Raw genomic sequence first — 113,429 nt, forward strand, 5'->3', positions numbered from 1 at the left:
CTGGGCCCGTGCGCGGAGCGCACCATAAAACACAGCCAGGCCCCGGGCTTCTATCGCTTGCAGGGGTACGAGGTCGTGTCCGTGATCCCCGACTACCCGCCCGGAATCAAGGAGTTCACGCTGACGAAGCGGTTGGGGTGAGCCTCAGGGGTCTCAGGCCTGGCGGCGCGCCCCCGCCGAAGGGACCGCCGGGAACACCCGTGGTGCCGTGAAGCCGGCCTCGGCGAAGGCGGTGGTGATCGCCTTCGTGACGGTGTCGCCGCCGTCCGACTCGACCAGGACGACCGCCGAGCCGCCGAAGCCGCCGCCCGTCATCCGCGCCCCGAGCGCTCCGGAGGTCATCGCCGTACCGACGACCAGGTCGAGTTCCGGGCAGGAGATGCGCAGGTCGTCGCGGAGCGAGACGTGGCCCTGGACGAGGACCGGGCCGATGGCGCGTACGTCGCCGGAGTCGAGCAGCTCGATGACGCGCTCGACACGGTGGTCGTCGGTGACGATGTGGCGGACGTAGCGGACGACCTTCTCGTCGACCCCGGCCAGCTCCAACTCCGCGATGGAGCTGCCCAGTTCGGCGTAGGAGACATCGCGCAGGTGCGTCACTCCGAGGACGCGCGCGCCCTCCTCGCAGCCCGCGCGCCGCTCCGCGTACGCGCCGTCGCCCAGTTCGTGCTTGACGCGGGTGTCGACGACGAGGAGTTCGAGGCCGTGGGCTGCCAGGTCGAAGGGGATCTGGCGGATCGACAGGTCGCGGCAGTCGAGGTGCAGGGCGTGCCCCTCGGTGGCGCAGGACGAGGCCATCTGGTCCATGACGCCGCACGGCACGCCGACGAAGGCGTTCTCGGCGCGCTGCGCGAGCACCGCCAACTCCGCGCCGGTGAGCCCGAGTTCGTACAGGTCGTTCATCGCGTACGCCGTGACGACCTCAAGGGCGGCCGACGACGAGAGGCCCGCGCCGGTCGGGACCGTGGAGGCGAGGTGGATGTCCGCGCCGGCGACCGCGTGGCCCGCGTCGCGCAGCGCCCAGACGACGCCCGCCGGGTACGCGGCCCAGCCGCCCTGGCCGTACTTGCTGAGCGGGGCAAGGTCGTCGACGCGCAGCTCCACGACCGGGGCGTCGATGTCGGCGGAGTGCAGGCGCAGCACGCCGTCCTCGCGCCGGGCCACCGCGGCGACCGCGGTGTGCGGCAGCGCGAGCGGCATGACGAAGCCCTCGTTGAAGTCGGTGTACTCACCGATGAGGTTGACGCGGCCGGGGGCCGCCCACACTCCGGCGGGCTCGTACCCGTACAGGTCCTTGAACTGCGCGGCGACGGACATCAGTTACTACCTACCCCTGCTGCTGGTTACTGCTGGCGTGCCTGGGCGAACTCCCAGGCGTCGGCGACGATGCCCGCGAGGTCCGCGCGGGACGGGTTCCAGCCGAGGCGCTCGCGCGCGGTGTCGGCGGAGGCGACGAGGACGGCCGGGTCGCCGCCGCGGCGCGGGGCGACGACCTCGGGGATCGGGTGCCCGGTGACCCGGCGGACGGTCTCGATGACCTCGCGGACGGAGAAGCCGTTGCCGTTGCCGAGGTTGCAGATGAGGTGCTCGGCGGGCTGTGCGGCGTCGACGGCGAGGAGGTGCGCCTCGGCGAGGTCCGCGACGTGGATGTAGTCGCGGACGCAGGTGCCGTCGGGCGTCGGGTAGTCGTCGCCGAAGACGTTGATCGCCTCGCGTCCGCCCTGGGCGACCTGGAGGACGAGCGGGATGAGGTGCGACTCGGGGTCGTGCCGCTCACCGCAACTGCCGTACGCGCCCGCGACGTTGAAGTACCGAAGGGATACTGCAGCCAGTCCGTGTGCGGCCGCCTCCCCCGTGATCATGTGGTCGACCGCGAGCTTCGAGGCGCCGTACGGGGAGGTGGGGGCGGTCGGGTCCGACTCGGTGATCGGGGTATTGACCGGCTCGCCGTACGTGGCCGCGGTCGAGGAGAAGACCAGCTTGCGGACGTCCGCGGCGCGCATCGCGGCGAGCAGCGCCATCGTCCCGCCGACGTTGTTGTCCCAGTACTTCTCGGGCTTCACGACGGACTCGCCGACCTGCGAGAACGCGGCGAAGTGCAGCACGGCGTCGTAGGAGGAGTCGAGCCACTTGCCGGCGTCGCGGATGTCGCCCTCGACGAAGGCGGCGCCCGAGGGCACGCCCTCACGGAAGCCGGTGGAGAGGTTGTCGAGGACGGTGACCTCGTGGCCCGCCTCGATCAGGTGCTGCGCGACGACGCTGCCGACGTAGCCCGCACCACCAGTGACCAGGTACTTCTTGGAATCGGCCTTACCCATTACTTGCTCGCTACCTCTCGCAGTCGCTCGGCCGCGGTCTCCGGCGGCACGTCGTTGATGAACACGCTCATGCCGGACTCGGAACCCGCGAGAAACTTCAGCTTGCCGGAAGTGCGTCGGACGGTGAAAAGCTCGAGGTGCAGCGCGAAATCATCGCGGTTGACGCCCTCGAACTCGTCCAGCGAGCCGAACGGGGCCTGGTGCCAGGCCGCGATGTACGGCGTCACCGGCTGGTCCGCGCCGAAGATCCGGTCGAAGCGCCTCAAGAGTTCCAGATAAATCTTGGGGAACTCTGTGCGTGCGTCGTCGTCGAGCGCGAGCAGGTCCGGGACCTGACGCTTGGGATAGAGGTGCACCTCGTACGGCCAGTGGGCGGCGTAGGGCACGAAGGCCACCCAGTGCTCGCCGTCGAGGACGACCCGCGAACCGTCCTCGATCTCCTTCTCCACCACGTCGGCGAAGAGGTTGCGGCCGCCCGTCTGCTCCTTGTGCTCGGCGGCGGAGCGCAGCATGAGGGCGGTGCGCGGGGTGGTGAAGGGGTAGCCGTAGATCTGGCCGTGCGGGTGGCCGAGGGTGACGCCGATCTCGGCGCCGCGGTTCTCGAAGCAGAAGACCTGCTCGACGGAGTCGAGGTGGGAGAGCTCGGCGGTGCGGTCCGTCCACGCGTCGAGGACGAGCCCCGCCTGCTCCTCGGTCAGATCGGCGAAGGACTTGTCGTGATCGGACGTGAAGCACACCACTTCACACCGGCCCGCGTCCCCCGCGAGCGAGGGGAAGCGGTTCTCGAAGACCACCACGTCGTACGAGGAGTCGGGGATCTCGCTCAGCCGCTCGCCCTCGGAGGGGCACAGCGGGCACTCGTCGGCCGGCGGGTGGTACGTGCGGCCCTGGCGGTGCGAGGCGATCGCCACCGAGTCGCCGAGCAGGGGGTCGCGGCGGACCTCCGACGTCGTGACGGTGGGGTCGAGGGGGCGGCGGTCGGCCGCGTCCCGGACGACGTCGTCGCGCGAGTCGTAATAGATGAGCTCACGACCGTCGGCGAGCCGGGTCGACGTCTTCTTCACGTCCGGTGCTCCTCACCACACAAAACAAACAGAACCAAACACAACAAAGCATAAGCCAACAGCAAGGTCAAGGGAAAGAGCCGGGAGCCGCGACCCCGATCACAATCCAACAAAGAACGTCATGCGAACTGTTCACTTATTGAAGCCGGAGGCGTAGGTTCCGGACTGTTTCAGTTCGCGCAACGAAGCGAGATACCTCCATGCTGTCCCCCACAACTACCCTGGCCGAGGGGCTCCGGCTGCCCACCAACGGCCTCGACTACACGATCATGGCGATCTACTTCGTCGTGGTGCTGGGCATCGGCTTCGCCGCCCGCCGCTCCGTGAAGACCAGCCTGGACTTCTTCCTGTCCGGGCGCTCCCTGCCCGCCTGGGTCACCGGTCTCGCGTTCGTCGCCGCGAACCTGGGCGCCACCGAGCTCCTCGGCATGGCGGCGAACGGGGCGCAGTACGGCCTCTACACCGTGCACTGGTACTGGATCGGCGCCATCCCCGCCATGGTCTTCCTCGGCCTGGTGATGATGCCCTTCTACTACTCGTCGAAGGTGCGCTCGGTCCCCGAGTTCCTCCTCCACCGCTTCGGCCCGTCCTCCCACCTGCTCTCCTCGATCATCTTCGCCGTCTCGTCGGTGCTGATCGCGGGCGTCAACCTGTACGCGATGGCCCTGGTCCTGAAGGCGCTGCTCGGCTGGCCGCAGTGGGTGGCGATCGTCATCGCGGGCCTCTTCGTCCTCGCGTACATCACGATCGGCGGGCTCTCCTCGGCGATCTACAACGAGGTCCTGCAGTTCTTCGTCATCCTCGCCGCGCTCATCCCGCTGACCATCGTCGGCCTCAAGCGTGTAGGCGGCTGGGACGGCATATCGGACTCCCTGTCCAACTCGCACGGTGATTCGTTCATGACGGCCTGGCAGGGCACGGGTATCGGCGACGCCAACCCGCTCGGCGCCAACTGGCTGACCATCGTGCTCGGCCTCGGCTTCGTGATGAGCTTCGGCTACTGGACGACGAACTTCGCCGAGGTGCAGCGCGCGCTGTCCGCGAAGAACCTCTCCGCCGCCAAGCGCACCCCGCTGATCGCCGCGTTCCCGAAGATCCTCATCCCGATGGTCGTCGTGATCCCCGGCCTGATCGCCCTGGTCATGGAGCCGTCCATCGGCAAGGTCGGCAAGGACGGCTCCGGCCTGCAGTACAACGACGCCATCCCGGTCCTCATGCGCGACCTGCTGCCCAACGGTGTCCTCGGCATCGCGGTGACGGGCCTGCTCGCCGCCTTCATGGCGGGCATGGCGGCCAACGTCTCGTCCTTCAACACGGTGTTCACCAACGACATCTGGGGCGCGTACATCAAGAAGGGCCGGAGCGACCGGCACTACCTGCAGACCGGCCGCGTCGTCACCGCCGTCGGCGTGGTGATCGGCATGGGCACCGCGTTCATCGCGGGCAGCTTCAGCAACATCATGAACTACCTGCAGACGCTGTTCTCGTTCTTCAACGTCCCGCTGTTCGTGGTCTTCATCATCGGCATGTTCTGGAAGCGGACGACGCCCGCGGCCGGCTTCTGGGGTCTGCTGTCCGGCACCGTCGCGGCGATGGTGAACTACTTCTGGTTCTACAAGCAGGGCGTCATCGAGATCCCCTCGGACCAGGGCGCCAACTTCGTCTCCTCGATCGTCGCGTTCGTGGTCGGCGCGGTGGTGATGTTCGTGGTCACGCTCTGCACCAAGTCCAAGTCCGCCGAGGAACTGGCCGGTCTCGTGTACGGCACGAAGTCGCCGGGCATGGAGGAGCCGCCGGCCGAGGGTGACGACGCCTGGTACCGCAAGCCGGCCCTGCTGGGCTGGGGAGCGATCGTCCTCGCCGTCATCTGCTACATCCCGTTCTCCTTCTGAGGTCCGAGGTAACACGACATGAGCGACGAAATGAACCAGCACGTCGAGGAAGTGAAGGAACTGGAGGCCAAGTCGGCGACGGCGGCCCGCCTCTTCGACGTGCGACGCATCATCGGCGGCCTCTTCGTGGTGTACGGCGTGATCGTCACGATCGCCGGCCTCACGGCGTCCGACGCCGACCTCAAGAAGGCCCAGGACATCAACATCAACCTGTGGACCGGCATCGGGATGCTGCTCCTCGGCCTGTTCTTCCTGATCTGGATGAAGCTCCGCCCCACGCAGCCGCCCACGGCTGAGGAGTTGGCACCCCCGTCCAAGTAACACCTGACGGGACTGTGACGTCGGACTACGAGATTTCCGTAGTCCGACGTCACAGTCCTCTCGCTCCCGCAACGCAAAGGGCCCATTCCGCCTGAGCGGAATGGGCCCTGCTGGAGCGCTGGGCAGGCCTTGCACCTGCATTTCCCCGCAGGAAGCGGGGCGTCTTTCCTTGGACCACCAACGCACGGTCGTTCACCGCGAGTTGCGGCGACCAACGCAAGATCAACTATAGCTCAGGACTCCGGCTCCGGCGAGCCCCCCGGGCCCCCCGAGCCCACCGGCCCCGCCCGGTCCAGCAGCCCCGTGCGCGCGGCCAGCGCCGCCGCCTCCAGGCGTGAGCCGACGCCCAGCTTCATCAGGACGCGCTGGACGTGCGTACGGGCCGTGGACGGGGCGATGCCCATGCCCGCCGCGATCAGCCGGGTGTCCTCGCCGTCCGCGACCCGCACCAGGACCTCGACCTCGCGCGGCGTCAGCATCTGGAGGAGGCGCTGGCCCTCGTCGTCGGGCTGGGCCGCCGGGTTGAGCAGTTCGCCGAACGCGCCCTGGAGGAGCGCGGGGGCCACCGCCGCCTCGCCCGCCCGCGCCTTCATCAGGGCGCGCTCCACGCCCTCTATGCGCTCGTCGTGCCGTACGTAGCCGGAGGCGCCGGCCGCGAAGGCCGACGCGATGCCTCTGGGCGAGGGGACGGGCCCAAGGACCACCACCGCCACCTGCGGGCGCTCGCGTTTGATGCGGATCACCGGGTCGAAGGTGCCGGGCTCCGCCGGGGTCGCCGTGCCCAGCAGGCAGACCTCCGGCGCCCGCGAGATGACCAGATCCGCCGCTCCGGCCGCAGGTGCGGCAGCCGCGAGCACCCGGTGCCCGCGCAGCTTCAGGGCCGAGGCCAACGCCTCGGCCAGCAGTCGGTGGTCGTCGACCACCATCAGCCGCACTCCCATCGGGCCAACCCCCCAATCCACCCCGGGTGTCCCCGCGAACCCCCGGGCCCCCCAAGGACAGGCGAGCCCCCCGACTCCCCGTCCTCCTTCATCCCCCGGAAGCTACACGCTTGTTCGAGGTTGCGCTCCCCCTACCGGCCAGAAGCGGCCCTCAATGCTGAAATCCAGTGCATTGAGGGATGTTTGGGGGTACAGGAACGCAAAGTCAGCGCCAAGAAGCCTTCGTTCGGGGCGACTTCGCGACCTTTTTCAATCGATGCCGAAACCGATCGCCGTGTACCGCTTGCCGCCGTCCGCGTAGGGCTCGCCGATCAGGGCCTGACCGAGGAACAATCTTCCCTTGGAATAGCGGAGTTCGGAATTCGAGCGGCCCGGCGCCATACCGCTGATCATGTCCCGTACGGCAGGCGTGGCCGGTGTCTCCACCAGGGTCGACTGCTTCATGGTCCGGGCGTCGATCGTGACGATCTGACTGCCCTTGCCGACGGCCCCCGTCTTGAACGCCAGGACGTTTCCGCCGTCCATGCGCACCGGGAAGATGTCGTGGTGGTCGCCGCCCGCGACGCGGTCGCCCGTGCGTTTACCCGTCTCCAGGGAGTACGACACGATCTCGTTGGCCGGGCCCGGGCCGCCGCCGGCGGTCTTCTGCGGCCTGCTCGCGAAATAGATCCGCCCATTGCCGACGGTGATCTTCGCGCAGCCCTCGGTCTTTCCGACCTCGCAGGCGAAGTCGTACTTCTTGGGGTCGATGGAGATCTTGCTCGCGAGCCTTCCGCGGCTGTCCAGGGCGAAGACGTCGGTGATGGTGCCCGCCGCGTCGGCGCCTCTTCCCACGCCGAAGACGACCGGCTTGGTGGACAGCACCTTGACGTCGGCGAGGCCCCGGGCGAGCTTGTGGGACCACTTGGGTTGGCCCGTCACCGGGTCCAGGAGCTGGACGTCGTACGTCGCGTCCTTACCGTAGACGCCGCATTTGCGGACCGTCACGAGCTGGGCGCCGCCGTGGTAGCCGAGGTCCTGGCACTCCCCGGTGTCGGGCTGCCACAGGATGTTGCCCGTCTTGACGTCGAAGGCGGCGCCTCCGTCGAGGCCGCCGCCCGCCGCGAGCGTGTTGCCCGACAGGGAGAGCTCCTCGAAGATCCGCCGGTTCGAGCCCTGGCCCAGGCTCTGCGTCCAGAGCTTGTGCCCCGTGTTGACGTCGAAGACCGTGATCTGGCTGCACGGCTTGTGGTCGCCGTTCCCGGGCCGCTTGCCCGCCTCGCTGACCACGGCCGCGAGCGCGTCGTCGGTGACGGTGTCCGTCCCCGCGCACGTCTGCCCCGACAGCGGGAGGGTCCAGGTCTTCCTGCCGCTCGCGGCGTCGTACCCGACGAGCTGGTTCACGCCCGCCTTGGCGTACGTCCTGTCGGTCAGCCAGGAACCCTGGACGCTGTCCACCTGCCGCTTCGCCACCTTCGGCGCGGGCAGCCGCAGCGCGACGCCCGCCGACGGGTCGGCCGGGGCCTGCTCCGCCCCGGAACCGCCGAAGCCGTCGCCGCCCTTGCCGTCACCGGAGCCGACGGCGCCCACGCCGGGGTCGTCGCCCGACGTCGAGAGGTAGAGGAAGCCGCCGCCGACGATCAGCGCGATGGCCACGACCGCGGCGCCGATGACGAGCGCGATCGGCGGCACCTTGCTACGGGTGGGCGGCTGCGGATGGCCGTACTGGGGCTGCTCGTACGGCTGTTGCCGCAGGCGGTCCCTGGCTTCGGGCGGGAGCGGTGTGCGCAGCGTGCCGTAGCCGGGGGCGGTGTACGGCGGCATCGGCGGTGGGGCGCCGAATTCGCCCTGCGGGGACGGGGGCTCGTCCGGCGGTCGGGGTGGGGGTGGCTGGGTCATGACCTGGGTACCTCGGGGACGTTGAGTTTCGGCAAGGCCAGTCGCCGTGGGCCGGACCGCACGTCTCGTCCCGGCGGCCCTTTTCTATCACCCGCGGCCGACAGACAGCGGGCCGATCCGTCCCCGTACCCAGGGGAGGACCGGCCCGCGACAGCCTGCGCTCACGCGTCTTCGGCGAGTTCCATCCAGCGCAGCTCCAACTCCTCGCGCTGCGCGACGAGATCACGCAGTTCCGCGTCGAGCTTCGCGACCTTCCCGAAGTCGGTGGCGTTGTCGGCGATCTGCGTGTGCAGCTTGCTCTCCTTCTCGGAGATCTTCTCCATCTGCCGCTCGACCTTCTGGAGTTCCTTCTTCGCGGCGCGTACATCTTTGGAAGATCCAGTGGCCGCGGAGGGCCCCGCCTTCTCGGCCACGGCCGGTGCGGCCGCGGGGGCCGGGGACGCCGCCTCGACCATCCGCCGCCTGCGCTCCAGGTACTCCTCGACGCCGCGCGGCAGCATCCGCAGGGTGGCGTCGCCGAGCAGGGCGTACGTGTTGTCGGTGGTGCGCTCCAGGAAGAACCGGTCGTGGGAGATCACGACCATCGAGCCCGGCCACCCGTCGAGCAGGTCCTCCAGCTGCGTGAGGGTCTCGATGTCGAGGTCGTTCGTCGGCTCGTCGAGGAACAGGACGTTCGGCTCGTCCATGAGGAGACGGAGGATCTGGAGGCGGCGGCGCTCGCCGCCGGACAGGTCGCCGACCGGCGTCCACTGCTTGTCCTTCGCGAAGCCGAACTGCTCGCACAGCTGGCCCGCGGTCATCTCGCGGCCCTTGCCGAGGTCGACGCGGTCGCGGATCTGCTGGACGGCCTCCAGGACGCGCAGCGAGGCGGGGAGTTCGGTGACGTCCTGGGAGAGGTAGGCCAGGCGGACCGTTTTGCCGACCACGATCTTCCCCGCGGCGGGCTGCACATCGCCCTGGCTGCGGGCCGCCTCGTCGAGGGCGCGGAGCAGGGACGTCTTGCCCGCGCCGTTCACACCGACCAGGCCGACGCGGTCGCCGGGGCCGAGCTGCCAGGTGAGGTGCTTGAGCAGCATCTTCGGCCCGGCGGTGACGGTCACGTCCTCCAGGTCGAAGACGGTCTTGCCGAGCCGGGCGTTCGCGAACTTCATCAGCTCGCTCTTGTCGCGCGGCTCCGGGACGTCGGCGATCAGCTCGTTGGCGGCCTCGATGCGGTAGCGCGGCTTGGAGGTGCGGGCGGGGGCGCCGCGGCGCAGCCAGGCCAGCTCCTTGCGCATCAGGTTCTGCCGCTTGCTCTCCTCGGTCGCGGCGATCCGCTCACGCTCGGCGCGCGCGAACACGTAGTCCGAGTAGCCGCCCTCGTACTCGTAGACGTCGCCCTTCTGCACGTCCCACATGCGGGTGCAGACCTGGTCGAGGAACCAGCGGTCGTGGGTGACGCAGACGAGGGCGGAGCGGCGGGCCCGCAGGTGCTGGGCGAGCCAGGCGATGCCCTCGACGTCGAGGTGGTTCGTGGGCTCGTCGAGGACGATCAGGTCCTGCTCGGCGATGAGCAGCTTGGCGAGCGCGATACGGCGTCGCTCGCCGCCGGAGAGCGGGCCGATCACGGTGTCCAGGCCCTGCGGGAAGCCGGGCAGGTCGAGCCCGCCGAAGAGGCCCGTGAGCACGTCGCGGATCTTGGCGCTGCCCGCCCACTCGTGGTCGGCCATGTCGCCGATGACCTCGTGGCGGACGGTGGCGGCGGGGTCGAGGGAGTCGTGCTGGGTGAGTACGCCCAGGTGCAGGCCGCCACTGTGGGTGACGCGTCCCGTGTCGGTCTCCTCCAGCTTGGCGAGCATCCGGATGAGGGTGGTCTTGCCGTCTCCGTTGCGTCCCACGACGCCGATCCGGTCGCCTTCCTGTACGCCGAGGGAGACGCCGTCGAGGAGGGCACGGGTGCCGTAGACCTTCGAGACGTTCTCGACGTTGACCAGATTGACTGCCATTTCGCTCCGCTCCGGGGGGTGGGCCACGGGGGTGGGCCGGTCTTCCAGCGTAGTCGGCTCGCCGATGGTGCCGGTCACCCGTTCCCCACGCCTCGGGGCTCCGCCCCGGACCCCGCTGCTCAAACGCCGCAGGGGCTTGATTTGCTCAGAGGAGCGTGGCTCCCGGGGCGGGGGACGAGGCCACGCGGGCGCGTGGCAGGGTCGCGGCCACGCGGTGGGCCGAGGGCTCGTCCGCCGTGAGGAAGGCGGTCGTCGGGCCCGAGCCGGAGACCAGCGCGGCCAGTGCGCCCGCCGACGTACCGGCGTCGAGGGTGTCCTTCAGTGACGGGAAGAGGGAGAGCGCGGCGGGCTGGAGGTCGTTGGTGACCGTGGCCGCGAGGGCCTCGACGTCGCCGGTGCGCAGCGCCTCCAGGAGGGCGGGCGCCGCGACGGGGTCGGGGGCGTCGGGGCTGAGGCGGTCGAACTCGCGGTAGACGGCCGGCGTGGACAGGCCGCCGTCCGCGGCCGCGAACACCCACCAGAACTCGCCCCCCACGTCGAGGAGTTCGAGCTTCTCGCCCCGCCCGGTACCGAGCGCCGCACCGCCGACCAGGCTGAACGGCACGTCGCTGCCCAACTCGGCGCAGATGTCGAGGAGTTCCTCGCGGGACGCGTTCGTGCCCCAGAGCGCGTCGCAGGCGAGCAGCGCGCCCGCCGCGTCCGCGGAGCCGCCCGCCATGCCGCCGGCGACCGGGATGTCCTTGGCGATGTCGATACGGACGGTGGGCTCACCGAGGCCGTGCCGCGCCGCCAGCGCGTACGCGGCGCGGGCCGCCAGGTTCGTACGGTCCAGAGGGACTTGATCGGCCCCCGGGCCCGTGCAGGTGAGCGCGAAGGAGTCCGCCTCCGACACCGTCACCTCGTCGTAGAGGCCCACGGCCAGGAAGACGTTCGCCAGGTCGTGGAAGCCGTCGGGGCGGGCGCCGCCGACCGCGAGCTGGACGTTGACCTTGGCGGGGACGCGTACGGTCGCACTCACTGCTGCTTTGCCTCCGCGATGCGGGCGAACTCGTGGACGGTGAGCGCCTCGCCGCGCGCCTGCGGGGAGACGCCCGCGGCGACGAGGGCCTCCTCGGCGGCCTGCGCCGAGCCCGCCCACCCGGCGAGCGCCGCGCGCAGCGTCTTGCGGCGCTGGGCGAAGGCGGCGTCGACGACCGCGAAGACCTCTTGCCTGGACGCGGTGGTGGGGATCGGCTCGGTGCGGCGCACGAGGGAGACGAGGCCGGAGTCGACGTTCGGGGCGGGCCAGAAGACGTTGCGGCCGATCCGGCCGGCGAGCTTGACCTCGGCGTACCAGTTGGCCTTCACGGACGGGACGCCGTAGACGCGGGAGCCGGGCCCGGCGGCGAGCCGGTCGGCGACCTCGGCCTGCACCATCACGAGGGTCCGCTCGATGGTCGGGAAGTTCTCCAGCATGTGGAGCAGGACGGGGACCGCGACGTTGTACGGAAGGTTCGCGACGAGGGCGGTGGGGGCCGGGCCGGGGAGCTCGGTGACCTGCATCGCGTCGATGTTGACGAGGTCGAAGGCGTCCTTCTTGGCCGGGAGCCGGGCCGCGATGGTGGCGGGCAGCGCCGAGGCCAGTACGTCGTCGATCTCCACGGCCGTGACGTGGCGGGCCGCGTCGAGGAGCGCGAGGGTGAGCGAGCCGAGGCCGGGTCCCACCTCTACGACGGCGTCGTCCTCGGTCACTTCCGCGGTGCGGACGATGCGGCGGACGGTGTTGGCGTCGATCACGAAGTTCTGGCCGCGCTGCTTCGTCGGCCGGACGTTCAGCGCCGCGGCGAGTTCGCGGATGTCCGCGGCGCCGAGGAGGGGGCCCTGGGGGTCACTGGTGCTCACCGTTCAAGGGTAGCCGTGCCACAGATCAAGCCCCGCCGGCGCTTGAGGCGCGGGGTCCGGGGCAGAGCCCCGAGGCCGCAACCCCGGTGCCGCTAAAGGCGGGAACCGCAGTGCGGCCACGGCGACGCCCCCCGGCTGACGTAAAGCTTCTTCGCCCGGTACGTCTGCTCCGAGGCGGGCGCGTCCTGGGGGCGGCCCGAGCCGCCGAGGCTCTGCCAGGTCTGGGTGTCGAACTGGTAGAGCCCGCCATAGGTGCCGGTCGCGTCCGTGGCCCCCGGCCGGCCACCCGATTCACACGCGGCGAGGCCGGACCAGTCGAGGGAGTCCGCCCCGGACACCGACGTCGGCATCGGCTTCGTGCCGACCCTGACCCGCTGCGTGCGCGGCTCCCGTACGACCTCCTGCCGCACGCGGCGCGGCTTGCCCCTGACCCCGTTGACGGTGCGCACCGAGTACGTGACCCGCTTCATGCCGGGCTCACCGACCTGTGTGACGACCTCCGTGCCCTGGAACTGCGAGGCGTCCTCGGTGCGCTCGGTCGCGTAGGGGATCGCCTCCTCGCGGACCTCCTTCTCGCCCGTCACACGCATCACCGTGATGACCTGCCCGTCGCGCGGGAAGCTGCTCTGCGGCACGGACGTGGTGTCCTGCCCGTGCAGCGTGATGCCGGCGTCCTCGACGGCCCCGCCCACGGTCGCCGCGTTCGTGCGGATGGTGCGGCGGCTGCCGTCGGCCATGATCGTGACGCTGCGCTCGGTGCGGACGTCGAGGTCGAGTCCGTGGCGGGCGATGCGCTGGGAGCGGGAGGCCGAGACGTACGCGCCCTCCGCCCGCACGCCGAGCTGCCTGAGGGCCCCGTGCACGGTGTGCGCCGTCGTCCACACCTCGCGGCGCTGCCCGTCGAGGGTGAGCCGGACGGGGCGCCCGTACCGGACCGCGACCTCGTCGCCGCTCGCCAGCGCGGCTCCCTCGCCGGGCGCCACGACGTCGTGGTCGCCGACGTCCACGCCCTCGTCGGCGAGGAGTTCGGTGACGTCGTCGGCGAAGGTGTGCAGGGTGCGTTCCTTGCCGTCGACGCTGAGGCGGATCGCCTTGTCGTCGGCGACGAAGGCGGTCGTGCCGCCCGCGAGGAACGCGACGACCAGCGCCTGCGGCAGCAGCCTGCGCAGTGCCTCGGGGCGCTGCGCCGCCTTCTTGCGGCGTGCGGCGCGCCGGGCCTCGGCGCGGCCGCCGGGCGGCTCCGGGGCGGGGACCTGGGTCTCCGCCTCGTCCAGCTCATACCGCTCGTACGTCTCCTGCGGCGTAATGCTCACGACGACGCTCCAGGCACTCACAGGTGTCCGCCCCCGGGGAGGGGCGGATCAGGCGAGCAGAACCTAGCGGAGCTCCGGTCACTCTCCAAAGCACAACGGTTACTCAGAGTGGCGACTTTGCCCGAAGGTGAGCGGGCGTGAGCACCCGTGACCGTTATCGCTCAGTAATCGAAGGCGCGCGCGGTGTTGGCGGAGACCGACGTCGCGAGGGCTTCCTCGGTGACGCCCAAGACCGCGGCCATGGCCCGCAGCGTGACCGGAATGAGATACGGGGCGTTAGGCCGACCGCGGTACGGGGCGGGTGTCAGGAAGGGCGCGTCGGTCTCGACGAGGACGAGTTGGAGTGGGGCCACGGCGAGCGCGTCGCGCAGCGGCTGCGCGTTCTTGAACGTCACGTTTCCCGCGAACGACATGAAGTAGCCGTTCTCCGCGCAGATTTGGGCCATGTCCGCGTCGCCCGAGTAGCAGTGGAAGACGGTGCGCTCCGGCGCCCCCTCCTCCTTCAGGACGCGTAGCACATCGTCGTGCGCCTCGCGGTCGTGGATGACGAGCGCCTTGCCGTGCCGCTTGGCGATCTCGATGTGGGCGCGGAACGAGCGCTCCTGGGCGGCCTTGCCCTCGGGTCCCGTACGGAAGTAGTCGAGGCCGGTCTCGCCGACGCCCTTCACGTGCGGGAGGGCGGCGAGCCGGTCGATCTCTGCGAGGGCCTCGTCGAGCCCGGCGTCGCCGAGGGCCTCGCGCGCGCCCTGCCGGGACCAGCCGTCGGGGTCTCCGTGGACGATGCGCGGCGCCTCGTTGGGGTGCAGGGCGACGGTCGCGTGCACGGCGTCAAAGGCCTCCGCCGTGCCGGCTGCCCACCGGGAGCCCGCGACGTCGCAGCCCACCTGGACGACCGTGGTCACACCCACCGACGCCGCCTTGGCGAGGGCCTCCTCCACGGTTCCCTCCTGCATGTCCAGGTGGGTGTGGGAGTCGGCGACCTCGATCTCCAGGGGCGCAGGCAGCGGCGGTGGGGTGACGTCCTTGGTGCTGGGGCTCATGCCCCCGATCCTACGAACCCGGTGTCACTCGTCCCGCTTGTGGTGGCTGAAGGGGTGCAGCAGGTCGGAGAGATGCCAGTGGTGGGCCCCCTCGCGCTCCGCCGCGTCGGGTTCCGGCACTTCCACCGGCCCCGCCTGGGGGGCGCGGTGCTGTTGCAGCGCGTCACGGGCCGAGGAGACCCGCCCGGCGCGCATGATGCGCACGACGTGGCCCTCGCAGTTCAGACACGTGGGACGGGTCAGCGGTGACGGCACCCGCTCGCCGCCCGCCACGTACATCACGAACTCCGCACCCTCCCCGTCGACGTGGTGCTCGATCTCGTAGGACTGCTCCCAGCCGTGCCCGCACCGCATGCAGGCGAACGAATACGACTCGTGGGCGACGGCTGTCGCCGCGCTGCGATTCGGGACCGGGGGCGTCTGCGCACCAATGGCTGTCTTGGAGACTGCGAACTCGCTCATGCCAGCTCCTCTTGCCCGCTGGACAAACGCTGCCCTGCGGCAGCGTGGGGACGGGTGCGTCCCCTTCAACCAGTGGACGCCTCCGCTGGGCCGAGCGCAAAAGCCCTGTCGACTATTGGATCCGATTTGGCCTTTCCCTGCCGAAACGGGCCTGGCGCGCGGTCTTCGCTTTGCTTTTCAGGTTAGTCCTTTACGCGCTTATGGGGCGGTCCGCGCCGCATTCTTTGCCGCCACCACGGCATCGAACACCTCACGCTTGGGCAGCCCGGCGTCGGCGGCGACCGCGGCGATCGCCTCCTTGCGCCGCTCCCCGGCCTCCTCGCGCACGCTCACCCTGCGCACCAGCTCATCGGGGGTGAGGCCGTCGGCGGACTTCTCCGGCGCACCCTCGACGACGACCGTGATCTCGCCGCGCACGCCCTCGGCGGCCCACTCGGCGAGCTCCTTCAGGGGGCCGCGCTTGACCTCCTCGTACGTCTTGGTGAGCTCGCGGCACACGGCGGCGCGGCGGTCGTCACCGAAGGCCTCGGCCATCGCGGCGAGGGTGTCGTCGAGGCGGTGCGGGGCCTCGAAGTAGACGAGGGTGCGGCGCTCCTGCGCGGACTCCTTGAGCCGGGACAGCCGCTCGCCCGCCTTGCGCGGCAGGAAGCCCTCGAAGCAGAAGCGGTCGACGGGGAGCCCGGAGAGCGCGAGGGCGGTGAGCACGGCGGAGGGGCCGGGCACGGCCGTGACACGGATGTCCCGCTCGACCGCGGCGGCGACCAGGCGGTAACCGGGGTCGGACACCGACGGCATCCCCGCGTCCGTCACGAGCAGCATCCGCGCCCCGCCGGCGAGCGCCTCGACGAGCTCCGGCGTGCGCGCCGACTCGTTGCCCTCGAAGTACGACACGACACGCCCGCCGACCTGCACCCCGAGCGCCTGCGTGAGCCGCTTCAGGCGCCGGGTGTCCTCTGCGGCGACGACATCGGCGGCGGCCAGTTCCTGGGCGAGCCGCGGCGGCGCGTCCGACACGTCACCGATCGGCGTGCCCGCCAGCACGAGGGTTCCGGTGGACTCGGGGGATTCTGCGGTTCCAGTCACCGTTCCAGTCTCGCAGGCCCCGGGAACAGGACTCCCACAGTCGCGTTCCCTACGATGGCGCGCGTGACCAGTACCGCGTCGTCGTCCGGGGCGACTCCGACCAGCGCACCGACCGAGCAGGCCGCAGACGCGGAGCCGCAGCAGACGTCGTGGCTGCGCGGGCTGCGCAGGTTCGGATACCGGGCCGGGGAGAACGGGGGCAGAAGCGGCGCCGTGGGCACGCGTCTGGTGCCGCCGTTCCCGCCTCTCGGTGGCCGCCTGTGGGCGTCCTTCGGGCTGAGCCGGTACACCGCCGCGCAGGCGGAGCGGATCGTCGGCTGGGTCGGGCCGCTGCTCGTCACGCTCGTCGCGGGCCTCGCCAGGTTCTGGAACCTGGGCAGCCCCAAGGCCGTGATATTCGACGAGACGTACTACGCGAAGGACGCGTGGGCGCTCATCCACCGCGGCTTCGAGGTGAACTGGCCCAAGGACGTCAACGACAAGATCCTGGCCACGGGCGGAAACGTACCGATCCCGCACGACGCCTCGTACGTCGTGCATCCGCCGGTGGGCAAGTACGTCATCGGTATCGGCGAGTGGATGTTCGGGTTCGACCCGTTCGGCTGGCGGTTCATGACGGCGGTCCTCGGCACGCTGTGCGTGCTGATGGTCTGCCGGATCGGGCGGCGCATCTTCCGCTCCACGTTCCTCGGCTGCCTGGCGGGCGCGCTGCTCGCCGTCGACGGGCTCTCGTACGTGATGAGCCGCACCGCACTGCTCGACTCGATCCTCGTCTTCTTCGTGGTGGCGGCGTTCTGCTGTCTGGTGCTCGACCGGGAGCGCACGCGCGGGCAGTTGGCCGCCGCACTGCCGGTGGACGAGCACGGGCTGCCGCACCCCGACACCGAGGTCGCCGAGACGCTGCGCCTGGGCTGGCGCCCGTGGCGGCTGGTCGCCGGTCTGTGCCTCGGGCTCGGCGCCGGCACGAAGTGGAACGGCTTCATCTTCCTGGCCGCCTTCGCCCTGATGTCGGTCCTGTGGGACGTGGGCTCGCGGCGCGTGGCGGGCGCCGAGCGCCCCTACCGCGCGGTCCTGAAGCGGGACGTCGTCCCGGCGTTCGTCTCGACCGTCCCCGTGGCCGTCGCCACCTACGTCCTGTCCTGGCTCGGCTGGATCCTCTCCCCCGCCGACGGCTCCGGCGGCTACTTCCGCAACTGGGCGGCGACCGACGGCAAGGGCGGCAGCTGGACCTGGCTGCCGGACTGGGTGCGCAGCCTGTGGCACTACGAGCACGAGGTGTGGAACTTCAACACCACGCTCTCCTCGCCGCACACGTACCAGTCCAACCCGTGGAGCTGGATGGTCGACGGCCGCCCGGTGTCGTACTTCTACGAGTCCCCCAAGCCCGGCGTGGACGGCTGCCCCGCCGACGCCGCCGAGAAGTGCGCCCGCGAGGTCCTCGCCCTCGGCACGCCGCTGCTGTGGTGGGCGGCCTGCTTCGCGCTCCTGTACGTGCTGTGGCGCTGGTTCTTCCGCCGCGACTGGCGGGCGGGCGCGATCCTGTGCGGCATCGCGGCGGGCTACCTCCCCTGGTTCAACTACCAGGAGCGGACGATCTTCTACTTCTACGCGGTCGTCTTCGCCCCATTCCTCTGCCTGGCCCTGGCGATGATGCTCGGCGCGATCATCGGCAAACCGGGCTCGCAGGAGCGACGGCGGGTGGTCGGCGCGGCGGGCGCGGGCGCGCTGGTGCTGCTGATCGCGTGGAACTTCATCTACTTCTGGCCGATCTACACGGGCGACGCGATCCCGGTCGACTCGTGGCGGTCACGGATGTGGCTGGACACCTGGGTCTGAGCCGGTTTCGGTCAGCTTTGTGATCTCAATCCGGACACCTTCGGACATCATCTGCAGAAGCCACGCCCCTCGGGGCACTCCTCGTGCTTACAGTCCCTCTCGTCAACCTGGGGAGGGGAGCGCGTCATGCGCAAGGGGGCCAAGGTCGCCATCGTCGGCGGAGTGTGCGCCGTCATGGTCGGCGGCGCGGGGTACGGGGCGTACAACCTCGTCACGGCGGTCACCGGCGGGAACACCGTGTCGTCGCAGGGGTCGGAGTACCGGTCGGGGCCGCCGTCCGGCGACGAGGTGAAGGAGACGTCGGAGCGGTTCCTCGCGGCGTGGGCGAAGAACGATCCGGCGGCCGCGGCGCGGCTCACGGACTACGCCGACAACGCGATGAGCGTCCTCGCGGACTGGCACGACAAGGCGCACGTCACGCGCACCGAGCTGACGCCGACGAGGGCGGAAGGACCGAAGGTCGCCTTCCACGTCAAGGCCACCGTCACGTACGGCAAGAAGACCAGGACGCTGGCCTACGACTCCTCGCTCACGGTCGTGCGCGGGCAGACCACCGGTCGGGCACTCGTCGACTGGTCGCCGGCCGTGGTGCACCCCGCGATGAAGAAGGGCGACACGCTCGTCACCGGAGAGGCGCCCGCGCCCCCGATCGAGGCCGTGGACCGCGACGGCACCGTGCTGGCCAAGGACACGTACCCGTCGCTCGGCCCGGCCCTCGACCAGCTGCGCGCCAAGTACGGGGACGCCGCGGGGGGTTCGCCCGGCGTCGACACGTACGTGGAGCGGACCGACGCGGGCGGGGAGACGTCCGCCGCGAAGACCCTCCTCACCCTCGCCAAGGGCAAGCCCGGCAAGCTGCGTACGACGATCAGCGCGACCGCGCAGGCGGCCGCCGAGCAGGCGGTGAAGAAGTACCCGGAGTCGTCCGTGGTGGCGGTGAAGGCGTCCACCGGTGAGGTGCTCGCGGTCGCCAACCAGGCGAAGGGCGAGTTCAACGCGGCGTTCCAGGGCGGCACCGCGCCCGGCTCCGTGATGAAGATCCTCACCGCGGCGGCGCTGATCGACAACGGTGTGACATCGGCGAACGGCCAGGCGCCCTGCCCCGATTCGGCGGTCGCGATGAGCCAGACCTTCCACAACCTCAAGGGCATGCGGCCCAACGGGAACGCGACGCTCGCCGACAGCTTCGCGCGGTCCTGCAACACCGCCTTCATCAAGCTCTCCGACGACCTGGGCGCGAAGCGGTTCGCCGCGGAGGCGGAGGACCGGTTCGGCCTCGGCAAGGACTGGAAGACGGGGATCGTCTCCCGCGACGGCTCGGTGGAGCTGCCCGGGGACTCCGACGACGCCGCCGCGATGATCGGCCAGGGCCGGGTCAAGATGAACCCGCTGAACATGGCCTCGGTCACGGCGACCGCCATCACCGGCACGTTCCACCAGCCGGTCCTCGTCTCCCGGAAGATCGACGACCAGCCGCTCGCCACGGCGCGGGGCCTGAAGCCCGGAACCTCCGACCAGCTGCGGCAGATGATGCGGCTGACCGCGACCAGTGGCACCGGCGCCGCGGCCATGGCGGGCGTGCCCGGTGACAAGGGCGCGAAGACGGGCTCCGCAGAGGTCGACGGCCAGGGCGACGCCAACTCCTGGTTCACGGGCTACAGCGGCGACGTCGCGGCCGCCGCGACGGTGCCGCGCGGCGGGCACGGCGGAGACGCGGCGGGGCCCGTCGTCGCGGCGGTACTACGGGCCGGAGCGTAGTTCCCCTACGACTCCCTGCGCCTGGCGGTGAATCCACGCATCGCCAGGCGTTACCACGTCGTTCTGTCCTATGGAAAGTGCGTTCAGGGCCACCCCGTACCCTGGGCCACCCGTAGATCTCCGGAGGACTCAGGTGGGCAGCAGAGGCAGGCGTCGCGGTGACCCGCGGCGCAACACGAACGCCCTGGTGATCGGTGGCGTCGCCGCCGTGGCCGTCATCGGGGCAGGCGTCGGCGCGTACGCGCTGATCGGGAGTGGTGAACGGGCGGGCAGCACCTCGGCCTCGGCCGCGGACGACAAGCCCGAGATCCCGAAGGGCCCGCCGTCCGCCAAGGAAGTACGGGCCGTCGCCGACGGGTTCCTCACCGCCTGGCAGCAGGGCGACACCGCGAAGGCGGCCACTTACACGGACGACCCCGCCGCCGCGAAGAAGGCGCTCGCCGACGTCGCCAAGGACGCCCACCTCACCGGCCTGAAGCTCGCTCCCGGCACCCGCAAGAGCGCCGAGGTCCCCTTCCACGTCACGTCCACGGTCGAGTACAAGAAGCTGAGCAAGCCCTTCGCGTACGACTCCTCGCTGACCGCCGAGCGGCGCAAGAGCGACGGCAAGGTCCTCGTCGACTGGCAGCCCTCCGTCGTGCACCCGGACCTGAAGGAGGGCGACCACCTGGAGACGGGTGAGGCGGGCGATCCGCCGGTCAAGGCCGTCGACCGGGCCGGCACCGAGCTGGACAAGAAGAAGTACCCCTCGATCGGCACCGTCGTCGACGGACTGCGCGAGAAGTACGGGAAGAAGGCGGGCGGCACCGCCGGCGTCGAACTGCGCGTCGTGCGGGGGAAGTCCGGGAAGAAGTCCGACGACAAGAACGCGCTGCCCGACAAGACGCTGCTGGCGCTCTCCAAGGGCACGCCGGGCACCGTGAAGACCACTCTCGACCCGGCGCTCCAGGCAGCCGCCGAGGACCAGGTGAAGTCGCGCAAGAAGGCCTCGGTCGTGCTCGTGAAGCCGTCGACCGGCGAGATCCTGGCGGCGGCGAACTCCAGCCCCGGGTTCAACACGGCGTTCCAGGGCTCGCTCGCGCCCGGCTCCACGATGAAGGTCATCACGGCCTCGATGCTTCTGGACAAGAACCTCGCCGACGTCGACAAGAAGCACCCGTGCCCGAAGTACTTCACGTACGGGCACTGGAAGTTCCAGAACGACGACAAGTTCCAGATCAAGGACGGCACGTTCAAGGCGAGTTTCGCCGCGTCCTGCAACACGGCCTTCATCAGCCAGGCCCCGAAGCTCGACGACGACTCGCTGACCAAGCAGGCGCAGTCGGTCTTCGGCATCGGCATGAACAACTGGTCGATCGGGGTGCCGAGCTTCGACGGCGCGGTGCCCGTGCAGTCGGACGCGCAGATGGCGGCCTCGCTGATCGGGCAGGGCGGCGTCCGGATGAACCCGCTGAACATGGCGTCGGTGGCGGCGACCGTGAAGGCGGGCGCCTTCCACCAGCCGTACCTGGTGTCGCCCGACTTCGACGACCGCACGCTGGCGAAGGCGTCGAAGCCCCTCTCCGCCTCGACGGCCTCGAAGCTGCGTGACCTGATGCACTACACGGCGGTCGCCGGTACGGCCGTGAAGCCGATGTCCGGGCTCGGCTCCGACATGGGCGCGAAGACCGGCTCGGCGGAGGTCGACGGGCAGAAGGAGCCCAACGGCTGGTTCACGGCATGGCGCGGCGACCTCGCGGCGGCGGCCGTGGTGCAGCAGGGCGGGCACGGCGGCGACTCGGCGGGTCCCGTGGTCCGCAAGATGCTGCTCGCGGGCGGCTGACCGGGGGCCGATACGGGGTCGCGTGCCTCGTACACGTACGGCTAGCGTGCGGCGCATGACGACAGCGGAGAGCAGCAACAACAGCACGGCGGCACACCCCCGTTTCGCCGAGGCCGTCACGGCGATGGGCCTGGCCGGCCTCCTGCCGCGGGTGCGGCGCTTCCCGGAGGCGACCCGCACAGCGCAGGAGGCGGCGGAGGCGGTCGGCTGCGAACTGAGCCAGATCTGCAAGTCGTTGATCTTCGCGGCGGACGGGGTGCCGGTGCTGGTCCTGATGGACGGCGCCTCGCGCGTCGACCTCGACCTCGTACGCGACGAGTTGGGGGCCGAGAAGGTCACGCGCGCGAAGGCGGACGTCGTCCGGGAGTTCACCGGTTACGCGATCGGCGGCGTCCCGCCCTTCGGCCACGCGAACAAGACCCGCGTCCTCGCCGACCGCTCCCTGCTCACGCACGACACGGTGTGGGCGGCGGCCGGCAGCCCCTACGCCGTCTTCCCCATGGAGCCCAAGGAGTTGATCTCGCACGCGGGCGCCGCGCTCGTGGACGTGCGCGCATGACTCCAGTGGTCGCCGCGGCGGTGCTGCTGGCGGCGGTGACCCACGCCTCGTGGAACGCCCTGGCCCACCACATCACGGACAAACTGGTCGGCTTTACGCTCATATCGGGCGGCGGGACGCTGATCGGGTTGGTACTGGCGGTGTTCGCGCCGGTGCCGGCGGCGGGGGCGTGGCCGTATCTGGTGGTGTCGGCGCTTCTGCACGTCGCCTATTACTGGCTCCTGATGACCTCCTTCAAACTGGGCGACTTCGGGCAGGCCTATCCGATCGCGCGCGGCACGGCGCCGCTCGTGGTGACGGTGCTCGCGGCGGTCTTCGCGGGCGAGGTGCCGGGCGGCTGGCAGGCGGCGGGCGTCGCGGTGTCCAGCGCGGGCCTGACAGGTCTGGCGCTGTGGGGGCTGCGGGGGTCGGGGCGCAGGCCGGACTGGCGAGCGCTGGGCGCGGCGCTGGCCACGGGGGTGGCGATCGCGTCGTACACGGTGGTGGACGGCCTGGGCGTACGGGCCTCGGGCTCGTCCCTCGGGTACATCGCCTGGCTCATGGTGCTGGAGGGGATCGCGGTGCCGGTGTACGCGGCGTATCGCTGGCGCGGTGAACTGGTGGAGCGGTTGCGGCCGTTCGCGCTGCGGGGCCTGCTGGGGGCGGCGCTCTCCGTCCTCGCCTACGGCCTGGTCCTCTGGGCCCAGACGCGGGCGGACCTCGCCCCGATCTCCGCGCTCCGGGAGTCGTCGATCATCGTCGGCGCGGCGATCGGCGCGATCTTCTTCAAGGAACGCTTCGGCGCGCCGAGGCTTTTGGCGGCGGGGGTGGTGGTGGCGGGGATCGGGTTGATGCTGCACGCGGGTTGACGGTGGTCCGTGGTGCTGGGGGCGCCTGCCCCCAGACCCCCGCTGCTCAATCGCCGCAGGGGCTTTAACAATCAAGCCCCGCCGGCGATTGAGGCGCGGGGTCCGGGGCGGAGCCCCGTGGCGTCAACCACGTAGGGCCATGAACCCACTGCTGACCGCGGTCGTCCCACCGTCCACCGGCAGCACCACCCCGGTCACCCACCCCGCGTCGCTGGACGCGAGAAACGCGACCGCCGCCGCGATGTCGGCCGGCTCCCCGACCCGGCCCAGCGGATACAACTTCCGCATCGCGTCGAGCTGTTCGTCCCGCCCGGCCCACGCCGTGGTGCGGACCGTGCCGGGCGCGACCAGGTTCACGCGGACGCCGCGCGGCCCCGCGTGCCCGGCCAACGTACGGGTCAAGGACGCGAGCCCCGCCTTCGCGGCGCTGTACGCGTGGTTGCCGAAGTCCTGAATCCCGTTGACGGAGCCGATGTTGACGATGGCGCCGCGCCCGGAGGCGACGAGGTGCGGCAGCGCGGCGCGGGCGCACCGATAGGCCCCGGTGAGCGTGAGGTCGAGGTCGCGGGCCCAATCCTCGTCGTCCTCGTCCTCGAAGAGCGGCGCGTCGGGGTGGCAGGCGTAGGCGTTGTTGACGAGGACGTCGAGCCGACCGAAGGCCTCGACGGCGTACGCGACCGCCGCGTCCACCGACGACCGGTCCGCCACGTCGCAGGCGAACTCCCTTGCCGTACCGCCCTGTTCACGGATCGAGGCGGCGACCTTGCCGGCCGCCGCCTCGTCGATGTCGGTGACGAGGACGCGCGCGCCCTCCGCGGCCAGCCGGTGCGCGGTGGCGGCGCCGATGCCGCGCCCGGCGGCGGTGACCAGAACCCCGTACCCCTCGAATCGAGTCATGCCCGGAACGCTACCCATTGCCTCACCGGTATCTCATCGGCATCCCTTCGAAGGCGCGGAATAGGCTCGACCGGCCCCCGCGACAGGGCCGTTCGGCCCCTCTCGCGGCGCCGCGGCCCACCACCACACTGACCGCTCACAGGGGCGCATCAGGGGGAGATCGCGATGGGGGAACTGGACGCTCGCGCACTGCGGACGCTGCGCGAGGACTGCTCGTGGGACGCCGCCGAGCGGATGATCGCCGAGCGTCTGGAGGCGGCACCGTCGGACGTGCCCGCCCATGTCCAACTGGCCCGGCTGCGCATGGCACAGCACCGGAACGAGGACGCGCTGACGGCCGTCATGGAAGCCGTCAGGCTCGGCCCGGACGACGACGATGCCTGGGCCTGGCACGTCGCCGTCCTGGACCGCCTCACACACTGGGCAGAGGCGGCTGAGACCGGCGAGGAGGCGCTGAGCAGGGGGAACGCGGGCGACCTCACCCGGCTCGCACTCGCCCGGCTGCACAGCGGGCGTCGCAGGGTGGACGCCGCGCTGGCACTGCTGGCAGCGATCGGGCCCGGAACTCCACTGGAGGCCCGCGCGCGCGTCTGGCGGCTTCGGACGCTCGTACGGTACCGGCGGCTCGACGAGGCGGAGGCCGAGGCCCGCGCCACGCTCCTCGCCCACCCCGACGACGCGCGGACCGTGGCCACGGCGGGCTGGACGCTGGCCTGGTGCGGGCCCGCCACCTGCGACGAAGGGCTCGCGGCGATCGAGCGGGCGGTGCGCGCCGCACCGGCCGACGCCCGGGTCCTCGCGGCACGGTGCGAGGCCTTGTTCACCCACGCCCGGTGGGACGCGATGCGCCGGGCCGCCGAGGAGGCCGTGCAGCGTCGGCCGCGCGTGCCGGGGCTCTACGTCCACCTCGTCCGGGCCTGCCGCGGCGCCCGGCACCTGGGCCGGGCCCGCGAGGCCCTCGCCCGGGCCCGCGCCCTCGACCCGGACGACGAGGACGTCCTGGCCGAACACCTGCGGATCCGCACGGCCGACTGCGCCTGGGACGAGGCAGGCGAGGCCGCGCGGCGGGCGATCGAGCGGTATCCGCGCAGCGGACGGATGCGGTGCGAGCTGGGTTATCTCCGCTGGGCGGAGGAGGAGACGGCCGCCGCGCTCGACGCCTTCGAGCGGGCGCTGGACGTCGATCCGCAGTACGTCCCGGCCATGGAATGGCGCGTCCACGTGCTCAGGAGCCTGAACCGGCACGAGGCGGCCGAGGCCGCGCTCGCCGAGTATCTGGGGCGCGCCCCGGAGGCAGCCGGCCTGCACGTGAGCCGGGCCAAGCTGCTTCTGCACCGTGGGGCCCGCGAGGAGGCGCTCGCCGCCGTGACCGAGGCGCTGCGCCGGGACCGGCGCAGCTCCTTCGCACTGGCGAGCCAGATCTGGCTGCTGCGCGGCCTGTTCCGTTGGGAGGAGGCCGAAGAGGCCGCTCGCGCGTATGTGGCGGCGTACCCGCACAAGGCCGACCCGCTGCTGCGGCTGGGTTCCGTGCTCGATCTGCGGGGTCGCGAGGAGGCTGCGCTCGCGGCCTACGACGCGGCCGTCGACAAGGAGCCCGGCCTTCTTGAGGCGAGCAGCTGCCGGGTCACCCAACTGCGCAGCCTCGGGCGCACCGAGGCGGCGCACGAGGCGGCCGCCGAACTCGTCGGCAGGTGGCCCGACGACCCGGACGCGCATCTGGCGATGGCGCTGCTGCTCACGGACGAGGGCCGCGTCGACGAGGCCGACCGGGCCCTGGACACCGCCCTGCGCCTTGCGCCGCAGCACACGGGGGCCCTGGTGGGGCGGGTTCGCCTGTTGTGCAACGCCTGCCGCTGGCAGGAGGCCGGCGCCGCCGCGGCGCGGGCCGAGACCCGACAGCCTCGCTCGCTCCCGGTCCTGTTCGCCCGCAGTCATCTGCTGCTCGCCCAGGGGCGGACCCGGGAGGCGCTCGGCGTCATCGAGCGGGCCGACGCCATCGACCCGCACGACTCGGGCGCGGCGCGGCGACGACTGCACCTGCTCTGCGAAGAGCGCCGGTTCAGGGAGGCCGGCGAATTCGCCGGGCGGATGCTGCGGCTTCGGCCCTGGGACCTTGAACTGAAGCTCCGGTGGTCCGCCGTGCTGCAGTCCCAGCAGCGGCACGCCGCGGCGCTCAAGGCGGTCGAAGAGGTGCTGTCGGTACAGCCCGACTTCGTCCAGGCGAGGTGTCTGCGCGTCACCCTGCTGTGCAGGACGGGCCGTTACGAGGAGGCGGAGGCCGCCGCGCGGGAGGGCCTGGACGCCTACTCCGGCAGGACGGAGCTGCGGGCGCGCCTGCAACTGGCCGATGTCCTGGACCGGTTGCACCGCTACCGCGAGGCCCTCGTCGAGTGGGAGCGCATCCGCGCGCAGCACCCGTGGTCCGTGCGTGCCGTCTGCGGAATGTCCACCACCCTGCGGGCGCTGCGCTGCTTCGACGAGGCCCGTCACATGGTCACCGAGGCCCTCGATCGCTTTCCGCACAACGACGACCTGCGCACGGAACTCGCCCTGATCTGCCACGGCACGGGCCTGCTCGGCGAGGCCGAGCAGGAATTCGGGGCGCTGGCCGACCGGGCGCCGAACCCGCGCCTGGAAGCCGCGGCCCGCCGCGGCCTCGGCTGAGTGGCGGTCGCGGACGGCCGCTGCATCGATGCGGTGTCCCAGTTCGAGCGGGCGCGGCGGCTGCGCCCGCACGACCGGCAGCACACGGCGGGGCAGGCGTGGGCGCGACTGTGCGAGGGCACCGACACGGCCCTCGACGACGCGGTGGGCCTGTGCCACGAGGTGCTCCGCGAGCGCGGCCTCGCGGAGGGGCTCGCCCACACCTGCCTCGGCTTCGTCGCCCACCGCCGCGGCCGACCGGAGGCGGCGGAGCGGCACTTCACCCGGGCCACGGACCTGGAGCCGTACGACGGCTGCCACGGAGACCTCGGCGCCCTGTACGTGCAGCAGGGCCGGTACGAGGAGGCGGAGCCGCGCCTGCGCCGGGCCGTGGAACTGAACGCGTACGACGCCGCGGCCCACATCGAACTCGGCAATCTGTACCTGCACCGGGCCGACGGCCACTCCTGCGCTCCGACGGAGGGGCCCGGCGACGCGGAACGAGCGGAACGCGCCTTCGACCGGGCCCTGCACATCGACCCGCACAGCGGCCGGGCCGCGATCGGGCTCGCCCTCGCGCTGGCCCACGCGCGGGGGCAGGGGAACCTCGTGGCGGCCGAGTCGGTGCTGCGGCAGGCCCTGGAGCGCTCGCTCGCCGACGATGTGCGGGCCCAGGTGCATCTGGCGCTGACCCGGCTGCTGATCCAGGCGGGCGACGCCGTCCAGCGCATCGAGCCGTACGAGCAGGCACTCCAAGAAGCGGAGCGCGCGGGCACGTTGGCGGCGGGGAAGAGCGAGTGCGCGTATCTCGCGGGAATCGCCGAGCAGCGCCGCGGTGCCCAGAGCGGCGACCTGCGGGTGCGGCTGCTCAGCCGGCGGCGGGCCCTCGCACACTTCAGGCGCTGCCTGCGCCTGGAGCCGGGACACACGGACGCGGCGCAGGCGATGCGGCTCCTGGAGGAGGAGAACCGCATCAGCCGCTCCAGCCGGATCAGCACGGGGGCGCTGGCCGCCGTGTGCGCCGTCGCGCTCGTCACCATGTGGGTGGACTTCCTGTGGAAGCACCATGCCACGGCCGTCATGGTGACGACGCTGACGCCGCTGCTCGCCGGCCTGATGGCGATCGCGTTCCTGCTGCCCGTACTGAGCCGGCTGAAGCTGCCCGGCGGAATGGAGGCGGACCTGTCGGCCAGCCTGCAACAGGTCTCCTCCGGGCCGGCCGGCGAGATGTCGCTCAGCACGTCCTGGATGTCCTTCACCGCGGGACCCGTCGGCTGGCTCCCCCGCCTGGACGGCTGGCTGCCGCACCGGATCGGCCAGGACACGGACTGATCAGGCGCCGCCGCCGAGCGCCCCGCGCACCGCCTTCACCAAGGCCTGGGCCCGCGGATCGGCGGTAACTCCCTTTTGCATGCCATTGGTCACGTACCCGAAGGCGATACCGGACTCCGGGTCGGCGAAGCCGAGGGCGCCGCCGCGGCCCGGGTGGCCGAAGGAGGTCGGGGAGAGGAGGGGGGAGGCGATGCCGTGCAGCATGTGGCCGAGTCCGAAGCGGGAGGGTGAGATGAGGACACGGTCCGGTCCCGACGAGACCTCCGTACGGGCGAGTTGGACGGTTTCCGCACTGAACAGCCGCGCTCCATCCTCCACTTCGCCGATCAGCGACGCGTAGAACCGGGCCAACCCTTCCGCCGTGCCGATGCCGTTCGAGCCGGGGAGCTGGGCAGCGCGGTAGGCCGGGTCGTTCTCGTCCGCCGCCGGGGCGATGGTGCCGAAGGCGCGGCGGGTGAGCGAGTCCGGGTTCTCGTACGCCTCGACGATGGCCCGCTTGGGGCGGGACCGGAGGCCTTGTCCGGTGGCCGGAGGCTCCACCGGTCCGACCCGGCCCACCCGGTGCGCCTGCGCCTCCGGAAGCCCGATCCACACATCGGCCCCCACCGGCCCCGCGATCTGCTCGGCGACGTACTCACCCATGGACCGGCCCGTGACGCGCCGCACCAGCTCCGCCGTGAGCCAGCTGTACGTCTGCGCGTGGTACCCGTGGTCCGTGCCGGGCGCCCAGAACGGCTCCTGCGCGGCGACGGCGGCCGCGGCCAGGTCCTGGTCGGCAGCCTCGGCGACGGTCAGCGGGCGGTCGAGGGCGGGCACGCCCACCCGATGCGCGAGCACGTCCCGTACGCGGGCGTCCTCCTTGCCGTGCGCCTTGAACTCGGGCCAGTACGAGCCGACCGGCGCGTCCAGGTCCAGCTCACCGCGCTGGTGCAGCAGGAGCAGCGCGGCGGCGGCGATCCCCTTGGTGCCGGAGCGGAGGATCTGGGCGGTGCCCGACTCCCAGGGCGCCTCCCCGTCGACGTCCCGCGTGCCGCCGTACAGGTCGACGATCTTGCGGCCGCCGTGGTGGACGACGACCGCCGCGCCGCGCTCCCCCAGCGCCTCGAAGTTCCGTATGAACGCATCCCTGACGGCCTCGAAGCCGTCGGCCACCTGGCCCTTTACCTCACTGCTCACGGGGACAGGAACACCCTTGCGGCCCGGAAACTTCCCGCAACTCCCGACCGCGCACGGCCACCCGCAACGTATCGGCGAGCGCGCACGTCAGCTCCGCCACGAGGTGCCGCAGCTCGGCCGGGCCCGCCACGTCCAACAACTCCCGGGCGTGCCCCAGCAGCACGTCCGCCATCTCCAACTGGGCCGCGTCCACGGCGTCCACCCGCCGGGCGGCGGGCCCCGGCCGGGCCGGGTCCCCGATGACGTACACGCTCTTGTGCGTGCTCATGCGACCTCCACGCCGTGGATCACGTACGGGCCGGACCCGTCGACCCCGAAGTCGGCGAGCAGCAACTCCCGCCTACGGGCGGCCTGTTCTGCGGCGACGACATAGGGGCGGACGAGCCGGTGGGCGCTCCCGTCGAGCGGGGGCTCGGGGCGCCGGACGACGTCCGCTGCTGCCGGGCGCCGGTGGCGCCCGCCCGGGGCCGGGAACGTCATGCGCGCCAGGGACACAAGGAGCGCTACCGCGGCGAGCAGGAGGCTCCCGTACGGGAGTGTCGAACGGGTGAGGTCGAGCATGCGGCACACCTTTCAGGCTGCGACTGACGCCTTGAGCGTATAGCCCAATACAGCCCTCTGTATACAAGTACAGAGGGATCTACCTGAATGCGCAGGTCAGAGGGGGTCTACCGTGGAGAGATGTCCGAAGCAGAGAAGGCCAGCGGGCAGCTGGACCCGCACAGCGCCACCCCGCTGTACATCCAGCTGGCCAACGTCATCGAGGCGGCCATCCGTGCGGGGAGCCTGGCGCCCGACCGCCCCATCCCCTCGGAGCACGCGCTCGCCGACGAGTACGGCGTGGCGCGACTCACCGCCCGCCGCGCCGCACAGGAACTCCGCGAGCGGCAGCTCATCGTCACCGTCCGCGGCAAGGGCTCCTTCGTCGCCAAGAATCCGCCTGCGCAGGCGTGACGTTCACGCTCCGCGCGTTCCGCTACCTTTCCCCCGCTCACGCCACCTTCCCCGCCACCGACCTCGGGTCGAAGCCGAACGGCAGTTCCAGGCGGTGGGCTGCCATCAGGTCGTCGTCCACGAGCAGGTCGGCCGTCGGCCCGTCCGCCGCGATCGTGCCGTCGCTGAGGATCACCGCGCGGGGGCAGAGCTCCAGGGCGTACGGCAGGTCGTGCGTGACCATCAGGACCGTCACGTCCAACGTCCGGAGGATGTCGGCGAGTTCGCGGCGGGAGGCCGGGTCGAGGTTGGAGGACGGTTCGTCCAGGACGAGGATCTCCGGTTCCATGGCGAGGACGGTCGCCACGGCCACCCGGCGGCGCTGGCCGAACGAGAGGTGGTGCGGCGGGCGGTCCGCGAACTCCTCCATGCCGACCAGCGCGAGCGCCTTGCGGACCCGTGCCTCAAGGTCCGGGCCCTTCATGCCCGCCGCCGCCGGGCCGAACGCGACGTCCTCGCGGACCGTCGGCATGAACAGCTGGTCGTCCGGGTCCTGGAAGACGATGCCGACCTTGCGGCGGATCTCCGCCATGTTGCGCGCGGACACCGGGAGTCCGGCCACCGTGACCGTGCCCGTGCCACCCGTCAGGATGCCGTTGAGGTGCAGGACGAGGGTCGTCTTGCCCGCGCCGTTCGGCCCGAGCAGCGCGACCCGTTCGCCCTTGCCGACGGTGAGGTCCACGCCGAAGAGGGCCTGGTGCCCGTCGGGGTAGGCGAAGGCGAGTCCGGTCACGTCCAAAGAAGCAGTCACAGCACCCATCCCAACAGACACACCACGATTGCCGCACCCGGCAGGGTCAGCGCGTACGACCACTGGGTCCTGCTCGCCGCCAGGTCGTCGATCACCGGCATCGCCCCCGCGTAGCCACGGCTGATCATGGCGAGGTGCACCCGCTCCCCGCGCTCGTAGGAGCGGATGAACAGGGCACCGGCCGATTTCGCCAGGACTCCCCAGTGGCGCACGCCCCTCGCCTCGAAGCCGCGCGACTCCCGGGCGATCTTCATGCGGCGCATCTCGTCGGTGATGACGTCGCCGTAGCGGATCATGAACGACGCGATCTGTACGAGGAGCGGGGGCAGCTTCAGGCGTTGCAGGCCCAGGATCAGTTCGCGCAGTTCGGTGGTCGAGGCGAGGAGGACCGCGGCGGCGACGCCGAGCGTGCCCTTGGCGAGCACGTTCCACGCGCCCCACAGCCCGCTCTCGCTCAGTGACATCCCGAGGACCTGCACCCGGCTCCCCTCCGCCACGAACGGCATCAGGACGGCGAAGGCGACGAACGGGACCTCGATGAGCAGGCGCTTCAGCAGGTATCCCGCCGGGACGTGCGCCGCGTACGCCACCGCCGCGAGCAGCACCGCGTACAGGCCGAACGCCCACATCGCCTCGCGCGGGGTGGAGACGACGACCAGAACGAAGCAGAAGACCGCGGCCAGCTTGGTGTGCGGCGGCAGCGCGTGCACGGGCGAGGTCCCGGCGCGGTAGAGCTGGTGGGCGTGGCCTGCGCCCATGTCAGGACACCCGCTCCGAAGCGGCGGGGACCTCGGTGGAGGCCGCGTCGCTCGTACGGCGCCTGCGCAACGCCCAGAAGATCCCGGTGCCCGCGACGACGGTGACGCCGACGCCGATGATCCCGGCGAGGCCGCCGGAGAGGCGGCCGTTGGCGATGTCCTTCACGCCGTAGTCGGCGAGCGGGGAGTCGGAGGAGGCGTGCTCCTTCGTCTTCTGGTCGATGCCCTTGTCGTGGGCGACCTTCTCCAGGCCGTCGGGGTTGGCCGAGGCGTAGAAGGAGACGAAGCCGGCAAGGACGAGGGAGGCGGCCAGGCCGATGAGCCAGACCTTGCGGTGCGAGCGGGCAGCCGCCACCGGAGCCGCCGCGGGCGCGTCGACCAGCTCCCCGTTCACCTTCAGCTTCAGCGTCTTGTGCAGGCCCCGGGCCCCGTACACGAGGTCGGGCCGCACGGTGACGACAGCGCCGACGGTGAGCGCGGTGATCACGGCCTCGCCGATGCCGATGAGGACGTGCACGCCGACCATCGCGGTGGCCACCTTGGCCGTGGAGACGTCGGTCGTCCCTCCGATGGCGTAGATGAGGGTGAAGACGACCGCGGCGGCCGGGACGGACAGCAGCGCGGCGACGAAGGACGCCACGGTGATCGAGCGGCGGGTGCGCGGCAGCAGCTTCACCAGGCCGCGGAAGACGAGGTAGGCGACGACGGTCGTGGTGATCGCCATGTCGGTGATGTTCACGCCGAGCGCGGTGAGGCCGCCGTCGGCGAACAGCACGCCCTGCATGAGTAGCACGACGGACACACAGAGGACCCCGGTGTAGGGGCCCACGAGTATCGCCGCGAGCGCGCCGCCCAGGAGGTGTCCGCTGGTGCCCGCGGCGACGGGGAAGTTGAGCATCTGCACGGCGAAGATGAACGCCGCGACCAGTCCCGCGAGCGGCGCGGCCCGCTCGGAGCCCAGCTCACGGCGGGCGCCGCGCAGGCTGACGGCGACGGCGCCCGCGGCGACGAGGCCCGTGGCGGCCGACACGGGTGCGTTGATGAATCCGTCGGGGACATGCATGGCAGGGAGCTCCGCTCGGGTCCGGGGCAGGCGTCCGGGTTCGGCGTCCGGTGAACCGTTCGATGATAGTGCCCTGTTGCGAACGCCTTGCAACAACGTCTCAGCACCAATTGAGCCCGGATCCGCCTATCCTGTACACCACGAGTTATCCGACATATGCGACATTTAATGTCATGGCTGTTGTCGAGCAGTACGTCGAGCAGTACGCGCGGGCCCGGGTCATCACGGATTCGCCCGACGCGTACCGCAGCGTGCCCGCCGTACTGCGCTGCGCCGACGGCACGGTGCACATCGCCCTGCCCGGCTCCGGGGAGTGGTCCTTCCCCCGCGAGCTGCTCGAACGCGGGCTGCGGGCCCCGGCCTCCGGTGGCGACGTCCGGATCTGGCCCTGCGGACGTGTGCAGGCGGTCATCGAGTTCCACTCGCCCGAAAACCCGGACGGGGCGACGGTCGTGCAGTTCGACGTGAAAGCGCTGATCCGCTTTCTGCGTCGTACGTACACGGCCGTCGCCCCGGACTCCGGTCAGGACGTCAGGCGCTGACGAGCTCCCGCTCCTCGTCCGGACGGTCGGCGGCGGCCGTCCGCAGCCCCTCGCCCTCCACGTCCACGTTCGGCAGCACCCGCGCCAGCCACTTCGGCAGCCACCAGGCCTTCTTGCCGAGCAGGGCGAGGACGGCGGGCACGATCGTCATACGGACGACGAAGGCGTCGAAGAAGACGGCGATGGCGAGGCCGAAGCCGATCATCTTCACCATCTGCTCCGAGCTTCCGATGAAGCCCGCGAACACCGCGATCATGATGATCGCCGCGGCCGTGACCACCCGCGCCCCGTGCTTGAACCCGGTGACGACGGCCTGCGCGGGCCGCTCCCCGTGCACGTACGCCTCCCGCATCCGCGTCACGAGGAACACCTCGTAGTCCATCGCGAGACCGAAGACCACACCCACCATGAAGATCGGCATCATCGACATGACGGGACCGGTCTGCTCGACGCCGAACAGCGAACCGAGCCAGCCCCACTGGAACACCGCGACGACGGCGCCGAGCGCGGCGAGGACCGAGAGCAGGAAGCCGAGCGCCGCCTTCAGCGGGACCAGGATCGAGCGGAAGACCACCATCAGGAGCAGGAACGCGAGGCCGACGACGAGCGCCAGGTAGGGGATCAGCGCGTCGTTGAGCTTCTGCGAGACGTCGATGTTCATGGCCGTCGAGCCGGTGACGCTCAGCTCGGCGCCGGTGTCCGCCTTGATGTCGGCGCCCGCGGCACGGATGTCGTGCACGACGTTCTCGGTGTCGACCGACGACGGCTTGTACTTCGAGACGACGCTGATGACAACGGTGTCCCCTGCCTTGTTGAACGTCGCCGGGGTGACGGCCGCGACCCCGTCCGTGCCCTTGATCTCCCGGACGACCTCGGAGACCGCGGCCTTCGGGTCGTCCGCGCCCTTGGCGTCGACGACGGTCATGAGCGGCCCGTTGAAGCCGGGCCCGAAGCCCTCGGAGAGCAGGTCGTACGCCTGGCGCTGGGTGGTGCTCGTGGGCTGCGCGCCGTCGTCGGGCAGACCCAGTTCGAGCGAGGCCACGGGTACGGCCATGGCGCCGAGGCCGACGATGCCCGCGATCAGGACGGTGACCGGACGGCGCAGGACGAAGCCGGCCCAGCGGGTGCCCAGGTTGACCTTGGGCTCCTTGTCCGTGGACAGGTCCTTGCGGGCCTTGCGGCCGTGCACCCGCTTGCCGACATAGCCGAGCAGCGCCGGGATCAGGGTGAGCGCGATGAGCACCGCGATGGCGACGGTGCCGGCGGCCGCGATGCCCATCTTGGTCAGCATCGGAATGTTGACGACGGCGAGTCCGACGAGGGCGATGACCACCGTCAGCCCCGCGAAGACGACGGCCGAACCGGCGGTCCCCACGGCCCGTCCCGCCGCCTCCTCGCGCTCCCGGCCCTCGGCCAGTTCGCCCCGGTACCGGGACACGATGAACAGCGCGTAGTCGATGCCGACCGCGAGGCCGATCATCATCGCCAGGGTGGACGTGGTGCTGCCCAGGTCCAGCACCTTGGCCAGCGCCGTGATGGCGGAGACGCCGATGCCCACACCGATCAGCGCGGTCAGCAGCGGAAGACCGGCCGCGATCAGCGAGCCGAACGTGATCACCAGGACGACGGCCGCGACCGCGATACCGATGATCTCCGTGGCCCCCGTCTCCGGCATGGCCTGCAGCGCGTCACCGCCGACCTCGACGGTGAGGCCAGTCGCCTTCGCCTCGTCGATGACCTCCTGCAACGCGTCCCGGTCGGCGTCGGTCAGCTCCATCGAGGAGACCTTGTACGAGGCCGACGCGTAGGCGATCGTGCCGTTCTGGCTGATCGTCTTGGCGGCGAACGGGTCCGCGACGGAAGCGACGTGCTTCGAGCTGGACTGGATGGAGGCGACGGTGTCCTGGATGTCCGCCTTGTTGGCGGCGTCCGTGAGCTTCTCGCCCTTCGGCGCCTCGAAGACGACGCGGGCGGTGGCCCCGTCGGCGGCGGATCCGGGGAAACGCTGGTCGAGCAGGTCGAAGGCCTTCTGGGCCTCGGTCCCCGGTATGGAGAAGGAACTGGAGGTCGCGGTCGGCGCGGAGGCCGCGCCGACGCCCGCGAGCGTGAGCAGGGCCACCCAGATCAGGGCGACGAAGTGCCGTCGCCGGAACGCGAGTTTGCCGAGTTTGTAGAGGAATGTGGCCACGGAGGCGTACTCCCGGTCAGGTGTCGTGGGTCCAACAGGACAGCGCGGCATGGGTGATCGGCCCGACGACATGAGCGGGTGCGCGCCGGTACTTGCTTGGTGCGTAAGGGGTTACGCGCTGAGGGCGGGGAGGACCACAGCGTCGATGTACGAGAGGAGGTACTCCTGCGTCGGCGGTTCTTCGTCGATGAGCGTGCGGGTGGCGAACGCGCCGATCAGCATGTGGATCAGATAGCCGAGCGCCGGGTTGTCGGCCCGGACCTCGCCCCTGTCCACCGCTCTGCGCACCATCCGGTCGACACCCGTCATCTCGGGCTCGACGATCCACTCCTTGAAGGCCGCGAGCAGATCCGGGTTGGCGTGCACGGCCACCATCAGGCCGCGCATCAGCGCACTGTTCTGCTCCATGTGACAGTCGTCCTCGCGGAACGCGATGGCGTGCAGATCACCGCGCAGCGAGCCGGTGTCGACCTCGTCGAAGTGCGGCTTCTGGCTCCGCAGCGCCTTCACCACCAGCTCGGCCTTCCCGCCCCACTGACGGTAGAGCGTGGCCTTGCTGGACCTCGTGCGGGTCGCGACGGCGTCCATGGTCAGGGCGTCGTAGCCGACCTCGCGGAGAAGTTCGAGCACGGCGCCGTACAGCTCGGCCTCGCGCTCGGGCGTGATCCGGCTGCGACGCGTCGTTGCCTCCGCGACCATCTCACCCACCTGACCTCTCGGTATGCGTACGCCATAAAAGTACCCTGCCCACTAGCGAAACGAAACGGTTTCGTACGTGCGCTGCGCCACACCTTCCCGCACTCTTCTCCGCGAGTCCCGGTTGCCGGAGCCCGCGTCGCGGAAAAGCATGAGGAGGTGACTGAGGCGACTGAGGCAACCGAGGATGCGGACGGCCGGGCGTACCTGCGATTCCCGCACATCAACGGCGAGCGGCTGTGCTTCGCCGCCGAGGACGACCTGTGGGTCGCTCCGCTCGACGGCTCGGCGCGGGCCTGGCGGGTCACCGTGGACCGCACAAAGGTCAGCCACCCGCGCTTCTCCCCCGACGGCCGGCAGATCGCGTACACGACGTGGCGCAGCCTCGATCCGGAGATCCATGTGACGCCGGTCGACGGCGGCTCCGCGCGCCGGCTCACGTACTGGGGCAGCACGGACACCCAGGTGCGCGGCTGGTCGCCCGACGGGGACATCCTCGCCGTCGCCTCGCACGGCGAGCCCTTCTCGTACTTCACCTTCGCCTACAGCGTCCACACCGACGGCTCCCCCGGCGGCAAGCTCCCCTGGGGGCCCGTCTCCGACATCCAGGTCGCCGACGTCGACGGGGAGCGCCAGACCCTGCTCCTGACGGGTACGCCGCCGCACGAGCCGGCCGCGTGGAAGCGCTACCGGGGCGGGGCCCAGGGCCGGCTGTGGGTGCACGGACAGCGCATCCTCGCCGACCTCGACGGACATCTGGACGACCCGATGTTCGTGGACGGCCGCATCGCCTTCCTCTCCGACCACGAGGGCGTCGGCAACGTCTACTCCTGCCGCCCCGACGGCACCGACCTGCACCGCCACACCGACCACGACTCGTTCTACGCCCGGCACGCCACCACCGACGGCAGCCGCGTCGTCTACCAGTGCGCGGGCGACCTGTGGATCCTCGACGACCTGGATCCCGACTCGGTGCCGCGCAAGCTGCGGGTCCGGCTCGGCGGCCCCCGCGCGGGGCGCCGCAGCTACCAGGTCCCCGCCGCCCTCCACGTCGACTCGCTCTCCGTCGACGAGACGGGCCGGGCCAGCGCCGTCGTCGTCCGCGGCAGCCTCTACTGGCTCACGCACCGCGACGGCCCCGCCCGCACCATCGCCGACACCCCGGGCGTGCGCGTACGCCTTCCCGAGATGCTGGGCTCCGGCGGACAGGTCGCCTACGTCACCGACGCCGACGGCGAGGACGCCGTCGAGATCGCCTACCTGCCGCGGGCCAGCGGCGACCGGGCACCGCGCCGGTTCGCCTCCGGCAAGCTGGGCCGCGTACAGGAGCTGGTCTCGGCCCCGGACGGGGAGCGGCTCGCGATCGCCTCGAACGACGGGCGGCTGCTGCTCATCGACGTCGGCGAGGAGGGCGGCGAGGCACCGCTGGAGGAACCGGCCGTCACGGAGCTGATCCGCTCCACGAACGGCCCCGTCCGCGACCTCGCCTTCTCCCCCGACGGCTCCTGGCTGACCTGGTCGCACCCCGGCATCGGCCGCTCGCTGCGGCAGATCAAGATGGCCCGGATCAACCGGGGCGGCGGATCCACCGCGATCGGCGCGGTCGGCCCGGCGAAGGGCGAGGCGACGACGATCGTCGACGTCACCAACGGCCGCTTCGAGGACGAGAACCCAGTGTTCACGCGGGACGGCCGCTATCTCGCCTTCCTCTCCTGGCGCGGCTTCGACCCCGTCTACGACGTGCACACCGGCGACCTGTCGTTCCCACTGGGCTGCCGCCCCTACCTCGTACCGCTGTCCTCCGCGACGTCGTCCCCGTTCGCGCTCTCCCCCGACGGGCGGACGGCGGCGGGCGGCCTCGACCCGGTCGAGGACGCGGGCGGCGACGGCACGCCGACCGTGGAGATCGAGGGGCTCGCCAACCGCGTCGTGCCGTTCCCCGTCTCGGCGTCCAAGTACTCCTCGCTGCACGCGGTGGCCGGCGGCGGTCTGGTGTGGCTGCGCTGGCCGATCTCCGGCGCGCTCGGCGAGACCTTCGCCAACCCGGCCGACCCCTCGGCCCAGCCCACCCTCGAACACTTCGACCTGGTCAAAGGCAAGAAGTCCCAACTCGTCGCCCACATGGACTGGTTCGCGGTCAGCGGCGACGGCTCCCGGCTCGTCGTCGTCGACGAGGGCGAACTGGAGGCGGTGCCGTCCACCGAGGCGGGCGACAACGACACGACGGTCTGGATCGACCTGCGCCGCATCCTCCACGAGGCCGACCCGGGCGCCGAGTGGCGGCAGGCGTACGACGAGGCGGGCCGGATCATCCGCGCGTTCTTCTGGGAGCCGAAGATGTGCGGCATCGACTGGGACGCGGTGCTCGACCAGTACCGTCCGCTGGTCGAACGCGTCGCGTCGCCCGACGAGTTCGCGGACCTCCTGCGCGAGGTCCTCGGCGAACTCGGCACCTCACACGCCTACGTGGCCGCCGCCCGCCGCAACGAGGGCCCGCCGCACTACCAGCGCGCACAGGGCCTGCTCGGCGCCAACTTCGTCTGCCGGGACGGCAGTTGGACGCTCCAGCGGATCCTGCCCGGCGACTCGTCCGACTCCAAGGCCCGCTCCCCGCTCGCCGGCACCGGCATCCGCGACGGCGCCGTCCTCACCCACATCGACGGCCGTCCGGTCGACCCGGTCACGGGCCCCTACCCGCTGCTCGCGGGCGCGGGCGGCACGACGGTGGAGCTCACCTTCACACCGGCTGAGGGCGGCGGCCGCCCCCGCCGCGTCGCGGTCGTCCCCCTCGTCGACGAACGGCCCCTGCGGTACCAGGACTGGGTGGCCAAACGCCGCGCGGTCGTACGCGAGTTGAGCGGAGGGAAGTGCGGCTACCTGCACATCCCCGACATGGGCGGCTCCGGCTGGGCCCAGTTCAACCGGGACCTGCGCATGGAGGTCTCCCGGCCCGCGCTCATCGTCGACGTACGGGGCAACGCGGGCGGCCACATCAGCGAGCTCGTCGTCGAGAAGCTCACCCGGAAGATCATCGGCTGGGACCTGACCCGCAACGCCCAGGCCGTCTCGTACGCCTCGAACGCCCCGCGCGGCCCGGTCGTCGCCCTCGCCGACGAGGCGACCTCCTCGGACGGCGACATGATCGCGGCCGCGTTCAAGCTGCTCGCGCTCGGCCCGGTCGTCGGCCAGCGCACCTGGGGCGGCGTCGTCGGCATGACAGGACGGCACAAGCTCGGCGACGGCACGGTGATCACGGTGCCGATGAACGCGGCCTGGTTCCCCCAGTACGGCTGGTCCATCGAGAACCGGGGCGTGGAACCGGACATCGAGGCCCTGCGCACCCCCCTCGACTGGGCGGAGGGCCGCCACGCCCAGCTCGACGACGCCGTGGAGCTGGCGCTGAACCTGCTGGCGGAACAGGGCGCGACGAATCCGCCGGACTACTCGGACGTCCCGGACCGGAGGCGGCCGACACTGCCACCGCGGTAACCGGGTGCTCCGCCGGACCAATGTCCGGCGCGGGACTTACCCGCTCCACCCCTGGCATGACAGATTCTGGGCGCACACATGGCGATGTCGCGCTCAACTACCTGTCTGCCAGGGGGTTTCATGTCGCACCGTTCACGAAGAGAGGTACTGCTCGGCGCCGCGGGAATCGGGGCGGGGCTCACGCTCGGCGGTGCGGGGAGGGCGGCGGCCGCACCCTCCGGGCTGCCACCCGTCCTCATCACCGAGCAGGCGAGCAAGCGGCTGCTGGTGATGGACTCGCGGGTGCGGGTGTGGGACCCGGCGGTGGATCCCGGTGTCGTGCGGTGGGCGTTCTCGCCCGTGGGCGACGCCCGGTACCGGGACGCCGAGCCCGACATCAGCTGGGTGTATCCGAACGAGGCGAAGGTGCGCCGGTATCGCGGGCGTACGTACGTGCTGACCACGGCCTCGTTCGGGTTCGCGGGCGTGGTGGAGTGGCCGAGCGGGCGGCGCTACTGGGCCGGGGCGCTCGGGCCCGGGGACGATCTGCTCAACCCGCACACCGCCGAGCTCCTTCCCGACGGGAACGTCGCCGTCGCGTGCAGCACAGGGGCACGGGTGCGCTTGTACGCGGCTTCTCTCGGGCCGCACTCCACGCGGTACACGGAGGCCGCGCTGAAGGGGGCGCACGGGCTGCACTGGGACTCCACGCGCGAGGTGCTGTGGGCCATGGGCTCCGACGAGCTGGTGGCCTACCGGGTGGAGGGGTCGCGCGTACGGCCCTCGCTGGTGCGGCAGTTCGGCGTGGCCCTGCCCGTCGCCACTCCGGGGAAGTCCGCCGGTGGGCACGACCTGTTCCCCGTGGCGGGGTCGCCGGGGCGGATGTGGGTGACGACGACCGCGTCGGTGTTCCAGTACGACATCGCGGGCCGGAGCTTCGTGCGGGACTTCGCGGGGGCCTCGGAGATCGCCCGGAAGTCCGTGAAGTGCGTGGGGGACGATCCGCGGACCGGGCGGGTGGTCACCACCGTGCCGGAGGCCGGGCTCGGGGAGACCTGGTGGACGACGACCGTGAGCCTGCACCGGCCCGGCGGGACGTTCACGTACGTCAACGGCGGGATCTACAAGGCTCGTTGGTGGCTACCCAGGTGACCCGTCCGGCGACTCCAGTCTCCGGTCGATCGCCAGCGACAGCTCCGCCTCCACCACACCCTTCGCGAGCGGGCGCAGTCGGTCGATGTCCTTGTCGGAGGCGTGGGCGGCGACGAGGTCGGTGAAGAGCGCGGCCAGGGCGTCGGCGTGGTCGCGCACCCGCCTGGCCGCCGCCAGTACGTCGGCCAGCGGGATGCCCTCGCGGACCAGGGCCGCCGAGATGTCGAGCAGACGGCGGCTGACGTGCACGATCTCCTCGCCGTCGATGCCCAAGTAGCCGAGATCGAGGGCGGCTTGGAGGTTCTCGGGCGTGACGTCGTCCGCGAAGTAGTCGGCGAGTTCGGCGGCGGAGAGGCGGACGGGGACCTCCTCCGTGGGCTGCACGCCGAGGAGTTCACCGACGTCACGGCCGCGGTCGAAGGCCTCGGAGAGCTCACTGATCCCGTTGAGGGTGTGGCCGCGGTCCAGCAGCGAGGCGATGGTGCGCAGGCGGTCCAGGTGCGTCTCGTCGTACCAGGCGATGCGGCCCTCGCGGCGGGGCGGCTTGATGAGCCCGCGTTCGCGGTAGAAGCGCACGGTGCGGACCGTGACGCCGGCCGCCTTCGCCAGCTCCGCCATGCGGTACTCGCGCCGCTTTCCGTGTCCCGCCTCATCCTGTGCCACGCCGGAAACCTTATGTCGTACTGCCGGTAACTTTCCTTGGTCCGACCCCTACCCACGAGTACGCGGAGCCTCTACTCTCCAGATTACGCCAGTGTTCACTGGCAGAGTCGCGCGGCAAGGGAGGCGCCCGGATGACCGAGCAGGAGCACGAGCACGTACGAGTGGCGGTGATCGGATCCGGCTTCGGCGGCCTCGGCGCGGCGGTCAGGCTGCGGCGCGAGGGGATCACCGACTTCGTGGTCCTGGAGCGGGCCGGCGCGGTCGGCGGGACCTGGCGCGACAACAGCTACCCAGGATGCGCGTGCGACGTGCCGTCCCACCTGTACTCCTTCTCGTTCGCGCCCAACCCGGACTGGCCGCGGACGTTCTCCGGGCAGGAGCACATCTGGGAGTACCTGGAGCACGTCGCCGACACCTTCCGGCTGCGGCCGCACATCCGCCTCAACTCCGAGGTGCGGCAGATGCGTTGGGACAACGACAAGCTGTGGTGGGAGATCGACACGGCGAAGGGGACACTCACCGCCGACGTCGTCGTCTCCGCCACAGGACCGCTGTCCGACCCGAAGACGCCCGACATCGCCGGGATCGACACCTTCCCCGGCAAGGTCTTCCACTCCGCGCGGTGGGACCACGAGTACGACCTCCGGGGCAAGCGCGTCGCCATGATCGGGACGGGCGCGTCGGCCATCCAGATCGTGCCGGCCATCCAGAAGGAGGTCGGACACCTCACCCTCTTCCAGCGCACGCCGCCGTGGGTGATGCCGCGCGCCGACCGGGCCATCTCGAAGGCCGAGCGCTGGCTGCACCGGCAGCTGCCCTTCACCACCCAGGCACGGCGCGGACTCCTGTGGGGCATCCGGGAGTTGCAGGTCCAGGCGTTCACCAAGCACCCGGGCGAACTGGGCATGGTCGAGCAGCTCGCCAAGCGGAACATGTACCGGGCGGTCAAGGACCCGGCGCTGCGCGCGAAGCTCACACCGGACTACCGCATCGGCTGCAAGCGGATCCTGCTGTCCAACACGTACTATCCGGCGCTCGCACAGCCCAACGTCGACGTCGTCGCCTCAGGACTGAGCGAGATCCGCGGCAACACCCTCGTCGCCTCGGACGGCAGTGAGGCCGAGGTCGACGCGATCGTCTTCGGCACCGGCTTCCACGTCACCGACATGCCGATCGCGGACCGGGTGATCGGCGCCGACGGCGACACGCTCATGCAGTCGTGGAAGAACGGCATGAAGGCGCTGCGCGGCGCCACGGCCGCCGGGTTCCCGAACTTCATGACCGTCATCGGGCCGAACACCGGCCTCGGGAACTCCTCGATGATCCTGATGATCGAGGCCCAGCTGAACTACCTGGCCGACTACATGCGGCAGTTGCACGTCCTCGGCGGCCGGGTCGCCCTGAACCCGCGCGAGACCGCCGTCACCGGCTGGAACAACCGCGTGCAGGACCGCATGAAGCGCACCGTGTGGAACACCGGCGGCTGCGACAGCTGGTACCTCGACGAGAACGGGGTCAACACGACGGTGTGGCCGGGCACGACCACCGAGTTCCGGCACGCCACCCGGCATGTCGACGTAGGCGAGTACGAGGTGGTGCGCGCGCCCGCGGAGCCGGCCGCGCCCACGCCGCGTACCAAGAAGAAGGCTGAGGTGAACGCCGCATGAGCCGTCTGATGCGCCATGTGACGACGGGGCCGTACGCGCCGCCCGTCGCCGCCCGCGAGCTGACCGTCACCTCCGCGGACGGGGCGCGGCTGCACGTCGAGGTGCACGGCCCCTCCGAGGACACGGGCGCCCCCGCCGTGGTGCTCTCGCACGGCTGGACCTGCTCGACGGCGTTCTGGGCCGCGCAGACGCGGGCCCTCGCCACCGACCACCGGGTAATCGTGTACGACCAGCGGGGCCACGGCCGCAGCCCGGCCGCCGCCCAACTCCCGTACACCACCGACATGTTGGCTGACGACCTGGAGGCCGTGCTCGGCGCGACGCTGGAACCGGGCGAACAGGCGGTGCTCGCCGGGCACTCCATGGGCGGCATGACGATGATGGCCGCCGCCGGGCGCCCGAAGTTCCAGGAACACGCGGCCGCCGTCCTGCTGTGCAGCACCGGGAGTTCGGCGCTCGTCGCCGAGGCGACCGTGGTGCCGCTGATGCGGGCGGGCAGTCTGCGCACCCGGGTCACCCGCGCGATCCTCGGCTCGAAGGCACCGCTCGGACCCGTCACACCGGTCGGAAAGCGGGTCCTCAAGTACGCGACGATGGGCCCGGGTTCGGCCCCCGACAAGGTCGAGGCCTGCGCGCGGATCGTGCACGCCTGCCCGCGCGAGGTGCGGTACGGCTGGTCGCACGTACTGGAAGAGCTCCAACTCGACGCCGGTGTCGGCGAATTGACGATGCCGGTCGCCGTCGTCGCGGGGACCGCCGACCGGCTCACCCCGGTCGCACACGCCCGCCGGATCGCCGCCGCGCTGCCCAACTGCGCGGGCCTGACCGAGCTGGCTGGGCTCGGCCACATGACGCCCGTCGAGGCCCCCGAAGCCATCACGGCGAAGATCCGCGAACTGTCCCAGTCGTACATACACCCGCAGTCACAGCCACAGTCGCAGTCGCAGAAGGGGGCGGATGCCGCATGAGCAAGGTCAGTCTCGAAGGTCAGGTCGCGGTCGTCACGGGAGCCGCGCGGGGCGTGGGCGAACTGCTCGCCCGCAAGCTGTCGGCGCGCGGCGCGAAGATCGCGCTGGTCGGCCTGGAGCCGGACGAGTTGAAGCAGGTCGCCGCGCGGCTGCACTCCGACGCCGACTGGTGGCACGCGGACGTCACGGACCACGTGGCGATGGCGCAGGTCGCGCAGGAGGTCAAGGACCGCTTCGGGAAGGTCGACATCGTCATCGCCAACGCGGGCGTCGCGACCGGCGGACCCTTCGCCGAATCCGACCCGGTCGCGTGGCGGCGCGTCATCGAGGTCAACCTCATCGGCTCCGCCGTCACGGCCCGCGCCTTCCTCCCCGTACTGACGGAGTCCCGCGGCTACCTGCTCCAGATCGCCTCGCTCGCCGCGATCACCCCCGCCCCGATGATGACCGCGTACTGCGCGTCGAAGTCGGGCGTGGAGGCGTACGCGCACAGCCTGCGCGCCGAGGTCGGCCACAAGGGCGTACGCGTCGCCGTCGGCTATCTGTCGTGGACGGACACCGACATGGTGCGCGGCGCCGACCAGGACGACGTGATGCGCGAACTGCGCCAGCAGCTGCCGTGGCCTTCGAACAAGACGTACCCGCTGGGCCCGGCGGTCGACCGCCTCGTGGCGGGCATCGAGCGGCGCTCGACCCACGTGTACGCGCAGTGGTGGCTGCGCGGCATGCAGGGGATACGCGGATACCTGCCCGCCGCGATCGGGATCGTGGGGCAGCGGCGGATGCGGGGCTTCGAGGGCCGCCTCGGCAGCGTGTCCAAGGGCCTCGTGGGGGCGGGCGGAGCCGCCGACGAGGCCGCACGGAGCCGCTGAACTGCGACTTCCCGGTCCGCGCGGCCCTTGGCGACGCACCCCGAACACTGTCCGTCATTGATCGAAATGCGACATACGGGGCGCCGTGTAAGTCTGATCGAGGCCCACCCCCCATCCTTCATGGAGTGCATCAAATGGGTATCTCTGACCAGTTCAAGGACAAGGCCGAGCAGCTGCAGGACAAGGCCAAGGACGCCATGGGCGGCTCCGAGGGCAAGTCCCAGGAAGGCCAGGACCGCGCACAGGAAGGCCAGGACCGCGCCAAGGAAGGCACGGACCAGGCCAAGGACAAGGCGCGGGACGCGGCCCAGAAGGCGAAGGACCGCTTCCAGCAGTGACGCCACCTGAACACATGTGACTGGGCCCCGTCCGAAGATGCGGACGGGGCCCAGTCATGTCGACTCGCCGGCGCCGACGACTACGCGTACACGACGGTGACGGGCGCGTGGTCCGACCACCGCTCGTCGTGCGTCGCGGCCCGCTCGACGAAGCCCTTCACCGCGCGCCCGGCGAGCCCCGGCGTCGTCACGTGATAGTCGATGCGCCAACCTGAATCGTTGTCGAAGGCCCGCCCCCGGTACGACCACCACGAGTACGGCCCCTCGACATCCGGATGCAGGACCCGCACCACGTCGACGTACCCGCCGTCCGAAGGCTCGAAGACGGACGACAGCCACTCGCGCTCCTCCGGCAGAAAGCCGGAGTTCTTCTTGTTGCCCTTCCAGTTCTTGAGGTCGGCCTCCTGGTGGGCGATGTTCCAGTCGCCGCAGACCACGACCTCGCGGCCGTCGGCGGCGGCCCGCTCGCGCAGGGACTTCAGGTAGGGCAGGAACTCCCCCATGAACCGGATCTTCTCGTCCTGGCGCTCCGTGCCCACCTCGCCGGAGGGCAGGTAGAGGCTGGCGACGGTGACGCCCGGCAGGTCCACCTCGACGTAGCGGCCGCTGTCCGCGAACTCGGCGGAGCCGAAGCCGACCTGCACCCGCTCGGGCTCGCGCCGCGTATAGAGGGAGACACCGGCCCGGCCCTTGGCGGCGGCCGGCGCGTGCACGACGTGCCAGCCCTCGGGCTCGCGCACGCTCTCGGGCAGCTGGTGCGGCTCGGCGCGCACCTCCTGGAGGCAGACGGCGTCGGCGGAGGTCTCGGCGAGCCACTCCACGAAGCCCTTCTTGGCGGCGGCCCGGAGCCCGTTCACATTCACAGAGGTCACAGTCAGCACCCCGGCACGATACCGGCAGACTGGACGGCCCCACCGCAAGCACCCGCATAGAGTTACGATGTGTCGCATGAGTATTCAGCTTCCCGGGGTCGGGGCCCCCGCCCTGCGCCCCACCTCCTTCGGCCACCGCGACGCGATCGCGCTGAACGACCGCGTCCAGCTCGAGTACGCGGAGCGCTACGGCGACGAGGGCGATGTCACGCCGCTGGACCCGACGATGTTCGAGCCGCCGCGCGGCCTCTACCTGCTCGCGTACGACGCCTCGGGCACACCGCTGGCGACCGGCGGCTGGCGTGGCCAGGAGGCGAACGACGAGGGGTACGCGGACGGCGACGCCGAGCTGAAGCGCATGTACGTCACTCCGGAGGCGCGCGGCCTGGGCCTGGCCCGGCGGATCCTCGGGGCGCTCGAGGAGGACGCCCGGGCGGCGGGGCGCACCCGCATGGTTCTGGAGACGGGCCTCAAGCAGCCGGAGGCGATAGCCCTGTACACGTCGAGCGGCTACGAGCCGTGCGCCCGGTTCGGCCACTACCGGTTCGACGAGTTGAGCCGGTGCTTCGCGAAGTCCCTGTAGGCGCGCCGCGCGGACACACGGGGAGGCGCGGGCACGCGAAAGCCCCCGACGGTTTCCCGTCGGGGGCTTTCATTGCAGTGGACGTGAGGGGATTCGAACCCCTGGCCCCCTCGATGCGAACGAGGTGCGCTACCGGACTGCGCCACACGCCCTTGCAACGAGTGAAACTCTAGCACCCCGATCCGGGTGCTTGGAAATCCGTTCCCTGGCTGGTCAGCAGGGCGGACCCCGAAGTGGTCCGGCTCACTCGTTGGCGGCGCGCGGCCGGCCGTCGGCGCCGTCGTCGAACTGGTCGAAGAGCGGAGTGCGGCCGCGCTCGCGGGAGCGGCGGGCGGAGGCGGCGCGGCGGGCGTCGCTGCGACCGTCGTCGGCCACCGGCTCGGCGGACTCCGGGGCGTGCTCCTCCTGCGGCTGCGGCTGCCGCTGCGCGGCCTGTTCGGCGGCGGAGGAGCGGGCGGAGCTCCATGTCTCGGGTGCGTTGTAGTCGATGCCGCCGCCGGCGCGCGGGGCGACGGGGGCGGTGACGTAGGTGGGCAGCGGCACGGGGACCGGGTCCCAGCTGTCGCCCGCGCCCGGGTGGCGCTGCCGGTCGCGCTGCTGGTCGACCCACTCCTGATGATCGGTCTGCTCGACGAGGGCGCGCCGGTCGGCGGCGAGGGCTTCGAGGCCGGGGTCGGTGGCGGTCTCGTCCACCGCTGGTCCTTCCTCCTGGTCCTCGGCCGCGGCGCGGGCCGCGGCCTGCTGCCGCCTGCGCGGCTGGCGCTCCCGCAGCCGCTGCGCGGCGACCTCGGCGCTGCGGCGGTCCATGACGTAGGCGAAGCGGCGTCGTTCCTGGGTGCGCAGGTAGACGATGTACGCGCTGAGGAGCAGGGCGGGGGCCGCGGGCGCCCACAGGAACGCGACGCCGCCGACAGCGGCGACGACGGCGCCGATGCTGAAGGCGGCGAAGAGCAGCACGGTCGTGCGGCGGCGGCGCGCGAGCACCTTGGTGCGCCGGGCGCGCGCGGCCTGCGCTTCGGCCGCGGCGGAGGCGGAAGCGGCGCGGGCGGTGCGGGACTTGGCGGGTGCCGTGGGCTCGGGCTTCGGCTCGGGCTCACGGGCGGGTTCCGCGAACTCCCGGGCGGAATCGTGATGTTCACGGCTGTCGCGGCGTTCGCGCCCCGGGTGCGGGGCGCGCCGCTCCCCGGACGGGGACATGCCGAAGTCCCGGACGTCCACCGGATCGGTGGGCGCGTCCGGGTCGACCGGGTCGCCGCGCCGCTCGTCCTCCTCGGGCGAGCGCGCCTGCAGGTCCTTGGCGTACCGGCGCTCCATGCCCGCCCGACCGGAGAGAAGCCGGATGGCGGTGCTGAAGCGTTCCGTCGGACGAGCTTCGTTCAACTCGTCCTGCCTACGGAGCCACATCGGCACCAAGTAGGCGGCCCAGGCCCCGACGATGACTGCGTAGATGAGGCCGCTGCTGCTCACGGACACACCGTAGAGGGGTTTACGCGGGGGCATCCGCCAATTGAGCCGGTGTGTCGCACGATCTGGCTGATAATCCGAGCTTTTTTGCGATGGATGTGATCAATGGGCCGACCTTCGGGGGAATTCAATGGCCCCTGACGGTTCCTCATCGATCAATTTCGAACATTTATTTCATTTCGAGGTCGTGCCCGGATCGACCGTATTGGGGGCACTCGGACCTGCGGCATTGCCGCGTCGCTCGCGACGGCGACGCCTCAGGAGTCCCTCCGGGACCTCTTCGGCGGTGAGCGCGAAGACGAGGTGGTCTCGCCAGGCCCCGTCGATGTGAAGATATCGTGGACGAAGTCCCTCCTCGCGGAATCCGAGTTTCTCCACGACCCTGCGGCTCGGCCCGTTCTCCGGCCGAATACAGACCTCGATGCGGTGCAGCCCCACGGTGCGGAAGCAGTGGTCGGCCGCGAGCGCGACGGCCGTCGGCATCACGCCCCGGCCCGCCACCGACTGGTCCACCCAGTACCCGACGTGACCCGAGCACATCGACCCCCAGGTGATCCCGGCGACGGTCAACTGCCCGACGAGGCGGCCCTGGTACTCGACGACGAAGGGCAGCATCCGGCCCGCGTTCGCCTCCGAGCGCAGGTGGCGCACCATTTGACGGTATGTCGGGCGATGGGTGATCGGGCCGCTCGGCGTGGGCGGCGGGATGGTCGCCTCCCAGGGGCGCAGCCAGTCGCGGTTGCGCCGGTTCACTTCGCGCCAGGCACGCTGGTCGCGCAGCCTTATGGGGCGGAGGACGACATCGCCCTCCACCAGCACGACGGGCCACGACGGGCTGTTCAGTGCGCACCCCCGGGTGCCTGGGCGTCGGGTCTGGACCCGCTTCCGTCGGGCCCGGAATCGCTTCGCGGATGGTCGCCGCCGCGGATCTGGTCGACGGCGTGGGTCAGCAGCGGCCCGAGGACGGCGAGCCCGTCCTTCACGCCCCCGCTGGAACCCGGCAGGTTCACGATCAGTGTGCGCCCGGCGACCCCCGCGAGGCCACGCGAGAGCGCCGCTGTGGGCACCTTCTCCCGGCCGTACGCGCGGATCGCCTCCGGGATGCCCGGCACCTCGCGGTCGAGGACGCGGGACGTCGCCTCGGGGGTGCGGTCGGTGGGCGAGATGCCGGTGCCGCCGGTGGTGATCACGACGTCGTACGCCGCCTCGACGGCGGCCCGCAGGGCGGCCTCCACGGGATCGCCGTCCGGTACCACCTGGGGGCCCTCGACGGCGAAGCCCAGCTTTCTGAGGCCCTCGGCGATCAGGGGGCCGCCCTTGTCCTCGTAGATCCCCGCGGCGGCCCGGTTGGAGGCCGTGACGACCAGGGCGCGGTAGCTGTCGGTCATGACCGCGCCTCCCGGTTCCACACCCCGGACTTGCCCCCGGTCTTCTCCTCGACCCGTACGTCCGAGATGACGGCCCCCTTGTCGACCGCCTTGACCATGTCGACGACGGTGAGCGCGGCGACCGAGACCGCCGTGAGCGCCTCCATCTCGACGCCCGTGCGGTCCGTGGTCTTCACGGTGGCGAGGATCTCCACGGCGTCGTCCGCCACGGACAGGTCGAGCTTCACCCCGGACACGGCCAGCGGGTGGCAGAGCGGGATCAGGTCGGGCGTGCGCTTGGCGCCCATGATTCCCGCGATGCGTGCCGTGGCGAGCGCGTCCCCCTTGGGCACGCCCTCGCCGCGCAGCAGCTCCACCACGCGTGGCGAGACGAGGACGCGGCCGCTGGCGCGGGCGGTGCGCGCGGTGACGTCCTTCTGCGACACGTCGACCATGCGGGCGGCGCCCGCCTCGTCGACGTGCGTGAGCCGGTCGGTCTGGTCCTGCTGTTGCTTCGAAGTGCTCATGGTGCTGTGGCGCTCCCGATCCGAGCCGTGCGCGGTGCGGCGCGCCGGACGATTAGTGCGCGACACGCTATCGCGAGCCTCCGACAGTCGGCCCTCTCAGCCCGGCTCTCAGCCCAGCAGGACCACGTCCACCTCGGCGCCCGGCTCCACCGACGTCATGTCCTCGGGCACCACGATCAGCGAGTCCGCCTGCGCGAGCGCCGCGATGAGGTGCGAGCCCGCGCCGCCGACGGGGGCGACCTCGCCCGCCTCGGCGTCGTACACGCCGCGCAGGAACTGGCGGCGGCCGGAGGGCGAGGTCAGCGCCTTGTCGGCGGTCAGGGTCGCGCGGGCCTTCGGGCGGTGCACGGCGGCCTCGGGCAGGCCCATCAGGGCGCGGATCGCGGGGCGTACGAACAGTTCGAAGGAGACGTACGACGACACGGGGTTGCCCGGCAGTGCGAGCAGCGGGGTGTGGTCGGGGCCGATGGAGCCGAAGCCCTGCGGCTTGCCGGGCTGCATGGCGAGCTTGCGGAACTCGACGCCGCTGCCGGCCCCGATGCCCTCCTCGTCGTCCGGGTCGCCGATGCCGCTCAGGGCCTCCTTGACCACGTCGTACGCGCCGACGCTGACGCCGCCCGTCGTCACGATGAGGTCGGCGCGGATCAGCTGGTCCTCGATGGTGGAGCGCAGCGTCTCCGCGTCATCGGCGACCGCGCCGACCCGGTAGGCGATGGCTCCGGCGTCGCGGGCGGCGGCGGTGAGGGCGAAGCTGTTGGAGTCGTAGATCTGGCCCGGCGCCAACTGTTCGCCGGGCTGGACGAGTTCGGTGCCGGTGGAGACGACGACCACGCGCGGGCGCGGACGCACGCGTACGGAACCGCGGCCGATGGCGGCGAGCAGCGCGATCTGCGGCGCGCCGAGGACGGTGCCGACGGTGAGCGCCCGGTCGCCCGCCTGCACGTCGCTGCCCTGCGCGCGTACGTGCGCGCGTGCCTCGGCGGGGCGGTGTACGCGGACCTCGCCTGAGGCGCCCTCAGGGGCCGCGCTGTGGGCGGCCATCGTGGTGACGGGGCCCGCGCCGAGCCCTCCGTCGGTCCACTCCACGGGGACGACGGCCTCGGCGCCGGGCGGCAGCGGGGCGCCCGTCATGATGCGGGCGGCCTCGCCGGGGCCGACGGTGGGCTGTTCGGCCTGGCCCGCGGCGACGTCACCGATCACCGTGAGCACGGCGGGGAACTCCTCGCTCGCACCCGCGATGTCCGCGACACGCACCGCGTACCCGTCCATCGAGCTGTTGTCGAACGGCGGCAGCGACAGCGGGACCGTCACCTCTTCGACGAGCACACAGCCCTGCGCGTCGAGGAGTTGGAGCTCGATGGGGTCGAGCGCGTCGACGGCGGCGAGGATGTCCTCCAGATGCTCGTCCACCGACCAGATCTGGGCCCGCTCCGTCGTCGCACTGAAACTGTTCACTGCTGCTCCCCTGCTCCTCGTGCCGGTGTTGCTGATTCTCCGGTGGCCTCAGGTGTTACTACCACGGGCAACAGATGACGCCCCGGAGGCGGTGTGCCGTACCGGGGCGCAGGTCCGCCGGAGAGCGGGGTGTCAGATCTCCTCGGCGACGTAGCCGCGCAGCCAGGAGCGGAACTCCGGGCCCAGGTCCTCACGTTCGCACGCGAGGCGGACGATCGCCTTGAGGTAGTCGCCGCGGTCGCCGGTGTCGTAGCGGCGGCCCTTGAAGACGACGCCGTGCACGGGGCCGCCGATCTTCTCGTCGGCGGCGAGCTGCTGGAGCGCGTCGGTGAGCTGGATCTCGCCGCCGCGGCCGGGCTCGGTCTTGCGCAGTATGCCGAAGACGGCGGGGTCGAGTACGTAGCGGCCGATGATCGCGTAGTTGGAGGGGGCGTCGGCCGGGTCCGGCTTCTCCACCAGGTCGGTGACCTGCACGACGTCGCCGTCCGCCGTGGCCTGGACCGCGGCGCATCCGTAGAGGTGGATCTGGGAGGGCTCCACCTCCATGAGCGCGATGACGCTGCCGCCGTGCTCCTCCTGGACCTCCACCATCTTCTGGAGCAGCGGGTCGCGGGGGTCGATCAGGTCGTCGCCGAGCAGCACCGCGAACGGCTCGTCGCCCACGTGGGGGGCGGCGCACAGGACCGCGTGGCCGAGGCCTCTGGGGTCGCCCTGGCGCACGTAGTGGATGGTGGCGAGGTCGTTGGACTCCTGGACCTTGGCCAGGCGGTTCGCGTCGCCCTTCTTCTGAAGGGCCGCCTCCAGCTCGTGGTTGCGGTCGAAGTGGTCCTCCAGCGGGCGCTTGTTGCGACCTGTGATCATCAGTACGTCGCCGAGTCCCGCGGACGCGGCCTCTTCGACCACGTACTGGATCGCGGGCTTGTCGACGACCGGGAGCATCTCCTTGGGAGTCGCCTTCGTGGCGGGCAGGAACCGGGTGCCGAGGCCCGCGGCGGGGATGACAGCCTTGGTGATCCTGGTGTGCGCGTCAGTCATGCGGGTCACCATATCCGGCTGCTATGGGCGGAATCTGTGGGTCCGCTTTGTAGGCACATATATGCGTCGAATAGGAGAGGTTTGTGACCCGGCCATGAGTCCGCACATCAGTGAGTCCGCAGATGACCCGCGCGGCGTCCACCCTGACAAGCGTTCATTGCGCAGGGAGTTCCTCCGGGTGAGGAACGCGTTGACGGAGGATGACATACGGGAGACGGAGCGGGCCGTGGCCCGGCGGGCTCTCGAACTCGACGAGTTGGCGAACGCCCGCACGGTGGCGGCGTATGTCTCCGTGGGCGGCGAGCCGGGAACGGGCGCCCTCCTCGACGCCCTTCGCGCGCGCGGGACGCGCGTACTGCTGCCGGCCCTGCTGCCCGACAACGACCTGGACTGGGGCGCGTACGACGGGGCGGCTTCGCTCGCCACCGTGCGACACCCGGGAAAGATGGCCCTGTTGGAGCCCGGCGGCGAGCGGCTCGGCCCCGCCGCCGTCCTGGAGGCGGACGCGGTGCTGCTGCCGGGGCTCGCCGTGGACGCGCGCGGAATGCGACTCGGACGCGGCGGCGGCTCGTACGACCGGGTGCTCGCGCGCCTTCAGGCGGCCGGTGTGCGGCCCGCGCTGGTCGTACTGCTCCACGACAGCGAGGTCGTCGCGCACCTCCCCCAGGAGGCGCACGACAAGGCCGTGGACGCGGTGGTGACGCCCTCGGGCGTGCGGCGCTTCTGAACCCATGCGCTTCTGCCCTATGCCGAAGGGGCCGCCACGCACGCGTGGAGGCCCCTTCGGCATAGGTACGGCTACGGCTTGAGGACCAGCGAGTCCTCGGTGCTGTCACCGACGGCCTTCTCGGAGAAGTGCCACGGGAGCAGGTCGCCCTTGATCCACTTCTCGGTCTGGTCCGTGTAGTGGTCGCTGAAGGTGTGCCCCGAGGCGCCCGTCAGGTTGATCCACTTGGACTTGTCGAGGTCCGCCATGTTGACCACCATCCGCATGGACGGCACCCAGTCGACTCCGTAGCCGCCCGCGGCGTTCCAGCCGGTCGCGTTCACGGCCGCCTCTCCGCCGCCCAGCTTCCAGGGGCCGCGGTTGAGCACGTACTTCAGCCAGCCGGGGCCCTCGATGCCGAGGGTCTGGTTCTTCAGCTCCAGCTTGTGCAGCCGGCCCCAGCTCCAGGTGTCGATGTCCTTGCCGAGCTTGGCCGTGAGGTCCCAGCGGGCGTCCTCCATGGCGCGCCCCAACAGCTGGTCACGGTTCCCAGTGGGGTCGTCCGTGCGGCTGCCCGACGTCTTCCACCAGTCGTTCTTCGGCTCCTTGATGATCTTGCGGACGACCTCGAACCAGCGGTCACCGCCGTCCGGCTGCGCCGAGTGCGTGTCCCGCTCGCCGCACTCGCGGACCTTGCGGTCCTCGTCGGCGGGGCCCGTCTTGTCGACCGGCTCGACGCTCAGGCACTGACCCTCGACACGCAGCTCCTTGGGCAGCTTGTTGCCGAAGGCGAGCTTGAGGATGTTGCGCCACACGGAGTTGAAGTAGGCCGCGGCGGCCGAGTCCGGGTTCTGCGTGTAGTCCCAGTTCTCCAGGAGCTGCTGCGCGTCCCTGACGTCCTTGTCCTTGACGTCGATCTTCTGCAGGTAGGGCACGAGCAGCTTGGCGATCTCACTGCTGTTGTCCATCTGCATGGTGCGCATGTCGTCGGTGGAGACCTTGCCGCCGTCCTTGATCTTCGACTCGATCAGGTCGGTGATGCGCTGGCTGCGGGTGCCGTATCCCCAGTCCTTGGTCAGCGTGTACGGGTAGCTGTCGTCGACCACGGCCTGGTTGGCGGTCACGATGTAGCCGCGCTTCGGGTTGAACTCGTAGGGCAGCTCGTTCTGCTTGATGTAGCCGGTCCAGCGGTACTTGGAGTCCCAGCCGGGGGACGGCAGCGAGCCGTCGCCCTCGCCGCGGGTCGGGATCCGGCCCGGCAGCTGGTAGCCGATGTTGCCCTCGGTGTCGGCGTAGGTGAGGTTCTGCGAGGGCACCTGGAAGTCGGCGGACGCCTTGCGGAACTCGGACCAGTTCGACGCCTTGTCGAGCTCGAAGACGGCGTCCATGGTGTTGCCCGGCTGCAGCGCGGTCCAGCGCAGCGCGATGCCGTAGCCGTCGCCGCGGTCGGGGGCCGCCGCGTCCACGCCGGCCTTCTTGCCGACCTTCACGAGCTCGGAGTTGCGGTCGGACAGCAGTGGCCCGTTGTCGGTCTCCCGCACCGTGATCGTCTTCGAGTCGCCGCCGGCGACCTTGATGGTCTCCTTGCGGGTCTTGAAGGGCACCGTCCTGTCGTCGACCAGGTAGCCGTCGCCGCTGAACTTCTCCAGATAGAGATCGCTGACGTCGACGCCCGAGTTGGTCAGGCCCCAGGAGATGTTCTGGTTGTGGCCGATGACCACGCCCGGCATGCCGGCGAAGGTGTAACCCGACGCGTCGTACTGGCACTTACTGGAGACGCTCGTGCAGTGCAGGCCCATCTGGTACCAGACGGACGGCAGTTGCGGAGCCAGGTGCGGGTCGTTGGCGAGCAGCGGCTTGCCGGTGATGGTGTGGTCGCCCGAGACCACCCACGAGTTGGAGCCGATGCCGTTGCCGTTGGGTCCGAGACCCGCGGAGTCGGGAATCTCGTCCAGGACCTTGGAGAGGCCGCCGAGCTGGCCCTGGAGGCCGCCGGGGGCCGCTGTGTCGCCCGTCAGGCCGGTGCCCGCCGCCCCGGTCGACTGCGTGCTCGTGCCGCCGCCGGAGGACGCGTCGAACGACTGCGTGGCGCTGTTGTACCCGCCCTCCTGGACGATCGGCTTGTGCCGCGTGTACGGGTAGTCGGGGTACAGGTCGGCGATCTGCTTCGGGCCGAGCCGGCTCGTCATCAGCGAGCGGTCGATCTCCTCCTGCATGTTGCCGCGCAGGTCCCAGGCCATCGCCTTGAGCCAGGCCACCGAGTCGACCGGGTCCCACTTCTGCGGCTTGTAGTCGTTCTCGAAGCCGAGCGCGACGTACTCCGCGGAGATGTCCTTGCCGCTCTTGCCGCCCAGGTAGGAGTTGACCCCCTTGGAATACGCCTGGAGGTACTTCTTGGTCGCGGGCGACAGCTTGGAGTCGTACTCCTTCTGCGCCACCCGGCGCCAGCCCATGGTGCGCAGGAACTCATCGGTCTTGACCTGGCCCTTGCCGAACATCTCGGAGAGCCGACCGGAGGTCGTATGGCGCCGCACGTCCATCTCGTAGAACCGGTCCTGCGCCTGCACGTAGCCCTGCGCCATGAACAGGTCGTGATCCGAGGACGCGTAGATCTGCGGGATCCCGTAGCTGTCCCGCTTGACCTGCACCGGCCCGTCGAGCCCGTCGAGTTGGATGGACCCCGTCGACTGCGGCATGGACGCGCGGACGCTGTCGACGCTCCAGTAGGCGCCGAATCCGATGCCCGCGAGGACGGCCAACACGAGGACGATCACGATCAGTCGGGCGCGGCGCCCCTTCTTCTTACCGGGCGGGCTGCCGGCAGAGGCATTCGTAGTGGAGGGCATCGCGGTCCTTGCTGTCCTTCGCTAACCGGGCGGGAGGGCGAGAGCAACCTTACGAGCAGTGCGGTGCGGCTCCGGACGCGGAGTGGGGAAGCAGCGTTCTACGTAGAGCGGCGTGACCAATCCGGCATCAAGAAAGCGTTAACGATTAGGTAAGGTAACGAAGTAACTTCCCCTGTCGAAGTGTCGAAGTGCCCCTCCTGAAAGGAACAGCCCCTGACTGTCCACCAGCTCAACCAGCTCCTGCTCGTCGGCGCACTCGTGCTGCTCGTGGCGGTCGCCGCCGTCCGCATCTCCTCGCGCAGCGGACTGCCGAGCCTCCTGCTCTACCTCGGCATCGGCGTCGTCATGGGCCAGGACGGGATCGGCCACGTCTCCTTCAGCAACGCCGAACTGACGCAGGTCATCGGCTACGCGGCACTCGTCGTGATCCTCGCCGAAGGCGGTCTGGGCACGAAGTGGAAGCAGATCAAACCCGCGCTCCCAGCGGCCGCCGCCCTGTCACTCGTGGGCGTCGCGGTCAGCGTGGGGGTGACGGCCGCCGGAGCGCACTACCTGGTGGGCCTCGAATGGCGACAGGCACTCATCATCGGCGCGGTGGTCTCCTCCACGGACGCGGCGGCCGTCTTCTCCGTTCTACGTAGGGTGCCGCTTCCGGCACGCGTGACCGGCGTCCTGGAGGCGGAGTCCGGTTTCAACGACGCCCCTGTCGTCATCCTTGTCGTCGCGTTCTCCGCCGCAGGACCCATAGAGCACTGGTACGTCCTCGTCGGCGAGATCGCCCTGGAGCTCGCGATCGGCGCCGCCATCGGGCTCGCGGTCGGCTGGCTCGGCTCCTTCGGCCTGCGGCACGTGGCCCTGCCCGCCTCCGGCCTCTACCCGATCGCCGTCCTGGCCATCGCCACCGCCGCGTACGCCGCGGGCGCCATGGCCCACGGCAGCGGATTCCTCGCCGTCTACCTGGCCGCGATGGTGATGGGCAACGCCAAGCTGCCGCACTGGCCGGCCACCCGCGGCTTCGCCGAAGGACTCGGCTGGATCGCACAGATCGGCATGTTCGTCCTGCTCGGGCTGCTCGTCACCCCGCACGAACTGGCCGACGACATCGTGCCCGCGCTCCTCATCGGCCTGGTCCTCACGATGGTCGCGCGCCCCCTGTCGGTCGTCGTGAGCCTGGTGCCCTTCCGCATACCGTGGGCGGAGAAGGCCCTCATGTCGTGGGCCGGGCTGCGCGGCGCCGTGCCCATCATCCTGGCGACCATCCCGATGGTCACCGGCATCGCCGGCAGCCAGCGGATCTTCAACATCGTCTTCGTCCTGGTCGTCGTCTACACGCTCATCCAGGGACCCACACTGCCGTGGCTCGCCAGGAAGCTGCGCCTGAGCAGCTCGTCCGACGCCGCAGACCTCGGCATCGAATCGGCGCCCCTGGAGCGGCTGCGCGGGCACCTGCTGTCCGTCTCCGTCCCGGACGGCTCGCGGATGCACGGCGTGGAGGTCGGCGAACTGCGGCTGCCCAAGGGCGCCGCCGTCACGCTCGTCGTCCGCGACGGCACCTCCTCCGTGCCCGCCCCGACCACCGTGCTCCGCCGGGGCGACGAGCTCCTGGTCGTCGCCACGGACCCGGTGCGGGACGCCGCGGAGGCGCGCCTGCGGGCCGTCGCCCTCGGCGGAAAGCTGGCCGGCTGGCTGGGTACCGCGGGCCCGGAAGCCCGTTAGCATGGATGCACAGACCATGTACGACCGACTCTGCCTGAAGTAGAGCCGGCGCGACCGCAAAGCGGCCGCGGTCCCCTTGCAGCACTGTGCTTCACAGCCTGACCTGCTTGGCCCAGGGCCTCTCCTGGCGCGGACCGTAGGTATCACTCGGTTCCCGGCGCATGAGGACGGCTCTCGGCGCGCACCCCTCACCAGGAGGACCGCGCGCTACCAGGCGGCAGAAAGGCAAGGACCGTGCCACAGAAGGACACGGTCGCCGAACCCGGCACCCAGCGGGCCGAACGCCCCGGCTACGGGCAGCTCCTGCGCACCCGCGGGGCCTGGACATTCCTGCTCCCCGGCTTCGCGGCGCGCCAGCCGTTCGCGATGCTCACGATCTCCATCGTGCTGCTCGTGCAGCACACCACCGGCTCGTACGGCACCGCGGGCGCGGTCTCCGCGACGACCGGTGTCGCCATGGCGCTCTTCGCGCCCTACACCGGCAAGCTGGCCGACCGCTTCGGGCAGCGTGCCGTACTGCTGCCCGGCGTGCTCGTGCACTCCGCGGCCGGGATCACCCTGACCGCGCTCGCGCTGTCCGGGGCGCCCACCTGGACGCTGTTCCTGGCCGCCGTGCCCACGGGTGCCTCGACACCGCAGATCGGGCCCATGGTGCGCGCCCGCTGGGGCGTGCAGCTTCAGGGTTCGCCGCTGAAGCAGACGGCCGCCGCCTTCGAGTCGGTCACCGACGAGTTCACGTTCGTACTCGGCCCGCTGTTCGCGACGGCCCTGTGCACCGGCATCGCCCCGGCCGCGGGCCTCATCACCGAGGCGGCGCTCACGCTCGTCGGCGGCCTCCTGTTCGCCGCCCAGAAGGGCACCCAGCCTCCCGTGGCCGCCCTGGAGGGGCACGCGCGCGTGCAGCACACCTCTGCGCTCCGCGTCCCCGGTGTGCGGGTCCTGATCGTCACGTTCCTCGGCATCGGCTCCGTCTTCGGCGGCATGCAGGTGTCGCTCGCCGCGTACACCGAGGCGATCGGCGAGCCCGGCCTCAACGGCGTGCTGTACGGGATCTTCGCCGCGGGCAACATGCTCTCGGGCCTGGTCTGCGGCGCCATCGCGTGGAAGATCGCCCCGCGGCGCCGGCTCCTCGTCGGCTACACGGCCCTCGCGGTCATGGCCTCGGGCCTGTGGGCGGCGCAGTCCGTGGTGCTGCTCGCCGGGCTCGGCCTGCTGGTCGGCGTGTGCATCGCGCCGACCCTGATCACGGGCTACACGCTGGTCGAGAAGATCGTCCCCGCGGGCTCCCGCACCGAGGCCTTCACCTGGCTGACCGGCGCTGTCGCGCTCGGCCAGGCGGCCGCCGTCTCGGTGTCCGGACAGCTGGAGGACCGCCTCTGGGACGGCGCCGGTTTCCTCGTCCCGATGGGCGGCACGGTGCTCGCCCTGGTGGTCCTGTTCCTGCTGCGCTCGCGGCTCACGCCGCCCTCGGCGGGGCGGACCGTGGCACGTGGTGTGGGTCACCGCGAGCCCGTGGCAGTGGACTGATTCCGCGGAATAGGTCACTATGGATCGTCGTTAGCACTCATCGAGTGAGAGTGCCAGGAGGAAGACACAGTGCCGACTTACCAGTACCAGTGCACCGAGTGCAGCGAGGGCCTCGAGGCGGTGCAGAAGTTCACCGATGATGCCCTGACCGAGTGCCCCAGCTGCAACGGCCGCCTCAAGAAGGTGTTCTCGGCCGTCGGCATCGTCTTCAAGGGATCCGGCTTCTACCGCAACGACAGCCGTGGCTCCTCGTCGAGCAGCAGCCCGGCGTCGTCGACGTCGTCGACCAGCTCGGAGTCGAAGTCCTCTGACTCGAAGCCGTCCTCGGACTCGAAGCCGTCGACGTCCTCGTCGTCTTCGTCGTCTTCGTCGTCTTCGTCGTCTTCGTCGTCGTCTTCATCGAGTTCTTCGACGTCCTCCGCCGCGTAGCAGCGCTGCGAATTCTTACGAGACCCTGTCGTCCTGTGACGACAGGGTCTTCGGCGTTCCCCGCGTGACTACTGTGCTGCTCCATGGCGACCAACGTGAACGCAAGCGCCGCCGCCGAGATCGGCGTGATAGGCGGCTCCGGCTTCTACTCGTTCCTGGACGACGTGACAGAGATCAGCGTCGACACCCCCTACGGGCCGCCGAGCGACTCGCTCTTCCTCGGTGAAGTGGCGGGGCGCCGCGTCGCCTTCCTGCCCCGGCACGGCCGCGGCCACCATCTGCCGCCACACCGCATCAACTACCGCGCCAACCTGTGGGCATTGCGCTCCGTGGGCGTGCGGCAGGTCCTCGGCCCGTGCGCGGTGGGCGGCCTGCGGCCCGAGTACGGGCCGGGGACGCTGCTCGTGCCGGACCAGTTCGTGGACCGTACGAAGTCGCGGGCGCAGACCTACTTCGACGGGCACCCGCTGCCGGACGGGACCGTGCCGAACGTCGTGCACGTCTCGCCCGCCGACCCCTACTGCCCAGCGGGGCGCAGGGTCGCGGTGAAGGCGGCACGCGGCAAGGGCTGGGAGCCGGTGGACGGCGGGACGCTCGTGGTGGTCGAGGGGCCGCGGTTCTCGACCCGCGCCGAGTCCCGGTGGCATGCCGACATGGGCTGGTCGGTGGTCGGGATGACCGGGCACCCTGAGGCGATGCTCGCCCGTGAACTGGAGCTCTGCTACACGTCGTTGACCCTCGTCACGGACCTGGACGCGGGCGCGGAGAGCGGCGAGGGCGTCTCGCACGACGAGGTGCTCCAGGTGTTCGCGGCGAACGTGGACCGGCTGCGGACGGTGCTGTTCGACGTGGTCGCGGGGCTGCCGGCGGACGCGGAGCGGGACTGCCCGTGCGCAGGGGCGCTGGGCGGGATGGATCCGGGGTTCCGGCTGCCGTGAGCCCTGAATTCCCCCTTCGGGTGAGGGAGTTGTCCACAACCGCTCGGTAGTGCACGGGCTCCGGCGGGATGTGGCGCGCGGGCGGATCGTGGTCGGTGAGACGGGCGCCGTGTCCGTCCGGCCCGACCGATCCGCAGGCGGTGGCGACTGTGTCCGCATCTGTACCTGTCCCGTACGAGCTCAGCATTCCCCCGACGTCCGAGGTGCCGCCCTTCCCTCCCGTGCGTGTACGCGGCGCGCGGTGGCGGTCGGGGCGTGTGAGTGGGCGCCGACGCCGGCCTGCCGTGGCGGCGGGGCTCGTCCTGACCGCGGCGGCGCTGGCGGCCGCGGTGCCCTCGTCCGGCGCGGGAGGCGGACCCGAGCCCCCGCACGCGGGGGCTGCGCCGGGCGGGCGGGCCGCGGCGTCCGCAGTGATGATGTCGGCGCCGGTGCGGATCGCGGACGCGGGGGCGGTGCGGCTGCTGCGGCCGGGCGACCGGGTCGACGTGGTGGCGGCGCGGGCGGACGGCAGGCCGGGAGTGCGGGTCCTCGCGTCCGGCGCCCGCGTGGCGTCCGTGCCGAAGCCGGGGCCAACTCTCGGTCAAGACAGCGGCATCGGCGAAACCTCGACGCCCGGCGGGGCGTTGGTGGTGCTGACGGTGGAACGCGCGGTCGCGGCGCGACTCGCGGGCTCCGGAGCCGCTTCCAGGCTGGCGGTGACGGTGTGGTGACGTATATCTCCCCAAGTCCCCCGATCGAGCTACCGAATTGGACAGGTCTGACCCGAACTGTCGTAGGTTGCGGAAGCGTTTGCTCCACAACCTGGACATGTGAAGAGAGGCCTTCTGGTGAGCGAGAACAACGAACCGAGCCTGTGGGAGGGCTTCAAGGCCTTCCTCATGCGAGGCAATGTCGTCGACCTAGCGGTCGCCGTGGTCATCGGCGCCGCGTTCACCAGCATCGTGAACTCGGTGGTGGAAGGGGTCATCAACCCGATCGTCGGAGCGTTCGGGACACAGGACCTGAACAAGTACACGTACTGCCTTCAGGGCCCGTGCAAGGTCGTGAACGGCGAGCCGGTCGGCATCGAGATCATGTGGGGCACGGTCGTCAGTGCCGCCATCAGTTTCCTGATCACGGCCGCCGTCGTGTACTTCCTGATGGTGCTGCCGATGGCCAAGTACCTCGCCCGGCAGGCCGCGAAGAAGGCCGAGAAGGAAGGCACCCAGGAGGTGCTGGAGGTCTCCGAGCTGGAGGTGCTCAAGGAGATCCGCGACGCGCTCGTGGCGCAGCGCGGCTCGGGGCACACCGAGTCCTAGCTGGGCTCCGAGTCCTGGCGGGGCTCGCCGCGGCGCTTCAGATGTGGTGGGGCGGCTTCTCGTCGAGGAAGCGGGCCAGGTCGGCGGCGCTGTTGTCGCCGGCCGTCGGTCGCTCGCCCCAGCCGCGGTCCGTGTCGTCGGAGGACTGCGCCGTCAGCGGATCGTCGAAGATCAGCGAGGCCTTGGGATCGCGCTTCTTGGGATCGCGCTTCTCGGGGTCGGGGGCGGGGCTGCTCATGGCTCCAGGGTACGTCGCCGGGTCAGACGGCCGTGAGGCCGTGGGACTCGAAGATCGCCTTGGCGGAGGCGACCTGCTCAGGGGTGGGCGAGGGGGTGTCGTGCAGCGTGAAGGTCTTGCCGAGCGCCTGCCACTTCGCCTCGCCGAGCTTGTGGAAGGGCAGCACATCGACCCGGGAGACATTGCCGAGGGAGCCTGCGAAGGCGGCGATGCCCTCGATGTTGGCGGGGTCGTCGGTCAGGCCCGGCACGAGCACGAAGCGCACCCACACGTTCTTGCCGAGGTCGGCGAGGCGGTGCGCGAAGTCGAGGGTGGGCTGCAGCGGACGCCCGGTGACGTGCTGGTAGGTGGCCCGGTCCCAGGACTTGATGTCGAGCAGGACCAGGTCCACGTCGCGCAGCAAGGCGTCGGTGGCGCGTACGCCGAGGAAGCCCGAGGTGTCGAGGGCGGTGTGCAGGCCCAGCTCGTGCTTGAAGCGGTGCAGCAGCTCGCCGGCGAACACCGGCTGGAGCAGCGGTTCGCCGCCACTGATGGTGGCGCCGCCGCCCGCGGCCTCGATGAACCGGGTGTACTTGGCGGCTTCGGCGACGATCGCGTCGGCCGAGGTGCGCTTGCCGTCGCGCATCTTCCAGGTGTCGGGGTTGTGGCAGTACAGGCAGGTCAGCGGGCAGCCGGAGAGAAACGTCACGAAGCGGGAGCCCGGCCCGTCGACGCCGGTCGACAGGTCCCAGGAGTGCACCGAGCCCTCGACGGGGCGGTGGGTCGCGGCGGCGGCCGGGGTGGCGGCGTCGTTCGCCGCCGGCTTCTCGGTGGGCTGGGTGAGCAGCACGGTCATGGCGTTCCTCCTCGGACGGCCTCGGTCGGGCGGGCAGGCTCAGAGGGAGCCGTGGAAGGTGCGGTTGATGACGTCCAGCTGCTGCTCGCGCGTCAGGCGGACGAAGTTCACCGCGTAGCCGGAGACCCGGATGGTGAGCTGCGGGTAGTTCTCCGGGTGCTCCATGGCGTCCTCAAGGGTCGTCTTGTCCAGGACGTTGACGTTCATGTGGAAGCCGTCGCTGGCCATGAAGCCGTCGAGCACACCGGACAGGTTGCCGATCCGCTCGCCGGGGGTGCGGCCCAGGGCGTCCGGGGTGATCGTGTTGGTCAGCGAGATGCCGTCCTCGGCGTCGTCGTAGGGCAGCTTCGCGACCGACAGGGCCGAGGCGATGTAGCCGTGCTCGTCGCGCCCGTTCATCGGGTTGGCGCCGGGGGCGAAGGGGGTACCGGAGCGGCGGCCGTCCGGGGTGTTGCCGGTCTTCTTGCCGTAGACGACGTTCGAGGTGATCGTGAGCACCGACTGGGTGTGCACGGCGTTCCGGTAGGTCGGGTGCTTGCGGACCTTCTCCATGAAGCCGTGGACGATGCGCTTGGCGATCTCGTCGGCGCGGTCGTCGTTGTTGCCGTAGGCCGGGTAGTCGCCCTCGATCTCGTAGTCGACGGCGAGGCCGGTCTCGTCCCGGATGACCTTGACCCTGGCGTGCTTGATCGCCGAGAGGGAGTCGGCGGCGACCGAGAGACCCGCGATGCCGCACGCCATGGTGCGCAGGATCTCCTGGTCGTGCAGGGCCATCTCGATGCGCTCGTAGGCGTACTTGTCGTGCATGTAGTGGATGACGTTGAGCGCGTGGACATAGGTCCTCGCCAGCCAGTCGAGCATCGCGTCGTACTGCTCGGCGACGACTCCGTAGTCGAGGTACTCGCCCTCGATGGGCTCGAAGCCTTCCACGACCCGCTTGCCGGACTTCTCGTCGCGGCCGCCGTTGATCGCGTAGAGGAGCGCCTTGGCGACGTTCACGCGGGCGCCGAAGAACTGCATCTGCTTGCCGACGGCCATCGCGGAGACGCAGCAGGCGATCGCGGTGTCGTCGCCGTACTTGGGGCGCATCAGTTCGTCGGACTCGAACTGGATGGCCGAGGTGTCGATGGCGACCTGGGAGGCGAAGTCCTTGAAGCCGCGCGGCAGTTCGCGGGACCAGAAGACCGTGAGGTTCGGCTCGGGGGCCGGGCCGAGGTTGTAGAGGGTCTGCAGCGCGCGGAAGGTGGTGCGCGAGACGAGCGGGCGGCCGTCCTCGCCGATGCCGGCCATCGACCAGGTGACCCAGGTCGGGTCGCCGGAGTAGAGGTCGTTGTACTCGGGGGTGCGCAGGAAGCGGACGATGCGGAGCTTGATGACGAAGTCGTCGATGAACTCCTGGGCCTCGGACTCGGTGATCCGGCCGGCCTCGATGTCGCGCTGGAGGTAGATGTCGAGGAAGTTGTCGATGCGGCCGATCGACATGGCCGCGCCGTTCTGCTCCTTCACGGCGGCAAGGTAGGCGAAGTACAGCCACTGGACGGCCTCACGCCCGGTGGTGGCCGGGCCCGAGATGTCGTAGCCGTACGACATGGCCATGGCCTTGAGCTCGTTCAGCGCCTTGATCTGCTCGGAGATCTCCTCGCGGTCCCGGATGACGTGCTCGGTGGGCCAGGCGGCGCTGAGCTTGTCCTTGTCGGCCTGCTTGGCGGCGATGAGGCGGTCGACGCCGTAGAGGGCGACGCGGCGGTAGTCGCCGATGATGCGGCCGCGGCCGTAGGCGTCCGGGAGTCCCGTGATGATGCCGGAGGAGCGGCAGGCGCGGATCTCGGGTGTGTAGGCGTCGAAGACCCCCTCGTTGTGGGTCTTGCGCAGGTGGGTGTAGATCTCGCGGACCTCGGGGTCGGCCTCGTAGCCGTACGCGTTGAGGGCGCCCTCGACCATCCGCCAGCCGCCGTTGGGCATGATCGCGCGCTTCAGCGGAGCGTCGGTCTGGAGGCCCACGATGAGGTCGGTGTGATCGGCGGCGGTGCCGTCGATGTAGCCGGGCCTGAAGGCGTCGATACGGGACGGGGTCTTCACGTCGACGTCGTGGACGCCTCGTTCGATCTCCGCGGGGAACATCCCGAGGAGCTTGTCCCACGCGGCGGTGGTGCGTTCGGTCGGCCCCGCGAGGAAGGAGCCGTCGCCCTCGTAGGGGGTGTAGTTCTGCTGGACGAAGTCGCGGACGTCGACGGCGTCGCGCCACAGCCCTCCCCTGAAGCCCTCCCAGGCCTCGCCGTGCGTCGTCTTTTCCGCGGGAGTGGCAGTCATCTGCGGCACCTTGCCCATCTCTTCGACCGGTGGGTTGCTACGTGTTCATTGCACTCCTGTCGGGCTCGCCCGGGGGGCCGCAATGGTCCCCAGTTCAGGACCGAAAGTCCTGAACTGGGGACGGACTCCGGCGAAACCGGCGGACTGACCTGGCCTTTCCCGAGGGACTTTCGACCCAAGTTCGCTTGTGAACGTGTTCACAAAGAATGTGGCGGATTCTCGTGGTACGGCTGGGCGCATGACGTCCACGCCAGACAATCGCTCCCCGATCCGCCGCATGGTCGAGAGGGGGCGCGACGAGGAGCATCGAGCCGCTTCCCCGCTGGAACTCTTCTTCGACCTGTGCTTCGTCGTGGCCGTCGCGCAGGGCGGAGCGGAGCTGGTGCACGCGGTCGCGGAGGGGCACTCGGGCGCCGGCGTGATCGACTACGCGCGCGTGTTCTTCGCGATCTGGTGGGCTTGGATGAACTTCACCTGGTTCTCCTCGGCCTACGACAACGACGACGCGCTCTACCGCCTGATCACACTCGTCCAGATCGCGGGTGTGCTGGTACTCGCCGCCGGGGTCTCACAGGCGTTCGCGCACGACAACTACATGGTGGTCTGGCTGGGCTACCTGATCATGCGGGTCGCCATGGCCACGCACTGGCTGCGGGCCGCCGCCTCCACCACGGGGGCCGAGCGCCGGGTCGCGCTGCGGTACGCGGGCGGAGTGCTCGCCTGCCAGGTCGGCTGGCTGGCGCTGCTGTTCACGCCCACGGCGGCACAGGGCTGGGTGTTCCTCGCGATGGCGATCCTGGAGATGTGCGTACCGGTGTACGCGGAGCGGGACCGGCAGACGTCCTGGCACCCGCACCACATCGCCGAGCGCTACGGACTGTTCACGATCATCGTGCTCGGCGAGTCGATCGCCGCGGCGACGGTCGCGGTGAAGTCGGGCATCGAGGAGAACGACGCGCTCGGCGAGCTGCTGCCGATCGCGGCGGGCGGCCTCCTCGTCGTCTTCGCGGCCTGGTGGATCTACTTCGCGGCGCCGATCCACGACCGGCTGCGCAGCAACCGGCAGGCGTTCGTGTGGGGCTACGGCCACTTCTTCATCCTCGCGTCGGCGGCGTCGATCGGCGCGGGCATCGAGGTCGCCGTCGAGCAGGCGGTGGGCGAGGCGCACATCTCCACGACCGCGGCCTCCGCCGCCGTGACGGTCCCGTCGGCGGTGTTCCTGCTGCTGGTGTGGGCGCTGCACGCGCGGTACTTCAAGGCGGGGGTCGCGCAGCAACTGGCGTTGCCGGTCAGCGCGTTGCTGGTGCTCGCGTGCACGTTCGCGGGGCACTGGGCGGTGCTCGCGGCGGGGATCGTCGCGGCGCTCACGGTGGTGGTCGGGGTGACGCTGTCCTCACGCGGAAGCGAGCCGCAACCCGCCTGACCGGCTCCGGGCGGCGCCCCGGCCGGGCGCCAACTCCCGTGGTAGGCATGGCACATGACGCCACGCAACGATGCCCTCACCGATGTCCCCGGCCTGCGCGTCGGACACGCCACCCGTGCCGGGGACGGGTTCCTGACCGGTACGACGGTCGTGCTCGCCCCCGAAGGCGGCGCGGTCACCGCCGTGGACGTGCGCGGTGGTGGCCCCGGCACGCGGGAGACCGACGCGCTCGACCCGCGCAATCTCGTGCAGCGGATCGAGGCGGTCGTGCTCACGGGCGGCAGCGCGTTCGGGCTCGACTCGGCGTCGGGGGTGATGGCGTGGCTGGAGGAGCAGAGGCGCGGGGTCCCGGCCGGCGCCGGTCCGGGGGAGGTCGTGCCGGTGGTGCCGGCGGCGTGCGTGTTCGACCTCGGCCGGGGCGGCGACTGGCGGGCCCGGCCGGACGCGGCGACGGGCCGCGCCGCCGTCGAGGCCGCCGCCGCGACGGAGCCCGGCTCCCCCGTCCAGGAGGGCAACATCGGCGCGGGCACCGGCACGCTCGTCGGGCAGCTGCGTGGCGGCATCGGCACCGCGTCCACGGTCCTCGACTCCGAGATCACGATCGCCGCCCTGGTCGTCGCGAACGCCGCGGGCTCCGCCGTGGACCCGGCGACCGGGGCACTGTACGGCGAGTTCTTCGCGGGGCGCGGACCGGTGACATACCCGGCTCCGCAGACGCACGAGGCGGCGGGCAAGCGGCTGGCGGAGGCGGCCGCGGCGAACGGGGCGGGACCGCTGGACGGGGCGGGCGGAGCGGGACGCACGGCCGGGACCGGAGCGCGGGACGGAGCCACCGCTCCCACCGACCCGCCGCCCCTCAACACCACCCTCGCCGTCGTCGCCACCGACGCCGACCTCACGCGCGCCCAGGCGCAGAAGGTCGCGGGCACGGCGCACGACGGGATCGCGCGGGCCGTACGCCCCGTACACCTGCTCAACGACGGGGACACGGTGTTCGCGCTCGCCACCGGGGAGCGCCCGCTCGACGCCGCGAACCCCCTCGCCCTCAACGAGATCCTCGCGGCGGGAGCGGACCTCGTGACGCGGGCGATCGTGCGGGCCCTGCGCACGGCGGAGTCCGTGTCGGCCGGGGGCCGCACCCACCTCTCGTACAGCGACCTCTACGGGGGCCGGTCCGACGCCCTGTAACAGAGATCCACCGCCGCGTAACAGAACTGTCCCTGTGGCTGCGTTCACAACAAACGGACGGAACCCCTCCGGTCATCTCGCGCTCTTCCCTCATATCGGTAGAGAAGCAGCGGAAACGTAGAAACCACGAAAAGGGGAACAGACCGTGAGCAGGCAGAAGACAGCCGTCGTGGGCGCGGCGCTCGCCATCGGCGCACTGACCCTCACGGCCTGCGGGGGTGACGCCACCGCCAGCAACGACAAGGGCGGCGACGCCCCGAAGATCACCATCTCCGCGAAGGACGGCTCGACCGGCGCGTCGATCAACGCGACGGGCGTGAAGGTCAGCGACGGCAAGCTCACCGGCGTGAAGATGACGGAGTCGGCGAGCGGCAAGGCCGTGCCCGGCACGATCACGGCGAGCGGCGCGGCGTGGAAGCCGAAGGAGCAGCTGGAGCGCGGCACCAAGTACCGGATCTCCGCGTCCGCCAAGGACGACGGCGGGCACAAGGCCGCCGCCAACTCCATCTTCACGACCGTCTCCAGCGCCAACAGCTTCATCGGTACGTACACGCCCGACGACGGGTCGAAGGTCGGGGTCGGGATGCCGGTCTCCTTCACGTTCGACAAGGCGATCACCAACAAGAAGGACGTGCAGTCGCACATCACGGTGACGTCCAGCGGCGGCCAGAAGATCGTCGGCCACTGGTTCGGCGCGCAGCGCCTGGACTTCAGGCCCCAGGAGTACTGGAAGGCCGGCTCCAAGGTCACGATGAAGATCGACCTCGACGGCGTCGAGGGGGCGAACGGGGTGCACGGCGTGCAGGACAAGACGGTGAGCTTCACCGTCGGCCGCGCACAGGTCTCCACGGTCGACGCGAACACGCAGGAGATGACGGTCGTCCGCGACGGCAAGACGATCAAGTCGGTGCCCGTCTCGACCGGAAGCGACCAACACCCGACGTACAACGGGCAGATGGTGATCTCGGAGAAGTTCGTGCAGACGCGCATGAACGGCGACACGGTCGGCTTCGGCGGCGAGTACGACATCGCGGACGTCCCGCACGCGATGCGCCTCTCCCAGTCCGGGACGTTCATCCACGGCAACTACTGGAGCTCGCCGGGCATCTTCGGCTCGCAGGCCACCAGCCACGGCTGCGTCGGCATGCGGGACGTGAAGGGCGCGGGCGGCGACACGACCGCCAAGTGGTTCTACGACAACTCGCTGGTCGGCGACGTCGTGGTCATGAAGAACTCGCACGACGAGACGATCGCCCCCGACAACGGCCTCAACGGCTGGAACATGGCGTGGAGTCAGTGGACGGCGGGCAGCGCCACCTGACCGAACCCCTCATCCAGTCACGGGCCGCGCGGGAACCCCCCGCGCGGCCCGCGCGTTGTCCAGGCAGTTGCTCAAACCCCGTCCCCCGTTTGTCATTTCACGGACATGATGTCCGACCGAGGGACTACGGTATGCACCCACGAGGTGACACGAAGCAATACTGGGAGGTGCCTTGAGCGCTCCGGATGACTCCGAGCCCGGCGTCGGGTTCGGCACCGAATCGGACGCGTCACCCGAAGCGCAGCTCGGGCGGCTCCTCGGGCGCGCGCTCAACTCCTTCGACCTGCCCGACGAGACGCTGGAGCGGCTCGACGGCGCGCTCGCGTACGCGGGCTCCCTGCACTCGGCCCACCACAGCGGGGGCCGCCACCGCGAGACCTACCGGCACAACTGGCTGCTGATCGACGGCGGTTCGCTCACCCTCTGGGAGCTCGTGCACAACACGGGCCGGGGCGGCACACCGCAGCACGAGGTCTACGTGTCCGAGGACGAGCTGCACCTGGCGACGGGACGGCTCCCGCTGCCCCAGGACGCCGAGCCGGAGTTCGACCTCCACGTCCCGATGACCCCCGTCAAACTCCCACCGGTCCCGCCGATGCACCGCACCTTCGGCCGCGAGGACCCGGACATCTCCGTCGACCACGCGCGCCGCCTGCTGCGCCGCGCGGAGAACCCGGACGTCACGACACGGCCAGGGCCCGGCACGGCGCGGCTGCTGCGGGAGGCGTGCGCGCACCAGATCACCCAGGCCTTCGGCTGCCGCGTCAGCCACGGCTTCGCGCTGTACGAGCACGCGTTCCTGCTGCGCGACGGCTGCGAGATCAGCCTCTGGGAGGTCGAGCACACGGCGACGCCGGACGGGCGGCACATGTGCGAGGTGTACGCGACGCGGAAGGCGGCGCGGGCGGCGATGGAGCACCGGGCGGCGTCGTCCCCGCGGGCCCGGCGGTAGCACGCCCCCGGACCAGGGTCCTTCTGACGGATCAGGCTGGATCCGGGCGGCCTCTACGGGCGGTGCAGGCGAGCGGGGTCTGGTGCGTGCAGCTGCAAGGCGGAGGAGGGCGACAACGCGGAGCGTTGGCAACCGACGACAACGCCGCAGATGCGCGTGCCAGACCCCGCGACTCCAGCTAGATCCGTCAGAAGGGCCCTAGGGCCTGTCTTCAAACTCCCGTCGTCGCCCGGAGGGCGGCGCGGCGGCGTCTGGTGCGTGCGATCGCAAGGCGCCGGGAAGTCCTCGTAGCGGAGCTACTCGGGCTTTTCGGCAACGCCGCGAGCGTGCGTGCCAGACGCCGCCGGGCAGACGGGAGTTTGAAGACAGGCCCTAGCCCCCGGACTACCGGCGGCTGAACTCCCGTACCAGCCCTGCGAACGCGTCCTGCTCGTCGGCCGTCAGCGGCACCGATTCGAGCGCGGGCGCCCGGGACTGCGTCGGCAGCACCCCCATGGGCAGCTGTGTCCGCGGCTGCGGCGGATCGACAGCGACGGTGCGCACCAGTCGGGCGAGTCCGATCAGCCAGGCCACGGCCGCAAGAGCGACCAGGGCCAGGCCCAGCTGCTGAAGGATCGACACGTGCTCAGGCATGCGCTCCAGTGAACACCACAGTCCGGGACTTTGGTCCCGGACCGTGACGTATCTCGCAACGTTCCTAACGCCGCGCCAACCATGCCAATCGCACCATCCGCCGCAAGGCTCACACCTTCGCGGGCTGCGCCGCCGCAGGCTCCACAGCGGTCACCGTCTGCGACGGGGCGTGCGCGGATTCCGGTTGTCCGGTGGCGGCCGGCTGCTTGCGCAGGGACTTGAGAAGGACGGTGAGCGCCGCGGTGACACACGTACCGGCCGCGATCGCCACCAGATACAGCCAGGCGTTGCCGATCAGCGGGACCACGAAGATGCCGCCGTGCGGGGCGCGCAGTGTGGCGTCGAAGGTCATCGAGAGGGCGCCGGTGACCGCGCCGCCCGCCATGGAGGCGGGGATCACGCGCAGCGGGTCGGCCGCTGCGAACGGGATGGCGCCCTCCGTGATGAAGGAGGCGCCGAGCACCCAGGCGGCCTTGCCGTTCTCCCGCTCGGTCCTGGTGAAGAGCTTGCCGCGCACGGTGGTGGCGAGGGCCATCGCCAGCGGCGGCACCATGCCGGCGGCCATCACCGCGGCCATCACCTTGAGTGAGCCGTCAGTGGGGTTGGCGAGACCGCCGACCGCGAAGGCATAGGCACATTTGTTCAAAGGGCCGCCCAGGTCGAAGCACATCATCAGGCCGAGGATGACGCCGAGGACGATCGCGTTGGCGCCGGACAGGGAGTTGAGCCAGTCCGTCAGGGCGCTCTGCAGCGACGCGATCGGCTTGCCGATCACCACGAACATCAGGAAGCCGACGACGATCGAGGAGAGCAGCGGGATCACGACCACCGGCATGATGCCGCGCAGTACGGCCGGGACGTTCACCCTCTGGATCGCCATGACCACGGCGCCCGCGATGAGACCGCCGACCAGGCCGCCCAGGAAGCCCGCGTTGGTGGTCACCGCGATCGAGCCGGCGACGAAGCCGGGTACGAGTCCCGGCCGGTCCGCCATGCCGTACGCGATGTAGCCGGCGAGGACCGGGACCAGGAAGGCGAAGGCCGCCTGGCCGGTGTAGAAGAGGAGCGCGGCCCAGCTCGTCGTCGAGCCCCAGTCGAAACTGTTGAGCAGCGTCTGGACCTTGACGTCGGCGACCTCGTAGCCGCCGATCGCGAAGCCGAGCGCGATCAGCAGACCCCCCGCCGCCACGAACGGCACCATGTAACTGACGCCCGACATCAGCCACTTGCGGAGCTTTGTGCCGTAACCGTCCGTGGATTCACCAGAGTTGTCCACAGGTGTGGATGACGGATCCGCGTGGCCCGTCGTCTCGCCGCGGGACGCCTTCGCGCGTACCTGGGAGATGAGTTCGGCGGGGCGGTTGATTCCGGCTTTTACGCCGACATCGACCGTGGGCTTGCCCGCGAACCGTTCCTTCTCGCGTACGGGGACGTCGTGGGCGAAGATCACGCCGTCGGCGGCCGCGATGACGGCCGGGTCGAGGCGGGTGAAGCCGGAGGAGCCCTGTGTCTCGACGACGAGTTCGACGTCTTCGGTGTCGCGGCCGGTGTTCTCCAGGGACTCGGCCGCCATGTAGGTGTGGGCGATGCCGGTGGGACAGGAGGTGACCGCGACGATCTTGAACGTTTCCGCCGCCGCGGGCTGCTCCGGCTCTACGGGTTCCGGTTCCGGCGCAGGGGCCGCTTCTGCCGCTACGGGTTCCGGGGCCGGCTCGTCGCCACGTATCAGCGCCGCCGCTGCCCCGGCGTCGGTCGCCGCGCGCAGGGCCGCCTTGAAGTCCTCGTCCATCAGCTGGCGGGCCAGGGAGGACAGGATCGTGAGGTGGGCGTCGTCCGCGCCCGCCGGGGCCGCGATCAGGAAGATCAGGTCGGCGGGGCCGTCCGGGGCGCCGAAGTCGATGCCCTCGGCGCTGCGGCCGAAGGCGAGTGTCGGCTCGGTGACGTGCTCGCTGCGGCAGTGCGGGATGCCGATGCCGCCGTCCAGGCCGGTCGGCATCTGCGCCTCGCGGGCCGCGACGTCGGCGAGGAAGCCGTCGAGGTCGGTGACCCTGCCGAGGGCGACCATGCGTTCGGCCAGCGACCTGGCCGCCGCTTCCTTCGTTCCGGCGGACAGGTCGAGATCGACCAGGTCCGCGGTGATCATCTCCGTCATCGCGGGCTCCTTTGCCTACGCAGGGGTGGGGTGACTGTTCGGGTCCGGGCTGCCGTCGTCATCGCACGGGCTCCTTCAAGGCGCGGTCCACCGGGACCTCGGCCGTCAGCTCCACCGCGTCCGGGCGGAGGTCCCGCGGCGTCGGCATGGCGCTGCCCGGCAGCTGGACGGCCGCCGCGCCATGGGCGACCGCCGAGGCCAGCGCCTTCGGGCCCGCGCCGCCCGCGATCAGGAAGCCGGCGAGGGAGGAGTCGCCGGCTCCGACGTTGCTGCGCACCGCGTCGACGGGGGCCGAGGCGAACCAGGCGCCGCTCGCGTCGACCAGGATCTGGCCGTCCGCGCCGAGGGAGGCGAGCACGGCGACCGCGCCCGACTCCCGTAGTTCTTCCGCCGCCTTGACCGCGTCGCCGACCGTGGCGAGCGGGCGGCCGACGGCCTCGGCGAGCTCCTCGGCGTTGGGCTTGACGACGTCGGGGCGCATCCGGAGGGCGGCGAGGAGTGCGGGGCCCGAGGTGTCGAGCGCGATGCGGGCGCCCGCGGTGTGCGCGCGGGCCACCACCTCGGCGTACCAGGAGGCGTTGAGGCCGCGCGGCAGGCTGCCGCAGCAGGCGATCCAGTCGGCGCCCGCCGACTGCTCCCCTACGACGCGCAGCAGCAACTCGGCTTCTGTGGAGGACAGTTCGGGGCCCGGTGCGTTGATTTTCGTGAGGGTTCCGTCCGCTTCCGCGAGCGCGATGTTCGAGCGGGTGTGGCCCTCGACCGGGACCGGGGCGACCTTGATGCCCTGCCCGTCGAGGAGCTCGGCGACCAGGGCGCCGGGGGCGCCGCCCAGTGGAAGGACGGCCAGCGTGGGGGCTCCGGCGGCGGCCACGGCCCGCGACACGTTGACGCCCTTGCCGCCCGGGTCCATGCGCTCGCCGCTCGCGCGGACGACCTCGCCGCGGTCGAGGCCGGGGACCTCGTAGGTGCGGTCGAGGGAGGGGTTGGGGGTGACGGTGAGGATCATGCGGGTGCCGTTGCCTTCGTACGCGGATAGGTGTGCCGGTGGGGGCGCTGGGGAGTGCTGGTCATACGCGGACCACCTCCGTGCCGCCCGCCTCGATCGCCGCCGCGTCCTCGGGGGCGAGACCGGTGTCCGTGATCAGCAGGTCCACATCGGCGAGGTCGCCGAACCGGGCGAAGTGCTCCTGGCCCCACTTGCCGGAGTCGGCGAGCAGCACCACGCGGCGGGCCGCGGCGACGGTCGCCCGCTTCACGGACGCCTCGGCGAGGTCGGGTGTGGTGAGTCCCGCCTCGGCGGAGAAGCCGTTGGCCGCGAGGAAGAGGACGTCCGCGCGGATCTCGCCGTACGCGCGCAGCGACCAGGCGTCGACGGCGGCGCGGGTGCGGTGGCGGATGCGGCCGCCGACGAGGTGGAGCTGGATGCCGGGGTGGTCGGCGAGCCGGGCCGCGGTGGGCAACGAGTGGGTGACGACGGTCAGTTCGGACTCCAGGGGCAGCGCGGTCGCGAGCCGGGACACCGTCGATCCGGCGTCGAGGATCACGCTGCCCTCGGCGGGCAGCTCGGCGAGTGCGGCGTGGGCGATGCGGTCCTTCTCGTCGGCCGCGGTGCCCTCGCGCTCGGCGAGGTCGGGCTCGAAGTCGAGGCGCCCGGCGGGGATGGCGCCGCCGTGCACGCGCCGGACGAGGCCCGCGCGGTCGAGGGCCTTCAGGTCGCGCCGGATGGTCTCGGCGGTGACCTGGAACTCCTCGGCCAGCGACAGCACGTCGACCCGGCCGCCGTCGCGGGCGAGGCGGAGGATCTCCTGCTGGCGCTCGGGTGCGTACATGTCCGTTTACCTGTGCCTCTTCTGCGGGTGTGCCCGAATCCGTTGCTCTTCCGTGAGGCTACGGCCGGATTTCTGGAAAGTAAACAGGTTCGGGCATGCGGCAGACACAAACGGGCATTGCCTTGTGGTAGGTGCCGGACACGCCGAAGGGCCCGGTCACCCCACGTGACCGGGCCCTTCGGGGTGTGCGCCGACTACTGACCCATCACGTACTTCACCGTCGGACCCGTGGTCCAGCCGCCGTCCACGGCCAGCTCCGCGCCCGTCATGTACGAGGAGTCGTCGGACAGCAGGAACACGACCGCCTTCGCGATCTCGTCGGCCTCGCCGACGCGGCCCATCGGGGTGTTCGGGTAGTTCCCCTCGCCCTGCTGGATGCCGACCTGCGCGGTCATCGGGGTGTACGTCATGCCGGGGTGCACGGAGTTCACGCGGATCCGCGTGGTGCCCTGCTCGACCGCCGCGATCTTGGTGAGGCCGCGCACGCCCCACTTCGAGGCTCCGTACGAGGAGGTGAGCGCGAGGCCCATCAGGCCCGCCGCGGAGGAGATGTTGACGATCGAGCCGCCGCCGGCCTCCTTCATCGCGGGGACGACGGTCTTCATGCCCGCGAAGACGCCGACGAGGTTGACGTCGAGGACCTGGCGGAAACGCTCCACGCTCTCCGTCTCGAAGGGCATGCCGGTGGAGATCCCGGCGTTGTTGACCAGGCCGTCGATGCCGCCGAACTCGGTGGTGGCGTAGGCGAGGGCGGCCTGCCACTCGTCCTCCGACGTCACGTCGAGGTGGGCGTAGCGGGCGCGGTCGCCGAGTTCGGTGGCGAGGGCCTTGCCCTCGTCGTCGAGTACGTCGCCGATGACGATGTTGGCGCCGGCGGTCGTGGCGAGGCGGGCGACTTCTGCGCCTATGCCGCGGGCTCCGCCGGTGATCAGGATCGTCTTGGCGGTGAGGTTGTTCATTTCGGCTCCCTTGTGGATTGCGTCGCCGTTTGGGTTTGCGGCCCCCGGGGTTGACGACTCGGGGCTCTGCCCCGGACCCCGCTGCTCAATCGCCGCAGGGGCTTGATGTGCCCGCCGGATCGGGCCCCGCGTCACGAGCACCGCAGGGGCTTGAATTGGCCGCCGGGCCGGGCCCCGCGTCACGAGCACCGCAGGGGCTTGATGTGCCCGCCGGGCCGGGCCCCGCGTCACGAGCACCGCAGGCGCTTGAATTGGCCGCCGGACCGGGCCCCGCGTCACGAGCACCGCAGGCGCTTGAATTGGTTGCCGGGATCGATGTGTTCAGGCACGTCAGTGCCAGCGCCGCTGGGCCCGACGGGCCCGTCGGGGGTGCGTCGGAGTGGGCCCAGGTCTCCACCGCGACCCGCACCGCCGTGGTCGACAGGCCGGCGAGGAGGCGGAGGGGCAGGTCCGGGGGGGCCCGGCTCACCCGTGCGTTCCGCGAGGATCGTGAGGAGGGTCGACTCCGAGACGCGGCACGTGTCGCTCCAGACGGCTCGCAGCGCCGGGCTCTCCCCGGTGAGGCGGAGCAGGGCGCGGACCCAGCCGAGGGTCGCCGGGTCGTCCCCGGCCAGCGCTCGCTCGACGGCGTACCGCAGCGCGGCGGGGACCGGCAGGTCGGCGGGCGCCTCGCGGACCGCCTCGGCCCACTGGTGGGCCCCGGCGTCGAGGAGTGGCGCGACCGACTCTTCCTTGGTCGCGAAGTAGCGGTAGAAGGTGCGCGGCGCGATGCCCGCCGCCCGCGCGATGTCCTCGGCGCGCGTGGCCCGCAGGCCGTCCCGCGTGAACAGTTCGGCCGCGGCGCGGGAGATGTCCAGGCGCGTGGCGGCCTTGCGTCGCTCCGTCAGTGTCGGGATCGTCACCGCAGTACCTGCCATACGGACATGGTATGCCTCTATGGCACAATCTGCCACTACCGATGTGAGCGAGGCGAGAGCAGTGCGGCGGCGGCAGTTTCTGAGGACGACGGGCCTGGCCGGAGCAGGGGCGGGCACCCTGGCCCTGGCCGGCTGCGGTTCGGGCGACGGGAGCGACGGCGGCACGACCACGCTCGACCTCCTCGTGTCGAGCTACGACAAGAGCGTCGGCGCCTCCATCGGCGACCAGTGGGACGGCGTCGTACGGGACTTCGAGAAGAAACACCCGGACATCCACGTCGAGGTGGAGCGCGTGCCGTTCCTCAAGATGGACGCCGTCCTCGCCCGCCGCGTCAAGGACGGCCGCGCGCCCGACATCGCGCAGGGCCACCTCTTCGCCCCGTACGCCGAGGACCGCCTGCTGTACTCGGCGGACCGGCTCTTCGACGTGCCCACGCAGGCTGACTTCGTCCGTTCCTTCGCCGACGCGGGCCGGGTCGACTCCGTCCAGTACGGCATCCCGATCCTCGCCAGCACCCCGCGCCTCTTCTACAACACGGCCCTCTTCGCACGGGCAGGACTCGCGGGCCCGCCCCGCTCCTGGTCCCAACTCCGCACCGCCGCGCAGGCGTTGAAGACCATCGGGGTCCCCACCCCGTACGCCCTGCAGTTCGGCCCCGAGGCAGCGGAGGACGAACTCCTCGCGTGGCTGCTCTCGGGCGGCGGCGGTTACGCGGATCTCGGCGGGTACGACTTCGGCTCCGCCGAGAACAAGGCGACGCTGACCTGGCTGCGCGACGAACTGGTCGAGCCCGGCCTCGCGGGCGCCGCCCCGGGCAAGCTCACGAGGACGCAGGCGTACGCCCAGTTCCTCGGGGGGAAGGCCGGCATGCTCATCGCGCACCCGGTGCTGCTCGGCGCCGCCGACAAGGCGCGACTGCCGTACGCGCACGCCGCGTTCCCGCTCAAGCAGGGAAACGAGGCGGCGGCCCCGGTGGGGCTCAACGACTGGATGATGGCGTTCAGGAGCGGCGGCCACGCGGAGGAGGCCGGGAAATTCCTGACGTTCCTGTTCGGCACCGGCTCCGCGAAGACGTACGGCGGCGCGCAGGCCACGCTTCCGGTGACCGTGACGGCCTCCGACAAGCTGCGGGCCGACCGTTCGCAGCGGAAGCTGTGGAAGTTCGTCGACCAGATGCCGGACGCGGAGTTCCACCCGGTGGGACTGCGTTCGTGGCCCAAGGTGCGCTCCGCGGTGCGCGAGCGGATCGGCGAGGCGGTGGCCCCCGGCGGCAGCCCCGCGCGGGTCTTGGAGGCCCTGGACCGCATCAGCCCCGCCGGCGATTGAGGCGCGGGGTCCGGGGCGGAGCCCCGCGGCCGTCACACCAACTCGCGTTCCCGCTCCGGCTCCCCCGCCCCGTCCTCCACGTCCCCCGGAACAACCCCACCCGCACCGCCGGAGGCCTTCGGCAGCGCGAACATCAGCACGAAGATCCCGACGAGGATCCCCGCCACCCACACCAGCGCGCTCCGGAACCCGTCCACGAACGCCGCGTTCCCGACGCCCTGCGCGAACCGGTCCTCCACCACATTGAAGAAGACGACGGAGACCAGGCTGAGGCCGAGCGCGTTGCCCATCTGCATCACCGTGTTGATGAGCCCCGACGCCGAACCCGCGTGCTCCCGCGGCACCTCGGAGAGCACCGCGTCGGTCAGCGGCGCGACGATCAGGCCCATGCCGAGCCCCATCACGACCAGCGGCAGCGCCATCTGCCAGGAGGCGATACCGAGCCCGTAGTGCCCGGCCTCCACTACGTAGACGATCACACCCGCGGCCATCGTGAGCGCGCCCGCCTGAAGCACCTTGCGCCCGAAGCGCGGCACCAGCTTCTGCACGGAGATGCCCGCGGCCACCGAGACGGCGACCGAGAACGGCACCCCGGTCAGGCCCGCCCGCAACGCGCTCCAGCCGAGGCCGAGTTGCATATAGAGCGTCCAGGTCAGGAAGAAGATGCCCATGACGAGGCCGAAGACGGTCTGTACGGCGATGCCGGCCGCGAAGCTCTTCACCTTGAACAGCGAAAGCTCGATCAGCGGCGATCCGTCGCGCCGCGTCTTCGCCCTCTCGTACGCGACGAGTACGCCGACGAGCCCGGCGGACGCCGCCATCATCACGTACCCCCACAACGGCCAGCCGTTCTCGCGGCCCTGGGTGAGCGGGTAGACGAGCGACAGCATGGCGAGCGTGACGAGGGCGACGCCAACGAGGTCCAGCTTCAGCGCCTTCGGCGCCTTGGACTCGCTGATGACCCGCGAGCCGAGAACGATGGCGGCGACGCCGACGGGCAGGTTGATGAGGAAGATCGGGCGCCACTCAAGACCCGCGATGTTCCACTCGGTCAGCAGCGCGCCGAGCAGCGGCCCGGACACCGCGCCGAGGCCGACGATCGCGCCGAACAGGCCGAAGACCTTTCCTCGTTCGTGCGCGGGGAACGTCGCGTGCACGATCGACAGGACCTGCGGCACCATCATCGCCGCCATGCCGCCCTGGAGGATCCGCGAGGCGACCAGCATCTCGGGGTTCGCGGCGAAGCCGCACAGCGCGGAGGCGAGGGTGAATCCGCCGACCCCGAGCAGGAAGACACGCTTGCGGCCGAAGATGTCGCCGAGCCGGCCGCCCGTGATCAGCAGGGCGGCGAAGGCGAGCGCGTAACCGGCGGTGATCCACTGGATCTGCCCGGTCGAGGCGCCCTCGTCGTGCTGGATGGTCGGCAGGGCGACGTTGACGATCGTGACATCGACGAGGTCCATGAAGGCCGCCGTCATCACGATGGCGAGGGCGAACCAGCGCCTGCGCGAGGGATCTGCGGTTGAGACGGTTGAGGTCATGCCGAAAAGCTAGAAGCCATCTAGGCCAGAACGTGTCCTAGATACGCGGCATTCTGGAACCATGGAGAACATGACGCCGTCACCGACGGACACCCCGGCCCGGCTCCTCTCACTCCTGTCCCTGCTCCAGACCCCGCGCGAATGGCCCGGCGGCGAGCTCGCCGGCCGGCTCGGGGTCTCGCGGCGCACCGTGCGCCGGGACATCGACCGGCTGCGCGACCTCGGCTACCCCGTGCAGGCCACGCTCGGCGCGGACGGCGGCTACCGGCTCGTCGCGGGCAAGGCACTGCCACCGCTCGTGCTCGACGACGAGGAGGCGGTGGCGATCGCGGTGGGCCTGCGGGCCGGGGCGGGACACGCGGTCGAAGGCGTCGAGGAGGCCTCGGTCCGGGCCCTCACCAAACTCGAACAGGTGCTGCCCTCGCGGCTGCGGCACCGGGTGGCCACCCTCCAGACCGCGACGATCCCCCTGACCTCGGGCGACGGCGCCACGATCGCACCCGAGACGCTCACCGTGATCGCCTCGGCCGCGGCAGGCAGCGAACGTCTGCGCTTCAGCTACCGGGCGCGCGACACCACGGAATCGCGCCGCTTGGTGGAGCCGCACCGGCTGGTGTCGACGGGCCGCCGCTGGTACCTCGTCGCCTACGACATCGACCGCGACGACTGGCGCACCTTCCGCGTCGACCGCGTCTCGGACCCCTTCGCCACGGGCGCGCGATTCGCTCCGCGGGAGGTGCCGGAGGGCGACGCGGCGGAGTACGTACGCCGCTCGGTGTCCTCGTGGGGCGCGGGTACGTCGTACGACCTGGACGTCGAGTTCGCGGCCCCGGCGGAGGCGGTCGCGGAACGAGTGCCTCCGGCGTTGGGCGTCCCCGAGGCCCTGCCGAACGACCACTGCCGCCTGCGCACGACTACGTCGGACCCGGTGCAGTGGATGGCGGTGCGCCTGGCGATGACGGGCTACGAGTTCCGGGTCCGAGGCCCGAACGAACTGGCCACAGCGGCACGCGAGTTGGGAGCGCGACTGATGCACTCAAGCCCCGCCGGCGATTGAGGCGCGGGGCCCGGGGCAGAGCCCCGCGACCGCACCCCCGGCCGACCGCAACAAATCCCGGTCACGCCGCCGCGTCGAACCCCGTGTCCCGCGCCAACTTCTTCAGCTCAAGAAGCGCATGCTTCTCGATCTGCCGGATCCGCTCACGCGTCAGACCGTGCTCCTTGCCGACCTCCGTGAGCGTCCGCTCGCGCCCGTCATCGATCCCGTACCGCATCTTGATGATCGACGCGGTGCGCTGGTCGAGACGGCCGATGAGGTCGTCGAGCTCTTCGCTGCGCAGCAGCGTGAGCACGGACTGCTCGGGCGACACGGCGGACGTGTCCTCCAGCAGGTCGCCGAACTGGGTCTCTCCCTCGTCGTCCACCGACATGTTCAGCGAGACCGGGTCGCGGGCCCAGTCCAGGACGTCGACGACGCGCTCCGGCTTCGCGCCGAGCTCGGCGGCGATCTCCGCGGGCTCCGGCTCGCGGCCGTGCTCGCGGTTGAACTCGCGCTGTACGCGGCGGATCCGGCCCAGCTCCTCGACCAGGTGGACGGGGAGGCGGATGGTGCGGGACTGGTCGGCTATCGAGCGCGTGATGGCCTGGCGGATCCACCACGTCGCGTACGTGGAGAACTTGAAGCCCTTGCGGTAGTCGAACTTCTCGACCGCGCGCACAAGACCCGCGTTCCCCTCCTGGATCAGGTCGAGCAGGGGCAGGCCGGACCGCGGGTAGCGGCGGGCGACCGCCACGACAAGCCGCAGGTTCGACTTGATGAAGATGTCCTTCGCGTTCTCCGACGCCGCGACCAGAGCTTCGAGCTCCTCGCGGGACGCCGTGTCGGCAGCCTTGCTGTCGGAGACCGTGTCGTCGAGGATCTGCTGGGCGTAGACGCCCGCCTCGATGGTCTGGGACAGCTCGACTTCCTTGGCGGCGTCGAGCAGCGGTGTGCGCGCGATCTCGTCGAGGTACATGCCGACCAGGTCGCGGTCGGCGATCTCCCCGCCTACGGCGCGAACACTGCGTGCCGCGTCAGTCTCGCCGGACGCGGCGGACTTACGACGGGCTACGGCACGGGTTGCCATGCGTGCTCCCTTGCGGTGGTAGGTCGGCTGTACGCCCCCTTGGGGGCCTTACGGGTGCCCTGCATCCGATGGAATCAACGACTGGAATCCGGACAGAATTCCCAAGCCGCCCATCTTTTTTCTGATCATGCAGTACCCTGTCGCGCCACACCGCGCGAAGAGGGGAGCCAGGATGGTGTCCGAGTCCACAGAGGTGCAGGTCAGGCCGGGAGCCGAGGAGGACCTCGAAGCCCTCACGGGCCTCTACAACCACTATGTGCGCGAGACGCCGATCACGTTCGACACGGCCACCTTCACTCCCGAAGAGCGACGTCCTTGGCTGCTCTCCCACCTTGAAGACGAACGGCACCCACTCCTGGTTGCCACCGAGACGGCCTCGAAACGGATCCTCGGCTATGCCACGGCCAGCAGGTTCCGCCCGAAAGCCGCGTACGACACCTCGGTGGAGGTCACGGTCTACCTGGCGCCCGACGCGGGCGGCCGCGGCGTCGGCACGCTCCTCTACAAGGCGCTCTTCGAGGCCCTGGCCGACCAGGACGTCCACCGCGCCTACGCGGGCATCGCGCAGCCCAACGAGGCCTCTGACCGGCTCCACGCCCGCTTTGGCTTCCGCCACGTGGGCACGTACCGGGAGGTGGGCCGGAAGTTCGGTACGTACTGGGACGTGGCCTGGTACGAGAAATCCATGGGCCCCTCGTCCTCCTAGGCCCTGGGGCTCTGCCCCAGACCCCGCTGCTCAATCGCCGCAGGGGCTTCAGTTGCCGAACTGCACCGACCGTTTCGCCAGCCCCATCCAGAACCCGTCGATCACGCTCCGCTGCCCCGCCCCTTCAAGATCGCCGAAGGCATCCGCCGCGCCCATCGTCACGAACAGCGGGGCGAAGTGCTCGGTGCGCGGGTGCGCGAGCGCCCCGGCGGGCGACTTCCGCGTGAAGTCGAGCAGCGCGTCCACGTCGCCCGCCTCCAGCGCCCGGTGCCCCCAGTCGTCGAACTCCGACGACCACGCCGGGATCCCGCCGTGGCGCAGCGCGGCGAGGTTGTGTGTGAAGAAGCCGGAGCCGACGATCAGCACGCCCTCGTCCCGCAGCGGCGCGAGGCGGCGGCCGATGTCCATGAGGCGGGCCGGGTCGAGCGTCGGCATGGAGATCTGGAGGACGGGGATGTCGGCGTCCGGGTACATCTCGACGAGCGGGACGTACGCGCCGTGGTCGAGCCCGCGGTCCGGTACGTCCTGGACCGGGATGCCGGGGCCGCTCAGCAACTTGCGTACGGATTCGGCGAGTTGGGGCGCGCCCGGCGCCGCGTACGTCACCTCGTAGTAGTGCTCGGGGAAGCCCCAGAAGTCGTACACGAGCGGCACGGTCTCGGTGGCGCCGAGGGCCAGCGGCGCGTTCTCCCAGTGCGCGGAGATCATCAGGATCGACTTGGGGCGCGGGAGGTCGGCCGACCACTCGGCGAGCTGGCCGGGCCACAGGGCGTCGTCGGCGAGCGGCGGGGCACCGTGGGAGAGGTAGAGCGCCGGCATCCGGTTCACGTTCACGACGACCTCCTTGAAGTTTCAAGCTATTGCTCCCGACAAAGTAAGCCTTCTTTGTTTAATCTTCAAGAAGGAGGTCTACGATGGGAAGCATGGAGCAGCGGCACACAGGCAGCGACGGGCAGGACGCGCAGGACTCGGGGGCCACTACCTGGCTCAGCGAGGACGAACAGCGCACATGGCGCGCGTACCTCCATGCCACCACGCTCCTGGAAGACCACCTCGACCGGCAACTTCAGCGCGACGCGAAGATGCCGCACGTCTACTTCGGACTCCTGGTGAAACTGAGCGAGTCGCCCCGGCGCCGGCTGCGGATGACCGAGCTGGCGCGGGAAACGAAGATCACCCGCTCCCGGCTCTCGCACGCGATCGCGCGCCTGGAGAAGAGCGGGTGGGTGCGGCGCGAGGACTGTCCCTCCGACAAGCGCGGACAGTTCGCGATCCTCACGGACGACGGCCTGAAGGTCCTGGAGAGGACCGCGCCGGGGCATGTCGAGACCGTCCGCCAGGCGCTCTTCGCGCGGCTCACCCCCGAACAGCAGAAGTCCCTCGGCGAGATCATGATGATCGTCGCCGAGGGACTTCAGCCGAAGGAGGCCGGGGCGGACCTCCCCTGGCTCAGGTGAGATCCGACCCGTACGTGGCGGGGGTCAGTGTGCGACCACCGGGATCCGCACCTCGTCCTCCGCCCCCTCCGTGTCACCCGAGGCGGCGGCCGAACCCGTGCCCGGGGCAGCGGTGTTGACCAGCGTGAAGGCGATCAGGGACGCGACGGCCAGGATGCCGACGGCCCACCAGATGGCGTGGGTGTAGCCGCTCACCATGGCCTGCGCCTGGAGCAGCTGCTGGTTCGTGGCGCCGGCCGCGTGGTCCGCCAGGTAGGCGGTGGTGGCCGAGGCCGCGATCGTGTTCAGCAGAGCCGTGCCGATGGCGCCGCCGACCTGCTGCGAGGTGTTGACCATCGCGGAGGCGACACCCGCGTCCCGGGCCTCGACGCCGAGCGTGGCGAGCGACATGGCGGGCATGAACGCCGTACCCATGCCGAGGCCGAGCAGCAGCTGGGCCGGGAGGATCAGCGCCGGGTAGGACGAGTCCACCGAGAGCTGCGTCAGCATCAGCATGCCGAGCGCCGCCAGCAGGAAGCCGGGGCCCATCAGCAGGCGCGGGCGGACCCGCGTCATCAGGCGGGCGCCGATCTGCGTGGAGCCCACGATCATGCCCGCGATCATCGGCAGGAACGCGAAGCCCGTCTTGACCGGCGAGAAGCCCTTCACGATCTGGAGGTAGTAGGTCAGGAAGAGGAACAGGCCGAACATGCCGATGACGGCGAGGCCGAGCGAGGCGTAGACACCGCCGCGGTTGCGGTCGGCGACGACGCGCAGCGGCAGCAGCGGGTGCTTCACCCGGGCCTCGACGGCGACGAAGGCGACCAGCAGTACGGCCGCGGCGACGAAGATGCCGATGGTGGTCGCGTCGGACCAGCCGTTGGTCTCGGCGCGCGTGAAGCCGTAGACGAGCGAGACCAGGCCGAGCGTGGACAGCAGCACGCCGGGGATGTCGAGCGGCGAGCGGTTGCGCGTGCCGGCCGGCTCACGGATGACGAAGTACGCGCCGAGGGCGGCGATGATCGCGAACGGGATGTTCACGAAGAACGTCCAGCGCCAGTTCAGGTACTCGGTGAGGAAGCCGCCGAGGATCAGGCCGACGGCGCCACCGCCACCGGCGATCGCACCGTAGATGCCGAACGCCTTGGCGCGCTCCTTGGCGTCGGTGAACATGACGGCCAGGAGGGACAGGGCGGCGGGCGCGAGCAGCGCGCCGAACAGGCCCTGCAGTGCGCGGGCGCCGAACATCATGGCCTCGCCCCCGGCCGCGCCGCCGAGCGCCGAGGCGAGGGCGAAGCCGATCAGGCCGGTGACGAAGGTGCGCTTGCGGCCCCACAGGTCCGCGATGCGCCCGCCGAACAGCAGCAGACCGCCGAAGGCGAGCGCGTAGGCCGTGATGACCCACTGCTTGTTGCCGTCGGATATGCCGAGGTCCTGCTGTGCGGCGGGCAGGGCGATGTTCACGATGGTGGCGTCGAGGACCACCATCAGCTGGGCGAGCGCGATGAAGGCGAGGGCCTTCCAGCGCCGCGAATCGGATGCCGTATCAGGCAAGGGGGTACCCACAGCGGGACTCCAAGTCGTGAATAAGCGTGAGAAATCGGGTTGGTACGAAGCTGGGTGTCGTGTGACGCAGGTGGCTCTGCGAAGAGGTGGAGGGCGCCGGGACGTCAGTCCTGGCGGAGGTCCTCCAAGGTCGCGGGCACGCCCGGGAGTTCCGAGCGGGCGGGTGCCATCAGGCCGTCGAGGAACAGCTGCAGATGACGGTGGACGTACCGGTCGAAGTCCGGACAGCCGGTGCCGGGCAGCGGCCTGGTGAGCTGGGAGAGGGCGACCATCAGGTCTCCGACGCCGATGTCGGGGCGCAACTCGCCTGCCGTACGGGCCCGTTCGGTGAGCTGCTCGACGACGTCGGTGAGCCGGTCGCGGGCGGCGACCAGGTCCGGATGGTCACTGTCGAAGGTGGCGTGGAGCATCGGGCACAGGGCGCCGATCCGCTCCTCGGCGGCGGCGTGCACGAACGTCCGCAGCGCGCCGAACGCGGTCGCCTCGCCGGCGTCCTCGGCGGCGAGCCCCCGCTCCGCGTGTTCGGTGATGGTGTCGGTGACCGTGAGGACCACGTGGTGCATCAGTTCACCGCGATCCTTGAAGTTCCGGTACAGCGTGGCGTTGCCGACGCCCGCGCGGCGTGCGACCTCGTCGAGCGGCAGGACCGGACCGTGCTCCACGAGCAGCTCGCGCGCGGCGGCGACGATCCGCTCCCGGTTGCGCACGGCGTCGGCCCGCGGGCGCGGGACGCGGCGCTGCGGCCTTTCGGTCGCGGTGGTCACGGCGGTCACGGTGGTCTCCTTCACGGGCTGTGTTTCACGGGTCTGTGTGCACGGGCTTCGGGATGAAGTGGGGAGCTGGTCCCCGTTTCGTGCGGACACGGGTCTAAACGGGGAGACGGCCCCCGGTTATTTCCCGCCACTCATGTGACCTGACTCACACGGCCCTGACCTCGGAAACCCACGATCGGCGCACCCAGCGAGCGACCCGCCACGCCTCGACACAGGGTGATCGAAAGGGACCCGACGGTGAGGCGGTGCGGATGCGAGTGCGTCGGATACGCAGGGGTCGGCGTGGGGCGCTGCTCGCCGTGAGCACGGCGGTCGCGCTCGCCGTGACGATGACCGCGAGCACCGGCAGACTCCTCGACGACTCGACGACCGCGGCGGGTCCCGTCGCCGTCTCGCGCACGACGTCCCTCACCCCCTGCATGATCCGCGGCTCGTTCGGCGTCCAGATGTCGGAGGGCCTGCCCACCGCCCCCGGCTACGCCCGGTCCACCGGCACCGTCCGGGCCCTCAACCTCATGGTCGACTTCCCCGACGCGCCGGGGCAGGGCTCCGCGAAGGACCGGCTCGGCGAGTTCTTCCCGCAGACCCAGGACTGGTTCCGTACCGGCTCGTACGGGAAGCTCGACTACGTTCCCGAGGCCCCGGTCGACCACTGGCTGCGGATGCCCAAGCCGTTCACCGCGTACGGGATAGACCGCGGCGCGCCCTTCGACCCCGGCTATCGCAAGCTCGCCGACGACATCGCGGCGGCGGCCGACCCCGACGTGGACTTCCGCCGGTACGACCTGGTGAACATCCTGGTCACCCCGAACGCGGGGCCCTCCGCGCTGGACACCGTGCTGTCCGTGACGTTCGCGGGCAACCACGAGGCGCCGGTCGCCGACGGAGTGCCGCTCTCCAACGCGTCGTTCGTGTACTCCCGTCAGGACGACGGCTCCGGGTCGTACGCGAAGACCGGGTACCGGGTGCTGCCGCACGAGAACGGGCACGTGTTCGGGTTGCCGGACCTCTACACGCAGGACGGCGGTGGGGCCGCCGGGCACTGGGACATCATGAGCGAGGACTGGGGGGCCGGGAACGATCTGCTGGGCTGGCACAAGTGGAAGCTCGGGTGGCTCGACGACAGTCAGGTCGGCTGCGCCGCGCAGTCCGGCACGACCGAGTACCGGCTGTCGCCGCTGGCCCGGAACGACGGCGGGTCGAAGCTGGTGTTCGTGCCGTTGACCCGGAAGACGGGGTACGCGATCGAGGTGCGTACGCAGGAGGGGAACGACGAGGCGGTGTGCCGGTCCGGGGTGCTGGTGTACAAGGTCGACGCGGATGTGGACACCGGGCAGGGGCCGGTCAAGGTCAAGGACGCGACGCCGGACAGTGGGGGGTGTACGCGGCAGCCCAATGTGCATGGGGAGTTGTCCGATGCGGCGTATCAGGCCGGTGAGGTGTTTCGGGACAAGGCGGCGGGTGTGCGGGTGACCGTGGGCGGGATCAGTGGTTCCGGCGACTATCAGGTGTACGTCACCCGCACCTAGCCCCCGGGGCTCCGCCCCGGACCCCGCTGCTCAATCGCCGCAGGGGCTGAATATGCCGAACCGGCGTTGCGCACTCGGGGCTCCGCCCCGGACCCCGCGCCTCAAGCGCCGGCGGGGCTTGAAATGCCCACCGCCGGCCACGGCTCCCCACCCATGACGGTCGGCCGTCGCCGCCTTGGGCAATCTGCCGCCTGGGGCGGCAGGGTGGGCAAGGCGGCGCCCCGGTGCGGCGCACCCGTCACAACGGGCCCCGCCCCGCCCGGCACCGCTCAGCTCAGCTCAGCTCAGCTCAGCGCCAGCGATTGGCGCAGCTGCCGTTTCAGGATCTTGCCTGTCGCGTTGCGGGGGAGTTCGGTGTGCTGGAGGACGACGTGGGTGGGGACCTTGAAGGGGGCCAGGGACTTCGCGGCGAAGGTGCGGATGTCGTCGGGGGTGACCTTCGCTCCCGGTCGGGTGCGGAGCACGGCCGCCACCTCCTCGCCGAGGATCGGGTGCGGGATGCCGACGACGGCCGCCTCCAGGACGTCGGGGTGGTCGTGGAGGGCGCCTTCCACCTCGACGCAGTGGACGTTCTCGCCGCCCCTGATCACCAGGTCCTTGATCCGGTCGACGACACTGACCCGGCCGTCCGAGAGCACCGCCAGGTCCCCCGTACGGAACCAGCCGCCCGCCGTGAACGCCGCCGCGGTGGCGTCCGGCGCGTTCCAGTAGCCGCGGATCAGCGGCTGGCCGCGCAGACAGAGTTCGCCCACCTCGCCGTCGGGGAGCGGTTCGCCGAGGGGGTCCGCGATCCGTACCTCCACGGCCGGCGCGGGGCGGCCCACGCTGCCCGGCCAACTCCGGTACTCGTCACCGGCGTTGGAGAGCACGCCGCCGAGCGTCTCGGTGAGGCCGTAGCCGTTGCGGGGCTCGATGCGCTCGCCGTAGCGGTCGGTGAGGCGGGCCACGATGCCGGGCGGAGCAGCGGCGCCGCCCGTGCTGAATCCCGTGAGGGAGGGGAGTTCGTCGCCCAACTCCTTTGCGCGTTCCAGGAGTTGGAGGGCCGTGGCTGGTACGCCGCCGAAGCTGGTGATGCCGTGTTCGCGGATCATCGCGAGCGCGGTGTCCGTGTCCCACTTGCGCAGCACCACGATCGTGCCGCCCACCCCCATCGCCGCGTAGAAGCCGGTGAACGCCGCCACGTGGAAGAAGGGGAAGGTGAGCAGGCCGATGGGGGTCGGGCCCTGGCCCGGCATGATGCCGCGGGTCAGCGCCGCGCGGGCCGCGGCGTAGCGGGGGCCCGTGACGGCGCCCATGTGGGCGTGGTGGGTGGCGACGGCGCCCTTGGGGCGGCCCGTCGTACCGGAGGTGTAGAGGATCGTGGCGTCCGCGGACGGGTCGATGTCCACGTCGGGCGGGCCGAGTTGGGGGTCGGGGGCGGGCAGGTCCGCGTATCGCTCCACCCGGTCAGCGCCGCTCGCCTCCCTGCCCTCCTCGTGGCAGACCAGGGTCCAGGGGCGGGGGCTCGCCGCGTCCAGCCACGGGCGGACCCGCTCGTAGCGCTCCCCGTCGACGACCAGCACCGCCGGGCCGCAGTCGTCGAGGGCGTACGCGAACTCGTCGGCGGTCCACCACCCGTTGAGCGGCACCGCCACCAGGCCCGCCAACTGCGCAGCCCAGAAGGCGACCTGCCACTCCGGGTGGTTGCGCATCGCGATGACGGCACGGTCGCCCGGCCGCAGCCCGTAGCCGCCCGCGCTCTCGTCGTCGGTGAAGCGGCGGGCCAGCGCGCACGCCGCCGCGAAGAACTCCCCGTAGGTCATCCGCCCGTTCTCGGAGATGACGAAGGGGGTGTCGCCGAACGCCCACGTCGTCTCGGCGAACTCGCGCAGCGTACGGGGCCCGTCGGCATAGGAAAGGCGCCCGTCCTCGCCGCGTACGACGGCGAAGGGGGCGCCCGGAGCGGTCAGCAGCGCTTCCACGGAATCCACGGCATCAGCGTCCATGGTCGGACGGTACGTCCGGCGGCCCGACCCGCGTCAAGGTACGTGCACCAGCCAACGGCCAACCGGGGCCCGAACAACGCGGCGGGCGGTGCGCGTGACCCCCCACGCGCACCGCCCGCCGACGAGCTCTCGGCTCTTCTGGAATCCGATCCGACCCTGCGATCCGACCGTACGAACCGCCCCTACGATTCGATCTGCGCGTCGGCCTTCGCATGCTCGGCCACCCGCTTGCGGGTCATGAACCAGCCGATCACAAGGCCCACCACGATCAGCGGGGAGCAGTACACCGAGATCGCCGAGTCACCGCCGCCGACGACCATCAGGACCACGACCGCGATCAGGAACGCGATGGTCAGCCAGCCCGTGAAGGGCGCTCCCGGCAGCCGGAACGACGGGCGCTCCACCTCGCCGCGCAGCGACTTACGGCGCAGCACCATCTGGCAGACCATGATCATGACCCAGGTGCCGATCATGGTGATCGCGGAGAAGTTGATGACGATCGAGAACGCCCGCTCGGGCACGATGTAGTTGAGGATGATGCCCGCGATGTAGCAGGTCGCGGTCAGCAGCACGCCACCGTAGGGCACGCCCTTCCGGCTCATCTTGGTGGTGAACGCGGGCGCGGAGCCCGCGAGTCCCATCGAGCGCAGCACGCGGCCGGTCGAGTAGAGACCGGAGTTGCAGCTGGACAGGGCCGCCGTGAGGATCACGAAGTTCATGATGCCGCTGATGCCGGGCACGCCCAGCTTACCGAGCAGCGTCACGAACGGGGACTCGCCGGCCTTGTACGCGCTCCACGGCAGCAGCAGGACGAGCAGCAGCACGGACCCGACGTAGAACAGCACGATGCGCCACGACACGGAGTTGATGGCGCGCGGGATCACCTTGCGCGGGTTCTCCGTCTCGCCGGCGGCGATGCCGACCATCTCGATGGCCGCGTACGCGAAGACCACGCCCTGGATGAGGACGATCGCCGGGAGCAGTCCGTTCGGCAGCATGCCGCCGTTGTCGGTGATCAGCTGCGGGCCGGTGCTGTGGCCGTCGACGGGGTGACGGCTCGCGAGCAGCCAGCAGCCGATGCCGAGGAAGCCGAGGATCGCGGCGACCTTGATGATCGAGAACCAGAACTCGAACTCGCCGAACCAGCGCACCGAGATCAGGTTGGCGCCGAGCACCACGAGCAGCGCCACCAGGGCGAGCGTCCACTGGGGTATGTCGCGGAAGGCGGCCCAGTAGTGCAGATACATCGCCACCGCGGTGATCTCCGCGATGCCGCTGCACACCCAGTGCAGGAAGTAGACCCAGCCCGCCGTGTACGCGGCCTTCTCGCCGAGGAACTCACGCGAGTACGAGACGAACGAGCCCGACGTGGGCCGGTGCATCACCAGCTCGCCCATGGCGCGCGTGATGAAGAAGGCGAACAGACCGGTGATGGCGAAGATGATCACCAGGGACGGGCCCGCGGTGTGCAGCCGCTCCCCCGCGCCGAGGAAGAGGCCGGTGCCGATGGCGCCACCGATCGCGATCATCTGGACCTGGCGGTTGCGCAGGCCGGCCGTATAACCCCCCTCACGGATGGGTCCGGCCGCGGCCTTGCCGCCCGTGGTCACACTGCTCTCGGTCGCAGCCTCAGAGGCCTGCGCGGGCCGGGTCTCGGACTCGGCTTGTGCTGTGTGCTCCATGGTTCTCCGACGTACGTGCAAAACGGCATGCCGCACACACGCGAGCGCGAACGCGGGCAGGCGTGTGCGGCGTACCTGTTGGACAGGACGGGCCCTCCGGATACGGCGGGCCTCGGGATCGGAAACCCTCTGACCTGCTCAGTGCTGTGCGTCACAGGCAGAGATCAGGAGTTCCCGTGGAGTGTGCCGCGGGCGTACCGCGCGACGACACGCCACCTTAAACCGTTCACAGGGGCAACTAATCCACGAGCCCGATGAGCGAACCGGCGTACTGGGCACCGGACTCGGCGAGCACCTCGTCGAGGGACTGCGCGGATCGTACGGGGGCAAACTTCACATCGCCCGCCGTTTCGCCCGTCTCGCCGGCCGTTCCCGACTGGACATATCCGTACACAGCGGGACGAGGAAGGCTGTTGTAGTGGAAGTGAGTTGAGAAGTAGTACGCGCCGGTGTCGTACAGCGCGACGAGATCGCCGGGCTCCAGCTCGGGCAGCTCCCGGCCGCGCGCCACGAGGTCGCCCGCGAAGCAGCAGGGCCCGGCCACGTCCTGCACCAGCGGCGCGCTCGTCCGCGGCCGGCCCTCGGCGTCGTACGCCCCGACCCGCAGCGGCCACGACTCGGGCACGAAGACGGTACGGGTCGCCACCTGCGCGCCCGCGTGCGTCACGGCGATCCGGCGACCGCCGGAGGTCTTGGTGTACTCGACGTGGGCGGCGATGAACCCCTGCTTCGCGAGGAGCGAGCGCCCGAACTCGGTGACGAGCGTGTACCGCCCGTCGAAGAGGCCGGGGACGGTCTCCCGCAGGATCCGCGCGTACTCCTCGAAGCCGGGCGTGATGTCGTCCGATTCGAAGTTCACCGGCAGGCCGCCGCCGATGTCGAGGGTGTCGATCTGCTGCCGCCCGACCTGCGCGTTGATCTTCTCGGCCAGGTCGTACGCGGCCCGTACGCCCTCGGCCATCAGCTCAAGGGCGACGCCCTGGGAGCCGGTGTGGGTGTGCAGGCGGGTCATCCACGGCCGCGCCTTGTACGCGCCGACGACCCACTGCTCCGCGCCCTCGTCGCGCAGCGCGACACCGAACTTGGAGGTGGCGGTCGCGGTGCTCATCGCGCCGATCGAACCGCTGCCGACCTGCGGATTCACCCGAAGCCCGACGGGCGCGCAGCCCGCCCCGAACTCCTCGACGAGTACGTCGATCCGGGCCAGCTCCTGCGGGTTGTCGGCGTTCACGGCGATGCCGCTCGACAGCGCGTCGCGCAGCTCGCCGATCGTCTTGGCGGGCGAGTCGAAGACGATCCGCTCGGCGGGCACCCCGGCCGCCCGCGCGAGCGCCAGCTCACCGGGGCTCGCGACCTCGGCGCCGATGCCCTCATCGTTCAGGAGCGCGAGCACGGGGACGAGCGAGGCCGCCTTCACGGCGAGGGTGTGCCGCGCGTCGACACCCGCGAACGCCGCCTTGAGCGCACGCGCCGCCTCCCGGACCCCGGCCACGTCGAGCAGCCCGAGCACGGGGGCGTCGGGCCCTACGAGCCCCCGCTCGACGGCGGCGCGCAGGGCGGCGTCGCGGCGGGCGGCGGAGGCGGGGGGCTGCGACATCGGGAGGTGTCCTGCCTTCTGCTTCGTACTTCTCGTACGGGGTGGTGGTCCGGGCACTCGTCACTGTGCAGCGCGGCGGGGTGGTGTGTCTGCGTGCGCCGCCACGAAGTACGGGGCCGCTGGACTGTGCACGGGCACAAAGAGCGGCGGACGGGCACGCGCGCGTAGTGCGTACGCACGACGGTGGACGGGCGCCCATGGTGTCGACGCACTGCGCGCCCGGCTCCAGGTGCCGCTCACGGCAGGGGGATCAGCCCGGCCCGCCGCAGCCCCAGCTCGACGACGAGCCGCACATCGGGATCCCCCAGGTCGAAGCCGCCCAGCTCACGGGCCCTGCGCAACCGGTACCGCAACGTATTCGCATGGATCCCCAGATAGCGGGCGGTGGCCCCGGCGTCCCCGAAGAACGCCAGATGCGCGGCGACCGTGCGCGGCAGATCCGTTCCGTGCCGCTCGTCGTGCGCGAGGAGCGCCGCCACGGCGTCCCCGGCCGAGGGCACCTGCGCGGCGACGGCGTCCGACACCCGCAGCGCGTCCAGGGCGAACCGCACGTCGCCGGCGCCCGCCACCTCGGGCTCCCCGCGCTCGCGCAGCACCCGCAGCACCTCGGCGGCCCCGGCCCTCGACTCCGCGGCGTCCTTCAGCCCGCCGACGACGGGCCCCACGGCGACCAAGGGCTCGACCCCGGCGCCGCGCAGCACGGCGGCGAGGTCACGGGCGAGGCGTTCGGGGGCGTCGGGGCGGGGGTCGGTGAGCAGCACGTCGAAGCGGTCACCCTCGTGCTGGGCCGTGGTTCCGGGCGGGCCGCCCTCCTCCCGGTACGCGAACGCAGGCGCGCCATGCGCGGCAACCCGCAGCGCCGCCGCCCGCATCGCCCGCTCCCGCGCCTCCGGCGCCCCCGCCCCCACCACCACAGCCGCCAGCACGGCACACGACACCCCCGGCTCAACGCCGAGCGCAGCGCCCGCCGCACCCACATCGGGCGCCCGGTCCTCGAACAGGGCCCGCACCGCGTGCCGACGCCGCCCCTCGGCGGACCGGGAGCGCAGCCGGTGGTGCAGCAGGTGCGGGACCGCGATCGTGGCGGCCTGCCGCAGCGCCTCCCGGGCCCCGTCCGGCAGCGGCTCCCCGTCGGCGGCGGCCCACAACGACCCGAGGACCTCCTCCCCCGCGCGTACGGCGACGGCGAGCCGCTCGGGAAACCGCCCGTCGGCGGGCCGATGCACGACATCCCCCGCCCACAACGCGGCCAGGAACCCGCTCTCGGCCAACTCCTCGACCCGCCACCGCGGCACCCGCCGCCCGAGGATGGTCAGCCGCCGCAGCGGATCGGCGGTGTCGGCGGTCGGCGAATAGGCCAGCACATTGGACTCGGGGTCCTCGATGGTGATCGCACCCCCGACGAGCGCGGCGAGCGCCGAGGCGAGAGCCGGCAGATCCCCGAGCCCCACGTCGACGCCGGGTTCGGGCACCCTCGCCCCACCGGCGGCGAGCGCGGCCCGCAGCAGCCCGATGAGCTCGCCCCAGTCCACCCACGGGGCGCGGGCGAGCAGCGCGGTGGACACACCGTCGGCCACTTCGCCGAGCAGCGGCGACACACCTTCGGCGCCCCTCCGGACCACCAGAGCGGCGGCCCCGGCCCGGTCGGCGGCCCGCAGCACTTCAGCGGCGGCAGGGTCGGACGTATCGACGCCCACGGCGATGAGCACCCGCCCCCGCTCCTGCAAGCTCTCCCCGGCGTCGAACACCCCGACCCCGCCCACGGTCACGTCCGTCCCGCACGGCGCCCGCACGACCTGGACGACGTCCTGCCCCACGACCCGGACGACCTGCGCCAGCGTGGGGCCCCCGCCCGGAGCGGGATTCTCGGGCTGCGGCCTGCCGGACGCGGAAAACTCCATGGGCCCAGTCTCACCGATCACGACGAGCCCGCCCGGCGTGACGAACGCCGCCGCGGACGGTGTGACGAACAAGCCACCACAAACAGGGCACTTGTGATGAACAGCACCCCACCCCCACCCTCAATCGGCCCCCTTCGCCCATACGTTGGACGGATGTCCCCCCTTGCCCGGGTGAGCGAGGCCTACGGCCCCCGCTTCGCCGAATTCGCCTTCGAGCCCGCCTTCCTGGCCTCGGTCGACCAGCATGTGGCGGAGGTCCGCGACCGCCTGGAAGCCGGCTCCCCCGAGCTGCACCCGCCCGCGCCGGACCCCGAGGCCCTCGGCGACTACGCGCTCGGCTTCCTCGACGCGCTCACGGAGACCGGCTGGCTGGAACCCGTGGGCCACGACTACGCGGTGTGCCGCCTCACCGCCATCAGCTGGCTGGTGAGACGGCACGACCTGCTCGACCTGGTGTAGTTCACTGGTTCACAACCAGCTCGACCTGCTCGACCTGGTGCAGGTCACTAATTGTCGAAACGCTCCCGCTCCTGGACGGGCTGGTTGGCGAGGGCGTCCTCACGCCCCGCCTGATAGGAGCCACCGTCCCGGGCGTTCCCGACGGTTCCCTTCGCCTTGGCGGTCTCCTCCTCGGCCATGTTCAGCCACCGCTCCCAGCGCTGCCGCATCGGCCCGATGAGCCCGCCACCGACACCGACGATCAGGATCCCGGCCCCGGCCGCGAGACCGGCGATCAGCACCGGCTGCGTGACCGACGTGGCGATGCCCGCCTGCCCGAGCGCGGCGATCGCACCCAGGACCACGATGCAGGCCCACACGATGGTGCCGACGGTCTTCCCGTACGAGACGGAGGACAGGGTGTTGGTGACGATGTCACGCACCACGTTGGCGACGGCCATGGCCACCACGATCAGGACGACCGCGACGATGCCGCGCGGCAGCCAGGCGACGATGCCGTTGATCATGTCGGACACGGGGTTGGGGCCGAAGACCCCGAAGCCGAGCTGGAGCACGATCAGCATCAGGGCGACGTAGACGACCTTGCAGAGGATCGCGGTCGTGTCGTACTTCGACCCTTCGAGCATCTTCGCCGAGCCGGCCCGTTCGGCGAGCTTCTCCGACCCGATCTTCCGAAGACCCCGGTCGAGGAGCTTGGTGATCATCTTGGCCACGAACCAGCCGATGACCATGACGACAATGAAGCCAAGAAGCTTCGGCACGAACTCGGCGACCTTCGACCACGCGTCGTTCAGCCCTTGAGTGAAGTCGACGGCGAGCGTGCTGGCGGGATTCTGGATCATGAGTGGGTACCTCCACTCGTGGGGCCGGACGCCGCGTCACCGCGCCCGACGAGGCGTGTCCCCCCTCGTTTCCTGTGTCCCTCCGGCTTAGCAGCCCCAGCCGCCCCCGGCCGCCCCACGTCCCCCATTGGCGTGACCCACCCCCGCACGACGGCCCACCCCACGCCCCGAACCCGATCCGCTACGCTGTTCACGCGCCTTCGTAGCTCAGGGGATAGAGCACCGCTCTCCTAAAGCGGGTGTCGCAGGTTCGAATCCTGCCGGGGGCACAGTTCAAAGGGCCACCACCTCCGGATTTTCGGAGGTGGTGGCCCTTTGACATCCACTTCTGACATCAACGCGGGCGGTTCCCCTGACGGCCAGGGCGGAAGAAGGAGCGGTATGCGCATCGGTGAGCTGGCGAAGCGGACTGAGGTTCCGGCTCGGATGTTGCGGTACTACGAGGAACAGGGGCTGATTGCGCCGCAGCGGTTGGACAACGGTTACCGGGACTACGACGAGTACCTGGTGGGCCGGGTGCACCAGATTCGCGGGTTGCTCGATGCCGGGATTCCCACGCGGATCATCAGCCATATGTTGCCCTGCCTCGGCGAAGTGAAGGACATCGTGGTGTCGAACCCTGACCCGGAGCTGCGCGCACTACTGGAGAGCGAGCGCGACCGGATGGCCGAGAGGATCGGTTGCCTCACGCGGAACCACGACGCGATCTCGCGCTACATCGAGGCGCTGGGGCGAGCGGAGGGCCGTCCGTCGGACCTCGACACCGAGGTGAGCCCGACCACCCCGAATTGACCTTCACACCTATGTGAAGGTTGCACGGTGGGGGCATGACCCAGCAGATCACCCACTCGGTACAGCACGGGGCGTCGACGTCATCGACCGCGGCGCAGTCTTTCAGCGACATGATCAGGTCTCGGCACTCGGTGCGGGAGTTCCTGTCCGACCCCGTGCCGCCCGAGGTCATTCGCGGCGTGCTCGAAGACGCACAGAGCGCGCCTTCGCACAGCAACACCCAGCCCTGGCTGGTCCACGTCGCCTCCGGCGCCACACGCGACGAACTCAGCGCCGAGATGGTCGCGGCCTACGACGAGCAACGGTTCTCGCCCGATTTCACGGACACCTACGGCGACGGGCCGCATCAGGAACGCGCACGGCTCCATGGCGCGAAGATGTACGGCCGGTTGGGCATCGCCCGCGAAGACCGGGAGGGCCGCAACGAGGTAGTGCGCGACAACCTGCGGTTCTACGGTGCGCCGCACGTGGCGATGCTGTTCCTGCCTCAGCTCGGCGACGGGGTGCGTGCCGCCAGTGACGTGGGCATGTACGGGCAGAACTTTCTGCTCTCTCTTCACGCACGGGGCTATCACGGAATCCCGCAGGCCGTGCACGGCATGTTCGCCGACACGGTGCGCAAGAAGCTTGGTGTGTCGGACGAGTTCAAACTGATCTTCGGTATCGCCTTCGGAACCGCCAAGCCCGACTCACAGCTGTTCGACCTTGCCATCGGCCGGGTGCCGCTGAGCGAGAGCGTCGTACTGCACGACACCACGCTCGACTGAAGCCACCCACAGAGCCGCGATGACAACTGCCGCCGCAGCGCAGCCGGTTCGGGAGCCGGGGGCGAGCTGGAGTCAGTGGCTGGCCCCTTGCAGGGCAAGTACGACCCTGCCGGGTACAGGACAGGCTGTTCGCGCTCTTCGCCGCGGTGGCGGAGGCAGAGCGCGACTACGTTCGGGACAGGACGCTGGAGCGGCACGAGACCGCCCGCGCCAAGGGCCAGGCCGTCGGTGGCTTGAAGGTGACCGACGTCGACATGCCGGCGAGGACCCTGCGCCTTCGCGAGGAGCGGCTGGGCCTGCGGCGAGCGCCGCCTCCTGCGACCGTGATGCGCATGCTGCGCTGAACCGCGAGGCCAGTCGCCCCACGGCGCAGCATCGGCGTCCCGAGTGGTGCGCGCGGGGGCCTACTCCGGGGGACGGGAGTAGCGCTCCACGGTGGCCTTGGACGTCGACGTGTCGAGCAGCCGCAGTTCCCACGGCCCGGTGTTCACGTCGAAGTCCTTGCCGAAGCCGACCCACTTGCCTGCCATCCGGCGCCCGGTCGGCTCGATCAGCATCTGAATTGCCCCGTGGTAGCGGGCGCCCCGGTAGTAGCCGTCGCCGGCGGTCTGCTCGATCCAGGACCCGGTGACGATGTTCCGGTCCGCCGTGAGGTCGAGGTGCAGAGGGCTGCCGGGGTTGCTGGACGCGCCGGGCAGGGACTCGGCCGTGAGGCGGTTGCCCCGGTGCACGACGAGGACGTGGTGCTTGCCCTCGTACGCGGCGTCTCGGCCCGAGGAGTAGAACTCGTAGCGGCTCAGCCAGATCCCCGAGTACGTCACCGCCTGAGCCTCCGGCGCCGTCTCAGGGGTGCCGGACGCCTCCGCGACACCGGACGCCGCGGCGTCCATGTCGTGACCTCCGGTGCCGTCCTCGTGAACGCGGGCGGCAGGTACCGCGAGCGCGAACCCGAGGGCCTCGATGGGGCGGCCCGTGAACCGCTGAAGCGCGCGGGCGTACAGCGGGCGGCAGGTGCGGGTCTGGCCCGACTCCCATCGTTGTACGAGGCGCTTGGACGCGTCGTTGGGTTCACCGAGTTCCTTGCCGGTCTTGCGGAGTCCGTTCGCGAACTCGTCCTGCGAGAGCTGCATGCCGATACGCACGGCACGCAGAACGTCGTTCGTCTGAACCTGTGCTGTGGTGGTCATGGTCCGAGGCTAGCCCCGCGCCCCGACCCAATGACACCGGTTTGACGCCTTCGCGTGACGCCGACATACCGCCCCTCGGACGCCAGGTGTGTCGTCGCGATGGTCACCCCGCGTCCAGGACATTGAAGGCATGTCCATCCGCATCAGCGTGTACACGGTGAGAGCCGACGGCAGCCAGTCCGCCTTACGGACCCTGTACGAGGGCGAGGGCTCCGACGAGCCGGTGGCGACCAGCGTGTTGCCGCCGTGCTCGTGCCCCGACTGCCGCCGACGCGGAGGACGCTTATCAGGCACCACCACGAATCCCCCATCGCGTGGAGGCACACCGGCATGAGCACCGTCGTGAAGATCCGCACCCCGACGACGTTCGTCCCCCAGGACGTGTGGGCGCGACAAGTAGCACTGATCATGCGGGGCACCGAGATCAGTCGGGAAAGGGCAGAGCGCATCTTCGGCCAGACAATCGCCTACTTCGTGACCGCCGGAGAGAACCCCGACCTCCTCGTCGGCCCGTCCGTCGAGGTCGACAAGGGCGTTCACTCGTTCATGCTCGACACCATCCCGTATCACCAGTTCACCTACGGGCACTTCGACCGGTACATCCACCACGTCCCCGAACTCCCCGACACGGGCGACGGCGGCGCAGAGACCCGGCCGATGGTCCTGGAGCAGACCGTCAAGGCCATCGGGGCCGCGGGCTTCGCCGTCGACGCGGAATTGTGGAACATGGGCACCAAGTGCACCCAATGCCACGCTGGGTGCACCGACTCACCCAACGCCGGCAAGGGCAAGTAGGCAGCAATACGCGAGAGTTGTGGCCCTCCCCGCTACATTCGGGACGGGCCACTTCCCCGGGTGAAAGGAGCCATCCGCATGTCGCTCGCCGAGACCTGGGACCGCTTCGCCAAGGAGCGCACACCGCGCCGTGCGGTGAACTCCCGGGGCCGGTCGACGTGGCTCAACTGGACCCAGTACCCGGACCACGGCCCCGACGAGGGCGTGCTCGGTACGCCGCTAGCGGGCCTGAAGGTGTTGGAGCTGGGCTCCGGGAACGGCGACAACCTCGCCCACCTGGCCACGCTCGGCGCCACCTGCACGGGCGTGGACGTCGCCCCGAGCCGCGAGGCCGCCGCGCGCGAGCGCTGGGGGCACCTGCCGGGCCTGAACTTCCGCACGGCCGAAGCCGTCGACTACCTGACCACCGAGGCCGCCACGTTCGATGTGGTGCTGTCCATCTTCGGCGCAGTCTGGTTCGTGGACCCTGACGAACTGCTGCCCCTCGTACGCGCCTGCATGAACAAGAGCGGCACCTTTGCGTTCTCCCACCTCCCGGCAGGCAGCCAGGTACTCAAGCCGGGCAAGGCCGGTATGCGCCACGACCGCACACCCGACGAGTGGACCAAGCTCCTGCACCGCCACGGATTCACCGACGTCCGCGCCAAGGTCATCGAACCGCCGGCGGTTCAGAGCGCAGCAACGATGCTGATCCGGGCAACGGCGTAGCCGTGTCGGGGAAGTGCCGCCCGTGCTTCGCCACAGCGGACCGCACCTCGGCGTAAATCTTGAGTTCGAGATGGGTGACCGTAAGGCCCACGCATCCGCGATACGCCACTACTACTGGGCCGTGGCCCCTGACGAAAGGCGGCCCGCCGAATCCATGGCGGAAGTCCGCAACCACCTCGCGGACGTCATCGACCACGCCCAAGGAAGAAGCCGCCCTGGTGGACATCGACGAATACCGTCAGCTGCGGCACCTCGCCGAACAGAGCGAGGACGCCTGGCTGGGCCGGCTCGCCGACGCCGCTGAGGCCGAGGGCACCGCAGGCTCGGTCTCCCTGGAGGAAATGGCCGCCCAACTCCACACCCACCACGCCTGACCGCAATGGGCCATGTCACGCGACCGCAGGCTCGCCGAACTCCAGAAGGCAATGGACAGCGGCGACTACCGCGCCGTCTACACCATCGAGGACGGCGAGCTGATCCTCTGGGTACTCACCGTCGCCAACCGCCGCGACGTCTACCGCAACCTGTAGGCGCACCCGCCCCACCACGGGACCACGTCTCACGACGGACCGGTGGATGGTCGATCCCTCCGACATGGTGATCGGGCTCCCCCCAGAATTGGTCTCTAGAATCATCGCGTCAATGCCGTGGAGGCCCTGCTCGCAGCGTGTGCACAGGAGAAGCCTGAGCTGCGCCCCACCAGGTCAGCGGGGGAAGGTGCCTGGTACGAGAGCACCAAGGCCGAGCGCCACGAATATTGTGAGGCAACGTGCTGAAGCAGAAGTGCCTAGGCATCGCGGAGCTGACATCAGCGGCCGGCACCAGCAAAGCTGGATCACTTCCTACGGACGATCTCTGCCATGAGCGCGACTGCCAGGCATGCCACTCCAGCAGCCATCGAGCCGAAGAAGATCCCTTCGAAGAGCACGCTGTTCGCGCCCTCAACCGTGCCGTCCGCATGCGCGCACGACTTCTCGAAGGGGACGCCGGCCGTGCGGAGATCTTCGCAGTGACTCTCCAGGTCCTCGTTGAGCACACTCGCATTGACCCAGGACAGTGCCCACAGCAGGAAAGCGATCCCGGCGAAGGCGCAAACAGCTCCCCACAACCGGTTCAGCTGGGCATCACGTATGCCGGTGCTCGTCACGCGGCGGAGCGTACCGCGCGGGCCGCGGCAGCACGCTCAAGAAGATGCCAGGTGCCCGGCCCGCACCGCGCCGGGCACCCGCACGGCATGCTCGGCGCTAGAGCTGCCGGAAGTAGACAGCCACCGGGTTCGCCGTGCACCCGAGTTGCTCGTACAGCTCCCTGGCAGGTGCGTGGAAGGTGTCTCCGCCGGTGGCGATCTCGACGATCTCCGCTCCGAGCAGGCGCATCCGCTCGAAGGCGTGCTCGCACAGGGCCGCGCCCACGTGGTGGCGGCGGTGCTGGTGGGCGACCGCGAGGAGCGCGACTTCGCCGTGCTGGCGGTCCGGGTCGACGGCCCACGCCACATAGCCCGCGATCCCGCCCGCCACCTCGGCGACATCGACGTACGCGTGACGCTCGGGGGCGTGGAGTTCTGCCACCTGCCGTCGGTAGTCGTCGCGCCAACTGCCGTGCTGGACGGTGAAGATGACCTCGCCCATCAAGGGGCGGAAGACGTCCTCGAAGAACGGCCGGAACGTGTCGATGGTCAGGTCGGTGAGCGGTGCCAGGTCGTCGTGGGCGAACGCGCGAATACGCATGGAGGCGTGCCTTTCGTACATCAGCGGCGGGCCGTTGTACGCCGACGGCCTGATCACGCAGGGGCCCCGCCTATCGCCTCAGCGACCCCACCGTCCTCAGCAGCCGGTCCGCCCGCTCCCGCAGCTCCGGATGCGCGAGCACCGTGTTGCGCAGGCCGCGGACCGGGCGGCGCCAGAGGCGGTGGGCGGCCGCGGCCGGGTGGGGGCGGGTCGCGAAGCCCTCCGCGACCCGGAGTTCGCGGGTCTTGAGCCAGTCCTTGTACTCCTTCTCGCCGCGACCCCAGTCAAGGAGCCGGATGCCCTGGCGGCCCGCGGCCTCGACCATCCGCAGATGCATGAGGAGGCCGGGCGAGTAGTAGCTGAACTCCGGGTCGTACGCGGTGAACCAGGCCGCGAAGACCGTCCTGGACGTCGGCCCGAAGTGGGCCGCGACCGGGCGGTCGCCCGCGTAGACGACCGAGAGGGTGCCGGTGAAGTGGGGCTCGCGGACCTGGAAGAGGTGGTTCGTCAGGTCCACGATCCACGGGCGGGCGAAGCGGTCCATGCGGCCGGTGCGGCGGTACTGGGCCGACTTCCACCGCATCAGCTGGCGCAGCACCTCGGGGTCGCGCTCGTCGTGGACGAACCGCATCTCCCCCACATTGCGGCTCAGCCGGCGTTCCTTCTTGAGCGTCGTCTTGGCCTGGCCGGGGTACGTCGCCTTCAGCCACTCCTCGTACGTCTCGTGGCTGCCGTCCTTCAGGTCGAGGACGGGTGAGGCGAAGGTTCCGGTGACGTAGCGACCGAAGGGCTTCTGCTCCTCGACGAGGTGGTCGAACTCGAAGACCGAAAGCCCGCAGGCGCGCAGGAGTTGGCGCGTGTCCCAGGTGACTCCGGGCCGGTGCACGAGGGCCTGGCAGTCGGACAGGCCCATGCCGATGGCGCGGCCGATGCCCCCGGGCCCCTTCTCGTACGGGAAGAAGCCGACGGCTTCGGCGCCTTCGCGCAGTACCGCCACGTGCGCGCCGCCCTTGAACCTGGCGACCCCCTCCGCGAACTCCGGTGCCAGGAACGGGTTTTGATAGTCCGGAGAGTGCTCCATCGTTTCGTGCCAGGCCGTACGCAGGGACGCGCTGAGCTCGTTGGCTCTGTACGTGGTGATGTTCAACGTCGGTTCGACCGCCCTTCGCCGCGGGCGCATGGGCCGGCGCTCGGACCGGTAACCGGACAGGTGCATTGATACGCGAGCATGCAGCTCATGGGCCCCCCTCTTCCCCCATGGGGCTCAAAGGTCGCGAAACAGTACGCACGCTGTCAAGAGCCCTTCGGGCCCTACGAGTTGATCCGTACGTGAACGTGCATGTCGTGCCAGCCGTCCGTGTGCAGCGCGGAGCTGCGGCGGGTGCCCTCCAGCGGGTAGCCCGCCTTGAGCGCCACGCGGCACGAGGGTTCGTTGCCGGTGGAGTGCTGGAGGTCGAGGCGGTGGAAGCCGACGCCCGCGGCCCAGTCGGTGAGCGCGGCCACGGCCCTGGTGGCCACGCCCTCTCCGCGGGCCTGCGGCAGTACCCAGTAGGCGAGTTCGGCGCAGCCGTCCAGGAGGTTCATGTCCTTGAGCGCGATCCGGCCGAGCGGCTCCCCGTCGGCGGCCCGCCCCACGATCCACTGGCCCGCGGCCTCGTTCTGCCAGTTCGCGCGCGCGACCGTGAGCCAGTCGCGCGCCTCGCCGTCGGACTCCATGCTGCGCGCGTGCCAGCGCCGGATGTCCGGGTCGGCGAAGGCCGCGCGCACGGTCGGTACGTCGGTCAACTCGAAGGGGCGCAGGCTCAGTTCGCCGTCCTGTGTACGCAGGGTCGGCTGCGGCGTGGACGACAGGGATCCGGGCTCGATCGCGGGTTTGATCTCCAACGGCATGGTTCGCATCATGCCGGTGGCCGAGGCCGCGGCGCAGCCGGATTTCGGTGACCCGGTGCACCCCTTCTTTACGCGTGTTGCAACATGTGCACGACTGTTGCGCACCACCTGCTACCGTCACCCATAGAACCTGTTGGAACGAAAGGACCGGATCACCATGCAGCCGCCACCCCGCGCGGACGCGCTCTGCCTCGGCGAGACGATGGCGCAGGTCACCCCCGCCGACGGCGAGGGGCTCGAGCGGAGCCGGGAGCTGCGGCTCGCGGTCGCCGGAGCCGAGTCGACCGTGGCGCAGTACCTCGCGGACCTCGGGCACGAGTCCGCCTGGGTGAGCCGGGTCGGGGACGATCCGTTCGGGCGGCGGATCGTCGCGGCGGTCGCCTCGCGCGGCGTCCGCGTGGACCGGGTGCTGGTCGATCCGGCCGCCCCCACCGGCGTGTACTTCAAGGATCCGGGTCCCGACGGCACGCGCGTGCACTACTACCGGGCGGGCTCGGCCGCGTCCCGGATGACACCGGCCGACGCGGACCGTGTCGACCTGACGGGCGTACGGCTGCTGCACCTCACCGGGATCACCCCGGCCCTGTCGGAAGGCTGCGCCGAGCTCGTGGACACCCTCATGAAGCGGGCGGCGGACGCCGGGACGCGGATGTCGTTCGACGTCAACTACCGCCCAGCGCTATGGAGTTCACGCGAATCGGCGGCTGACGCCCTGCTCGCTCTCGCCCGCCGCGCCGACGTCGTACTCGTCGGGCGCGACGAGGCCGAGACGTTGTGGGGCACCATCACCGCCGAGGACGTACGGGAACACCTCGCGCCGCGCGGCACGCTCGTGGTCAAGGACGGGGACGTGGGGGCCACCGAATTCACCGACGCCGGGAGCGAGTTCGTGGCGGCGCCCATCGTCGACGTCGTCGAGGCCGTCGGTGCCGGTGACGCCTTCGCCGCCGGATATCTGAGCGGACTGCTGGGCGGAGCCGCTCCGGCCGAGCGGCTCGCGCTCGGGCACCGGCTCGCCGGGCGGACGCTGCGCAGCATCGAGGACTACGTGCCCGCCACCGCCGGCTCCGCCCCGCTCGGCGAAGGGCGCTGATCCCATGTCGCAGACCGTCCGTCGCGCCATCGACATTCTTGAGTTCGTCGCCCGCCGTCCTCGCACCCAGACCGAGGTCGGCCAGCACCTCGGCGTGCACCGCTCGACCGCGCTGCGCATCCTGGAGTCCCTGACCGACGGCGGCCTCGCCCGCCGGCTCCCCGACGGCCGGTACGCCGTCGGGCACCGGCTCGCCGGGCTCGCCCACCTCGCCCTGGAACAGTTCGGTCTCAAGGACGTCGCGGACGAACACCTGCGGCTGCTCGGCGAGCACTGCGGGCACACCGTGCACCTCGCCGCCCTGGAGGGCGAGCGGATCGTGTACGTCGACAAGGTCGACCCCGTCGACGGGGTGCGCCTCTACGCGCAGATCGGCCGCCCGGTCACCCTGCACACCGCGGGCGTGGCCAAGGCGATCCTGGCGCATGTCCCGAGGGAGCGGGCCGACGCGCTGCTCGCCGACTGCGACTTCGCGCCGCACACCGGCACGACGGTCACCTCCCCCGCCGCCTACCGCGAGGTCCTCGCCGAGGCCAGGACCCGCGGCTGGGCCGTCGACGACGGCGAGTACGAGGACTTCGTGAACTGCGTCGCCGTACCCGTACGGGACAGCAGCGGCGAGGTCGTCGCCGCCGTTTCCGTGACCGCGCTCAAGGCCAAGGCGGACCTGGGCGCGCTCGAATCCGGCGTGCTGCCAGAACTGATGACCACCGCCGACACGATTTCCAAGGAGCTGGGATGGCGTCCGTAGCCGCAACATTTGATGACCTGTTCGCAGGGGTGCCGGTGATGGCGATCCTGCGTGGCATGCCGGCCGACAAGTCCGTCGAACTCGCCGTACGCGCCTGGGACCTGGGCATCGAGTGCGTCGAGGTGCCCGTGCAGACCGAGGAGGCCGCGCGGGTGCTCGGCGCCGTCGTCGCCGCCGGTGCCGAGCGCGGCAAGCCGGTCGGCGCGGGGACGGTCACCACGGCCGAGCGGCTCGGGTGGGCGGTGGACGCGGGCGCCGCGTTCACGGTGGCCCCTGGGTTGGACGTGGAGGTGGCGCGGGCGAGCGTCGCGGTGGGGCTGCCGCACTTGCCGGGTGTCGCCACGGCCACGGATGTGCAGGCCGCGCGGGCGATCGGGCTCACGTGGCTGAAGGCGTTTCCGGCGAGTGTGCTCGGGGTGGACTGGTTCCGGGCGATGCGGGGGCCGTTCCCGGAGGTGCCGTTCGTTGCCACGGGGGGGATGGAGGCGGGGAACGCGTCCGCTTATCTGGCGGCGGGGGCCAAGGTCGTCGCCGTTGGTTCGGCCCTGGAAGATCCGGCGCAACTGTCCTTGCTGGCCGAGATGTTGCGCCCCACCGGGTGAACGCCTCGGGGCTCCGCCCCGGACCCCGCTGCTCAATCGCCGCAGGGGCTAGAAATACCGACCACCGCGGAGCTAGAAGGGCCAGGCGCTGGCGGGGGCTAGGGAGACCAAGCGCCGCCGGAGCTAGAAAGACCAGCGCCGGCGGAGCTAGAAAGTCCAGCGCCGCAGGGGCTAGAAAGACGAAGCGGCGGCGGGGATTGGTCTGTCAAGCCTCGCCGGCGTTTGAGGCGCGGGGTCCGGGGCGGAGCCCCGTGGCGTCAACCACGGCCTACCTCGTGAGCTCTTCCGGGCACGGCGTCCCGCGAGGCAACTGGTAGGGCGCCGCGAGGCGATACGTTCCCGGTTTCGGGGCCAGAAGCTGCGTCCACGCGTCGCCGGACTCATCCTCCTCCGTCTCGGTCAGGCAGCCGTGCGCGTTCATGTAGCGCTTGGGGAGGGTGTCGTCCGATTCCCTGGCCCGCTTCGACGCCTCGGTCTCCTTGGGCGCGCCCAGGCTCTTGCCCTCGGCGTCGACGACCGACAGCCACGGCGAGTACGGGACGCGGATCAGCACACGGCCCGGCCGGGTCACCTCGATGGTCAGCTCGCCCTGTTCCGCCGCGTCGACGACCGCGTGCGGCTCGGCGAGCGGCGTCGGGTCCGTGACGGCGAACAGCTGCCAGTTGGCGTCGCCCCACACCTGCTTGAGGTACGGCAGGCCGCGCTGCACCAGCTGCCGCTCGCGCTCGGCGCCCTTGCCGTCCGGCTCACCCTTGGGCAGCACCACGTAGTGCACGGCCCAACGCCGCAGCCACTCGAGGTAGTTCGCCGAGTTGAGGGTGTCGTCGTAGAAGAGCGGGTTGCGCTCCATGTCGGCCTGCCGGTTCCAGCCGCGCGCCAGGTTCACGTACGGGGCGAGCGCGGAGGCCTCGCGGTGCGAACGGGCGGGCACCACCTCGACGCGCCCGTGCTCGGCCCTGACCTCCTGCAACTCATTGACCAGCGGCGCCAGTTCACGGGCCCAGGAGGCGGCGGGCGTCGTGCGTACGACATCGTCGACCGACTTGAAGCCGATCCACCCGTTGAAGGCGACGAACGCGAACACGATGACGTACCACTTGCGCGAACGCGGCACCGTGAACGGCAGCGCCGCGAGCAGCGCGACGCCCGCGAACAGCATCGGGAGCCGGGTGATGTTGGAGCCGATCTGCGAACTGATCAGCCACACCAGGAGCACGGACAGGGTGTAGACAGCGGCCGTGATCCGGACCGTCACCCACCCCTTGGGCACGAGCACGCACGCGAGGACGCCGTACACCATCGGCAGCAGCGCCGACCAGAACGACATCGGCTGCGTACCGGAGAACGGGAACAGCCACGCCGACAGCACGACGACGGCGGTGGGCGCGAGCCCGAGCGCGTACGCACCGGGGCGCCGCTTCTGCAGGAACAGTGCCACCGCGACGAGTCCGACGAAGAGCCCCGCCACCGGCGAGCAGGCCGTCGCGATGCCCGCGAGCGGCGCCGCCACGGCGGCCTTCGCCCAGCGCTTGTAGCGCCAGCGGTACGGCCAGCAGAACACCGCGGCCGTCGCCGCGAGGCCGAACATCATGCCGAGGCCGAACGTGACGCGACCCGACGCGGCGTTGCACAGCAGCGCGAAGACGCCGGCGAGGGCCGGCCACAGCGGCTTCGCGACGACCCGCGTACGGATCAGGATCATGGTCAGCAGCGTCGCCGAGAGCGTGCCCGCGCCCATCATCGTCGTGCGCACGCCGAACACCGACATCAGATACGGCGAGACCACGCTGTACGAGACCGGGTGCATGCCGCCGTACCAGGCGAGGTTGTACGCGGAGTCGGGGTGCCGGCCGACGAACTCGGCCCAGGCGTCCTGCGCCGCGAGGTCCCCGCCACTGTTCGCGAACGTGAAGAACCAGATGAGATGGAGGAGTGCGGCGATCACTGTGGCGAGGGTGACGGGATGCCGCGCGAAACGCTTCAGACGCGTGCTGACGTCCGGCTCACCAGTGGACCCGGTGGACCCGGTGGCCTCTGCGACCTCTGTGGCCTCACCGGGCCCCGCCGGCTGCTCGGGAAGTCGTATCCGGGGGTGGTCCCCGCCCGATCCGGGCTTCGCGTCATCGGCGCCGGCGCGCGTCGGCCTCGCTGTGGCCACTCCCTACACTCCCGTTTACCCGTGTGCCGTTGTGAATGAACGGGTGGGCGTCCCCCGCCTGTCCCGGTCTCGCGACGCTAGCACGGCGCCCGCGGACGGGCGCCGTGGGAGGCCGACGGGTATCGGCCTCCCACGAACGGGGCCGGGCGTCAGCCGACGCGGGTCAGCTTCGCGCCGAAGCCGGGCTCGGTGAGGCTCTTCTGCAGGGCCACCGGCACCTCCACGGCGCCGCCTTCACCGTCGCCGACCTCCAGCACGCCGACGGTGTCCCCCGCCTTGCCCGTGTGCGGCACGGACGTGCCGTCCTCCTCGGCGAGTTGCAGGTGCACGGTCTTGCCGGCCCAGCCGACGGCCTTGACGTCCTTCGTGACCGTGACGGGCGTCCGCCCGCCGAGCTGGTCGTCGACATAGCCGACGACATCGCCCTTCTTCAGGACCGTCGACGAGGTGACCGCGTCCTGGGCGGCGAGCATCGCGGTCTTGCTGACCGCGTTGACCGTGTCGATGATCGGTGCCCTGTGCTGGCCGAGGATCGCGCCGACGACTGTGACGGTCGAGCCGCCCGCGTCCTTGGTGGCGGCGAAGAGCAGGTTGCCGCCGGCCTTGGTCGTCGTACCGGTCTTGATGCCGATGGCGCCGTCGTAGGGCACCAGGCGGTTGTAGTTGGTCCACTTCTTGCCGGACGGGTCGGTCCAGGTGGGCAACTTGGTGATGTCGGTCAGCGCGGGAATCTGCACCAGCTCGTTGCCGAGCTTCACCTGGTCCTGCGCGGTGGAGACGGTCGTCTCCTTCAGCCCGGAGGGGTCGGTGTAGGTGGTGTTCTTCATGCCGAGCTTCTTCGCGGTGGCGTTCATCTTCTTGACGAACGCCTCCTCGGAACCGGCGTCCCAACGGGCCAGCAGACGCGCGATGTTGTTCGCGGACGGGATCATGACCGCCGCGAGCGCGTCCTTCTGGGAGATCTTGTCGCCCTCCTTGACGGTGTTGAGCGTCGACTCGTTCTGCCCGTCGGCGTCGTAGCCGCCCTCCTTCTCGGCGGTGGCGTCAACAGTGATCGACGCCCCGTCCGCGCCCGCCTTGAGCGGATGATCCTTGAGCACGATGTACGCGGTCATGGACTTGGCGACCGAACCGATCGGCACGGGCGTCTGCTTGCCGAAGTTGTCCATCGTGCCGATGCCCTGGACGTCCATCCAACCCTGGCCCTCGCCCGGCCACGGCAGGGACGCCTTCTCGCCGTCGAAGCTGTACGTGGCGTCAGTGGTCAGCGACAGGGACGGCGTCGGCAGCGGACGGACGGCCTGAATGACCCCGAACACGATGACCAGCAGGATGACGAGCGGCGTCCACACCTTGACCCGGCGCACCGCGGTACGGACGCGGGTCTCGGCGGGCGGCGGGGTGTTGGTCAGCTCGGCGAGCAGGTCGAGCGGGGGCTTCGGCGGCAGCGGCTGCTGCGTGGTCCGCTCGGCCGGCTCGACCGTGGGCTCCGCCTCGGGCGGCAACTCCTTGCCCGTGGCGCCCTCATCGAGCCCCTTGAGCGGCACGAACTTACTGCTCTTGGCGGTCCCTGCCGCCTTGAGCGTGGTGGTCGGCTGATCCACGGGCCGCGAAACGGCCTTGAAGACAGCGGTCCCCTGATCAACCCCCCGCCCAGCCACGGCGTCCGACTCGCCATCGCCCTTGCCGCCCGACGTACCACCGGCGTTGCCGCCCGACGTGCCACCGGCGCTGGCGTCCGACTTGCCACCGGCGCTGGCGCCCGACGTGCCACCGGCGCTGGCGCCCGACGTGCCACCGGCGCTGGCGCCCGGCTGCGCGCCGGCCTTGGCGCCCGGCCGCGAGTCGGCGTTGGCGCCGGCCTTTGCGCCCGGCTGCACGTCGGCCTTGGCGCCCGACTTGGCACCAGATTTGCCGTCCGCCTTCGCGGCGGGCTTGCCGTCACCGGGGGCGTCACCCTTGGCGGTCGGCTGCACGTCGGCCTTGCCGCCGCCCTCAGCGGCGGACACACCGTCAGCCGTCGCGGCGGGCTCACCGTCAGCGTCACCCTCGACGGTCGCCTGCGCGTCCGCCTGGGCACCCGACTTGGCATCCGCCTTGACGGCGGGCTTGCCGTCACCGGGGGCGTCACCCTTGGCGGTCGCCTGCACGTCGGCCTTGCAGCCACCCTCAGCGGCAGGCTTGCCGTCGCTCGGGGCATCGGCCCCGACGACCGACTCCGCGGCAGGCTCAGCGTCGGCGTCGCCCTCGGCGGTCACCTGCGCGTCCACCTCGGCACCCGACTTGGCATCCGCCTTGACGGCGGGCTCACCGCCACCGACGGCGTCACCCTTAGCGGTCGGCTGCACGTCGGCCTTGGCGTCGCCCTCAGCGGCGGGCTCACCGTCGCCATGAGCATCAGCCTCAACGGCCGACTCGGCACCTGCCTCGCCGCCCGCCTCCGCAGCGGGCTTGCCGTCGCTCGGGACATCGCCCTTGGCGACCGGCTTGCCGTCGCTCGGGGCATCGGCCTCGCCGGCCGCCTTGGCGGCGGGCTCACCGTCAGCGTCGCCCTCAGCGGCCGGCTCCCCGTCACCGTGGGCATCCGCCGTGACCGCCGACTCGGCACCGGACTTGCCGTCACCATCGGCATCGCCGTCGGCATCCGGCTTGGCGTCGGCCGTCGCGGCCAGCGCACCGCTGCCTTGCACATCCGCCTCGGCATCCGAGTCGGCGTCCGCGGCAGCGGCATCGCTCACCGGATCCGCCACCCCGTCACCGTTTGGATTTGCGACTGCAGACGGCTCCGTGGAGCCCTCGCCGCCTGACACCCAGGCCGCCACGGCCGCCCGCAGACGCTCGTCGCCGGCGTCCTGCGATGCCGGCGTCGCGTCCGGATCCGGATCCGGGTCCTCGCCGGAGGCGCCCGCGTCGCGGACCGAGAACACCGCCGTCTCCTGGTCCACGCTCCGCGACACCGCGAGACGCGGATCCTCCGGAGCCGGACCTCCCGACGCCTTGTGCTCTCCCGACTTGTCGGGGGTCCCCGCCACCGATGCCTCCTCGACCGAATGAACCACTCAACCACTTGTCGCCGGACAGACCAGCCCTGTCCGAACCATGTACCAGTGTCCTGTGTGGGGGCTTAACCCACGTGGTAGACGAGAACGACATACCTACAGGTTCCCGTCCAAACCCCTCACGCACTCTCGACAGACCAATGTGAGAGGGGTCACCCTGTCATTCATCCACGCGGGGAGGCATGGATGGGCAGGAGCCGCAGAACAATTCCGGAGGAGCTTCTGCTGCTCGCTCTGGACCCGGCCACGGGTACCACAGCGCAGCCGCAGTCGCTCGACCTAGGTCTGGCCGGAGCACAGCTAGTAGAGCTGGCGCTGGCCGGACGGATAGCCCCAGACGGGGATCGTATCGCCGTGGTGGCACCACGGCCGACCGGAGATCCGACACTGGACTGCGCGTTGGAGTTGCTGCGAAGGCGTGGCGCTCCCGTGCGGGCCGTTAACTGGATTGGCGGGCCGCGTCTCGGGCTGCGCCAGACCTACCTCTCGCATCTGGAGCGGTGCGGCATGGTGCATGCCGTGGCCGGACAGATGTGCGGGGTGCTGCCGACGACTCGCTACCAAGCGACGGAGTCGGCGGTCAGCCGGGAGATCAGGGCCCGGCTGGACAGCGCGATCCGCACCGGGGTCCCACCGGACCCACGGACCGCGGCGCTCGCCGCACTGGCCCATGCGGTCGGACTCGGCAAGCACCTGTATCCGGGCAACGAGGGCAGGTCCTCGCGCTCCCGGCTGCGGGACCTGATCAGGCACGACCCGATGGGCGGCCTCGTGGCGCACGCCGTGATGGACGTCCAGAACGGTGTGGCGGTACAGCCACGCCGCTCACCGGCCCCCTCGGCGGGTCGGGGTGCACCGGAGCCCGCACGCGGCGTTCCGATGCAGCCACGCCGCGGCTCCATGGCTCGCGCCGTGGCGCACTAGGCGAACCGCACCACCAGCACCACCCTTGGCACCACCCGTAGCACCACAGCGCCGCACCGTAGTCCCCAAGAACCGGTCCGGGAGCCGCTGTACCGCGCGGGGTGATGCGCCGGGCGTGAGGACGACGCCCCGGCACATCACCCCGCGCGGTCGCGTTTGCGCTGCGTAGGAGGCACGTGCAACCCGCATGTGCGTCCCGTGCACATCCGCCGTTTCCCAGCGCAGGGCCGCCTCGGGGTGGCAATCTGCTGAGCAATAGACACGCAACGTATGCAGATCAGAGAAATGCACGTAGCCGGAGGTGCACGTCCGTGGCGTCCAACGTCAATCCCACCGTCAGGCGACGCCGGTTGGGCCAGGAGCTGCGCCGGCTCCGCGAACTCAAAGGCATGACCGCCGAAGAGGTCGCCGAGCGCCTGCTGGTGTCCCAGTCGAAGATCAGCCGCCTGGAGAACGGGCGGCGCAGCATCAGCCAGCGCGACGTACGCGACCTGTGCGGGGTGTACGAGGTCGAGGACCACCGGGTCATCGACTCGCTGATGCAAATGGCCAAGGATTCGCGCCAGCAAGGCTGGTGGCACTCCTTCGGCGACATTCCGTACAGCGTCTACATCGGTCTGGAGACCGACGCGGCGTCGCTGCGCGTGTACGAGTCGCAGTGCATCCCCGGACTGCTGCAGACCCGCGGCTACGCGGAGGCGCTGATCCAGGGCGCGATGCCCGAGGCCTCGCTCACGGACGTCGAGAAGCGCGTGCAAGTCCGTATCCGCCGCCAGGAGCGGATCAACGACGAGGCGAACGAGCTGCGCCTGTGGGTG

At 70.8% G+C, this 113,429-nt stretch carries 102 protein-coding genes, 2 tRNA genes and 1 pseudogene (1 of these 105 cut by a window edge); 48 read left to right on the plus strand and 57 right to left on the minus strand.

Going from position 1 to position 113,429, the window contains the following annotated elements; all coding sequences use genetic code 11:
* Positions 1-153: 153 nt before the first annotated feature.
* The 3 genes from galK to galT are packed head-to-tail and all read right to left on the minus strand — an operon-like array spanning position 154 to position 3,382.
* Positions 154-1,317 carry a galactokinase gene (gene galK, locus ACFYWS_RS30585; protein WP_389281802.1) on the minus strand — a complete coding sequence of 388 codons (1,164 nt, stop codon included), beginning with the start codon at positions 1,315-1,317 and terminating at the stop codon, positions 154-156.
* Between the two features lie 26 nt (positions 1,318-1,343).
* A complete protein-coding gene (galE, locus tag ACFYWS_RS30590; RefSeq protein WP_389281803.1) occupies positions 1,344-2,318 on the minus strand; it encodes a UDP-glucose 4-epimerase GalE in 975 nt (324 codons plus the stop codon).
* Positions 2,318-3,382, minus strand: a complete 1,065-nt coding sequence (gene galT, locus ACFYWS_RS30595) for a galactose-1-phosphate uridylyltransferase (protein WP_389281804.1) — start codon at positions 3,380-3,382, stop codon at positions 2,318-2,320. Before galT ends, galE begins: the two co-directional genes overlap by 1 nt.
* A gap of 200 nt (positions 3,383-3,582) precedes the next feature.
* Here galT and ACFYWS_RS30600 point away from each other — a divergent pair, with 200 nt between their 5' ends.
* Together ACFYWS_RS30600 and ACFYWS_RS30605 are read left to right on the plus strand one after the other, a co-directional pair.
* A complete protein-coding gene (locus ACFYWS_RS30600; protein WP_389281806.1) occupies positions 3,583-5,274 on the plus strand; it encodes a sodium:solute symporter family protein in 1,692 nt (563 codons plus the stop codon).
* An 18-nt stretch (positions 5,275-5,292) separates the two neighbouring features.
* A complete protein-coding gene (locus ACFYWS_RS30605; protein WP_389281807.1) occupies positions 5,293-5,595 on the plus strand; it encodes a hypothetical protein in 303 nt (100 codons plus the stop codon).
* Positions 5,596-5,828: 233 nt separating this feature from the next.
* On the opposite strand, the gene ACFYWS_RS30610 is transcribed toward ACFYWS_RS30605, so the two are convergent.
* The 9 genes from ACFYWS_RS30610 to rsmI form a co-directional block, all read right to left on the minus strand.
* Positions 5,829-6,536 carry a LuxR C-terminal-related transcriptional regulator gene (locus ACFYWS_RS30610; RefSeq protein WP_389281808.1) on the minus strand — a complete coding sequence of 236 codons (708 nt, stop codon included), beginning with the start codon at positions 6,534-6,536 and terminating at the stop codon, positions 5,829-5,831.
* Between the two features lie 249 nt (positions 6,537-6,785).
* Positions 6,786-8,414, minus strand: a complete 1,629-nt coding sequence (locus ACFYWS_RS30615) for a PQQ-binding-like beta-propeller repeat protein (RefSeq protein WP_389281809.1) — start codon at positions 8,412-8,414, stop codon at positions 6,786-6,788.
* 161 nt (positions 8,415-8,575) lie between these two features.
* A complete protein-coding gene (locus ACFYWS_RS30620) occupies positions 8,576-10,399 on the minus strand; it encodes an ABC-F family ATP-binding cassette domain-containing protein (RefSeq protein ID WP_389281811.1) in 1,824 nt (607 codons plus the stop codon).
* A 145-nt stretch (positions 10,400-10,544) separates the two neighbouring features.
* Positions 10,545-11,417, minus strand: a complete 873-nt coding sequence (locus ACFYWS_RS30625) for a 4-(cytidine 5'-diphospho)-2-C-methyl-D-erythritol kinase (protein WP_389281813.1) — start codon at positions 11,415-11,417, stop codon at positions 10,545-10,547.
* Positions 11,414-12,280, minus strand: a complete 867-nt coding sequence (gene rsmA / locus ACFYWS_RS30630) for a 16S rRNA (adenine(1518)-N(6)/adenine(1519)-N(6))-dimethyltransferase RsmA (protein WP_389281814.1) — start codon at positions 12,278-12,280, stop codon at positions 11,414-11,416. The genes ACFYWS_RS30625 and rsmA overlap by 4 nt, the downstream gene beginning before the upstream one ends.
* Positions 12,281-12,372: 92 nt before the next feature.
* Positions 12,373-13,554, minus strand: a complete 1,182-nt coding sequence (locus ACFYWS_RS30635) for a ubiquitin-like domain-containing protein (RefSeq protein ID WP_389282034.1) — start codon at positions 13,552-13,554, stop codon at positions 12,373-12,375.
* 200 nt (positions 13,555-13,754) lie between these two features.
* Positions 13,755-14,633, minus strand: a complete 879-nt coding sequence (locus ACFYWS_RS30640) for a TatD family hydrolase (protein ID WP_389281816.1) — start codon at positions 14,631-14,633, stop codon at positions 13,755-13,757.
* A gap of 24 nt (positions 14,634-14,657) precedes the next feature.
* Positions 14,658-15,095 (minus strand): hypothetical protein, encoded by a 438-nt coding sequence (locus ACFYWS_RS30645; protein WP_389281818.1) that lies wholly within the window; start codon positions 15,093-15,095, stop codon positions 14,658-14,660.
* 198 nt (positions 15,096-15,293) lie between these two features.
* Positions 15,294-16,178 (minus strand): 16S rRNA (cytidine(1402)-2'-O)-methyltransferase, encoded by an 885-nt coding sequence (rsmI, locus tag ACFYWS_RS30650; protein WP_389281819.1) that lies wholly within the window; start codon positions 16,176-16,178, stop codon positions 15,294-15,296.
* 63 nt (positions 16,179-16,241) lie between these two features.
* Between rsmI and ACFYWS_RS30655 the strand changes: the two genes are divergently transcribed.
* The 5 genes from ACFYWS_RS30655 to ACFYWS_RS30675 all read left to right on the plus strand — a co-directional run bounded on the left by ACFYWS_RS30655 (position 16,242) and on the right by ACFYWS_RS30675 (position 23,001).
* The gene (locus ACFYWS_RS30655) at positions 16,242-18,014 is read left to right on the plus strand and encodes a dolichyl-phosphate-mannose--protein mannosyltransferase (protein ID WP_389281821.1); all 1,773 of its coding nucleotides are present in this window, start codon (positions 16,242-16,244) and stop codon (positions 18,012-18,014) included.
* 126 nt (positions 18,015-18,140) lie between these two features.
* Positions 18,141-19,772: a penicillin-binding transpeptidase domain-containing protein gene (locus ACFYWS_RS30660; RefSeq protein ID WP_389281822.1), complete on the plus strand. Its 1,632-nt coding sequence runs from the start codon at positions 18,141-18,143 to the stop codon at positions 19,770-19,772.
* Between the two features lie 133 nt (positions 19,773-19,905).
* Positions 19,906-21,594 (plus strand): penicillin-binding transpeptidase domain-containing protein, encoded by a 1,689-nt coding sequence (locus ACFYWS_RS30665; protein ID WP_389281824.1) that lies wholly within the window; start codon positions 19,906-19,908, stop codon positions 21,592-21,594.
* Positions 21,595-21,649: 55 nt separating this feature from the next.
* Positions 21,650-22,153, plus strand: a complete 504-nt coding sequence (locus tag ACFYWS_RS30670) for a YbaK/EbsC family protein (RefSeq protein WP_389281825.1) — start codon at positions 21,650-21,652, stop codon at positions 22,151-22,153.
* On the plus strand, positions 22,150-23,001 hold the full coding sequence (locus tag ACFYWS_RS30675) for an EamA family transporter (protein ID WP_389281826.1): 852 nt from the start codon (positions 22,150-22,152) through the stop codon (positions 22,999-23,001). Before ACFYWS_RS30670 ends, ACFYWS_RS30675 begins: the two co-directional genes overlap by 4 nt.
* Before the next feature lie 123 nt (positions 23,002-23,124).
* Here ACFYWS_RS30675 and ACFYWS_RS30680 read toward each other — a convergent pair whose 3' ends face one another.
* Entirely contained in the window at positions 23,125-23,898 is a 774-nt protein-coding gene (locus ACFYWS_RS30680; protein WP_389281827.1) for an SDR family NAD(P)-dependent oxidoreductase, read from the minus strand.
* Between the two features lie 165 nt (positions 23,899-24,063).
* On the opposite strand from ACFYWS_RS30680, the gene ACFYWS_RS30685 reads away from it, so the two are divergent.
* Positions 24,064-26,562 (plus strand): tetratricopeptide repeat protein, encoded by a 2,499-nt coding sequence (locus tag ACFYWS_RS30685; RefSeq protein WP_389281829.1) that lies wholly within the window; start codon positions 24,064-24,066, stop codon positions 26,560-26,562.
* A 33-nt stretch (positions 26,563-26,595) separates the two neighbouring features.
* Positions 26,596-27,873: a tetratricopeptide repeat protein gene (locus ACFYWS_RS30690; protein ID WP_389281831.1), complete on the plus strand. Its 1,278-nt coding sequence runs from the start codon at positions 26,596-26,598 to the stop codon at positions 27,871-27,873.
* Here the strand turns inward: ACFYWS_RS30690 and ACFYWS_RS30695 are convergent, their stop codons facing one another.
* Genes ACFYWS_RS30695 through ACFYWS_RS30705 form a run of 3 tightly spaced genes read right to left on the minus strand, consistent with a single transcriptional unit; the run spans position 27,874 to position 29,610 of the window.
* A complete protein-coding gene (locus ACFYWS_RS30695) occupies positions 27,874-29,049 on the minus strand; it encodes a serine hydrolase domain-containing protein (RefSeq protein ID WP_389281832.1) in 1,176 nt (391 codons plus the stop codon).
* Positions 29,039-29,317, minus strand: coding sequence for a hypothetical protein (locus ACFYWS_RS30700; RefSeq protein WP_389281833.1), 279 nt, complete (start codon positions 29,315-29,317; stop codon positions 29,039-29,041). The genes ACFYWS_RS30695 and ACFYWS_RS30700 overlap by 11 nt, the downstream gene beginning before the upstream one ends.
* Entirely contained in the window at positions 29,314-29,610 is a 297-nt protein-coding gene (locus tag ACFYWS_RS30705; RefSeq protein WP_389281835.1) for a hypothetical protein, read from the minus strand. Before ACFYWS_RS30705 ends, ACFYWS_RS30700 begins: the two co-directional genes overlap by 4 nt.
* A gap of 120 nt (positions 29,611-29,730) precedes the next feature.
* On the opposite strand from ACFYWS_RS30705, the gene ACFYWS_RS30710 reads away from it, so the two are divergent.
* Positions 29,731-30,003, plus strand: a complete 273-nt coding sequence (locus ACFYWS_RS30710; RefSeq protein WP_389281837.1) for a GntR family transcriptional regulator — start codon at positions 29,731-29,733, stop codon at positions 30,001-30,003.
* A gap of 37 nt (positions 30,004-30,040) precedes the next feature.
* Here ACFYWS_RS30710 and ACFYWS_RS30715 read toward each other — a convergent pair whose 3' ends face one another.
* From ACFYWS_RS30715 to ACFYWS_RS30725, 3 genes are read right to left on the minus strand one after another with little or no spacing between them, the layout of a single operon-like run.
* Positions 30,041-30,802 carry an energy-coupling factor ABC transporter ATP-binding protein gene (locus tag ACFYWS_RS30715; RefSeq protein ID WP_389281838.1) on the minus strand — a complete coding sequence of 254 codons (762 nt, stop codon included), beginning with the start codon at positions 30,800-30,802 and terminating at the stop codon, positions 30,041-30,043.
* The gene (cbiQ, locus tag ACFYWS_RS30720) at positions 30,790-31,551 is read right to left on the minus strand and encodes a cobalt ECF transporter T component CbiQ (RefSeq protein ID WP_389281840.1); all 762 of its coding nucleotides are present in this window, start codon (positions 31,549-31,551) and stop codon (positions 30,790-30,792) included. The genes ACFYWS_RS30715 and cbiQ overlap by 13 nt, the downstream gene beginning before the upstream one ends.
* A gap of 1 nt (position 31,552) precedes the next feature.
* Complete coding sequence (locus ACFYWS_RS30725; RefSeq protein ID WP_389281841.1) at positions 31,553-32,614, minus strand: energy-coupling factor ABC transporter permease; 1,062 nt, start codon at positions 32,612-32,614, stop codon at positions 31,553-31,555.
* Between the two features lie 173 nt (positions 32,615-32,787).
* On the opposite strand from ACFYWS_RS30725, the gene ACFYWS_RS30730 reads away from it, so the two are divergent.
* Positions 32,788-33,156 carry an SsgA family sporulation/cell division regulator gene (locus ACFYWS_RS30730; RefSeq protein WP_389281843.1) on the plus strand — a complete coding sequence of 123 codons (369 nt, stop codon included), beginning with the start codon at positions 32,788-32,790 and terminating at the stop codon, positions 33,154-33,156.
* On the opposite strand, the gene ACFYWS_RS30735 is transcribed toward ACFYWS_RS30730, so the two are convergent.
* Both ACFYWS_RS30735 and ACFYWS_RS30740 read right to left on the minus strand, forming a co-directional pair.
* The gene (locus ACFYWS_RS30735; RefSeq protein WP_389281844.1) at positions 33,146-35,344 is read right to left on the minus strand and encodes an MMPL family transporter; all 2,199 of its coding nucleotides are present in this window, start codon (positions 35,342-35,344) and stop codon (positions 33,146-33,148) included. The two genes, ACFYWS_RS30730 and ACFYWS_RS30735, sit on opposite strands and share 11 nt — an antisense overlap.
* Positions 35,345-35,455: 111 nt before the next feature.
* Positions 35,456-36,043, minus strand: a complete 588-nt coding sequence (locus ACFYWS_RS30740) for a TetR/AcrR family transcriptional regulator (RefSeq protein ID WP_389281846.1) — start codon at positions 36,041-36,043, stop codon at positions 35,456-35,458.
* 156 nt (positions 36,044-36,199) lie between these two features.
* Between ACFYWS_RS30740 and ACFYWS_RS30745 the strand changes: the two genes are divergently transcribed.
* Entirely contained in the window at positions 36,200-39,529 is a 3,330-nt protein-coding gene (locus ACFYWS_RS30745; RefSeq protein WP_389281848.1) for a S41 family peptidase, read from the plus strand.
* A 120-nt stretch (positions 39,530-39,649) separates the two neighbouring features.
* Positions 39,650-40,660 carry a DUF6528 family protein gene (locus ACFYWS_RS30750; RefSeq protein WP_389281849.1) on the plus strand — a complete coding sequence of 337 codons (1,011 nt, stop codon included), beginning with the start codon at positions 39,650-39,652 and terminating at the stop codon, positions 40,658-40,660.
* Here ACFYWS_RS30750 and ACFYWS_RS30755 read toward each other — a convergent pair.
* Positions 40,649-41,323, minus strand: a complete 675-nt coding sequence (locus tag ACFYWS_RS30755; protein ID WP_389281850.1) for a MerR family transcriptional regulator — start codon at positions 41,321-41,323, stop codon at positions 40,649-40,651. The genes ACFYWS_RS30750 and ACFYWS_RS30755 overlap by 12 nt on opposite strands.
* Before the next feature lie 131 nt (positions 41,324-41,454).
* On the opposite strand from ACFYWS_RS30755, the gene ACFYWS_RS30760 reads away from it, so the two are divergent.
* The 4 genes from ACFYWS_RS30760 to ACFYWS_RS30775 all read left to right on the plus strand — a co-directional run bounded on the left by ACFYWS_RS30760 (position 41,455) and on the right by ACFYWS_RS30775 (position 45,168).
* Complete coding sequence (locus ACFYWS_RS30760; RefSeq protein ID WP_389281852.1) at positions 41,455-42,990, plus strand: flavin-containing monooxygenase; 1,536 nt, start codon at positions 41,455-41,457, stop codon at positions 42,988-42,990.
* A complete protein-coding gene (locus ACFYWS_RS30765; RefSeq protein ID WP_389281853.1) occupies positions 42,987-43,958 on the plus strand; it encodes an alpha/beta fold hydrolase in 972 nt (323 codons plus the stop codon). The genes ACFYWS_RS30760 and ACFYWS_RS30765 overlap by 4 nt, the downstream gene beginning before the upstream one ends.
* Positions 43,955-44,830: an SDR family oxidoreductase gene (locus ACFYWS_RS30770; protein ID WP_389281855.1), complete on the plus strand. Its 876-nt coding sequence runs from the start codon at positions 43,955-43,957 to the stop codon at positions 44,828-44,830. The genes ACFYWS_RS30765 and ACFYWS_RS30770 overlap by 4 nt, the downstream gene beginning before the upstream one ends.
* Positions 44,831-44,964: 134 nt before the next feature.
* A complete protein-coding gene (locus tag ACFYWS_RS30775) occupies positions 44,965-45,168 on the plus strand; it encodes a hypothetical protein (protein WP_389281857.1) in 204 nt (67 codons plus the stop codon).
* A gap of 80 nt (positions 45,169-45,248) precedes the next feature.
* Here ACFYWS_RS30775 and ACFYWS_RS30780 read toward each other — a convergent pair whose 3' ends face one another.
* Positions 45,249-46,049 carry an exodeoxyribonuclease III gene (locus tag ACFYWS_RS30780; RefSeq protein WP_389281859.1) on the minus strand — a complete coding sequence of 267 codons (801 nt, stop codon included), beginning with the start codon at positions 46,047-46,049 and terminating at the stop codon, positions 45,249-45,251.
* A gap of 67 nt (positions 46,050-46,116) precedes the next feature.
* On the opposite strand from ACFYWS_RS30780, the gene ACFYWS_RS30785 reads away from it, so the two are divergent.
* Entirely contained in the window at positions 46,117-46,623 is a 507-nt protein-coding gene (locus ACFYWS_RS30785; RefSeq protein WP_389281861.1) for a GNAT family N-acetyltransferase, read from the plus strand.
* 78 nt (positions 46,624-46,701) lie between these two features.
* Here ACFYWS_RS30785 and ACFYWS_RS30790 read toward each other — a convergent pair.
* The 7 genes from ACFYWS_RS30790 to galU form a co-directional block, all read right to left on the minus strand.
* Positions 46,702-46,775 (minus strand) — tRNA-Ala (locus ACFYWS_RS30790).
* Positions 46,776-46,866: 91 nt separating this feature from the next.
* A complete protein-coding gene (gene glpR / locus ACFYWS_RS30795) occupies positions 46,867-48,090 on the minus strand; it encodes a gephyrin-like molybdotransferase receptor GlpR (protein WP_389281863.1) in 1,224 nt (407 codons plus the stop codon).
* A gap of 171 nt (positions 48,091-48,261) precedes the next feature.
* Complete coding sequence (locus ACFYWS_RS30800; RefSeq protein WP_389281865.1) at positions 48,262-48,906, minus strand: GNAT family N-acetyltransferase; 645 nt, start codon at positions 48,904-48,906, stop codon at positions 48,262-48,264.
* 20 nt (positions 48,907-48,926) lie between these two features.
* Positions 48,927-49,475 carry a molybdenum cofactor biosynthesis protein B gene (locus ACFYWS_RS30805; RefSeq protein ID WP_389281866.1) on the minus strand — a complete coding sequence of 183 codons (549 nt, stop codon included), beginning with the start codon at positions 49,473-49,475 and terminating at the stop codon, positions 48,927-48,929.
* Positions 49,472-49,981: a cyclic pyranopterin monophosphate synthase MoaC gene (gene moaC, locus ACFYWS_RS30810; protein ID WP_389281868.1), complete on the minus strand. Its 510-nt coding sequence runs from the start codon at positions 49,979-49,981 to the stop codon at positions 49,472-49,474. The genes ACFYWS_RS30805 and moaC overlap by 4 nt, the downstream gene beginning before the upstream one ends.
* A gap of 108 nt (positions 49,982-50,089) precedes the next feature.
* Positions 50,090-51,436, minus strand: coding sequence for a gephyrin-like molybdotransferase Glp (gene glp, locus ACFYWS_RS30815; RefSeq protein WP_389281870.1), 1,347 nt, complete (start codon positions 51,434-51,436; stop codon positions 50,090-50,092).
* 132 nt (positions 51,437-51,568) lie between these two features.
* Positions 51,569-52,471, minus strand: a complete 903-nt coding sequence (gene galU, locus ACFYWS_RS30820) for a UTP--glucose-1-phosphate uridylyltransferase GalU (RefSeq protein WP_389281872.1) — start codon at positions 52,469-52,471, stop codon at positions 51,569-51,571.
* Between the two features lie 94 nt (positions 52,472-52,565).
* Between galU and ACFYWS_RS30825 the strand changes: the two genes are divergently transcribed.
* Positions 52,566-53,198, plus strand: a complete 633-nt coding sequence (locus ACFYWS_RS30825) for a 5-formyltetrahydrofolate cyclo-ligase (RefSeq protein ID WP_389281874.1) — start codon at positions 52,566-52,568, stop codon at positions 53,196-53,198.
* 71 nt (positions 53,199-53,269) lie between these two features.
* On the opposite strand, the gene ACFYWS_RS30830 is transcribed toward ACFYWS_RS30825, so the two are convergent.
* Positions 53,270-56,023 carry a penicillin acylase family protein gene (locus ACFYWS_RS30830; protein ID WP_389281876.1) on the minus strand — a complete coding sequence of 918 codons (2,754 nt, stop codon included), beginning with the start codon at positions 56,021-56,023 and terminating at the stop codon, positions 53,270-53,272.
* A gap of 213 nt (positions 56,024-56,236) precedes the next feature.
* On the opposite strand from ACFYWS_RS30830, the gene ACFYWS_RS30835 reads away from it, so the two are divergent.
* The 6 genes from ACFYWS_RS30835 to mscL all read left to right on the plus strand — a co-directional run bounded on the left by ACFYWS_RS30835 (position 56,237) and on the right by mscL (position 61,931).
* A complete protein-coding gene (locus tag ACFYWS_RS30835; protein ID WP_389282036.1) occupies positions 56,237-57,739 on the plus strand; it encodes a potassium/proton antiporter in 1,503 nt (500 codons plus the stop codon).
* Between the two features lie 234 nt (positions 57,740-57,973).
* Positions 57,974-59,266, plus strand: a complete 1,293-nt coding sequence (locus ACFYWS_RS30840) for an MFS transporter (RefSeq protein WP_389281878.1) — start codon at positions 57,974-57,976, stop codon at positions 59,264-59,266.
* A gap of 69 nt (positions 59,267-59,335) precedes the next feature.
* Positions 59,336-59,695, plus strand: coding sequence for an FmdB family zinc ribbon protein (locus tag ACFYWS_RS30845; protein ID WP_389281880.1), 360 nt, complete (start codon positions 59,336-59,338; stop codon positions 59,693-59,695).
* Between the two features lie 83 nt (positions 59,696-59,778).
* Positions 59,779-60,633: an S-methyl-5'-thioadenosine phosphorylase gene (locus ACFYWS_RS30850; protein ID WP_389281882.1), complete on the plus strand. Its 855-nt coding sequence runs from the start codon at positions 59,779-59,781 to the stop codon at positions 60,631-60,633.
* A 257-nt stretch (positions 60,634-60,890) separates the two neighbouring features.
* Positions 60,891-61,343, plus strand: a complete 453-nt coding sequence (locus ACFYWS_RS30855; protein WP_389281884.1) for a hypothetical protein — start codon at positions 60,891-60,893, stop codon at positions 61,341-61,343.
* 114 nt (positions 61,344-61,457) lie between these two features.
* The gene (gene mscL / locus ACFYWS_RS30860; RefSeq protein WP_389282038.1) at positions 61,458-61,931 is read left to right on the plus strand and encodes a large conductance mechanosensitive channel protein MscL; all 474 of its coding nucleotides are present in this window, start codon (positions 61,458-61,460) and stop codon (positions 61,929-61,931) included.
* Positions 61,932-61,968: 37 nt separating this feature from the next.
* Here mscL and ACFYWS_RS30865 read toward each other — a convergent pair whose 3' ends face one another.
* The 3 genes from ACFYWS_RS30865 to pflB are packed head-to-tail and all read right to left on the minus strand — an operon-like array spanning position 61,969 to position 65,314.
* Complete coding sequence (locus tag ACFYWS_RS30865) at positions 61,969-62,169, minus strand: hypothetical protein (protein ID WP_389281886.1); 201 nt, start codon at positions 62,167-62,169, stop codon at positions 61,969-61,971.
* Between the two features lie 22 nt (positions 62,170-62,191).
* Entirely contained in the window at positions 62,192-63,004 is an 813-nt protein-coding gene (gene pflA / locus ACFYWS_RS30870) for a pyruvate formate-lyase-activating protein (RefSeq protein WP_389281888.1), read from the minus strand.
* Between the two features lie 39 nt (positions 63,005-63,043).
* Positions 63,044-65,314: a formate C-acetyltransferase gene (pflB, locus tag ACFYWS_RS30875; RefSeq protein WP_389281890.1), complete on the minus strand. Its 2,271-nt coding sequence runs from the start codon at positions 65,312-65,314 to the stop codon at positions 63,044-63,046.
* Positions 65,315-65,552: 238 nt separating this feature from the next.
* On the opposite strand from pflB, the gene ACFYWS_RS30880 reads away from it, so the two are divergent.
* The 4 genes from ACFYWS_RS30880 to ACFYWS_RS30895 all read left to right on the plus strand — a co-directional run bounded on the left by ACFYWS_RS30880 (position 65,553) and on the right by ACFYWS_RS30895 (position 70,198).
* A complete protein-coding gene (locus ACFYWS_RS30880; RefSeq protein ID WP_389281892.1) occupies positions 65,553-66,737 on the plus strand; it encodes a low temperature requirement protein A in 1,185 nt (394 codons plus the stop codon).
* Between the two features lie 54 nt (positions 66,738-66,791).
* Positions 66,792-67,925 carry a P1 family peptidase gene (locus ACFYWS_RS30885; RefSeq protein ID WP_389281894.1) on the plus strand — a complete coding sequence of 378 codons (1,134 nt, stop codon included), beginning with the start codon at positions 66,792-66,794 and terminating at the stop codon, positions 67,923-67,925.
* A 145-nt stretch (positions 67,926-68,070) separates the two neighbouring features.
* Positions 68,071-69,246 carry an Ig-like domain-containing protein gene (locus tag ACFYWS_RS30890; RefSeq protein ID WP_389281896.1) on the plus strand — a complete coding sequence of 392 codons (1,176 nt, stop codon included), beginning with the start codon at positions 68,071-68,073 and terminating at the stop codon, positions 69,244-69,246.
* Between the two features lie 172 nt (positions 69,247-69,418).
* Positions 69,419-70,198 (plus strand): DUF6227 family protein, encoded by a 780-nt coding sequence (locus ACFYWS_RS30895; protein WP_389281898.1) that lies wholly within the window; start codon positions 69,419-69,421, stop codon positions 70,196-70,198.
* 384 nt (positions 70,199-70,582) lie between these two features.
* Here ACFYWS_RS30895 and ACFYWS_RS30900 read toward each other — a convergent pair whose 3' ends face one another.
* The 6 genes from ACFYWS_RS30900 to ACFYWS_RS30925 form a co-directional block, all read right to left on the minus strand.
* A complete protein-coding gene (locus ACFYWS_RS30900) occupies positions 70,583-70,831 on the minus strand; it encodes a hypothetical protein (protein ID WP_389281900.1) in 249 nt (82 codons plus the stop codon).
* A gap of 109 nt (positions 70,832-70,940) precedes the next feature.
* Positions 70,941-72,983 carry a fructose-specific PTS transporter subunit EIIC gene (locus ACFYWS_RS30905; protein WP_389281902.1) on the minus strand — a complete coding sequence of 681 codons (2,043 nt, stop codon included), beginning with the start codon at positions 72,981-72,983 and terminating at the stop codon, positions 70,941-70,943.
* 58 nt (positions 72,984-73,041) lie between these two features.
* A complete protein-coding gene (pfkB, locus tag ACFYWS_RS30910) occupies positions 73,042-73,989 on the minus strand; it encodes a 1-phosphofructokinase (RefSeq protein WP_389281904.1) in 948 nt (315 codons plus the stop codon).
* A 61-nt stretch (positions 73,990-74,050) separates the two neighbouring features.
* On the minus strand, positions 74,051-74,812 hold the full coding sequence (locus ACFYWS_RS30915; protein ID WP_326024117.1) for a DeoR/GlpR family DNA-binding transcription regulator: 762 nt from the start codon (positions 74,810-74,812) through the stop codon (positions 74,051-74,053).
* A gap of 194 nt (positions 74,813-75,006) precedes the next feature.
* Positions 75,007-75,771 carry a glucose 1-dehydrogenase gene (locus ACFYWS_RS30920; RefSeq protein WP_389281905.1) on the minus strand — a complete coding sequence of 255 codons (765 nt, stop codon included), beginning with the start codon at positions 75,769-75,771 and terminating at the stop codon, positions 75,007-75,009.
* 275 nt (positions 75,772-76,046) lie between these two features.
* Positions 76,047-76,688 (minus strand): TetR family transcriptional regulator, encoded by a 642-nt coding sequence (locus ACFYWS_RS30925; protein WP_389281906.1) that lies wholly within the window; start codon positions 76,686-76,688, stop codon positions 76,047-76,049.
* Between the two features lie 19 nt (positions 76,689-76,707).
* Between ACFYWS_RS30925 and ACFYWS_RS30930 the strand changes: the two genes are divergently transcribed.
* Complete coding sequence (locus ACFYWS_RS30930) at positions 76,708-78,015, plus strand: extracellular solute-binding protein (protein WP_389281908.1); 1,308 nt, start codon at positions 76,708-76,710, stop codon at positions 78,013-78,015.
* A gap of 32 nt (positions 78,016-78,047) precedes the next feature.
* Here the strand turns inward: ACFYWS_RS30930 and ACFYWS_RS30935 are convergent, their stop codons facing one another.
* Positions 78,048-79,556, minus strand: coding sequence for an MFS transporter (locus ACFYWS_RS30935; RefSeq protein WP_389281910.1), 1,509 nt, complete (start codon positions 79,554-79,556; stop codon positions 78,048-78,050).
* A gap of 61 nt (positions 79,557-79,617) precedes the next feature.
* On the opposite strand from ACFYWS_RS30935, the gene ACFYWS_RS30940 reads away from it, so the two are divergent.
* A complete protein-coding gene (locus ACFYWS_RS30940) occupies positions 79,618-80,613 on the plus strand; it encodes a helix-turn-helix transcriptional regulator (RefSeq protein WP_389281911.1) in 996 nt (331 codons plus the stop codon).
* A 61-nt stretch (positions 80,614-80,674) separates the two neighbouring features.
* Here ACFYWS_RS30940 and ACFYWS_RS30945 read toward each other — a convergent pair whose 3' ends face one another.
* Complete coding sequence (locus ACFYWS_RS30945; protein ID WP_389281912.1) at positions 80,675-81,682, minus strand: RNA polymerase sigma factor RpoD/SigA; 1,008 nt, start codon at positions 81,680-81,682, stop codon at positions 80,675-80,677.
* A gap of 172 nt (positions 81,683-81,854) precedes the next feature.
* Between ACFYWS_RS30945 and ACFYWS_RS30950 the strand changes: the two genes are divergently transcribed.
* Positions 81,855-82,388, plus strand: coding sequence for a GNAT family N-acetyltransferase (locus ACFYWS_RS30950; RefSeq protein WP_389281913.1), 534 nt, complete (start codon positions 81,855-81,857; stop codon positions 82,386-82,388).
* Positions 82,389-82,436: 48 nt separating this feature from the next.
* On the opposite strand, the gene ACFYWS_RS30955 is transcribed toward ACFYWS_RS30950, so the two are convergent.
* The gene (locus ACFYWS_RS30955) at positions 82,437-83,207 is read right to left on the minus strand and encodes a dioxygenase (RefSeq protein ID WP_389282040.1); all 771 of its coding nucleotides are present in this window, start codon (positions 83,205-83,207) and stop codon (positions 82,437-82,439) included.
* Between the two features lie 104 nt (positions 83,208-83,311).
* On the opposite strand from ACFYWS_RS30955, the gene ACFYWS_RS30960 reads away from it, so the two are divergent.
* A complete protein-coding gene (locus ACFYWS_RS30960) occupies positions 83,312-83,845 on the plus strand; it encodes a MarR family winged helix-turn-helix transcriptional regulator (RefSeq protein ID WP_389282042.1) in 534 nt (177 codons plus the stop codon).
* Positions 83,846-83,869: 24 nt separating this feature from the next.
* On the opposite strand, the gene ACFYWS_RS30965 is transcribed toward ACFYWS_RS30960, so the two are convergent.
* A complete protein-coding gene (locus ACFYWS_RS30965) occupies positions 83,870-85,390 on the minus strand; it encodes an MFS transporter (RefSeq protein WP_389281915.1) in 1,521 nt (506 codons plus the stop codon).
* 104 nt (positions 85,391-85,494) lie between these two features.
* Positions 85,495-86,163, minus strand: coding sequence for a TetR/AcrR family transcriptional regulator (locus ACFYWS_RS30970; RefSeq protein ID WP_389281916.1), 669 nt, complete (start codon positions 86,161-86,163; stop codon positions 85,495-85,497).
* Positions 86,164-86,414: 251 nt separating this feature from the next.
* Here ACFYWS_RS30970 and ACFYWS_RS30975 point away from each other — a divergent pair, with 251 nt between their 5' ends.
* The gene (locus ACFYWS_RS30975) at positions 86,415-87,692 is read left to right on the plus strand and encodes a M6 family metalloprotease domain-containing protein (RefSeq protein ID WP_389281918.1); all 1,278 of its coding nucleotides are present in this window, start codon (positions 86,415-86,417) and stop codon (positions 87,690-87,692) included.
* A gap of 284 nt (positions 87,693-87,976) precedes the next feature.
* On the opposite strand, the gene ACFYWS_RS30980 is transcribed toward ACFYWS_RS30975, so the two are convergent.
* The 4 genes from ACFYWS_RS30980 to ACFYWS_RS30995 form a co-directional block, all read right to left on the minus strand.
* Positions 87,977-89,677, minus strand: coding sequence for a class I adenylate-forming enzyme family protein (locus tag ACFYWS_RS30980; RefSeq protein WP_389281920.1), 1,701 nt, complete (start codon positions 89,675-89,677; stop codon positions 87,977-87,979).
* Positions 89,678-89,859: 182 nt separating this feature from the next.
* Positions 89,860-91,359 (minus strand): amino acid permease, encoded by a 1,500-nt coding sequence (locus tag ACFYWS_RS30985; RefSeq protein ID WP_389281921.1) that lies wholly within the window; start codon positions 91,357-91,359, stop codon positions 89,860-89,862.
* A 238-nt stretch (positions 91,360-91,597) separates the two neighbouring features.
* Entirely contained in the window at positions 91,598-92,956 is a 1,359-nt protein-coding gene (locus ACFYWS_RS30990) for a diaminopimelate decarboxylase (protein WP_389281923.1), read from the minus strand.
* 236 nt (positions 92,957-93,192) lie between these two features.
* Positions 93,193-94,857, minus strand: a complete 1,665-nt coding sequence (locus ACFYWS_RS30995) for a PucR family transcriptional regulator (protein ID WP_389281924.1) — start codon at positions 94,855-94,857, stop codon at positions 93,193-93,195.
* 153 nt (positions 94,858-95,010) lie between these two features.
* On the opposite strand from ACFYWS_RS30995, the gene ACFYWS_RS31000 reads away from it, so the two are divergent.
* Positions 95,011-95,316 (plus strand): DUF6401 family natural product biosynthesis protein, encoded by a 306-nt coding sequence (locus ACFYWS_RS31000; protein ID WP_389281926.1) that lies wholly within the window; start codon positions 95,011-95,013, stop codon positions 95,314-95,316.
* Positions 95,317-95,363: 47 nt separating this feature from the next.
* Here the strand turns inward: ACFYWS_RS31000 and ACFYWS_RS31005 are convergent, their stop codons facing one another.
* Positions 95,364-96,158, minus strand: coding sequence for a hypothetical protein (locus tag ACFYWS_RS31005; protein WP_389281928.1), 795 nt, complete (start codon positions 96,156-96,158; stop codon positions 95,364-95,366).
* A gap of 196 nt (positions 96,159-96,354) precedes the next feature.
* Here ACFYWS_RS31005 and ACFYWS_RS31010 point away from each other — a divergent pair.
* From ACFYWS_RS31010 to ACFYWS_RS31025, 4 genes are all read left to right on the plus strand, one after another.
* Positions 96,355-96,427: transfer RNA gene (locus tag ACFYWS_RS31010), tRNA-Arg, on the plus strand.
* A 112-nt stretch (positions 96,428-96,539) separates the two neighbouring features.
* Positions 96,540-96,950, plus strand: coding sequence for a MerR family transcriptional regulator (locus tag ACFYWS_RS31015; RefSeq protein ID WP_389281929.1), 411 nt, complete (start codon positions 96,540-96,542; stop codon positions 96,948-96,950).
* A 35-nt stretch (positions 96,951-96,985) separates the two neighbouring features.
* Positions 96,986-97,717 (plus strand): nitroreductase, encoded by a 732-nt coding sequence (locus tag ACFYWS_RS31020; protein ID WP_389281930.1) that lies wholly within the window; start codon positions 96,986-96,988, stop codon positions 97,715-97,717.
* A 146-nt stretch (positions 97,718-97,863) separates the two neighbouring features.
* The gene (locus tag ACFYWS_RS31025; RefSeq protein WP_389281932.1) at positions 97,864-98,061 is read left to right on the plus strand and encodes a hypothetical protein; all 198 of its coding nucleotides are present in this window, start codon (positions 97,864-97,866) and stop codon (positions 98,059-98,061) included.
* Between the two features lie 60 nt (positions 98,062-98,121).
* Here ACFYWS_RS31025 and ACFYWS_RS31030 read toward each other — a convergent pair whose 3' ends face one another.
* The gene (locus ACFYWS_RS31030) at positions 98,122-98,904 is read right to left on the minus strand and encodes an XRE family transcriptional regulator (protein ID WP_389281934.1); all 783 of its coding nucleotides are present in this window, start codon (positions 98,902-98,904) and stop codon (positions 98,122-98,124) included.
* Positions 98,905-99,234: 330 nt separating this feature from the next.
* On the opposite strand from ACFYWS_RS31030, the gene ACFYWS_RS31035 reads away from it, so the two are divergent.
* From ACFYWS_RS31035 to ACFYWS_RS31050, 4 genes and pseudogenes are all read left to right on the plus strand, one after another.
* Positions 99,235-99,699: a hypothetical protein gene (locus ACFYWS_RS31035; protein WP_389281936.1), complete on the plus strand. Its 465-nt coding sequence runs from the start codon at positions 99,235-99,237 to the stop codon at positions 99,697-99,699.
* Between the two features lie 78 nt (positions 99,700-99,777).
* Entirely contained in the window at positions 99,778-100,407 is a 630-nt protein-coding gene (locus ACFYWS_RS31040) for a class I SAM-dependent methyltransferase (protein ID WP_389281938.1), read from the plus strand.
* 218 nt (positions 100,408-100,625) lie between these two features.
* Positions 100,626-100,781: a hypothetical protein gene (locus ACFYWS_RS31045; protein ID WP_389281940.1), complete on the plus strand. Its 156-nt coding sequence runs from the start codon at positions 100,626-100,628 to the stop codon at positions 100,779-100,781.
* Positions 100,782-100,808: 27 nt separating this feature from the next.
* Positions 100,809-100,937, plus strand: a pseudogene (locus ACFYWS_RS31050) (type II toxin-antitoxin system RelE/ParE family toxin); the annotation flags it as partial.
* 305 nt (positions 100,938-101,242) lie between these two features.
* On the opposite strand, the gene ACFYWS_RS31055 reads toward ACFYWS_RS31050, so the two are convergent.
* From ACFYWS_RS31055 to ACFYWS_RS31070, 4 genes are all read right to left on the minus strand, one after another.
* Positions 101,243-101,554: a hypothetical protein gene (locus ACFYWS_RS31055; protein WP_389281942.1), complete on the minus strand. Its 312-nt coding sequence runs from the start codon at positions 101,552-101,554 to the stop codon at positions 101,243-101,245.
* A 97-nt stretch (positions 101,555-101,651) separates the two neighbouring features.
* On the minus strand, positions 101,652-102,134 hold the full coding sequence (locus ACFYWS_RS31060; RefSeq protein WP_389281944.1) for a GNAT family N-acetyltransferase: 483 nt from the start codon (positions 102,132-102,134) through the stop codon (positions 101,652-101,654).
* Positions 102,135-102,204: 70 nt separating this feature from the next.
* The gene (locus ACFYWS_RS31065) at positions 102,205-103,314 is read right to left on the minus strand and encodes a GNAT family N-acetyltransferase (protein WP_389281946.1); all 1,110 of its coding nucleotides are present in this window, start codon (positions 103,312-103,314) and stop codon (positions 102,205-102,207) included.
* Positions 103,315-103,445: 131 nt separating this feature from the next.
* A complete protein-coding gene (locus ACFYWS_RS31070; protein ID WP_389281947.1) occupies positions 103,446-104,024 on the minus strand; it encodes a GNAT family N-acetyltransferase in 579 nt (192 codons plus the stop codon).
* A gap of 157 nt (positions 104,025-104,181) precedes the next feature.
* On the opposite strand from ACFYWS_RS31070, the gene ACFYWS_RS31075 reads away from it, so the two are divergent.
* From ACFYWS_RS31075 to ACFYWS_RS31085, 3 genes are read left to right on the plus strand one after another with little or no spacing between them, the layout of a single operon-like run.
* Entirely contained in the window at positions 104,182-105,117 is a 936-nt protein-coding gene (locus ACFYWS_RS31075) for a sugar kinase (RefSeq protein ID WP_389281949.1), read from the plus strand.
* A 4-nt stretch (positions 105,118-105,121) separates the two neighbouring features.
* Positions 105,122-105,868 (plus strand): IclR family transcriptional regulator, encoded by a 747-nt coding sequence (locus ACFYWS_RS31080; RefSeq protein ID WP_389281951.1) that lies wholly within the window; start codon positions 105,122-105,124, stop codon positions 105,866-105,868.
* Complete coding sequence (locus ACFYWS_RS31085; protein WP_389281952.1) at positions 105,856-106,470, plus strand: bifunctional 4-hydroxy-2-oxoglutarate aldolase/2-dehydro-3-deoxy-phosphogluconate aldolase; 615 nt, start codon at positions 105,856-105,858, stop codon at positions 106,468-106,470. Before ACFYWS_RS31080 ends, ACFYWS_RS31085 begins: the two co-directional genes overlap by 13 nt.
* A gap of 268 nt (positions 106,471-106,738) precedes the next feature.
* Here ACFYWS_RS31085 and ACFYWS_RS31090 read toward each other — a convergent pair whose 3' ends face one another.
* Positions 106,739-108,628, minus strand: a complete 1,890-nt coding sequence (locus tag ACFYWS_RS31090; protein ID WP_389281954.1) for an MFS transporter — start codon at positions 108,626-108,628, stop codon at positions 106,739-106,741.
* 149 nt (positions 108,629-108,777) lie between these two features.
* Complete coding sequence (locus ACFYWS_RS31095) at positions 108,778-111,660, minus strand: D-alanyl-D-alanine carboxypeptidase (protein WP_389281955.1); 2,883 nt, start codon at positions 111,658-111,660, stop codon at positions 108,778-108,780.
* A gap of 213 nt (positions 111,661-111,873) precedes the next feature.
* Here ACFYWS_RS31095 and ACFYWS_RS31100 point away from each other — a divergent pair, with 213 nt between their 5' ends.
* Together ACFYWS_RS31100 and ACFYWS_RS31105 are read left to right on the plus strand one after the other, a co-directional pair.
* Positions 111,874-112,611, plus strand: coding sequence for a GPP34 family phosphoprotein (locus ACFYWS_RS31100; RefSeq protein WP_389281957.1), 738 nt, complete (start codon positions 111,874-111,876; stop codon positions 112,609-112,611).
* Positions 112,612-112,922: 311 nt separating this feature from the next.
* Positions 112,923-113,429, plus strand: partial view of a helix-turn-helix domain-containing protein gene (locus ACFYWS_RS31105; RefSeq protein WP_389281959.1) — the 5' portion only. It continues 351 nt past the right edge of the window; only the first 507 of its 858 coding nucleotides appear in the window; its start codon is at positions 112,923-112,925; its stop codon lies off the right edge, out of view.

The sequence above is a fragment of the Streptomyces sp. NPDC002795 genome (genome assembly GCF_042888725.1).
GTDB lineage: Bacteria > Actinomycetota > Actinomycetes > Streptomycetales > Streptomycetaceae > Streptomyces.

Coding starts and splice junctions, on each gene's coding strand:
- galK (WP_389281802.1), bottom strand. CDS start 1,317: ATGTCCGTCGCCGCGCAGTTCAAGGACCTGTACGGGTACGAGCCCGCC.
- ACFYWS_RS30945 (WP_389281912.1), bottom strand. CDS start 81,682: ATGGCAACCCGTGCCGTAGCCCGTCGTAAGTCCGCCGCGTCCGGCGAG.
- ACFYWS_RS30640 (WP_389281816.1), bottom strand. CDS start 14,633: ATGAGCCCCAGCACCAAGGACGTCACCCCACCGCCGCTGCCTGCGCCC.
- ACFYWS_RS30905 (WP_389281902.1), bottom strand. CDS start 72,983: ATGACGGAGATGATCACCGCGGACCTGGTCGATCTCGACCTGTCCGCC.
- ACFYWS_RS31100 (WP_389281957.1), top strand. CDS start 111,874: ATGGGCAGGAGCCGCAGAACAATTCCGGAGGAGCTTCTGCTGCTCGCT.
- cbiQ (WP_389281840.1), bottom strand. CDS start 31,551: ATGGGCGCAGGCCACGCCCACCAGCTCTACCGCGCCGGGACCTCGCCC.
- ACFYWS_RS31060 (WP_389281944.1), bottom strand. CDS start 102,134: ATGCGTATTCGCGCGTTCGCCCACGACGACCTGGCACCGCTCACCGAC.
- ACFYWS_RS30980 (WP_389281920.1), bottom strand. CDS start 89,677: ATGGACGCTGATGCCGTGGATTCCGTGGAAGCGCTGCTGACCGCTCCG.
- ACFYWS_RS30805 (WP_389281866.1), bottom strand. CDS start 49,475: ATGACCGACAGCTACCGCGCCCTGGTCGTCACGGCCTCCAACCGGGCC.
- moaC (WP_389281868.1), bottom strand. CDS start 49,981: ATGAGCACTTCGAAGCAACAGCAGGACCAGACCGACCGGCTCACGCAC.
- ACFYWS_RS31075 (WP_389281949.1), top strand. CDS start 104,182: ATGCAGCCGCCACCCCGCGCGGACGCGCTCTGCCTCGGCGAGACGATG.
- ACFYWS_RS30770 (WP_389281855.1), top strand. CDS start 43,955: ATGAGCAAGGTCAGTCTCGAAGGTCAGGTCGCGGTCGTCACGGGAGCC.
- ACFYWS_RS30975 (WP_389281918.1), top strand. CDS start 86,415: ATGCGAGTGCGTCGGATACGCAGGGGTCGGCGTGGGGCGCTGCTCGCC.
- ACFYWS_RS30725 (WP_389281841.1), bottom strand. CDS start 32,614: ATGCATGTCCCCGACGGATTCATCAACGCACCCGTGTCGGCCGCCACG.
- ACFYWS_RS31085 (WP_389281952.1), top strand. CDS start 105,856: ATGGCGTCCGTAGCCGCAACATTTGATGACCTGTTCGCAGGGGTGCCG.
- ACFYWS_RS30660 (WP_389281822.1), top strand. CDS start 18,141: ATGCGCAAGGGGGCCAAGGTCGCCATCGTCGGCGGAGTGTGCGCCGTC.
- ACFYWS_RS30610 (WP_389281808.1), bottom strand. CDS start 6,536: ATGGGAGTGCGGCTGATGGTGGTCGACGACCACCGACTGCTGGCCGAG.
- ACFYWS_RS30990 (WP_389281923.1), bottom strand. CDS start 92,956: ATGTCGCAGCCCCCCGCCTCCGCCGCCCGCCGCGACGCCGCCCTGCGC.
- ACFYWS_RS31005 (WP_389281928.1), bottom strand. CDS start 96,158: ATGATCCAGAATCCCGCCAGCACGCTCGCCGTCGACTTCACTCAAGGG.
- ACFYWS_RS30885 (WP_389281894.1), top strand. CDS start 66,792: ATGACGCCACGCAACGATGCCCTCACCGATGTCCCCGGCCTGCGCGTC.
- ACFYWS_RS30865 (WP_389281886.1), bottom strand. CDS start 62,169: ATGAGCAGCCCCGCCCCCGACCCCGAGAAGCGCGATCCCAAGAAGCGC.
- ACFYWS_RS30730 (WP_389281843.1), top strand. CDS start 32,788: ATGGCTGTTGTCGAGCAGTACGTCGAGCAGTACGCGCGGGCCCGGGTC.
- ACFYWS_RS31080 (WP_389281951.1), top strand. CDS start 105,122: ATGTCGCAGACCGTCCGTCGCGCCATCGACATTCTTGAGTTCGTCGCC.
- ACFYWS_RS30670 (WP_389281825.1), top strand. CDS start 21,650: ATGACGACAGCGGAGAGCAGCAACAACAGCACGGCGGCACACCCCCGT.
- ACFYWS_RS30645 (WP_389281818.1), bottom strand. CDS start 15,095: ATGAGCGAGTTCGCAGTCTCCAAGACAGCCATTGGTGCGCAGACGCCC.
- ACFYWS_RS30685 (WP_389281829.1), top strand. CDS start 24,064: ATGGGGGAACTGGACGCTCGCGCACTGCGGACGCTGCGCGAGGACTGC.
- ACFYWS_RS30760 (WP_389281852.1), top strand. CDS start 41,455: ATGACCGAGCAGGAGCACGAGCACGTACGAGTGGCGGTGATCGGATCC.
- ACFYWS_RS30995 (WP_389281924.1), bottom strand. CDS start 94,857: ATGGAGTTTTCCGCGTCCGGCAGGCCGCAGCCCGAGAATCCCGCTCCG.
- ACFYWS_RS30880 (WP_389281892.1), top strand. CDS start 65,553: ATGACGTCCACGCCAGACAATCGCTCCCCGATCCGCCGCATGGTCGAG.
- ACFYWS_RS30960 (WP_389282042.1), top strand. CDS start 83,312: ATGGAGCAGCGGCACACAGGCAGCGACGGGCAGGACGCGCAGGACTCG.
- ACFYWS_RS30940 (WP_389281911.1), top strand. CDS start 79,618: ATGGAGAACATGACGCCGTCACCGACGGACACCCCGGCCCGGCTCCTC.
- ACFYWS_RS31035 (WP_389281936.1), top strand. CDS start 99,235: ATGAGCACCGTCGTGAAGATCCGCACCCCGACGACGTTCGTCCCCCAG.
- ACFYWS_RS30950 (WP_389281913.1), top strand. CDS start 81,855: ATGGTGTCCGAGTCCACAGAGGTGCAGGTCAGGCCGGGAGCCGAGGAG.
- ACFYWS_RS30825 (WP_389281874.1), top strand. CDS start 52,566: ATGAGTCCGCACATCAGTGAGTCCGCAGATGACCCGCGCGGCGTCCAC.
- ACFYWS_RS30900 (WP_389281900.1), bottom strand. CDS start 70,831: ATGCCTGAGCACGTGTCGATCCTTCAGCAGCTGGGCCTGGCCCTGGTC.
- ACFYWS_RS30605 (WP_389281807.1), top strand. CDS start 5,293: ATGAGCGACGAAATGAACCAGCACGTCGAGGAAGTGAAGGAACTGGAG.
- pflB (WP_389281890.1), bottom strand. CDS start 65,314: ATGACTGCCACTCCCGCGGAAAAGACGACGCACGGCGAGGCCTGGGAG.
- ACFYWS_RS30750 (WP_389281849.1), top strand. CDS start 39,650: ATGTCGCACCGTTCACGAAGAGAGGTACTGCTCGGCGCCGCGGGAATC.
- ACFYWS_RS30955 (WP_389282040.1), bottom strand. CDS start 83,207: ATGCCGGCGCTCTACCTCTCCCACGGTGCCCCGCCGCTCGCCGACGAC.
- ACFYWS_RS30715 (WP_389281838.1), bottom strand. CDS start 30,802: ATGGGTGCTGTGACTGCTTCTTTGGACGTGACCGGACTCGCCTTCGCC.
- pfkB (WP_389281904.1), bottom strand. CDS start 73,989: ATGATCCTCACCGTCACCCCCAACCCCTCCCTCGACCGCACCTACGAG.
- ACFYWS_RS30785 (WP_389281861.1), top strand. CDS start 46,117: ATGAGTATTCAGCTTCCCGGGGTCGGGGCCCCCGCCCTGCGCCCCACC.
- ACFYWS_RS30680 (WP_389281827.1), bottom strand. CDS start 23,898: ATGACTCGATTCGAGGGGTACGGGGTTCTGGTCACCGCCGCCGGGCGC.
- ACFYWS_RS30710 (WP_389281837.1), top strand. CDS start 29,731: ATGTCCGAAGCAGAGAAGGCCAGCGGGCAGCTGGACCCGCACAGCGCC.
- ACFYWS_RS30765 (WP_389281853.1), top strand. CDS start 42,987: ATGAGCCGTCTGATGCGCCATGTGACGACGGGGCCGTACGCGCCGCCC.
- ACFYWS_RS30920 (WP_389281905.1), bottom strand. CDS start 75,771: ATGAACAACCTCACCGCCAAGACGATCCTGATCACCGGCGGAGCCCGC.
- galE (WP_389281803.1), bottom strand. CDS start 2,318: ATGGGTAAGGCCGATTCCAAGAAGTACCTGGTCACTGGTGGTGCGGGC.
- ACFYWS_RS31065 (WP_389281946.1), bottom strand. CDS start 103,314: ATGCGCCCGCGGCGAAGGGCGGTCGAACCGACGTTGAACATCACCACG.
- ACFYWS_RS30935 (WP_389281910.1), bottom strand. CDS start 79,556: ATGACCTCAACCGTCTCAACCGCAGATCCCTCGCGCAGGCGCTGGTTC.
- ACFYWS_RS31000 (WP_389281926.1), top strand. CDS start 95,011: ATGTCCCCCCTTGCCCGGGTGAGCGAGGCCTACGGCCCCCGCTTCGCC.
- ACFYWS_RS30600 (WP_389281806.1), top strand. CDS start 3,583: ATGCTGTCCCCCACAACTACCCTGGCCGAGGGGCTCCGGCTGCCCACC.
- ACFYWS_RS30985 (WP_389281921.1), bottom strand. CDS start 91,359: ATGGAGCACACAGCACAAGCCGAGTCCGAGACCCGGCCCGCGCAGGCC.
- ACFYWS_RS30850 (WP_389281882.1), top strand. CDS start 59,779: ATGGCGACCAACGTGAACGCAAGCGCCGCCGCCGAGATCGGCGTGATA.
- ACFYWS_RS30915 (WP_326024117.1), bottom strand. CDS start 74,812: ATGTACGCACCCGAGCGCCAGCAGGAGATCCTCCGCCTCGCCCGCGAC.
- ACFYWS_RS31020 (WP_389281930.1), top strand. CDS start 96,986: ATGACCCAGCAGATCACCCACTCGGTACAGCACGGGGCGTCGACGTCA.
- ACFYWS_RS31030 (WP_389281934.1), bottom strand. CDS start 98,904: ATGACCACCACAGCACAGGTTCAGACGAACGACGTTCTGCGTGCCGTG.
- galU (WP_389281872.1), bottom strand. CDS start 52,471: ATGACTGACGCGCACACCAGGATCACCAAGGCTGTCATCCCCGCCGCG.
- ACFYWS_RS30775 (WP_389281857.1), top strand. CDS start 44,965: ATGGGTATCTCTGACCAGTTCAAGGACAAGGCCGAGCAGCTGCAGGAC.
- ACFYWS_RS30675 (WP_389281826.1), top strand. CDS start 22,150: ATGACTCCAGTGGTCGCCGCGGCGGTGCTGCTGGCGGCGGTGACCCAC.
- ACFYWS_RS30830 (WP_389281876.1), bottom strand. CDS start 56,023: ATGCCCTCCACTACGAATGCCTCTGCCGGCAGCCCGCCCGGTAAGAAG.
- ACFYWS_RS31040 (WP_389281938.1), top strand. CDS start 99,778: ATGTCGCTCGCCGAGACCTGGGACCGCTTCGCCAAGGAGCGCACACCG.
- ACFYWS_RS30700 (WP_389281833.1), bottom strand. CDS start 29,317: ATGAGCACGCACAAGAGCGTGTACGTCATCGGGGACCCGGCCCGGCCG.
- ACFYWS_RS31015 (WP_389281929.1), top strand. CDS start 96,540: ATGCGCATCGGTGAGCTGGCGAAGCGGACTGAGGTTCCGGCTCGGATG.
- pflA (WP_389281888.1), bottom strand. CDS start 63,004: ATGACCGTGCTGCTCACCCAGCCCACCGAGAAGCCGGCGGCGAACGAC.
- ACFYWS_RS30930 (WP_389281908.1), top strand. CDS start 76,708: ATGGCACAATCTGCCACTACCGATGTGAGCGAGGCGAGAGCAGTGCGG.
- ACFYWS_RS30740 (WP_389281846.1), bottom strand. CDS start 36,043: ATGGTCGCGGAGGCAACGACGCGTCGCAGCCGGATCACGCCCGAGCGC.
- ACFYWS_RS30705 (WP_389281835.1), bottom strand. CDS start 29,610: ATGCTCGACCTCACCCGTTCGACACTCCCGTACGGGAGCCTCCTGCTC.
- ACFYWS_RS31070 (WP_389281947.1), bottom strand. CDS start 104,024: ATGCCGTTGGAGATCAAACCCGCGATCGAGCCCGGATCCCTGTCGTCC.
- ACFYWS_RS30925 (WP_389281906.1), bottom strand. CDS start 76,688: ATGGCAGGTACTGCGGTGACGATCCCGACACTGACGGAGCGACGCAAG.
- ACFYWS_RS30615 (WP_389281809.1), bottom strand. CDS start 8,414: ATGACCCAGCCACCCCCACCCCGACCGCCGGACGAGCCCCCGTCCCCG.
- ACFYWS_RS30620 (WP_389281811.1), bottom strand. CDS start 10,399: ATGGCAGTCAATCTGGTCAACGTCGAGAACGTCTCGAAGGTCTACGGC.